General features: G+C 63.7%; 97 protein-coding genes, 1 tRNA gene and 2 pseudogenes (1 of these 100 only partly in view). 61 read left to right on the forward strand and 39 right to left on the reverse strand.

Features of this window, described 5'->3' with window-relative positions:
* Positions 1–1,296, reverse strand: the 5' portion of a protein-coding gene (locus VGR99_RS26790; protein ID WP_326902697.1) for a vanadium-dependent haloperoxidase. It extends 3 nt beyond the left edge of the window; 1,296 of the gene's 1,299 nt are visible here — the first part of the coding sequence; it begins with the start codon at positions 1,294–1,296; its stop codon lies beyond the left edge, outside the window.
* Between the two features lie 341 nt (positions 1,297–1,637).
* On the opposite strand from VGR99_RS26790, the gene VGR99_RS26795 reads away from it, so the two are divergent.
* Complete coding sequence (locus tag VGR99_RS26795; RefSeq protein ID WP_326902698.1) at positions 1,638–1,970, forward strand: GYD domain-containing protein; 333 nt, start codon at positions 1,638–1,640, stop codon at positions 1,968–1,970.
* 108 nt (positions 1,971–2,078) lie between these two features.
* Here VGR99_RS26795 and VGR99_RS26800 read toward each other — a convergent pair whose 3' ends face one another.
* The 8 genes from VGR99_RS26800 to VGR99_RS26835 all read right to left on the reverse strand — a co-directional run bounded on the left by VGR99_RS26800 (position 2,079) and on the right by VGR99_RS26835 (position 10,466).
* Positions 2,079–3,461 carry a sigma-54 dependent transcriptional regulator gene (locus VGR99_RS26800; protein WP_326902699.1) on the reverse strand — a complete coding sequence of 461 codons (1,383 nt, stop codon included), beginning with the start codon at positions 3,459–3,461 and terminating at the stop codon, positions 2,079–2,081.
* Between the two features lie 50 nt (positions 3,462–3,511).
* On the reverse strand, positions 3,512–3,859 hold the full coding sequence (gene fliN / locus VGR99_RS26805) for a flagellar motor switch protein FliN (protein WP_326902700.1): 348 nt from the start codon (positions 3,857–3,859) through the stop codon (positions 3,512–3,514).
* Positions 3,860–3,862: 3 nt separating this feature from the next.
* Positions 3,863–4,486 carry a FliH/SctL family protein gene (locus VGR99_RS26810; RefSeq protein WP_326902701.1) on the reverse strand — a complete coding sequence of 208 codons (624 nt, stop codon included), beginning with the start codon at positions 4,484–4,486 and terminating at the stop codon, positions 3,863–3,865.
* A complete protein-coding gene (fliG, locus tag VGR99_RS26815) occupies positions 4,486–5,583 on the reverse strand; it encodes a flagellar motor switch protein FliG (RefSeq protein ID WP_326902702.1) in 1,098 nt (365 codons plus the stop codon). The genes VGR99_RS26810 and fliG overlap by 1 nt, the downstream gene beginning before the upstream one ends.
* Positions 5,584–5,643: 60 nt before the next feature.
* Positions 5,644–7,260, reverse strand: a complete 1,617-nt coding sequence (fliF, locus tag VGR99_RS26820) for a flagellar basal-body MS-ring/collar protein FliF (RefSeq protein ID WP_326902703.1) — start codon at positions 7,258–7,260, stop codon at positions 5,644–5,646.
* A 190-nt stretch (positions 7,261–7,450) separates the two neighbouring features.
* Positions 7,451–7,726 (reverse strand): DUF1153 domain-containing protein, encoded by a 276-nt coding sequence (locus VGR99_RS26825; protein ID WP_002714638.1) that lies wholly within the window; start codon positions 7,724–7,726, stop codon positions 7,451–7,453.
* A 408-nt stretch (positions 7,727–8,134) separates the two neighbouring features.
* Entirely contained in the window at positions 8,135–8,842 is a 708-nt protein-coding gene (locus VGR99_RS26830; RefSeq protein ID WP_326902805.1) for a flagellar hook assembly protein FlgD, read from the reverse strand.
* Positions 8,843–8,855: 13 nt separating this feature from the next.
* Positions 8,856–10,466, reverse strand: coding sequence for a flagellar hook-length control protein FliK (locus tag VGR99_RS26835; RefSeq protein ID WP_414645188.1), 1,611 nt, complete (start codon positions 10,464–10,466; stop codon positions 8,856–8,858).
* 343 nt (positions 10,467–10,809) lie between these two features.
* Between VGR99_RS26835 and mnmA the strand changes: the two genes are divergently transcribed.
* The 4 genes from mnmA (at position 10,810) to VGR99_RS26855 (ending at position 13,722) form a co-directional block, all read left to right on the forward strand.
* A complete protein-coding gene (gene mnmA / locus VGR99_RS26840; RefSeq protein ID WP_326902807.1) occupies positions 10,810–11,991 on the forward strand; it encodes a tRNA 2-thiouridine(34) synthase MnmA in 1,182 nt (393 codons plus the stop codon).
* 86 nt (positions 11,992–12,077) lie between these two features.
* Entirely contained in the window at positions 12,078–12,716 is a 639-nt protein-coding gene (locus VGR99_RS26845; RefSeq protein WP_326902809.1) for a class I SAM-dependent methyltransferase, read from the forward strand.
* Positions 12,717–12,998: 282 nt separating this feature from the next.
* Positions 12,999–13,361 (forward strand): hypothetical protein, encoded by a 363-nt coding sequence (locus VGR99_RS26850; RefSeq protein ID WP_326902810.1) that lies wholly within the window; start codon positions 12,999–13,001, stop codon positions 13,359–13,361.
* A 284-nt stretch (positions 13,362–13,645) separates the two neighbouring features.
* Positions 13,646–13,722, forward strand: a tRNA-Met gene (locus tag VGR99_RS26855).
* Positions 13,723–13,765: 43 nt separating this feature from the next.
* Here VGR99_RS26855 and VGR99_RS26860 read toward each other — a convergent pair.
* Positions 13,766–13,975 (reverse strand): annotated as a pseudogene (locus VGR99_RS26860) (IS481 family transposase); the annotation flags it as partial.
* A gap of 652 nt (positions 13,976–14,627) precedes the next feature.
* Between VGR99_RS26860 and VGR99_RS26865 the strand changes: the two are divergent.
* The 6 genes from VGR99_RS26865 (at position 14,628) to VGR99_RS26885 (ending at position 20,134) form a co-directional block, all read left to right on the forward strand.
* Entirely contained in the window at positions 14,628–15,254 is a 627-nt protein-coding gene (locus tag VGR99_RS26865) for a UbiX family flavin prenyltransferase (protein WP_326902814.1), read from the forward strand.
* Positions 15,251–15,742 carry a pyridoxamine 5'-phosphate oxidase family protein gene (locus tag VGR99_RS26870; protein ID WP_326902816.1) on the forward strand — a complete coding sequence of 164 codons (492 nt, stop codon included), beginning with the start codon at positions 15,251–15,253 and terminating at the stop codon, positions 15,740–15,742. Before VGR99_RS26865 ends, VGR99_RS26870 begins: the two co-directional genes overlap by 4 nt.
* A 27-nt stretch (positions 15,743–15,769) precedes the next feature.
* Positions 15,770–17,197, forward strand: coding sequence for a non-oxidative hydroxyarylic acid decarboxylases subunit C (locus tag VGR99_RS26875; RefSeq protein WP_326902818.1), 1,428 nt, complete (start codon positions 15,770–15,772; stop codon positions 17,195–17,197).
* Positions 17,194–17,454: a non-oxidative hydroxyarylic acid decarboxylases subunit D gene (locus VGR99_RS40110; protein ID WP_414645181.1), complete on the forward strand. Its 261-nt coding sequence runs from the start codon at positions 17,194–17,196 to the stop codon at positions 17,452–17,454. The genes VGR99_RS26875 and VGR99_RS40110 overlap by 4 nt, the downstream gene beginning before the upstream one ends.
* Before the next feature lie 259 nt (positions 17,455–17,713).
* Complete coding sequence (locus tag VGR99_RS26880; protein ID WP_326902820.1) at positions 17,714–18,829, forward strand: DUF2336 domain-containing protein; 1,116 nt, start codon at positions 17,714–17,716, stop codon at positions 18,827–18,829.
* Positions 18,830–19,187: 358 nt separating this feature from the next.
* Positions 19,188–20,134 (forward strand): IS630 family transposase gene (locus tag VGR99_RS26885; protein WP_326902821.1). Its coding sequence is split into 2 segments (ribosomal slippage): positions 19,188–19,524 and positions 19,524–20,134, totalling 948 coding nucleotides; the frame shifts between segments, so codons are not numbered across the junction.
* 554 nt (positions 20,135–20,688) lie between these two features.
* Here the strand turns inward: VGR99_RS26885 and VGR99_RS26890 are convergent.
* A complete protein-coding gene (locus tag VGR99_RS26890) occupies positions 20,689–21,171 on the reverse strand; it encodes a helix-turn-helix domain-containing protein (protein WP_326902823.1) in 483 nt (160 codons plus the stop codon).
* 207 nt (positions 21,172–21,378) lie between these two features.
* Here VGR99_RS26890 and VGR99_RS26895 point away from each other — a divergent pair, with 207 nt between their 5' ends.
* The 11 genes from VGR99_RS26895 to VGR99_RS26945 all read left to right on the forward strand — a co-directional run bounded on the left by VGR99_RS26895 (position 21,379) and on the right by VGR99_RS26945 (position 33,121).
* Entirely contained in the window at positions 21,379–22,017 is a 639-nt protein-coding gene (locus VGR99_RS26895) for a 2-hydroxychromene-2-carboxylate isomerase (RefSeq protein WP_326902824.1), read from the forward strand.
* A gap of 55 nt (positions 22,018–22,072) precedes the next feature.
* Positions 22,073–23,626: a class I adenylate-forming enzyme family protein gene (locus tag VGR99_RS26900; protein WP_414645182.1), complete on the forward strand. Its 1,554-nt coding sequence runs from the start codon at positions 22,073–22,075 to the stop codon at positions 23,624–23,626.
* A gap of 45 nt (positions 23,627–23,671) precedes the next feature.
* A complete protein-coding gene (locus VGR99_RS26905) occupies positions 23,672–24,409 on the forward strand; it encodes an SDR family oxidoreductase (RefSeq protein ID WP_326902827.1) in 738 nt (245 codons plus the stop codon).
* Positions 24,410–24,421: 12 nt separating this feature from the next.
* Positions 24,422–25,603, forward strand: coding sequence for an acyl-CoA dehydrogenase family protein (locus tag VGR99_RS26910; RefSeq protein ID WP_326902828.1), 1,182 nt, complete (start codon positions 24,422–24,424; stop codon positions 25,601–25,603).
* A gap of 25 nt (positions 25,604–25,628) precedes the next feature.
* Positions 25,629–26,759, forward strand: coding sequence for an acyl-CoA dehydrogenase family protein (locus VGR99_RS26915; RefSeq protein ID WP_326902829.1), 1,131 nt, complete (start codon positions 25,629–25,631; stop codon positions 26,757–26,759).
* A 13-nt stretch (positions 26,760–26,772) separates the two neighbouring features.
* Positions 26,773–27,960: an acetyl-CoA C-acyltransferase gene (locus tag VGR99_RS26920; protein WP_326902830.1), complete on the forward strand. Its 1,188-nt coding sequence runs from the start codon at positions 26,773–26,775 to the stop codon at positions 27,958–27,960.
* Between the two features lie 19 nt (positions 27,961–27,979).
* Positions 27,980–28,990, forward strand: coding sequence for a nitronate monooxygenase family protein (locus VGR99_RS26925; RefSeq protein ID WP_326902831.1), 1,011 nt, complete (start codon positions 27,980–27,982; stop codon positions 28,988–28,990).
* Between the two features lie 99 nt (positions 28,991–29,089).
* Entirely contained in the window at positions 29,090–30,250 is a 1,161-nt protein-coding gene (locus VGR99_RS26930; protein WP_326902832.1) for an iron-containing alcohol dehydrogenase, read from the forward strand.
* 74 nt (positions 30,251–30,324) lie between these two features.
* Positions 30,325–31,524 carry an ABC transporter substrate-binding protein gene (locus VGR99_RS26935; protein ID WP_326902833.1) on the forward strand — a complete coding sequence of 400 codons (1,200 nt, stop codon included), beginning with the start codon at positions 30,325–30,327 and terminating at the stop codon, positions 31,522–31,524.
* 55 nt (positions 31,525–31,579) lie between these two features.
* Positions 31,580–32,386, forward strand: coding sequence for a glutathione S-transferase family protein (locus VGR99_RS26940; protein WP_326902834.1), 807 nt, complete (start codon positions 31,580–31,582; stop codon positions 32,384–32,386).
* Between the two features lie 33 nt (positions 32,387–32,419).
* Complete coding sequence (locus tag VGR99_RS26945) at positions 32,420–33,121, forward strand: SDR family NAD(P)-dependent oxidoreductase (protein WP_326902836.1); 702 nt, start codon at positions 32,420–32,422, stop codon at positions 33,119–33,121.
* 156 nt (positions 33,122–33,277) lie between these two features.
* Here VGR99_RS26945 and VGR99_RS26950 read toward each other — a convergent pair whose 3' ends face one another.
* From VGR99_RS26950 to VGR99_RS26965, 4 genes are read right to left on the reverse strand one after another with little or no spacing between them, the layout of a single operon-like run.
* A complete protein-coding gene (locus tag VGR99_RS26950) occupies positions 33,278–35,083 on the reverse strand; it encodes an ABC transporter permease subunit (RefSeq protein WP_326902837.1) in 1,806 nt (601 codons plus the stop codon).
* Between the two features lie 42 nt (positions 35,084–35,125).
* Positions 35,126–36,487: an LLM class flavin-dependent oxidoreductase gene (locus VGR99_RS26955; RefSeq protein WP_326902838.1), complete on the reverse strand. Its 1,362-nt coding sequence runs from the start codon at positions 36,485–36,487 to the stop codon at positions 35,126–35,128.
* Positions 36,488–36,521: 34 nt separating this feature from the next.
* Entirely contained in the window at positions 36,522–37,601 is a 1,080-nt protein-coding gene (locus tag VGR99_RS26960) for an ABC transporter substrate-binding protein (protein WP_326902839.1), read from the reverse strand.
* 60 nt (positions 37,602–37,661) lie between these two features.
* Complete coding sequence (locus VGR99_RS26965; RefSeq protein WP_326902840.1) at positions 37,662–38,882, reverse strand: ABC transporter ATP-binding protein; 1,221 nt, start codon at positions 38,880–38,882, stop codon at positions 37,662–37,664.
* A 277-nt stretch (positions 38,883–39,159) separates the two neighbouring features.
* Here VGR99_RS26965 and VGR99_RS26970 point away from each other — a divergent pair, with 277 nt between their 5' ends.
* The 8 genes from VGR99_RS26970 to VGR99_RS27005 all read left to right on the forward strand — a co-directional run bounded on the left by VGR99_RS26970 (position 39,160) and on the right by VGR99_RS27005 (position 45,821).
* Positions 39,160–39,906 (forward strand): class II aldolase and adducin N-terminal domain-containing protein, encoded by a 747-nt coding sequence (locus tag VGR99_RS26970; protein ID WP_326902841.1) that lies wholly within the window; start codon positions 39,160–39,162, stop codon positions 39,904–39,906.
* Positions 39,907–39,973: 67 nt separating this feature from the next.
* Positions 39,974–41,488, forward strand: coding sequence for a 4-hydroxyphenylacetate 3-hydroxylase family protein (locus tag VGR99_RS26975; protein WP_326902843.1), 1,515 nt, complete (start codon positions 39,974–39,976; stop codon positions 41,486–41,488).
* Positions 41,489–41,562: 74 nt separating this feature from the next.
* Positions 41,563–42,042, forward strand: coding sequence for a flavin reductase family protein (locus tag VGR99_RS26980; RefSeq protein WP_326902845.1), 480 nt, complete (start codon positions 41,563–41,565; stop codon positions 42,040–42,042).
* A 30-nt stretch (positions 42,043–42,072) separates the two neighbouring features.
* Positions 42,073–42,492, forward strand: coding sequence for a RidA family protein (locus VGR99_RS26985; RefSeq protein WP_326902846.1), 420 nt, complete (start codon positions 42,073–42,075; stop codon positions 42,490–42,492).
* A 7-nt stretch (positions 42,493–42,499) separates the two neighbouring features.
* Positions 42,500–43,180: a DUF1028 domain-containing protein gene (locus VGR99_RS26990; protein ID WP_326902847.1), complete on the forward strand. Its 681-nt coding sequence runs from the start codon at positions 42,500–42,502 to the stop codon at positions 43,178–43,180.
* Positions 43,181–43,245: 65 nt separating this feature from the next.
* Complete coding sequence (locus VGR99_RS26995; RefSeq protein WP_326902849.1) at positions 43,246–44,241, forward strand: LysR family transcriptional regulator; 996 nt, start codon at positions 43,246–43,248, stop codon at positions 44,239–44,241.
* A gap of 198 nt (positions 44,242–44,439) precedes the next feature.
* Positions 44,440–44,895, forward strand: a complete 456-nt coding sequence (locus VGR99_RS27000) for a type II 3-dehydroquinate dehydratase (protein ID WP_326902851.1) — start codon at positions 44,440–44,442, stop codon at positions 44,893–44,895.
* Positions 44,892–45,821 carry a glyoxylate/hydroxypyruvate reductase A gene (locus VGR99_RS27005; protein ID WP_326902853.1) on the forward strand — a complete coding sequence of 310 codons (930 nt, stop codon included), beginning with the start codon at positions 44,892–44,894 and terminating at the stop codon, positions 45,819–45,821. Before VGR99_RS27000 ends, VGR99_RS27005 begins: the two co-directional genes overlap by 4 nt.
* Here the strand turns inward: VGR99_RS27005 and VGR99_RS27010 are convergent.
* Positions 45,789–46,736 carry a LysR family transcriptional regulator gene (locus VGR99_RS27010; protein ID WP_326902855.1) on the reverse strand — a complete coding sequence of 316 codons (948 nt, stop codon included), beginning with the start codon at positions 46,734–46,736 and terminating at the stop codon, positions 45,789–45,791. The genes VGR99_RS27005 and VGR99_RS27010 overlap by 33 nt on opposite strands.
* 91 nt (positions 46,737–46,827) lie before the next feature.
* On the opposite strand from VGR99_RS27010, the gene VGR99_RS27015 reads away from it, so the two are divergent.
* The 12 genes from VGR99_RS27015 to VGR99_RS27070 all read left to right on the forward strand — a co-directional run bounded on the left by VGR99_RS27015 (position 46,828) and on the right by VGR99_RS27070 (position 63,277).
* Positions 46,828–48,282, forward strand: a complete 1,455-nt coding sequence (locus VGR99_RS27015) for a 4-hydroxyphenylacetate 3-hydroxylase family protein (protein WP_326902857.1) — start codon at positions 46,828–46,830, stop codon at positions 48,280–48,282.
* 336 nt (positions 48,283–48,618) lie between these two features.
* Entirely contained in the window at positions 48,619–49,665 is a 1,047-nt protein-coding gene (locus tag VGR99_RS27020) for an ABC transporter substrate-binding protein (protein WP_326902858.1), read from the forward strand.
* A 55-nt stretch (positions 49,666–49,720) separates the two neighbouring features.
* The gene (locus VGR99_RS27025; RefSeq protein WP_326902859.1) at positions 49,721–50,575 is read left to right on the forward strand and encodes an ABC transporter permease; all 855 of its coding nucleotides are present in this window, start codon (positions 49,721–49,723) and stop codon (positions 50,573–50,575) included.
* An 89-nt stretch (positions 50,576–50,664) separates the two neighbouring features.
* Positions 50,665–51,387 carry an ABC transporter permease gene (locus VGR99_RS27030; RefSeq protein ID WP_326902861.1) on the forward strand — a complete coding sequence of 241 codons (723 nt, stop codon included), beginning with the start codon at positions 50,665–50,667 and terminating at the stop codon, positions 51,385–51,387.
* Positions 51,371–52,519, forward strand: a complete 1,149-nt coding sequence (locus VGR99_RS27035) for an ABC transporter ATP-binding protein (RefSeq protein ID WP_326902863.1) — start codon at positions 51,371–51,373, stop codon at positions 52,517–52,519. Before VGR99_RS27030 ends, VGR99_RS27035 begins: the two co-directional genes overlap by 17 nt.
* 268 nt (positions 52,520–52,787) lie before the next feature.
* Positions 52,788–54,224, forward strand: coding sequence for an amidohydrolase family protein (locus VGR99_RS27040; protein ID WP_326902864.1), 1,437 nt, complete (start codon positions 52,788–52,790; stop codon positions 54,222–54,224).
* A gap of 73 nt (positions 54,225–54,297) precedes the next feature.
* The gene (locus VGR99_RS27045; RefSeq protein WP_326902866.1) at positions 54,298–55,878 is read left to right on the forward strand and encodes an ABC transporter substrate-binding protein; all 1,581 of its coding nucleotides are present in this window, start codon (positions 54,298–54,300) and stop codon (positions 55,876–55,878) included.
* 4 nt (positions 55,879–55,882) lie between these two features.
* Positions 55,883–56,824: an ABC transporter permease gene (locus VGR99_RS27050; protein ID WP_326902868.1), complete on the forward strand. Its 942-nt coding sequence runs from the start codon at positions 55,883–55,885 to the stop codon at positions 56,822–56,824.
* A gap of 18 nt (positions 56,825–56,842) precedes the next feature.
* Positions 56,843–57,718, forward strand: coding sequence for an ABC transporter permease (locus tag VGR99_RS27055; protein WP_092216384.1), 876 nt, complete (start codon positions 56,843–56,845; stop codon positions 57,716–57,718).
* Positions 57,719–57,721: 3 nt separating this feature from the next.
* Positions 57,722–59,365 carry an ABC transporter ATP-binding protein gene (locus tag VGR99_RS27060; RefSeq protein ID WP_326902872.1) on the forward strand — a complete coding sequence of 548 codons (1,644 nt, stop codon included), beginning with the start codon at positions 57,722–57,724 and terminating at the stop codon, positions 59,363–59,365.
* Positions 59,366–59,420: 55 nt separating this feature from the next.
* The gene (locus VGR99_RS27065; RefSeq protein ID WP_326902873.1) at positions 59,421–61,499 is read left to right on the forward strand and encodes a hydantoinase/oxoprolinase family protein; all 2,079 of its coding nucleotides are present in this window, start codon (positions 59,421–59,423) and stop codon (positions 61,497–61,499) included.
* Positions 61,496–63,277, forward strand: a complete 1,782-nt coding sequence (locus VGR99_RS27070) for a hydantoinase B/oxoprolinase family protein (protein ID WP_326902874.1) — start codon at positions 61,496–61,498, stop codon at positions 63,275–63,277. Before VGR99_RS27065 ends, VGR99_RS27070 begins: the two co-directional genes overlap by 4 nt.
* A gap of 24 nt (positions 63,278–63,301) precedes the next feature.
* Here the strand turns inward: VGR99_RS27070 and VGR99_RS27075 are convergent, their stop codons facing one another.
* From VGR99_RS27075 to VGR99_RS27100, 6 genes are all read right to left on the reverse strand, one after another.
* A complete protein-coding gene (locus tag VGR99_RS27075; RefSeq protein ID WP_326902875.1) occupies positions 63,302–64,453 on the reverse strand; it encodes a signal peptide prediction in 1,152 nt (383 codons plus the stop codon).
* A 1-nt stretch (position 64,454) separates the two neighbouring features.
* The gene (locus tag VGR99_RS27080; RefSeq protein WP_326902876.1) at positions 64,455–65,444 is read right to left on the reverse strand and encodes a GntR family transcriptional regulator; all 990 of its coding nucleotides are present in this window, start codon (positions 65,442–65,444) and stop codon (positions 64,455–64,457) included.
* A gap of 225 nt (positions 65,445–65,669) precedes the next feature.
* Positions 65,670–66,074, reverse strand: a complete 405-nt coding sequence (locus VGR99_RS27085) for a hypothetical protein (protein WP_326902877.1) — start codon at positions 66,072–66,074, stop codon at positions 65,670–65,672.
* A gap of 268 nt (positions 66,075–66,342) precedes the next feature.
* Complete coding sequence (locus VGR99_RS27090; protein WP_326902878.1) at positions 66,343–67,170, reverse strand: carbohydrate ABC transporter permease; 828 nt, start codon at positions 67,168–67,170, stop codon at positions 66,343–66,345.
* Positions 67,167–68,015 carry a sugar ABC transporter permease gene (locus VGR99_RS27095; protein ID WP_326902879.1) on the reverse strand — a complete coding sequence of 283 codons (849 nt, stop codon included), beginning with the start codon at positions 68,013–68,015 and terminating at the stop codon, positions 67,167–67,169. The genes VGR99_RS27090 and VGR99_RS27095 overlap by 4 nt, the downstream gene beginning before the upstream one ends.
* 7 nt (positions 68,016–68,022) lie before the next feature.
* Entirely contained in the window at positions 68,023–69,363 is a 1,341-nt protein-coding gene (locus tag VGR99_RS27100; protein WP_326902880.1) for an ABC transporter substrate-binding protein, read from the reverse strand.
* A gap of 76 nt (positions 69,364–69,439) precedes the next feature.
* On the opposite strand from VGR99_RS27100, the gene VGR99_RS27105 reads away from it, so the two are divergent.
* Positions 69,440–70,495 (forward strand): LacI family DNA-binding transcriptional regulator, encoded by a 1,056-nt coding sequence (locus VGR99_RS27105; protein ID WP_326902882.1) that lies wholly within the window; start codon positions 69,440–69,442, stop codon positions 70,493–70,495.
* Positions 70,496–70,573: 78 nt separating this feature from the next.
* On the forward strand, positions 70,574–72,670 hold the full coding sequence (locus tag VGR99_RS27110) for an ADP-ribosylglycohydrolase family protein (RefSeq protein WP_326902883.1): 2,097 nt from the start codon (positions 70,574–70,576) through the stop codon (positions 72,668–72,670).
* 175 nt (positions 72,671–72,845) lie between these two features.
* Here VGR99_RS27110 and VGR99_RS27115 read toward each other — a convergent pair whose 3' ends face one another.
* The gene (locus tag VGR99_RS27115; protein ID WP_326902884.1) at positions 72,846–73,226 is read right to left on the reverse strand and encodes a hypothetical protein; all 381 of its coding nucleotides are present in this window, start codon (positions 73,224–73,226) and stop codon (positions 72,846–72,848) included.
* Between the two features lie 373 nt (positions 73,227–73,599).
* On the opposite strand from VGR99_RS27115, the gene VGR99_RS27120 reads away from it, so the two are divergent.
* Complete coding sequence (locus VGR99_RS27120; protein WP_326902886.1) at positions 73,600–73,785, forward strand: hypothetical protein; 186 nt, start codon at positions 73,600–73,602, stop codon at positions 73,783–73,785.
* Between the two features lie 148 nt (positions 73,786–73,933).
* Here VGR99_RS27120 and VGR99_RS27125 read toward each other — a convergent pair whose 3' ends face one another.
* A complete protein-coding gene (locus tag VGR99_RS27125; RefSeq protein ID WP_326902887.1) occupies positions 73,934–74,290 on the reverse strand; it encodes a hypothetical protein in 357 nt (118 codons plus the stop codon).
* A 292-nt stretch (positions 74,291–74,582) separates the two neighbouring features.
* A complete protein-coding gene (locus VGR99_RS27130) occupies positions 74,583–74,861 on the reverse strand; it encodes a hypothetical protein (RefSeq protein WP_326902889.1) in 279 nt (92 codons plus the stop codon).
* A 490-nt stretch (positions 74,862–75,351) separates the two neighbouring features.
* On the opposite strand from VGR99_RS27130, the gene VGR99_RS27135 reads away from it, so the two are divergent.
* The 5 genes from VGR99_RS27135 (at position 75,352) to VGR99_RS27155 (ending at position 82,963) form a co-directional block, all read left to right on the forward strand.
* Positions 75,352–76,032, forward strand: coding sequence for a response regulator transcription factor (locus VGR99_RS27135; protein ID WP_326902890.1), 681 nt, complete (start codon positions 75,352–75,354; stop codon positions 76,030–76,032).
* A gap of 9 nt (positions 76,033–76,041) precedes the next feature.
* Positions 76,042–77,529 carry a sensor histidine kinase gene (locus VGR99_RS27140; RefSeq protein WP_326902891.1) on the forward strand — a complete coding sequence of 496 codons (1,488 nt, stop codon included), beginning with the start codon at positions 76,042–76,044 and terminating at the stop codon, positions 77,527–77,529.
* The gene (rpoH, locus tag VGR99_RS27145; protein ID WP_326902892.1) at positions 77,519–78,439 is read left to right on the forward strand and encodes an RNA polymerase sigma factor RpoH; all 921 of its coding nucleotides are present in this window, start codon (positions 77,519–77,521) and stop codon (positions 78,437–78,439) included. Before VGR99_RS27140 ends, rpoH begins: the two co-directional genes overlap by 11 nt.
* A 73-nt stretch (positions 78,440–78,512) precedes the next feature.
* A complete protein-coding gene (locus VGR99_RS27150) occupies positions 78,513–81,695 on the forward strand; it encodes an efflux RND transporter permease subunit (RefSeq protein WP_326902893.1) in 3,183 nt (1,060 codons plus the stop codon).
* Complete coding sequence (locus tag VGR99_RS27155; RefSeq protein ID WP_326902894.1) at positions 81,692–82,963, forward strand: efflux RND transporter periplasmic adaptor subunit; 1,272 nt, start codon at positions 81,692–81,694, stop codon at positions 82,961–82,963. Before VGR99_RS27150 ends, VGR99_RS27155 begins: the two co-directional genes overlap by 4 nt.
* On the opposite strand, the gene VGR99_RS27160 is transcribed toward VGR99_RS27155, so the two are convergent.
* The 5 genes from VGR99_RS27160 to VGR99_RS27180 all read right to left on the reverse strand — a co-directional run bounded on the left by VGR99_RS27160 (position 82,935) and on the right by VGR99_RS27180 (position 89,114).
* Positions 82,935–83,567, reverse strand: coding sequence for a hypothetical protein (locus tag VGR99_RS27160; RefSeq protein ID WP_326902896.1), 633 nt, complete (start codon positions 83,565–83,567; stop codon positions 82,935–82,937). The genes VGR99_RS27155 and VGR99_RS27160 overlap by 29 nt on opposite strands.
* A gap of 135 nt (positions 83,568–83,702) precedes the next feature.
* Complete coding sequence (locus VGR99_RS27165; RefSeq protein ID WP_326902897.1) at positions 83,703–86,600, reverse strand: ATP-binding protein; 2,898 nt, start codon at positions 86,598–86,600, stop codon at positions 83,703–83,705.
* A 378-nt stretch (positions 86,601–86,978) separates the two neighbouring features.
* Entirely contained in the window at positions 86,979–87,206 is a 228-nt protein-coding gene (locus VGR99_RS27170; protein WP_326902898.1) for a hypothetical protein, read from the reverse strand.
* 162 nt (positions 87,207–87,368) lie between these two features.
* A complete protein-coding gene (locus VGR99_RS27175; protein WP_326902901.1) occupies positions 87,369–88,640 on the reverse strand; it encodes an ABC transporter substrate-binding protein in 1,272 nt (423 codons plus the stop codon).
* A gap of 219 nt (positions 88,641–88,859) precedes the next feature.
* Positions 88,860–89,114 (reverse strand): hypothetical protein, encoded by a 255-nt coding sequence (locus VGR99_RS27180; RefSeq protein ID WP_326902903.1) that lies wholly within the window; start codon positions 89,112–89,114, stop codon positions 88,860–88,862.
* Between the two features lie 255 nt (positions 89,115–89,369).
* Here VGR99_RS27180 and VGR99_RS27185 point away from each other — a divergent pair, with 255 nt between their 5' ends.
* Entirely contained in the window at positions 89,370–89,651 is a 282-nt protein-coding gene (locus tag VGR99_RS27185) for a hypothetical protein (protein ID WP_326902904.1), read from the forward strand.
* Positions 89,652–89,767: 116 nt separating this feature from the next.
* Positions 89,768–92,614: an ATP-binding protein gene (locus tag VGR99_RS27190; protein ID WP_326902906.1), complete on the forward strand. Its 2,847-nt coding sequence runs from the start codon at positions 89,768–89,770 to the stop codon at positions 92,612–92,614.
* A 4-nt stretch (positions 92,615–92,618) separates the two neighbouring features.
* On the opposite strand, the gene VGR99_RS27195 is transcribed toward VGR99_RS27190, so the two are convergent.
* Together VGR99_RS27195 and VGR99_RS27200 are read right to left on the reverse strand one after the other, a co-directional pair.
* Positions 92,619–95,861: an ATP-binding protein gene (locus VGR99_RS27195; protein WP_326902908.1), complete on the reverse strand. Its 3,243-nt coding sequence runs from the start codon at positions 95,859–95,861 to the stop codon at positions 92,619–92,621.
* A complete protein-coding gene (locus VGR99_RS27200) occupies positions 95,743–96,624 on the reverse strand; it encodes an SDR family oxidoreductase (protein ID WP_326902909.1) in 882 nt (293 codons plus the stop codon). Before VGR99_RS27200 ends, VGR99_RS27195 begins: the two co-directional genes overlap by 119 nt.
* A gap of 340 nt (positions 96,625–96,964) precedes the next feature.
* Between VGR99_RS27200 and VGR99_RS27205 the strand changes: the two genes are divergently transcribed.
* From VGR99_RS27205 to cydB, 8 genes and pseudogenes are all read left to right on the forward strand, one after another.
* Entirely contained in the window at positions 96,965–98,020 is a 1,056-nt protein-coding gene (locus VGR99_RS27205) for a catalase family peroxidase (protein ID WP_326902910.1), read from the forward strand.
* Positions 98,017–98,580, forward strand: a complete 564-nt coding sequence (locus tag VGR99_RS27210) for a cytochrome b (RefSeq protein WP_326902911.1) — start codon at positions 98,017–98,019, stop codon at positions 98,578–98,580. The genes VGR99_RS27205 and VGR99_RS27210 overlap by 4 nt, the downstream gene beginning before the upstream one ends.
* Before the next feature lie 46 nt (positions 98,581–98,626).
* Positions 98,627–99,127 carry a DNA starvation/stationary phase protection protein gene (locus VGR99_RS27215; RefSeq protein WP_326902912.1) on the forward strand — a complete coding sequence of 167 codons (501 nt, stop codon included), beginning with the start codon at positions 98,627–98,629 and terminating at the stop codon, positions 99,125–99,127.
* Positions 99,128–99,409: 282 nt separating this feature from the next.
* Entirely contained in the window at positions 99,410–100,246 is an 837-nt protein-coding gene (fdhD, locus tag VGR99_RS27220; protein ID WP_326902913.1) for a formate dehydrogenase accessory sulfurtransferase FdhD, read from the forward strand.
* 18 nt (positions 100,247–100,264) lie between these two features.
* Positions 100,265–100,930: a YoaK family protein gene (locus VGR99_RS27225; protein ID WP_326902915.1), complete on the forward strand. Its 666-nt coding sequence runs from the start codon at positions 100,265–100,267 to the stop codon at positions 100,928–100,930.
* A gap of 148 nt (positions 100,931–101,078) precedes the next feature.
* Positions 101,079–101,444 (forward strand): annotated as a pseudogene (locus VGR99_RS27230) (lyase family protein); the annotation flags it as partial.
* A 74-nt stretch (positions 101,445–101,518) separates the two neighbouring features.
* Positions 101,519–102,928, forward strand: coding sequence for a cytochrome ubiquinol oxidase subunit I (locus VGR99_RS27235; RefSeq protein ID WP_326902917.1), 1,410 nt, complete (start codon positions 101,519–101,521; stop codon positions 102,926–102,928).
* A gap of 2 nt (positions 102,929–102,930) precedes the next feature.
* Entirely contained in the window at positions 102,931–103,917 is a 987-nt protein-coding gene (gene cydB / locus VGR99_RS27240; protein WP_326902920.1) for a cytochrome d ubiquinol oxidase subunit II, read from the forward strand.
* Positions 103,918–104,020: 103 nt separating this feature from the next.
* Here the strand turns inward: cydB and VGR99_RS27245 are convergent, their stop codons facing one another.
* The gene (locus tag VGR99_RS27245; RefSeq protein ID WP_326902922.1) at positions 104,021–105,268 is read right to left on the reverse strand and encodes an oxalate decarboxylase family bicupin; all 1,248 of its coding nucleotides are present in this window, start codon (positions 105,266–105,268) and stop codon (positions 104,021–104,023) included.
* 246 nt (positions 105,269–105,514) lie between these two features.
* Here VGR99_RS27245 and VGR99_RS27250 point away from each other — a divergent pair, with 246 nt between their 5' ends.
* Positions 105,515–107,806 carry an FdhF/YdeP family oxidoreductase gene (locus VGR99_RS27250; protein ID WP_326902924.1) on the forward strand — a complete coding sequence of 764 codons (2,292 nt, stop codon included), beginning with the start codon at positions 105,515–105,517 and terminating at the stop codon, positions 107,804–107,806.
* A 13-nt stretch (positions 107,807–107,819) separates the two neighbouring features.
* On the opposite strand, the gene VGR99_RS27255 is transcribed toward VGR99_RS27250, so the two are convergent.
* The 6 genes from VGR99_RS27255 to VGR99_RS27280 form a co-directional block, all read right to left on the reverse strand.
* Complete coding sequence (locus VGR99_RS27255; protein ID WP_326902925.1) at positions 107,820–109,193, reverse strand: sensor histidine kinase; 1,374 nt, start codon at positions 109,191–109,193, stop codon at positions 107,820–107,822.
* A 218-nt stretch (positions 109,194–109,411) separates the two neighbouring features.
* Positions 109,412–109,828, reverse strand: a complete 417-nt coding sequence (locus VGR99_RS27260; RefSeq protein WP_326902926.1) for a thioesterase family protein — start codon at positions 109,826–109,828, stop codon at positions 109,412–109,414.
* On the reverse strand, positions 109,815–112,958 hold the full coding sequence (locus VGR99_RS27265; RefSeq protein WP_326902927.1) for an efflux RND transporter permease subunit: 3,144 nt from the start codon (positions 112,956–112,958) through the stop codon (positions 109,815–109,817). The genes VGR99_RS27260 and VGR99_RS27265 overlap by 14 nt, the downstream gene beginning before the upstream one ends.
* A complete protein-coding gene (locus tag VGR99_RS27270; RefSeq protein WP_326902928.1) occupies positions 112,955–114,127 on the reverse strand; it encodes an efflux RND transporter periplasmic adaptor subunit in 1,173 nt (390 codons plus the stop codon). The genes VGR99_RS27265 and VGR99_RS27270 overlap by 4 nt, the downstream gene beginning before the upstream one ends.
* A 20-nt stretch (positions 114,128–114,147) precedes the next feature.
* Positions 114,148–114,633, reverse strand: a complete 486-nt coding sequence (locus VGR99_RS27275) for a hypothetical protein (RefSeq protein WP_326902929.1) — start codon at positions 114,631–114,633, stop codon at positions 114,148–114,150.
* Between the two features lie 215 nt (positions 114,634–114,848).
* Positions 114,849–115,190 carry a hypothetical protein gene (locus VGR99_RS27280; protein ID WP_326902930.1) on the reverse strand — a complete coding sequence of 114 codons (342 nt, stop codon included), beginning with the start codon at positions 115,188–115,190 and terminating at the stop codon, positions 114,849–114,851.
* Between the last annotated feature and the right edge of the window lie 153 nt (positions 115,191–115,343).

Raw genomic sequence — 115,343 nt, forward strand, 5'->3', positions numbered from 1 at the left:
GCGGCTAGGCTGCGCCATCGCTTCCACACCGCGAAGCTGCGTCGTGACCGTCAACGTACCGATCTTTCGACCCATGTCCTTGCCGACTTCGGTCGAGAACCGGTAATGAAAGCCGGCCCAGATGCGGGCGTTGGCGACTTCATCGCTATAGTCCTGGAGGCGCGACCACTTTCGTGTGACACCCGGTGCGGTCGGGCTGGTCAACGAGAATTCGCCGAAATCTCCGACTGCACTCTGGAGCACGGTCGAAATCGTGGCCGAGACGATGCAGTGAGCGCAGGGATATTCCGGGTGCATCGGCGTGTCCCCCAGCGGCAGCCAGGATGGATCGCGAGCCGTCGCCGGATTTGACGTCAGGTCGGCGTTGCGTATGGCCGTGATCGGCCGCCAGAAGTTGTAATGGTACTTCGCGTCAAACACGGCGACGATGGCGTCGTTGCCTGCAATTGACGTCAGCGCGAACAGCCGGGCGCAGTCGACGAGATCCATCTTCTTCGCCGTTGCCGCCTGCCTCACGATGGGATTGTAGGTCCGGGCACCGACGAAGAACCAGAATCGACCGATCGTCGTTTGCTCGGGTGTCCGGGTCGGGCTGCTTCGGCTGCCGACCTCGCGGATCTCGTTGATGTCCCGGGTCCAAACGTCTGAATCGAGCGCCGGCGGCGATCCGGGACGAAATTGCGATCCGGAGGTCATGACCCAGGGCGTGGTCGCGCCCGTGGTCGAGAACAGCGGGACGACGGTCGGAACGTAGGCGCCCGGTGTGGTCAGGGGCCGATAGATTTCCACGGCGGCGCTGCCGTCGTTCGCACGAAGCTCGATGATCTTTGTCGCCGCCTCTTTCCCAAGGTTGATGCCGGCGACCTTGGACTCACTGTCGGCGATCGGCGTCAGGGAGTTCGTCAACGTCGCATCCAGGTCCTGCTTGAGGTCTGGATAGATCGACAGCAGCACATCGTGGGCCGCAACGGCTGCGGCAGCTTCCCGCGACGTCGAGCGGTCCGCGGACAGGGCGAATTTATACGGCGCGTAACGGTGGTCGATCGCGTTGACGGCTTCGAACATTGCGACGTGCATCATGGATAGAGCGCGGCTGTGAGGTGCTGGAAGAATTTGCTTCTCGGTAGCGATCGCATCGGCTTTTGCGTTCCAGTCCATGATCACGTCAGCGCGCGCAAGCGTCACCGGGGCTGCGAGCAGCATAGCGATCATCGACAGGCGGGAGATCGTCCAGGAAGAGGATGTCATAGCTTGCCCTTTCGATTTGAAGGACCCTCGCGAAGGCGGATGCGGCACCTGGCTGACATCACGCCACGCTGCGTCAGGACTCTAGCGATCTCGGCGCATCTTGATTGTGAACTGCTTCACTCGCCGGCTTGCAGTCCAACTACCGGGATGCAGATTGATCACGCTAAGCGGAATAGTCGCGTTACGAATGGGTCGGCTTGACTGACCGTTCGCGCGGCCTTCTGGAGTCGGCTATAGTCCGGACAAGCTGTCCGTTTGGACGTGCCGAAGTCCGTAACTCGATTTTCAAGGCAGCTCACGTGCCGTCGGCAGGCGGTGCCTTGCTCTCGCTTAGGGAGCTCTTTCCAAAACGATATTGATTGTCGCTCTAACCTCGACGGAGAGAAAACATGCCGCTGTTCATCTCGTACGTCTCATACTCAAATGCCGGCATCAAGGGATTGGTCGACAAGCCGTCCGATCGCACCGCGATGATCGCTGGGATGATCGAGAAAGCCGGGGGAAAGCTCCAGGGAGCGTTCATGACCACAGGCGCGCATGACGCGCTGATCGTAGCTGAGTTCCCCGACGGAGCCGATGCTGTCGCCATCGGAATGGCAGCCGCAGCGAGCGGTGCCATCGCCAAGATCGAAACCGTGCGCGCCTGGAAGATGGGTGACTTCAAGAGCATCGCAGAAAAGGCCGCGAAGCTCACGAGCGTCTACGTTCCGCCTGGCAAGTAGCCGGACGTGAACGTCACGCCACGATAAGGTAGGATACTCGAACGCTGTGGCCGGGGCTCGTCCCGGCCATTCGCGCGCCTCACGCGATGAGATCGAAGAGCTGTTTGCTCACCCCATGGCCGGCATGCGCGGATACTCTCCGGGCGTGCCCGCGGGCGTGATCGGAATGCCGCCGTCGGCGTATTCGTTGAGCTTGTTGCGCAGCGTGCGGATCGAGATGCCCAGGATGTTGGCGGCATGGGTCCGGTTGCCGAGGCAATGCTTGAGCGTCTCCAGGATCAGGTCGCGTTCGACGTCGGCGACGGTGCGCCCCACCAGCGCGCGGGTCACCTGCTCGGCGGCCATGGTGGCGTGCGCAACGGCCGGGGCGGTCTTGGCGAGGTCGAGGCGGTCGCCGTCCGGCGTGAGGATCGCATCGGGCCCGATCTCGTCGCCCTGCGCCATCAGCACCGAACGGTGCATGGTGTTCTCGAGCTCGCGGACATTGCCCTGCCAGCGATTGGTCGAGAGCACGCGGCGCGCTTCCGCCGAGATCGGGCGCATCGGCACGCCGTTGGCCTCGGCATATTTCTTCACGAAGTGCTGGGCGAGCTCGAGGATGTCGGCGGGGCGCTCGCGCAGCGGCGGGATCTTGAGGTTCACGACGTTGAGGCGGAACAGCAGATCCTCGCGGAACGTGCCTTCGCGCACGGCTTCGGCGAGATTGCGGTTCGAGGTCGCGATGATGCGGATGTCCACCGGCACGGGCTTGGTGCCGCCGACGCGGTCGATCACGCGCTCCTGGATGGCGCGCAAGAGCTTGGATTGCAGGCGGACGTCCATCTCCGAGATTTCGTCCAGCAGCAGCGTGCCGCCGGTTGCCTCCTCGAACTTGCCGATGCGGCGGGCGATCGCGCCGGTGAAGGCGCCCTTCTCGTGGCCGAACAGCTCGGACTCCAGGAGATGCTCGGGGATCGCGGCGCAGTTGATCGAGATGAACGGGCGCTTGGCGCGGGCAGAGCGGGTGTGGACGTAGCGGGCCAGCACTTCCTTGCCGGTGCCGGATTCGCCGGTGATCATCACCGAAGCGTCGGAGCCTGCGATCTGCTGCGCGAGCTTGATCACGCGCGCCATGGCGTCATCGCGATAGACCAGCTCGCGGGAGTCATTGGCGACGGCAGCCAGCACCGCGGCGATCAGTTCGGGATCCGGCGGCAGCGGGATGTATTCCTTGGCGCCGGCATGGATCGCGGCAACCGCGGCGCGGGCGTCGTTGGTAATGCCGCAGGCCACGATCGGAGCGTGGATGTGCTCGGCTTCGAGCCGCATCACGAGGTCGCGGATGTCGAGGGCGACGTCAACCAGCAGGAGGTCGGCGCCCTTGCCGCCGCGCAGCACCCGCATCGCCTGCTCGTGATCCTCGGCATGGGTTACGGTCGCGCCGTTGTCCATCGCGATCTTGGTGGCAGTGGTGAGCTGGCCTTTCAATGTGCCAACGATGAGAAGCCGCATGTCAGTCTCCTGTCCGTCTGGTCGCGCTGCCGCGCGTCATTCCCTGCGTGTTAGGTGCGTTCGGTCTTGATGATTTCGGTCATGGTCACGCCAAGCTTGTCCTCGACCAGCACGACTTCGCCGCGGGCAACCAGCTTGTTGTTGACGTAGATGTCGATGGCTTCGCCGACGCGCCGGTCGAGCTCCAGCACGGTGCCGGGCCCGAGCTTGAGCAGCTCGCCGACATCCATCTTGGAGCGGCCGAGCACGGCCGAGACCTGCACCGGCACGTCGAACACGGCCTCCAGGTCGGCGGCGGCGCGCGCCGCATATTCGTCCTCGTTGTAGCCGACGTCAGTGGTCGGCGGCATCGGGCCGTTGAGATCGGGCAGCGGGACCTGTCCGTCGGTGTCGCTCATGGCTTAGCTCCCCCTGCGGGACGCGATATAGCGTCCGACCATTTCGTCGATCTTGGTCGCGATGGCGCTGCGCTCCAGCACGACACCGCCATCGGCCCATTCGATCCGGCAGTCGCCGGTGGCAATTTCAGGTTCGGCCAGGATCACCAGCCGGCCCTCGAAGCCGCTCTGCTTGGCCAACCGCTCGATCTTCTCGCGCGCGGCGTCATAGAGCGCGTCGTTGATGCGGACGACGAGATGCGGCGTCGCGACCAGATGCGAGAAGCAATCCTTGACCAGCGCCATGACCTCGCCGAGCGGCTCGGCTGCGACGAGGTCGGCGCAGAGCTTGCGGGCCACCGCGATTGCGACCTCGACCGCCTCGGTCTCCATCCTGGTCTCGATGTTGCCGATGCCGGAGGCAACGCCGCGGATGCCGATGTTGATCTCTTCCATGGCGAGCGCGACGCGGCGGTCGCTCTCGGCCTTGGCTTCGCGCTGCCCGGCGGCAAAGCCATCCTGATAGGCGCGCGCCTCGGCTTCCGCCACCTTCTGCGCGATCTCGGCCGCGGTCGCGGCCTTCTCGCGCGGCGAGCGCTCGGGCGCCGCGAAGTCGGTGTCGAACAGGAATTTTGCCGGAGCGGCCATCAGTACACCAGCTCGTCGTCAGCGCGGTTCTTGGTCAGCATGATCTCGCCCTTGGCGGCGAGGTCCTTGGCGAGATTGACCAGCAGCGCCTGGGCCTCGTCGACGTCGCGCAGACGGACCGGTCCCATCGCGGCCATGTCGTCCTGCAGCATCTTGGCCGCGCGCGAGGACATGTTGCCGAAGAAGAAGTTGCGGACGTCCTCGTTGGCGCTCTTGAGCGCGACACCGAGCTTGTCCTTGTCGACGTTGCGCATCAGCGTCTGGGCCGAACCGGAATCGAGCTTCACGAGGTCGTCGAAGGTGAACATCAGCGCCTTGATGCGCTCGGCGGATTCGCGGTTGTCCTCTTCCAGCGAGGTGATGAAGCGGGTTTCGGTCTGGCGGTCGAAATTGTTGAAGATTTCCGCCATCACCTCGTGGGCGTCGCGGCGGCGGGTCTGCGACAGGTTCGACATAAACTCGGTGCGCAGCGTCTTCTCCACGCTCTCGATCACCTCCTTCTGCACCGCTTCCATCTTCAGCATGCGGTTGACGACGTCGAGCGCGAGCTCCTCGGGGAGGATGCCGAGCACGCGGGCGGCGTGCTCCGACTTCAGCTTCGACAGCACCACGGCGATGGTCTGCGGGTATTCGTTCTTGAGATAGTTGGCGAGAACCTCTTCCTGCACGTTGGAGAGCTTCTCCCACATGTTGCGCCCCGCGGGGCCGCGGATCTCGTCCATGATGCCGTTGACGCGCTCCGGCGGCAGGTACTGCTGCAGCAGCCGCTCGGTGGCGTCGAAATTGCCCATCAGCGCGCCCGAAGCCGACATGCGCGAGACGAATTCGAGCAGCATGTCCTCGACGGTGTCGACCTCGACGGTGCCGAGCGTGGACATTTCCAGCGAGAGCTGGCGGACCTCGTCGTCGTCGAGCAGGCCCCAGATCTTGCCGCCATATTGCTCGCCGAGCGCCAGCATCAGGATCGCGGCGCGCCGCGGGCCGGACAGCTGCCCGGCGCCCTTGCCGCCCTTGGCGCGGTCGCCGGCGCGCTGGCCGAGCGTGGAGATCACGCTGGTGATGTCGTTCGAGTTCGCGTTTTGCAGACTGGCGGCCATGTCAGATCACTTCTTGATGCACTTGGCGTTGCGTTACTTGGCTTTAGTTATTGGCTTCGGTTACTTGGCGGGCTCTGCGAGCCACTGGCGGATGATGGCGACGGTTTCGTTGGGGTTGCGCTCGGCGAGCTCGCCGACGCGGTGAACGGACTGGGCGTGGACCTGGCCCTGAATGGTGGCGACGTCGATCGCGCTGGTGGCACCGCCCGGCAGGAGCTGCTGGCCGCCGGAGGCGGGCGCGGTCTCTTCGGACGCGGCCGGGCCAGTAAGGACGCCGGAGATGGCGGCGGCGACTTCGTCGGAGGCGAGGATGCGCTTGACCAGCGGGCGGATCACCATGAACATCACGACGAGGCCCAGCAGCATCATCACGCCGAGCTCGACGAAGTACATGACGTCGTCCTTGGTGAACTGCAGCATGCCGAGGAAGCCCGAGGGCTCGCCGATCGGGCCGGTGGAGGGCGCGTCGGCGAAGCGCAGATTGACGACCTCAACCTGGTCGCCGCGCTTCTGGTCGAAGCCGATCGCCGAGCGGACCAGGGCTGCGATCCGGTCGAGCTGCTCCTTGGTGCGGTCCGTGTAGGCCAGCTCGCCCTTGTCGTTCTTGCTGTAGATGCCGTCGACCAGCACCGCGACCGAGATGCGGTTGACCCGGCCGGCCTCGGTTACCTCGGTCTTGGTGGTGCGGGAGATCTCGTAATTGTTGGTCTCTTCGGTCTTCTTGCTCTGGTCCTTGGCCGCGACGCCGTTGTTCTGCTGGTTGCCGGGCAGCTCGTTGTTGACGGTGACCTGGCCGTTGTTGTCGGCGGTCATGCTGCTTTCTTCGCGGGTCTGGCTCGAGCGCAGCACGCGGCCCTCGGGGTCGAACTTGTCCGAGGTCTGGGTGATCTTGTTGAAGTCGAAATCGGCGGAGAGCTGGACGCGGGCGCGCCCGGAGCCGACCACCGAGGAGACGATGTCCTCGACCTGCTTGCGCATCCGCTTCTCGAAGGCGGTGCGGCGCTCGTCGCCGAGCGCCTGCTCCGGATCGGTCTGAGCGCCGTCGGCGAGCAGCTGGCCGGCCTCGTCCACGATCGAGACCCGCTGCGGCTTCAGGCCGTTGACGGCGGAGGCGACGAGGTGGCGGATGGCGCGGATCTGCTGGGCTTCGAGCGAGCCGCGGACGCGGACCACGATCGAGGCCGACGGCTCCGGCGCCTCGCGCGAGAACAGCGGGCGCTCGGGCAGCACGAGGTGGACGCGGGCGGCCTGGATGCGGTCGATGGCGCGGATGGTGCGGGCGAGTTCGCCTTCGAGCGCGCGCAGATGATTGATGTTCTGGACGAAGGAGGTGGTGCCGAGCGCGTCCGACTTGTCGAACACTTCGTAGCCGACGCCGCCGCCCTTGGGCAGGCCACCCTCGGCGAGCTTCATCCGCAGGCGGGTGACCTTGTCCTTGGGCACCATGATGATGGTGCCCTCATTGCGGATCTCGAACTGGATGCCCTGGCGCTCCAGGTCCTTGATGATGCTGGACGAATCTTCGACCGAGAGGTCGGTGAACAGCGTCGTCATCTGCGGCGTGGTCACGCGCATGATGACGAACGCGAAAAAGCCGATGAGCGCGGCGGTGACCGCGATCATCGCTCCGAACCGGGCGGCGCCGATACCTTTTAAGAAGTCCGCAAGACCTTGCAAGCAACCGCCCCGACAATTCGACCCGCATTCCAGAGCGGTCGACTGGGCAATTATTGCCTAGGGGATGGTTTCGATATGGTTAACGAGGGTTAAGAGATCGGACAAAAGTAATGCCAGAAGAAAACATGAAAAAAATCGGCCTCGCAGGGCGAGGCCGATTTTCGTCAAAAGCAGCAGATTTCCAGGTCGCTTACTGGCGATATTGCTGGATGCGGGTGGTGCGAAGACCCGCCAGACCGTGCTGGTCGATGGAAAACTGCCAGGAGAGGAATTCGTCGACCGTCAGGGTATAACGGCTGCAGGCCTCCTCAAGGGAGAGAAGTCCGCCACGCACAGCGGCAACGACTTCGGCCTTGCGGCGGATGACCCAGCGTTTGGTGCCGGGGGCGGGCAGATCTGCGATCGTCAGCGGACTGCCGTCCGGCCCGATGACGTATTTTACCCTCGGGCGATGGGGTTCTGTCATGGCGTACTCACAAACTCTCAACCACTGAACTCACGCCGTAACCGTACGCGCGGCGGCTTAAAAATCCGCTAAGCCTAAGGCTTCAATACAATTCTCGTTGAAACTTGCGGGAACACGACCGGCCCGGAGGGCTGAAAACACGGTTTCAGCCGGCCAGGCGGGGTAGAAGGTAAATACTTTACTAACGAACTGGGCCTGCGTTGACGCCGCAAAGCCCCCAACTGTCGTCCCGGGGCGCGCGCAGCGCGAGCTATGATGCGCAATTGCGCATCTGAGGACCCATAACCCCAGGAAGGGGTTTGACGACGACTCGGAGTGACCGGCTACGCGCTACAACCACTTCCTGTGGCTATGGATCCCCGCCTTCGCGGGGATGACACTGAAATCTGTTGCTACAGCGTTCCGCCATCAATTGCTGCTGGTGGCGATGATGCTCTTGACCTGGCTCAGCGTGTAGCTGGCGCCGTCGATCGTCAGCAGCGGCGGCGACTGAGTCAGGTCGACCGAGGACACCACGCCCTGCACCTGCGCGGCGATGCCGACATTGTTGTTCGCGACGTCCTTGCCGGTGGCCGAGATCGTGTACTTGCCATCAGGCCATTGCGTGCCGTCATTGCCCTGACCGTTCCAGGTGAAGGGAATGTCGCTGCCGGCGGCGGCGGTGTATTTGCCGGTGAACACGGTCTGGCCGCTGGCATTGGCGACCGTGATGTCGACGGTCGAGTCCGTCGGCACGTTGAGATGCCAGGTCGCCGACGACTTGGTCATGGTCGCGGTGGTGCCGTCGACCAGCGCGGTCTTGCCGACGAAGCCCAGCGCCTGGGTCGCCTGCGTGGTCTGCTGCAGGGTGACGAGCTGGGACAGCGAATCGTTGGTCTTGAGCTGCTGCTCGACGCCGGCGAACTGCACCAGCTGCTGGGTGAACTGGTTGGTGTCGAGCGGATCGAGCGGGTTCTGGTTCTGCAGCTGCGTCGTCAGCAGCGTCAGGAAGGTCTGGAAATTGCCGGCGAGCGTCGATCCCGTCGTCGAGCTCAGCGAGCTGGACGAAGAGGATTTCGGAACGTCGGTGGTGCCGGAGACGACGGTGGGGGCGGTGGCGGCATTCGTGGTGGTCATAAGCGAATACTCCTCACACTCTGATGTCGACGCCGCTGCTCGATCCGAGCATGCGGCCGTAGCCGCGCCCGACGGGCGCTGCGGGAACGCTGTCGTCCTCGCTGATGATCAGCCGGCGGGCATTGCCGCCATTGTCGTTGTTCTGGCCGGATTGCTGGCCCGATGAATTCTGGTCGCGCAGGCTGAAGGACAGCCCGTTGCTGCCGGTCTTGAGGCCGGCATCGTCGAGCGCGCGCTGCAATTGCGGCGCGTCCTGCCGCAGCATCTGCAGCGTCTCCGGCTTCTCGACCGTGAGATGCGAAGTGACCTGGCCGTTGCGGTCGACATTGATGCGGACGTCGATACGGCCGAGATCGACCGGATCGAGGCTGATGTCGAAGCGGGTTTTTCCCGCGCGCGCCGCGGCGGCGATCTCGATCGGCACGGCGTTGAGCGGCACCGCCGTTGAGGTGGCCGCGGTCGCGGTGAGCGTTGCGGTCGAGGCGGTCGCTGTCGAGGTGGTCGTGGTCAGCGGCGCCTGCACGGAGGAAGCGGCCTGCGCGCTGGTGTCGGTCTGCGTTGCTGCGGCCTGCGCGCCCGCATGCGCGTGCGTGGTCGTGGCGGGCGCGGCGTCAGTGGCGCCGGCCTTCGCATCGGCCTTCGCGTCGGTCGCGCCGGCCTCGGCCTGCGGCTTTGCGACCTGCGCGTGCGCGGCATTGGCATTCGCCGGCGTCTGCGCGGCGTTCGCCTTCGTGTCCTGGCCGATATTGGAGACGTCGGTCTGCTGTTGCGCGGTCGCGGCGGCCTTGAACGAGGTCTTTGGCGTGCCCTGGTCCACGGCGGCGATCAGGCCGCCATTGGTCTTGGCGTCGGTCTTGGCATCGGTCGCGGTCGCGTCCGTCGTGCCGGTCGCGGTATCGGCGAGCGTCGCCGTCGTATCGGCGTCGACCTTGGCGCTCGCGGTCTTGGCACTCTTGTCGCCCGGCGTCGCGCTGTCGGTCTTGGTGCCGGCGATCTGCGCCGCGGTGGAGGCGCTGGCGGCGATGCCGGCGGCGGCGATCGTCAGTGGCGAGGACGCGGTGTCGCTGGCCTGGGTCGCAGCAGCATTCGCATCGACAGGCACGACCGGTGCTGCGACCGCGACGGCATTCGGATCGGGCGCCACGGCCTGCGTCGCGTCGGCTTGGGCGGTGCCCGCGGCATCGACGGCGGCGGCGAGACCGTCGGCGGTCTTGTCGCTCTTGCTCTCGTCGGACTTGTCCGCCGACTTGGCGTCCGACGTCTCGGACTTGTCCTTGGTTTTGGTCGTCTTGGTCTCACCCTTGGCCGGATCGGCCGCCGCTTCGCTCGTGGTGTCGTTCGTGGCCGGCGCGGAATTGTCGGCGGTGTCGCTCGCCTTGCTCTGCGAGGAGGTGTCGGTGGAGGAAGTGTCGCGCGTGCTGCGGTCGGAGGCGGAAGACGAATTCGCCGAATCGGTCCGGCGCGGCGCGGTGTCCTGGGTGGTGTTGCTGATCGCCTGGGTGTTGCTGTCCACCAGCGATCCGAACGAGTCGGTCGTGTCCTTCGCCGCTTGCGACCGCACAGGCTTCGGGCTCGCGCTCGACGCATGCGCGCTGACAGCTACATCTGACGAAACACCGACCACAGGCGACCTCATGCCAACATCTTCGGCATGAGGGGAGCAAGGAGCGGGCCAGCGCTGTGCGGAGAAATTTTATTTAATTATATCAATGACTTATTGAATCGATGCCCCTGCTGCAGAGCAGCCTGGTACCCCGCCATTTCTGCCGGTCCCGGCAAGAATTGCCCTAAGCTGACCTGCCCTGCGATTGCTTCACCGGAATGCCGCCTATATTAATGAGGCAGCTTTCAGCCGCTTTCGACCGGGCCGTCGTGCCCCCGGGGGAACCGAAGTTCCCGGGGATTGCTTATGTCCCGGCCAGAAGCATTCATCGCGGACCGAACAACGCCGCCGTCACAAGAAGCCCATGCTCAACAGTCTGGATCTCGAAGGCCGTCCTGAGGACACCAGGGTCGTCGTCGCCATGTCGGGCGGTGTCGATTCCTCGACGACGGCTGCGCTGTTGAAGGCCGAGGGCTACGACGTCGTCGGCATCACGCTGCAGCTCTACGACCATGGCGCGGCCACCCATCGCAAGGGCGCCTGCTGCGCCGGCCAGGACATCCACGACGCCCGCGACGTCGCGGCCAAGCTCGGCATTCCCCATTACGTGCTCGACTATGAGGACCGCTTCCGCGAGTCCGTCATCGACAATTTCGCCGACAGCTACGCGCTCGGCGAGACGCCGGTGCCCTGCATCGAGTGCAACCGCAGCGTCAAATTCCGCGACCTCCTGAAAACCGCCCGCGAGCTCGGCGCGCAGGCGCTCGCCACCGGCCATTACGTCGCCTCGCGCCGTCGCGACGACGGCTCGCGCGCGCTGGTCTGCGCTGCGGATGCCGATCGCGACCAGAGCTATTTCCTGTTCGCGACCACGCAGGAGCAGCTCGACTTCCTGCGCTTCCCGCTCGGCGACATGACCAAGCCCGAGACGCGCGAGCTCGCGCGCCGCTATGGCCTTAGCGTCGCCGACAAGCACGACAGCCAGGACATCTGCTTCGTGCCGACGGGCCGCTACACCGACATCATCACCCGCCTGCGTCCGAACGCGATGGATCCCGGCGACATCGTCGATCTCGACGGCCGCGTGCTCGGCCAGCATCACGGCATCGCCAATTTCACCGTCGGCCAGCGCCGCGGCCTCGGCATCGCCTCCGGCTCGCCGCTGTTCGTGGTGCGCCTCGATGCCGCCAATCGCCGCGTCGTCGTCGGCCCGCGCGATGCGCTGAAGATGCACCGCATCGCCTTGCGCGACGTCAACTGGATCGGCGGCGGCGACATCGACCGCGCCATCGGAGGCGGCCTCGAGCTGTTCGTCCGCGTGCGCTCGACCCGCAGCCCCCAGCCGGCCTGGCTGCGCGGCGCCAACGGTCACTACGAAGTCGAGCTCGTCGCCGGCGAAGAGGGCGTCTCGCCCGGCCAGGCCTGCGTGTTCTACGATGCGCCCAGCGGCCAGGCGCGCGTGCTCGGCGGCGGCTTCATCCAGAGCGCTGCGGCGAAGGTCTCCGCCGCGACATCCCGCCCGCTCGCGGAAGCCGTGCGCGGCTGAACTTGCCCGGATCGGCCCCACCTGCTACCGCGAGAATGATCGTTTCACATCATTACCAGTAGAGTATCCGGGGCAGGGCAGGGGGCATGGCAGCAGACATCTCGCGGGCCGGGGTCGAGAAGGCCTATGGCCGCTGGGCGCCGGTCTACGATCTCGTGTTCGGCAAGGTCTTCGACGCCGGACGGCAATCGACCATCGCGGAGGCCGACCGCATCGGCGGCCGTATCCTCGATGTCGGCGTCGGCACCGGCCTGTCGCTGTCGGACTATTCGCGCACCACGAAGGTCTGCGGCGTCGACATTTCCGAGCCGATGCTGCGCAAGGCGCAGCAACGCGTGCGGAGCTTGCGCCTCTCCAATGTCGAAGTGCTCTCGGTGATGGACGCCAAGAACCTCGCCTTCCCCTCGAACTTCTTCGACGCGGTGGTCGCGCAATACGTCATCACCGCCGTGCCCGATCCCGAAGGCACGCTCGACGAGTTCGTGCGCGTGCTCAAGCCCGGCGGCGAGCTGATCCTCGTCAACCACATCGGCGCGGAAAAGGGCTTTCGCAAACTCTCCGAGCTCGCCTTCGCCCCGCTCGCCCGCCGCCTCGGCTGGCGCCCGGAATTCCCATGGCAGCGCCTCGTCAACTGGGCAAACAAACACGGCGGCGTCACGCTCACCGAGCGCCGCCCCATGCCGCCGATGGGCCACTTCTCGCTGATCCGCTATCACAAGGCGTAGCTGCAAACGTCACGAACGATGCGCTCCCTCTCCCGCTTGCGGGCAGGGTTGGGGAGGGGGTCTCTCCACCAGCGATATCTCGCGAGTTTCCTCCGTCATTGCGAGGAGCGAAGCGACGAAGCAATCCAGAATCCACCGCGGAGGCAGTCTGGATTGCTTCCGCCTTCGCCAAAGGCTTCGGCGGACAAGTCGCTCCGCTCGCAATGACGGGGGAACTGCTTCAGCCCAATCACATCGCGATGCGCCCGGGAACATCGCCCCCAACCCGTGCGTTCCCCTCCCATGCGCACGACATCAAACATCATCCTGGCCTGCCTCCTGATCGCCGCCTCAGGCGCCGCGATCGCGCAGGCCCCGCCGCTCCCTGCGACGCCGCCGCAAGCGACCGCGCCGCCATCGGCCCAGCACGCCGCCAATTGCATGCCGCAGGACCGCCCGAACCGCGCCACGACGCCCGACGGCACCACCACCGGCCAGTCCCGGGAACCGCTCGGCGACAAGCTGGCCAAATCCGACGGCGTGCTGTGCCCGCCCTCCGGCGTGGACCCCGACATGCACGCCCCGGCGCCCTCCACCGACGGCGCCATGCCCGTCATCCCGCCCCCCGGCAGCCCCGGCGGCGACCAGACCGTCAAGCCGAAATAGCTTGTCCCGCCGACTTGTCCGCCGAAGCTTCAGCGAAGGCGGAAGCCTTGGCGAAGTCGGATGCGGGGAGAGGCCGGAAATCCGCACGAGAGCGCAGATTTCCGGGTGAGAGGGACTCTCCGCGAGTCTGGTGCGCGAAAACGGGCGAGTTCGGCCCCAAACGACGCGATTTCGCCTGCGAAATCCCCCCATCAATCGGTGCCACCTTGCTTGACTTCCCGCCGCCCCCTTCCTTATATGCCGCGCGTTCGCGAGATCGGCCGTTGCGCCGTTCGCGACCCTGTGGCGGGGTAGCTCAGCTGGTTAGAGCACGGGAATCATAATCCTGGGGTCGGGGGTTCGAGTCCCTCTCCCGCTACCATCTTTCCCCTGTCCAGGCCGAAGACGTGGGTAACTGGTCGTACCTAAGACGTGGGTGACGACCTCGTGCCGAACGGGTTGTCGAGGGGCTGCAAGGTTTTCTGCTCCAGATCGAAGTATCCCAGATCATAGTGCATGAAGCTGACGAGCCAAATGCCGTCGTCGACCTCCCTGATGCCAAGTTTTTGTCCGGCCAGCACGGTGGAGAGGTTGATGCGCTTGCGATGCAGGCAAAGCCTTCCACAGTCGGTGACGAGCACCTCTTTTTCCGCACTTCGTGCAGCGGTTGCGCAGGCGGCTGCATCGGTACGCGATCAACGTGCTGCCCTCGAAGCCGATCAGAAACCTGGGATGCCCCGGCCGGGGGCGGGGTCTTGGACTGTGCGTAGCATTGCCGAGCTTACCACAGCGGTCAACGGCCTGCTGGCCGAAGCCTTGTCTCGCCCGATCGCGCGCTTGTTGAGCAGGCGCAGAGCTGCAAGCAAAGACTTGAGTCGGGCAACGGCGTAGGGGTGATCTATCTCACCGAGATGATCGCCATCTCTTGCGCAAGACGTATCTGGTGCAGTAGTCGCGCTGAGAGCAATGAAGATGGGCCCGGCAGGACTCGAACCTGCAACCAGACCGTTATGAGCGGCAGGATATCAATCAGCTTCATTGAATTTGCTGCGTTTTCGTTTGAGTTCGATCGCGTTTGTCGCACCTTGGTGAGGCGGACGTCGACGCGAGAGGCACATTGATCGATGCGTGAGTGGGCGGAGCGCCGAACCTGAAGAACGTCACATCCGCCTGTCTCGGCCGAAATGCATCAATGGTAGCGCCGTTGCAATTTGCCACGTGAAATTGTATGATTTTTCGTTTCCCAGGAGCCGGTCGCGACGGGGCTCCTTCAGGAGTACCGCGGCGATGCGTGTTGTCGTTGCAATGACAGGAGCGACCGGTGCCGTGTACGGTGCACGCCTGCTCGCCGTGCTTCGCGAATTGAACGTAGAGACCCATCTGGTTCTGAGCCGGTGGGCTGAAGTAACGATTGCCAAGGAAACCGGGCTTTCTGCCCGCGAGCTTGCATCCACCGCCTCAGTCGCTCATTCACGCGATAACCAGGGTGCATCGATCGCAAGCGGTTCATTTCGCCACGACGGCATGATCATCGCGCCGTGCAGCATGAAGACGCTGGCGGCAATCCGTTATGGATTTGCTGACGAACTGATTGTTCGGGCGGCCGACGTGACGCTGAAGGAGCGGCGTCGTCTGGTTTTGCTGACCCGGGAGACACCGCTCAACGACATTCATCTCGAGAATATGTTGGCGCTGAGCCGCATGGGCGCGATCATCGCGCCGCCCGTGCCGGCGTTCTATGGCAATCCGCAAACCATCGATGATCTCGTCGATCACACGATCGGCCGCGTACTGGACCTTTTTGGGCTGGAGTTTCCGAAACTCAAGCGATGGGACGGAATGCGTCGGGCCACCGAACCGCCTTCACTTTCCGTAGAACCGCGGGTCATTGCTGGCGGAGGAGGTACGAAATGAAGGAAGCCGAGCACACTTACATGGCTCCAGCGAGCAGCGGCGGGATCCCTGATGCGCTGGCGCGCTATCTCGATGGCACCGAACTGCTCACGAAAACGCAGGCGCTGCGTCTGTCGACGGTCGATGCCGACGGATGGCCTCACGCCGCTCTGCTCAGTGCCGGCGACATGCTGGTGACGCCCTCCGGCCGCATCCGCCTTGCGCTGTTCCCGCAATCGAGCATGACGTCCAATCTTGAACGCGACGGGCGGCTGGCGATTGCACTTTCGCTCGATGGGGGCATGTGCGAGTTGAGGCTCCGCTGTCGGCGGCTTGCTCATTCCTCTCCGGAGGTGCCGTTGGCGTTCTTCGAAGCAGAAGCTGAAACGGTACGTCACCATGTGGCGCCCTACGCAACCGTGACGACCGGAGTGACCTTTGCGCTACACGATCCCGGAGCCGTGCTCCCACGTTGGCAAAGGCAGATTGCCGCTTTGAGGTCAGCTTGAAACCCGTTTCAGCAGAGTGGGGCGACGATGCGAGCCTACAAGGACCTTCGTGAATTCCTGTCGGTGCTCGAGCAGGAGCGGCAATTGCTGCGCATCCATGATCAGGTTCTCCCCGAGCCTGATATGGCGGCCGCAGCCTGCGCCATCGCGCAGATCGGTGAACAAAGTCCCGCAATTGTCTTCGACAACATCGCGGGCTTCAGCAGTGCTCGGGTAGCGCTGAATGTACATGGATCATGGTCCAATCATGCTCTCGCGCTCGGCATGGACAAGGACGCCAGCATGCGGGACCAGTTTTTCGAATTCGTGCGGCGTTTCCAGCTTTATCCGGGCACGCTGGAGCGCGTCGAGAACGCGCCCTGGCAGGAAGTTGTCGTCGACAAGGATGTGAATCTCTATGAGCTTCTGCCGCTCTTTCGTCTCAATCGTGGCGACGGCGGCCATTTTATCGACAAGGCTTGCACGATCAGCCGCGATCTTGACGACTGGAACAACGATGATGTCGAGAACGTCGGAATATATCGCCTGCAGGTGAAGGGACGAAACCGCCTGGGAATCCAGACCGTGCCGCAACATGACATTGCGATCCACATGGCTCACGCGGAAGAGCGGGGGGAGGACCTGCCGGTTGCGATCGCGCTGGGAAATGAACCCATCATTACGCTGATGGGCGCCACACCGCTGTTGTATAATCAGCTCGAGTACAAGATGGCGGCGGTGATGCAAGGTGCGCCATACCGGGTCGTGAAGACGTCCAAGGGCCTGGATATTCCCTGGGGCTCCGAATACGTGCTGGAAGGGCGCGTGCTCTGCGGACAGCGCGAGACCGAGGGGCCGTTCGGCGAATTCCCCGGCTACTACTCGGGGTGTCACAAATACCCTGTGATCGAGATCGATCGGGTGTCGCACCGAAAGGACCCTGTTTACGACGCGGTCTATGTGGGCCGGCCCTGGACCGAGATCGATTTCCTGCAAGCCATGACGACCAGCGCGCCGATCTTCCTTCAAATCAAGTCGACCTTTCCCGAGGTCGTCGCGGTCAATGCACTCTACACGCATGGTCTGGTGGTCGTCGTCTCGACCAGAATCCGCTACGGCGGTTTTGCCAAATATGTGGGCTTGCGCGTCCTCACCACGACACACGGTCTCGGATACGCCAAACTGGTGATCGTCGTCGACGAAAACGTCGATCCGTTCGATCTGAACCAGGTGATGTGGGCAATGTCCGTGAAGGTCAATCCGGCGGGCGATATTGTAACCATCCCGAACCTCGCGGAGAATCTGTTGGATCCGGCGTGCAGCCCGGGAGGCATCGTTACCAAGATGATCATCGATGCCACCACGCCCGTCGCGCCGGATGTCCGCGGCGATTACGGCGAAGAGCTGGACAGGCCGCTTGGCACCGATCAGTGGCAAACGAAGCTCTTGGGCCTGGTGAAGGAGATGCGCAAATGACGGAGTCCAGCGTTCGAGTTGCTCCGACCGCATGCCCGCGGTGCCGATCGGGTACAATCGCGACGATCGCCAAATCTTCCGTTGCCGGCGTTTGGACCATCTTCGGCTGTTCAATCTGCTTCTATGCCTGGAGATCGACCGAACCCGAGGAGAACGTAGACCCCGAGAAATATCCCATCGCATTTCGGTTGCGCCTCCAGGATCTTGCGAACCTGAAGGTCGTACCGCCCGTTCCGCCGCGCCGATCGTCCTCGTGAGTTGGCGGAAAGGTCGCGCCCATCATAGCGGCGTTCATCCTCTCGCCGATTTCGGCGCTTGGGCGGGTTGTTGACGGCGCCGGCTTCCTCCAAGTCAGGCAATACCTAAAATTGGATCGATCCGATTAGGCGGACCTTATGCCCGATCCAAGGCGGCTGTAATGCTTTTACTGCGCGTTCAGGTCTGAGAGGTGTCATCGGCCATTGCTTTGAAATTCCGCTTTTGTCGTTCGATTATTTTCAAACTGCGAGGGCATCAATGGCCGCTACAGCGTCATTCTTGGCCGAGTTGGACGAAGCAGTCGCGAGAGGAAATCCCGAGAGTTGTCTGCGTGCGCTCTGGCATGCGGCTGATATCCTGATCGCCGGCACTTATTCCGAGGAGCAGATCTGGACTTTCGGTGAGGTCATCGGTCGTCTCGCGCAGGAGATTGAGGCGAGCGCGCGGGCGAAGCTCGCAGGAAAGCTCGCATGCAGCTCAAATGCGCCCTATGCGTTGACCCGGCAGATGGCAGGCGACGACTGCATCGATGTCGCATGGCCGATTCTCACTCAGTCGGAGCGCCTTGACACCGAGACATTGATTGCGTGTGCCAAGAACAAGAGCCAGCAACATTTGCTTGCAATCTCCAAGCGACAAACGGTCCCGGAAGCGGTGACCGATGTCCTGGTGGTGCGGGGAACTCCCGAGGTCGTAACCTCGGTCGCATCAAATGCTGGGGCGAATTTCTCCAAATCCGGATTCCTGCACCTGGTGCGGCGGTCGGAAGGGGATTCGATCCTCGCTGAATCGGTGGGACTTCGAAAGGATATTCCTCGACATCTCTTCCATCAGTTGATCGCCAAAGCCTCTGAAGAGGTGCGGCAAAAGCTGAAGAGGGAGCGTCCGGATATCGAAAATCAGGTCCATCGCGTCGTCGTTGATGTCACCGGGGCTATTCATGCCAGGTTTGGCCCGGCGTCGAAGGATTACTTCACGGCGAAACGCACGGTGGCAAAACTGCATGAGAGAGGCGAATTGACAGAAGACAAGGTCTTCGAACTTGCGCACTCTCTCAAGTTCAACGAGACCACCGTCGCTCTGTCGTTGCTCTGTCGGCTTCCGATAGATGTCGCGGAACGGGCATTGATCGAGAAGGATCGCGAGCCGGTGTTGATCTTGGCCAAGTCTCTCGATTTCTCATGGCCCACCACGATGGCGCTGCTGTTCCTGGGTGCTGCCAACTACCGGATAACCGCTGGCGAGCTGGATCAATTGAAGATCGATTTCCATCGGTTGAATGTCAAGGCGTGCCGGGAGGTCGTCACCATCTACCGAACGCGAAAGGAGGAGGTTTTCGGCGGCTCGTCTCGACAGCCTCCGCGCATGATCTAGAATCGGCAACTGCGCTGACAGTGCGCTCGATTCATGAGCCTTCGAACCCGCGAAACGGCCGGACTCGTTGAGTGCACTGTCACGGTATTCCCGACTTCAGACATGCGTGGATCCGAGTGCGGGTCACGCAACGGTGAGCCTACCGATTTGCCGTTCGCGCAGCCGTGATTTTCCACTGCGTGTCTTTTCTCGAACGCGTACCTACCTGATCCTTGTCCAAGAAAAAGTTCGAGGGAAACGCTTTCAACAGAGCAGCTGATTCCAGCTAGAGCATTTTCCGGTCTGATTGAATCGAGAGGGATTCCCAAGGCGACGTATATCTGATTCAAGCTTGGTGCTGGATCGGAGGCCGGCATGGATGGCGAAGGCGCTTTCGATTGATCTTCGAGACCGTGTGATTGCCGCGGTGGCCGACGGGATGTCGCGACGTCAGGCGGCGGAACGTTTTGGAGTAAGCGCCGCGAGCGCGATCCGCTGGTGCGCTCTTGAGCGTGATGTCGGTGATGCCAGGCCGAAGCGGCAAGGCGGCGATCGACGCTCGGGACGGATCGAGGCCCATGCCGCGCTGATCCTGGGCATTGTCGAGCAGACGAAAGACATCACAATCGCCGAGGTTCAAGCGAAGCTGGCCGAGCAAGGACTTTCCTTCGGCATCGGGACGCTCTGGCGCTTCTTCGACCGCCACCGGATCACGCTCAAAAAAAGTCGGCGCATGCCTCCGAGCAGGAGCGCCCGGATGTGGTGAAGCGGCGGCAGGACTGGTTCGACGGCCGGCCTGATCTCGATCCGGAGCGCCTTGTTTTTATCGATAAGACCTGGGCTTCGACGAACATGGCGCGCCGACGGGGACGCGCTCCGAAGGGTGAAAGGCTGCTCGCCGCGATCCCCCATGGGCACTGGAAGACGACGACCTTCGTCGCGGGCCTGCGTCTGTCAGGCATGATGGCGCCCATGGTGCTCGACGGGCCGATCAATCGCGATGCGTTCCAAGCCTATATCGACCAAGTGCTGGTGCCGGAGCTCAAGCCCGGGGACATCGTCATCATGGATAACCTCTCAAGCCACAAGGGCTCGCAGGTTCGCGAGGCGATCGAGACGGCGGGCGCAAAACTGCTCTACCTCCCGCCCTACAGCCCAGACTTCAATCCCATCGAAAACGCCTTCGCCAAACTCAAGGCACTTCTGCGCAAAGCCGCCGCACGCTCAGTCGACGGCCTCTGGAACGCTATCGGGCGCATCGTCGATCTCTTCACTCCGAACGAATGCGTCAACTACTTCAAAGCCGCAGGTTACGAGCCAGGCTGATTGGAAAATGCTCTAGCGCGAATGCTCCGCACGAAAACAACAGCCGTTCGGAGTACGACTATGATTGGATTCAGGACTTCCATCATTGCCGCGATCATGTCGATTGGCGCGATAAGCCCTGCAAGTGCCCAGTGCCCGACATGGGCGACTCAAAATCCAGCTTCGTTTCAGGCGCAATATCCCGATAGGGACGTGCTGAACGACTGCGAGTTGACGCCAGCAGGCAGAATGGGCCTCCAGCTCCCTGGCGGGGCGGCTCCCTGGTTCGGGCCCAACAGGGCTTATGGGGCAGTGCCTGGCGTTGCTCAACACCACAGCTTACAGCGCCGATCGCGGTGAGTATCTGAAGATGAGCCCGAATGATCGGATTGCGGCCCGTCGATCGCGATATCGGGATGTTCGAGGCCGCCGCGATCAAATGCGCTTCCAAGCCATGGGAAGGCCGCCGATTTTGCAGGTCGTTCGCCGACCCAGCGGAGAGGCGATAAGTTGCCTTCGTGAGCCAAGGCGTGGTGAGTCTGGCGGTGTCGCGTCTGCGAAGAATGAACTCGCGACTATGGAGCGCTCCCACCGGCGCGTGCAGGCTTCCGCGCGCCGGGGCCTGGATGAACATGTACCGCCTTTGCCGCCAGCGGCTCGCCACACTCCGAGCAGACCATGACGGGATCGAACATCTTGTGGCAGCTCTTGTGTTCGTGCAGCATCGGTCGTCCGCGCGAGTCGACCATGTGGACGTTGCCCCAGTGCACGATCGACATGATGATCGGATAGAGGTCGAGACCCTTCTGCGTCAGGATATATTCGTAGCGCTTGGGTGCGTCCTGATAGGGAGCTTTGCGAAGCACGCCGAAGCGGACGAGCTTCTTCAGCCGGTCGGCAAGCAGATGTCTGGTCACGCCGAGCGATGACTGAAACTCGTCAAATCTGCGGACCCGAAGAAAACATTCGCGCAAGATGAGCAGGCTCCAGCGGTCACCGATGACCGCCACCGTGCGGGCGAGCGAGCACGGCTCCTCTTCGAGAGCATCCCATTTCATCAACGTCTCCAACGAATCTGCGGCACTTTCAAAAATAAATTCTAAATTAGAACTCACTACATTTCAATAGGATGAGGTGTTTTCCGGCAGCCGCGCTTCGTTTGAATGATGACTGTCATATTGACAGTTCTAAAATAGAACCCTAACACTCGCACCACGATCAATCAGGCGGCGAACAATCGCGGCCATCGAAGGGAAGGGCGTTCCATGGCTGCTCCGCTCAAGGTCGAGTTCCACTTCGATTTCGGCAGCCCCAACGCTTACCTGGCCGAGCTTGCGCTGCCCGCCATCGAGCGGCGAACCGGGGTCAAGTTCGATTACGTGCCGGTGCTGCTCGGCGGCGTCTACAAGGCGACCGGCAACTTGTCGCCCGCGGAGTCGCTGCGCGGGATCAAGAACAAGCCGGAATACAATGCGCTCGAGACCGAGCGTTTCCTGCGCCGTCACGGCATCGCGGCATTCAAGATGAACCCGTTCTTCCCGGTGAACACGCTCGCGCTGATGCGCGGTGCCGTTGCGGCTGAATTCGAGGGGTTGTTCGAGCCCTACTTTCGCGCGGCGTATCATCACATGTGGGTGGAACCCAAGAAGATGGACGACACCCAGGTCTTTCGCGAAGCGTTCCTGTCATCGGGGCTGGATATCGATCGCATCGCGGCCCGGGCTCAGCAGGACGACGTCAAGAAAAAGCTGATCGAGGATACCAGCAACGCAGTGGCGCGCGGCACGTTTGGCTCTCCCACCTTCTTCGTCGGCAACGAGATCTACTTCGGCAAGGACAGCCTGCGCGACGTCGAGGACGAAATCCTCACGCAATTGGGCTCGGAGCGGCGCAAGAGCGCCTGATCGCGCGGACGCATCTGGAACGAAACCGAGCCCGCAAAGGGCCTTTCAACGGGAGGTGTCATTGGCAAACTGGCAGCAGGCTGCAGCCGAGATTACGAGTGCATTGCCGCAACGCATCCACGAGGTGATGGATCCCTTTGTCGCCTCCACGCCCGACCGGACGGCACTGATCGAAGACAATGCAGTCCTGACTTATCGCCAACTTGACCAGGCGCTTGGCGCGACCGCGGAGGCGCTCCGGGGGCTCGGCATTCGTGCCGGCGATCGCATGATGATCGTCAGCGAGAACTCGATTTCGCTTGCCTGCCTGCTGTTTGCCGCAAGCCGCCTCGACGCATGGGCCATTGTCGCGAACCCGCGGCTGTCGCCGCGCGAGCTCGATCAGATCAGGGATCACAGCGGCGCCCGGCGCATGTTCTTTACGGCAAAGGTCTCCGAAGAGGCGGCCGCGCATGCGACGCGTTACGACGCGCCGCTTCAGGATGTCGGGCCGCTCCACGGCATCGGAGTGTCTCCCCTGAATCAGGGCACGCAGGCCGAGCCGGTCGAGGCGGACGGCGCACGGCAAGTTGCGGTGCTCATCTACACGTCCGGTACGACCGGTACCCCGAAGGGCGTCATGCTCACGCATCGCAACCTGCTGTTTTCGGCAAGGACCACGGCCAATCTGCGGAGCATGACGGCGGATGACGTTCAGTATTGCGTGCTGCCGATCTCGCATATCGTCGGCATCTCGCTGTTGACGATGACGCTGATGGTCGGTGGCATCACCCGGCTGGTCACCAAATACAACCCGGCAGCGTTGGCCAAGGCACTGGCCGAGGAAGGCGTCACGCTGCTGAACGGCGTGCCCGCCACCTATCAGCGCCTGTTGGAATACAAGCAGATGGCGGGCTTGCCGAAGCTGGAGCGCGGCGCGCTGCGCCTGATGAGCGTCGCCGGCGCCCCGCTCGACCTCGAGCTCAAGGCCCGCGTCGAGAAGGAGCTCGGTCTTCCGCTCGGCAACGCCTTTGGCATCACCGAATGTTCGCCCGGAATTTCCGGCGTGCGGCCCGAAGCGCCGCGCAACGACAATTCGGTCGGCGTCTTGGTGCCGGGTATCGAGGCCCGGATCGTGGCGCGTGACGGCACCATCGTGACAAATGGCGACATCGGCGAACTGCATGTCCGCGGACCGAACGTGATGCGCGGCTATTATCGCGCGCCGGACCTCACCGCGAAAGCGATCGACCCTGAAGGGTGGTTCAACACCGGCGACCTTGCGCGCTTTGAGGGCGATGCGATGTTCATCGTTGGGCGTACCAAGGAGATGATCATTCGCTCAGGCTTCAACGTCTATCCGGCGGAGATCGAGGCGGTACTGAGCACCCATCCTGACGTGGTGCAATGCGCAGTGGTCGGGCGGACGGTCCCGGGCAACGAGGAGATCGTGGCCTTCGTCCAGCTCCTCAAGGGCTCGTCGACCACCGCGCAGGACGTGATGGCTCATGTCGCGCCGGAGCTCACCTCCTACAAGCGGCCGTCCGAGATTATCCTGATGGACGCGCTGCCGGCCACGTCGACGGGCAAGTTGCTGAAGCACAAGCTGGCGGAATCGCTGCGCAACTGAAGCGGGCGAGATCGCCCCAACATTTCACGAAGCTGGAGAAGTCACATGCAGAAGAGAAACCGGACCGTTGCGGTGATTGGCGCCGGCGACTTCATTGGCGGCGAGATCGCGAAGAAATTCGCCTCCGAAGGCTTCACGGTGTTCGCCGGCCGCCGCAATGGCGACAAGCTTGCACCACTCGTTAGGGATATCGAGGCTGCCGGCGGCGAGATCCACGCCCGTTCGCTCGATGCGCGCAAAGAGGAAGAGATCGTCTCCTTCCTGAGTGACGCCGACAAGCACGCGCCGCTCGAGGTCTGCATCTTCAACATCGGTGCCAACGTCAACTTCCCGATCCTCGAGACCACCGAGCGTGTGTTCCGGAAGGTCTGGGAAATGGCCTGTTATTCCGGCTTTCTCGCCGGTCGCGAGGCCGCCCGGCTCATGACGGCGCGCGGAGGTGGCAACATTTTCTTCACCGGTGCGACCGCAAGCTTGCGCGGTGGCTCCGGCTATGCCGCCTTCGCCAGCGCGAAGTTCGGCCTGCGGGCCGTCGCCCAGGCGATGGCGCGCGAGCTCGGCCCGAAGAACATCCATGTCGCCCACCTCATCATCGATTCCGGGGTCGATACCGAATGGGTGCGCCAGCGCCGGCTCGAAGCGCTCGGCCCCGATGCACTCGATAATCCGGACCTGCTGATGCCGCCGGCGTCGGTGGCGACGTCCTATTGGCAGCTCTACCAGCAACCCAAGAGCGCCTGGACATTCGAGCTCGAGATCCGTCCCTTCGGCGAAAAGTGGTAGGGAGCGCGTCCCATGGAGCTCGCGCTATCCCCGGAAGACGCAACGTTTCGCGACGAAGTCCGCGCCTTCATCAAGGACAACTATCCGGCCGAAATGCGCGTCCCTAATCCGGAGACCGACCTTTCCAAGGAGCAGATGCTGCTGTGGCATCGCATCCTCAACAAGAAGGGCTGGATCGCGCCGCTCTGGCCCAAGGAATATGGCGGGCCCGGCTGGTCCATCACCCGCCGCTTCATCTTCGAGCAGGAGACCACGCGCGCCGGCACGATGCCGCCACTGGCGTTCAGTGTCACCATGGTCGGCCCGGTTATCTATACGTTCGGGAACGAGGCCCAGAAGCAGAAGTTTTTGCCGCGGATTCTCTCGGGCGAGGACTGGTGGTGCCAGGGCTATTCGGAGCCGGGATCGGGCTCGGACCTCGCCACCGTGCGCACCAAGGCGGTGCGCGACAGAGACTATTACATCGTCAACGGTCACAAGACCTGGACGACGCTCGCGCAGCACGCCGACTGGATCTTCTGCCTGGTGCGGACCGATCCGGCCGCAAAGCCGCAATCCGGGATTTCGTTCCTGCTGATCGACATGAAGTCGCCGGGCGTCACCGTGCGGCCGATCATCACCATCGACGGTTCGCATGAGGTCAATGACGTCTTCCTCGAAAACGTCCGCGTGCCCGTCGAAAACCTGATCGGCGAGGAGAACAAGGGCTGGACCTACGCCAAGTTCCTGCTCGGCAATGAGCGCACCAGCATGGCGGGCATCGGCCGCTCGACACGCTACGTCGCGAAGCTGAAAGCGATTGTCGAGGCGGAGATCCCGCAAGACGATCCGGCCCACCTCGAATTCATCAAGGACATCGCCCGCGTCGAGCTCGACGTGCTGGCACTGGAGGCAACCGAGCTGCGCGTCGTCGCGCAAATGGCCCGTGGCATCGATCCGGGGCCGGCGGCCTCGCTGTTCAAGATCCGCGGCACCGAGATCTTCCAGGACATCACCGAGCTGACCCACCGTGCGATCGGCAACTACGGGCTCGCTATCCGCGAGCATCCGGTGAGCGCCAATCACTTCATGCCGGGACCGGATTACGGTCACACCGCATCGGAGAAGTACCTCAACGCGCGCAAGCTCTCCATCTACGGCGGATCCAACGAGATACAGCGCAACATCATCGCCAAGGCCGTGCTCGGTCTCTAGCGAACAGCGGCACCGGAGGAAGCAAATGGATATCCAGTTCACGGAAGAGCAGGAGCTACTCCGGTCCAGCGTCCAGCGCCTGCTGCGCGACCAGTATGGTTTTGATGCGCGCCGCAAGATCGTTACGAGCGAAGAAGGGTACAGCCGCAGCCAATGGCAGGTCTTCGCCGAGCTGGGCCTACTGGCGGCGCCATTCTCCGAGGACGCAGGCGGTCTCGGCGGGAGTTCGTTGTCGACCATGATCATCATGCAGGAATTCGGCCGTCATCTCGTGGTCGAGCCTTTCGTCGAGACCGTGGTGCTCGCGGGCGGCCTGCTCGAGCGCGTCGGGTCCGCGGAACAGAAGCAGGGCTCCATTCCGGACATCATCGCCGGCAACAAGATCTGGGCGCTGGCCTGGACCGAGAAGAGCTCGCGCTTCGATCTCGCCAACGTCACCGCCACGGCGCGGCGCGAGGGTAAGGGCTATGTGCTGACCGGCGCAAAGTCAGCGGTCGTCGCCGCGCCCTGGGCGGACTATCTGATCGTTTCGGCACGCACCTCCGGTCAGCCGCGCGATCGCAGCGGTGTCAGCCTCTTTGTCGTCGACCGCCACGCCGCCAACCTGGATCTGCAGAGCTTCAAGACGATCGACGGTCGCCGTGCAGCCGAGATCAGCCTGCGCGGCGTTACCGGCCAATTGCTGGGTGAGGAGGGCGAGGCGGTGACCGCGCTGGAAGCCTGCCGCGACCGTGCCATTGGTGCGCTCTCTGCCGAGGCGGTCGGTGCGATGGCCGAGCTGAATGCCGCGACGCTCGACTATTCCAAGACCCGCAAACAGTTCGGCACGACGATCGGCTCGTTCCAGGTGCTGCAGCACCGGATGGTCGATATGTTCATCGCCCATCAGGAGGCGCTCTCGTTGATGCAGCACCTCACGCTCAGCCTGGATGCAGACGAGGCCGGTGTCTCGCGGCTCGCGTCGGGCGCCAAGTCCAAGATCGGCTACGCGGGCAAGTTCATCGCCGACCAGGCCGTGCAGCTGCATGGCGGCATGGGCATGACCGACGAGTTGAACGTCGGGCATTATTTCAAGCGGATTTCCTCCATCAACATCCAGTTCGGCGATCCCGCCTTCCATCTATTGCGCTACGCGCAGCTCGATGCGGCGGCCTAGAAGAGAGGCAGACATGACGACTGAAGCAGTCATCGTATCCACCGCGCGCACCGGCGTCGGCAAGGCTTATCGCGGCGCGCTAAACAACACCGATGGTCCGACGCTGGCCGGCCATGTGATGGCCGAGGCGGTGAAGCGTGCAGGGATCGCGCCTGGTGAGGTCGAGGATGTGGTGATGGGCTGCGCCATGCAGCAGGGCACCATGGTGATGAACGTCGCCCGCAAAGGTGCGATCCGCGCCGGTTTTCCGGTCACGGTTGCCGGTACCACGATCGACCGGCAGTGCGCCTCCGGTCTCCAGGCGATCGCGGTCGCCGCGCGCTCGGTCATGCTCGACGGAGTCGAGATCGCGATCGGCGGCGGCATCGAGTCGATCAGCCTGGTGCAGAATGATCACATGAACAAGTTCCATGCCGTCGACCAGGATCTCATGGCGATGAAGCCGGAGATGTATATGTCGATGCTGGAGACTGCCGAAGTGGTCGCCGACCGCTACAAGATCGGCCGCGACCAGCAGGACGAATATAGCCTCGAATGCCAGCGCCGTGTCGGCGCGGCCTTGCAGGGCGGCCGCTTCAACGACGAGATCGTGCCGATCACGACCAAAATGGCGGTGGTCGACAAGGACACCAAGCAGGTCAGCTATCAGCAGGTCACGTTGAGCCGGGACGAAGGCCCACGGCCGGATACCACGGCTGAGGGCCTCGCCAAGATCAAGCCGGTGTTCGAAGGCAAGACCATCAGCGCCGGAAATGCCAGTCAGCTCTCCGATGGCGCTTCGGCCTGCGTGATCATGAGCGACAAGATCGCCGCACAGAGAGGCCTGAAGCCGCTCGGCATCTTCCGCGGCTTTGTGGCTGCCGGCGTCGAGCCCGACGAGATGGGCGTCGGCCCGGTCGCGGCGATCCCTCGGCTGCTCAAGCGCCACACTCTCAAGATCGATGACATTGATCTCTGGGAGCTCAACGAAGCCTACGCGGTTCAGGTGATCTATTGCCGCGACAAGCTCGGCATCGATCCCAACAAGCTGAACGTCAACGGCGGCTCGATCGCGATCGGTCATCCCTACGGCATGACCGGCTCGCGGCTGACTGGCCACCTCCTGATCGAGGGCCGGCGGCGCAAGGCGAAGTACGGCGTGGTGACCATGTGCATCGGCGGCGGCATGGGTGCGGCCGGCCTGTTCGAAATCGTTCACTGATCGGAAACGGAGCTTTCACGTGAAGACAGCAATTACCGAACTGTTCGGCATCCAGCACCCGATCATCCAGGGCGGCATGCATTATGTCGGCTTTGCCGAGATGGCGGCGGCGGTGTCCAATGCCGGCGGCCTCGGCATCATCACCGGCCTGACACAGAAAACACCGGAGCTCCTCGCCAGGGAGATATCGCGTTGCCGCGACATGACAGATAAGCCGTTCGGTGTGAATCTCACCTTCCTGCCAACGCTGTCGGCGCCGCCCTATCCGGAATACATCGCCGCGATTCGTGAAGGCGGCATCAAGGCGGTCGAGACCGCGGGCCGCAGCCCGGAAGCTTATATGCCGGCGCTGAAGGCGGCCGGCATCAAGGTGATCCACAAATGTACCTCGGTGCGGCATTCGCTGAAGGCCGAGAAGATCGGCTGCGACGCCGTGAGCGTGGATGGCTTCGAGTGTGGCGGTCATCCCGGTGAGGACGACATCCCCAACATGATCCTGCTGCCACGGGCGGCAGACGAGCTGAAGATTCCGTTCGTGGCCTCCGGTGGCATGGCGGATGCGCGAAGCCTCGTAGCGGCGCTGTCGATGGGCGCGGCCGGCATGAACATGGGCACGCGCTTCGTGGCCACCAAGGAAGCTCCGGTCCATGACAACGTGAAGCAGGCGCTGGTCAAGGCGACCGAGCTCGACACGGTTCTGGTGATGCGCGCGCTGCGCAACACCGAGCGCGTGCTCAGGAACAAGGGCGTCGACGACCTGCTCGAGATCGAGCGCGAGAAGGGCGCAAGCCTGAAGATCGACGACATCCTTGACCAGGTGGCCGGCGTTTATCCGAAGGTGATGGTCGATGGCCAGATGGATGCCGGTGCATGGAGCTGCGGCATGGTGGTCGGGCTGATCCGCGACATCCCGACGGTCAAGGAGCTGATCGATCGCATCATGGCGGAGGCAGAGGCGATCATCCGCCAGCGCTTGACGGGCTTCCTGGACGGAACGGTCGACACGCATCGGGCGCGCGCCGTCGCCTGACTGAGGGCGAGATACGAGTACGTCAGGAACGGGATGGCTGACGGCGTCGCGATGCTGACGCCTCGGCGGTGTGGAGAGAAGAACTCAGGGAGGAAGAGCATGCCCGTCGTCGGTAGCCATCAATATCCCACCATGGAGTCCGTAATCTACGGCAAATCGGCGGCCGAGGCGCTGCGGGAGGAGGCTGAACGGCTGGGCGCCAAGCGTGTCTATCTGATCGCGAGCCGCACCCTCAACGCCACGACCGACGAGATCGAGAAGATCCGGTGGGCGCTCGGTGAGCGCCATGCCGCAACCTTTGACGGCGTGCCCCAGCACACGACCCGGGACGTGGTGACGCAGATCGCCCGGCAGGCCAGGGATGCCCAGGCCGACCTGGTCGTTGCGATTGGCGGCGGCTCGGTGGTCGATGCGGCAAAGATCGTACTGATGTGCATGGAGCACGAGATTTTCGAGCCGATCGGGCTCGATGGCTTCGAGACCACGCCAGATCGCCGCTTCGGGCCATTCCGAACGCCGAAGGTGCGGATGATAGCGATCCCCAGCACGCTCTCCGGCGGCGAATACAATTCCGGTGCGTTGGTCACCGACACCCGCCGCAAGCTGAAGCAGATTTTCAATCACCCGATGATGATGCCGCGGAGCATTATCCTCGACCCGGCGATTACGAAATATACGCCCGAGAAGCTCTGGCTGGGATCCGGTACGCGCGCGATGGACCATGGCATCGAGGCGATTTGTTCCAGCCGTCCCAATGTGCTCGTCGACGCCGTGTGTCAGCAGGGATTGCGCTATCTGTCCGACGGGCTCCGGCGCACCAAGGACAATCCGAACGATGAGGCGGCGCGGCTGAGCTGTCAGCTAGGCTCCTGGATGTCCGCCTTCGGACTACAGTCTCGCGTTCCGATGGGGGCCAGCCATGCCATCGGCCATGTCCTTGGTGGGACCTGCGAGGTGCCGCACTATTTCTGCACGGCGGTGATGATGCCTAGCGTGCTGCGCTACAATCTGCCGGCGACGGAAGTGGCGCAGAAATCGGTTGCCGCCGCGCTCGGCGCACCTGGCCGCGATGCCGGCGAGGCCTTTGCGGCCTTCATCGCGGAGCTAGGCCTACCGCGGCGGCTCGCCGACGTCGGCGTGGCCGAGGATCGTTTCGAGCTGATCGGTAAGAACGCCATGCTGTCGATCTTCACGCGGGCCAATCCGCAGCCGATCCGCGAGCCCGGCGACATCGTGAAGATACTCAAGCTCGCCGCCTGACGCGGCCGCCGAATTTCTGTCACGCCTTGCCACAGGCGAGGCGGTTGCAAAACAAATAATGGAGGGAATCTGCGATGTCCTGGGGCATGCGACTGGCTTGCGCACTCGTGATTGCGACGTCTACGCCCTGCTGGGCGGGTGATACGCCCGGCGTCACACCGACGAAGATCAAGATCGGAGGCATATTTCCGTTGAGCGGACCGGCGTCCTCGATCGGTCAGGTCGGGCAGGGCGTGCAGGCCTATGTACAATCGATCAACGATCGCGGCGGCATCCATGGTCGCAAGATCGAATACGTCATGCTCGACGATGCCTACAGTCCGCCCAAGGCTTTCGAGCACGCCCGAAGGCTAGTGGAAAGCGACGAGGTCGCTTTCATGTTCAGCCAGCTCGGCACCGCGGGCAACTCCGCGGTGGCCAAATATCTCGCTGCGAAGCGCGTGCCGACCATCGCGATCGTTACCGGTGCGAGCAAGTTTTCCAACGTGAAGGACTATCCGCTGACGACCACTGGTCTCGTCAGCTATGACACCGAAGGCAAGATCTACGCGAAATATTTGACGCGGGCGCTGCCCGCGGCGAAGTACGCAATCCTTTACCAGAATGACGATCTCGGTCGCGACTATGTCAACGCGTTCAAGGCGGTGCTTGGCGCCGATTTCGACAAGCGTGTGGTCACTGCCAGCTATGAGGTCACGGAGCCAACGGTCGACTCTCAGGTCGTATCGCTCAAGAGTTCCGGCGCGCAGGCGCTGTTCATCGCGGGCACGCCGAAATTCGCGGCGCAGGCGATCCGCCGCGCGGCCGAGACCGGGTGGAAAGCCACGGTCTTAATCAACTTCCCCTCGTCGTCGGTCGCTGGCACGCTGAGGCCAGCAGGCCTTGAGAATTCGGTCGGCGTCATCGTTGGGACCCCGAACAAGGATCCGGGCGACCAGAAATGGACGGACGACGAGGCGCTCAAAGCCTATCGCTCCTTCTTCGAGCAATATCTGGCCGGCTCCGACATCACCAACACCAGCTATCTGACCGGATACCAGCAGGGCATGGTGCTCGAACAGATCCTCAAGCAATGCGGCAACGATCTGTCGCGTGAGAACATCATCAAGCAGGCAAAGTCGCTGAAGAACGTTGATCTCCCGACGGCTCTGCCTGGCATCAAGATCAATACCAGCGAGAGCAACAACATGATCTGGACGCAGCTTCAGCTTCAGCGCTGGAACGGTTCCCGCTGGGAGCAATTCGGCGACATTCTCGACGCAAGCTCGGAGTAGTGGACCTGTTCCGACGCATATCCCGCGGGGCGAAGTTCATCAGGAGAAATCCACGATGGCCGATTTGCGCATCTTCTCATATCTGCCGAACCCACGCGTATGGAAGGCGACCATAGCTGCGCGGTTCTGTGGCTTAGATGTTGAGGTGAGAGGGGCGCCCGCCAAGGAGCTGAGAGGCTGGCTGTGGGATTATGATGCTCGCCCTCTCGCTGAGGAGGAGCGCCAATCCCTGTCATCCCTCGCACGAACGGGGCGGGTCGGGCTGACAGGTGCGCAGCTCTTCAAGACCGATGCCTTTCTCGCCGCGCAGCCGTTCGGCAACGTACCGGCCGCGTTCGGGCCCGGCGGAGAGGTCGGGATCTTCGAATCCAACAGCATCATGCGTGCGGTGGCGCGCCTGGGCCAGGCGAGGTACCAGCTCTACGGAAGGGACGCTTACGAAGCATCCAGGATCGACGGTTTTCTCGATGTCAGTCTGGTCTTTGCGAGGGACGCGCAGATCTACCTCCTGGCGCTGTCGGCTGGTACGGTCGACGCGGCCATTCACGCCCGCGCCAAGGAGGCGTTCGCGATCTATCTATCCGGGATCGAACAGGCCTTGTCGCCGCGGCCGACGACGTTGGTCGGGAATGGAGTTACACTGGCCGACATCTGCTTCGCCGCCGAGCTTGCGCTGTTCATGAACGAGCATGCGCGGGTCGAACAGTTGACCAGGCTGGGCCTCGACAAGATCCTGCACAGCGGTGTTCGGAGTGAATACCCTCTCGCGTTTGCTCATTTCGACCGTCTCGTCGCGCATGAGCACTTCCGTCCTGATCTCGGGCCGTATGTCGAGAAGTTGCTGTCCAGGACTGCGGCGTGAAGGCCGCCGGTTGCAAGAGGGAGGTCTGACCGCATGAGTGCACCAGTTTGCCTGATCTCAGGCGTGGGCCCCGGTACGGGTTCGGCCCTTGCCAGGAAGTTTGCGGAAGGTGGCTATCGCGTGGCGCTGCTCGCGCGGAACGAGGAGCGACTTGCCGCGCTCGAAGCGCAATTGCCGGGCGCAGAGGGATTTCGCTGCGACGTCTCGGATCCCGCGCAGGTCGATGCGGTGTCATCCGCTGTGGAGCGCGATCTCGGGCATCCCACCGTCGTCATCCACAACGCCGTCGGCGGCGCTTTCGGCACCTTTCGGGAGATCGACCCGGCGATCCTCAACCGCAATTTTCAGATCAATACGATGGGCTTGCTGTACCTGGCCCGGCGATTTGCCCCGGCGATGATAGCAGCCGGTGCGGGCGCCATCATTGCGACCGGCAACACCTCGGCGCTACGCGGCAAGGCAGGCTTTGCCGGCTTCGCACCCACAAAGGCGGCGCAGAGGATCTTGGCGGAGTCCATGGCCCGCGATCTCGGACCGCAGGGAATCCACGTTGCCTATGTCGTGATTGATGCGGTGATCGATCTCGAATGGACTCGAAAGCGGTGGCCGGAGCGGCCGGACGACTTCTTCATCAAGCCTCAAGCGATCGCGAGCGAGATCTGGCACGTCGCCCACCAGGATCGCAGTGCCTGGTCGTTCAACGTTGAAATTCGGCCCTTCGGCGAGAACTGGTAGCGAACGCACAAGGCGACGACGCCTCGATCATGCCGGAGATCCCACGCGCAAACACCGATTTGACAACGGTTACCATCGCCGAACGCTTGGCGGATCGGCTGAAGGGTATGGAATAAAAGGCATTGGGCACCCCGCGCCAGCTTTGAAGTTCGCGCCTCAGGAATGCCGGGTGCCGGCGGGGCCGGACGAGCGCGAACGGCGCGTCTGAAGGACCTCGATGATCGCAAACATGACGATCACGACAATGAGGACGACGACGGATGCTGCGGCGATGACGGGGCTGACCTGAAGCAGGATTCCATCCCACATCTGCTTCGGCAGAGTCGTCTTGATGCCTCCGCCGACGAACAGCGCGACCGTCAGTTCCTCGAATGATTGCAGGAAGCCGGTGACGAAGCCGACGGCGAGGCCGCCGGCCACCAGCGGCAAAGTGATGCGCCAGAAGGTGCGCAGCCGTCCGGCGCCGAGCGTCGAAGCCGCCGCATCGAGCTTCCAGTCATAGCCCTTGAAGGTCGCCAGCATGACCATGAACACCACGGGCATGGCGATAACCGTGTGACCGATGGTGATGCCAATGTTGCTTGCGACCAGCCCCATTCGCGCGAACAGATAGAACAGCGCGATTGCGATCACGATCGACGGGACCATCATCGGCGAAAGGCAGAGCAGAAACGCGATGCCGCCAAGCCGGCTGCGCGTTCTTGCAACGCCATACGCCGCCATCGACGCGATCAGCAGCGTGATGGCGGCAGTCGCGAACCCGATGCCGAATGAACGGGTCATCGCGCCGAGCCAGAGCGGGGAAGCGAAGAACTGCTCGAACCAGCGGGCACTCCAACTGGGCGGCGGAAACGACAGGAAGGTCGAGCCGGTGAGGGCCATCGGGACAAAGGCGATGATCGGCGCCAGCAGCAAGGCGATCATGATCCAGGCATAGATCGAGAGCAGGACGCCCCCGCGCAGGCCGCGGATATTGCGTTTCCAGACCTCCTCGATCGCGCCGCAGATCAGTCCGGCTGTGTTCACGATGGCAAGCCCGATGCCGCGCACCGCGCCGTTCGCTTTCGTCGGCCGCCCATTCCCCGTGGTCACCGCCGACAGGTCGAAGATCCGATCATAGATGAAGCAGATCGTCATGGTGGAGACCAGGAGGATCGCGGCGAGCGCGCTGCCGAGCTGCCAGTTCTGCAACTCGTTGATCTGCAGGATAATAAGCTGTCCGATCATGGTCTCCCTGGCGCCGCCGACAAGCGCCGGCGTGATGAAGAAGCCGAGCGAGGCCACTAGAACGAGGAGGCCGGCCGACGCGACGCCGCGTATCGAAGGTTGGAAGAACACTTGCCAGAAGGTGCGCGCGCCGTTGGCGCCGAGCGTCGATGCCGCCATCGTCAGGCGGCGGTCGATCTGGTTCATGACCGGCAGCATCGTGATGACCGCGAGCGGCAGCAGCGTGTGCACCATGGCGAAGATGACGGTGCTGCGTCCGAACAGCAGTTGATCGCCGCCCTTCAGACCGATCGCGGCCATGGTCTTCGCCACGATCCCGTTGCGCCCGAGCAGCACCAGCCATGAGAAATTCTTGATCAGCGCGCTGGTCCAGAACGGCAGCAATACGAACAGGGCGGCGATGCGTTGCTGGTGGGCCGGCTTTTGCGATAGCCAATAGGCGAGGGGATAGCCGAGCAGGAGGCAGAACAGCGTGGTCCAGAGCGCGACCTGGAATGTCGTCGACAGCACGGTCAGATAGGGGCCGCCGCTCCAGATCCGCAGGAACGGAGCGAAAGTCAGTGCCCCCGTGATCTTGTCCATCACGCTCACGGACAACATCTGCGCGGTCGGCCAGACCAGGAACAAGGCCAGGAAGCCGAGGCCAGGCAGCGCCAGCCACAGCGGATCGAGCTTGAGCTTGCGGGCCTTTGTTCGCGGATGCTCGGCAATCCCGAGAGACGTTATTTCGGCCATCACTCAGTGCCCTCGTTCGATCCGTCGCCGCGCGGTCCTGGTCTATGCACGCTTGGCCAGCGGCGCCGTCGCCAATGAGGCGTGGCGGTTCTCCGGGCGTGCCAAGCCAAGGTGCTCGCGGAGGGTTCGTCCTTCATAGTCGTGGCGGAACCGTCCGCGCCGCTGCAGCTCCGGCACCACTTTCTCGACGAAGTCGGTCATCGTGCTCGGCAGCGCCACGAACGAGATCATGAACCCGTCGCAGGCGCCTGCCTCGATCCAGGCTTCCATGTGATCGGCGACCTGGGTCGCAGTACCGCAGAACGTTGCCTTGGCGCGATTGAACCGGCGCGCGATCTCGCGCAGCGTCAGGCCCTGCCGGATCAAGCCGGCGATCTCGTCGAAATAGGCCTTGTGGAGGTTGGATGTCGCGGGGATCCGACTGACCGGCACCGGCTCGTCGAGCGGCAGATCCGACAGGTCAGTCTCGAGATCCTGTCCGAGGCGCAGGATGCCGACATCGGGATGGACGAGATCCTGCCAGCGATCGAGCTTGTCGCGGGCTTCCTGCTCGGTATTGCCGATCACGACCGAGATGCCCGAGGCGATCTTCAGATCGTCAGGCCGACGGCCGAACTTGGCCATCCGCGTCTTGAGATCGGTGTAGAAGGCCTTGGCGGCATCGAGATTGCCGCTCGACCCGAACACCACTTCGGCATGCTCGGCCGCGAAGTCCCGGCCGGTGTCGGATGCGCCGGCCTGGATGATGACCGGGCGCCCCTGCGGCGAGCGCTCGATGTTGAGCGCACCATGCACGGTGAAGTACTTGCCCTTGTGATCGACCAGATGCTGTTTCTCGGGCAGGAAGCTCTGGCACGTCTCCTTGTCGTAGACGAAGGCGCCGTCTTCCCAGGTGTCCCAGAGTGCTTCGACGACTTCGAGGAACTCCTTCGCCTTGGTGTAGCGGTCGGCATGCGGGGGCAGTCGTTCAAGACCGAAATTGCGTGCCGCATAATCGTTGGCCGACGTCACCACGTTCCAGGCGGCGCGGCCATGCGAGATGTGATCCAGCGAGGAGAATAGCCTGGCAACATTATAGGGTTCGTAGAAGCTGGTTGATGCGGTCGCTCCGAGGCCGATGCGGGTCGTCGCCCCCGCAATGGCTGACAGCAACGTGATCGGCTCCAGGACGTTCATGAACAGCGGCGACCGGCTCCAGGCTCTCAAATTCTCGGTGCGCGCCGCCGGCGTGTCCGCGATGAAGAAGAAATCGAACTTGCCGCGTTCGGCGAGTTGCGCCATTTCGCGATAGTAGTCGATGTCGGTCGAGGCGTGCGGTCGCGCCTCGTCCATCAACCAGGATGCCGCGTGTGATCCGTTGGCGTGCACCAACGCACCGATCACCATCTGCTTCTTCTTGCTCATGACCTTCCCTCGATGTTTCTTGCCGCCGCAGAGATTATTTCTTGCCGCCCATCAGCAGCCATTCCTGGAAGCGCTCGGAGACCGCCGCATAGTTCTTGCCCCAATAGGCATAGTCGCGCACGGTGAGGCCGGAGAGATTTTCAGGTAGCGTCGGAAGCACCTTGGCGCGTTCAGGCGTGATGAACTTGTAGGCCTTGAGGTTGCTCGGACCATTGGCGACGATGCTGGAATAGGCGGCCTGGCGCTCGGGCTGCATGGAGAATTTCACGAATTCGCGGGCCTGCTTCAGCTTCGTCGTACCTTTCGGAATCGACCAGCCGTCGATCGAGTAGAGGCCTTTCCAGACGATGTTGACCGGGGCGCCGGAATCGATCGCGGCAAAGGCGCGTGCCGACCAGGTGTCGGCCATATCGACTTCGCCGTTCTGCAGGATCTGGGTGTTCTGCGCGCCTGCGGTCCACCACACCGCGACCTCGGAGCGAATCTTGTCCATCATCTTGAAGGCGCGGTCGACATCGAGGGGGTAGAGATTCTTCGGGTCGACGCCATCGGCGAGCAGCGCCGATTCCAGCACGCCCTTGGGATTGCGGTACAGTCCGCGGCGCCCCGGAAACTTGGTCGTGTTCCAGAAGTCGGCCCAGCCCGTCGGGGCCTCCTTCTTGTAAACATCCGTGCGGTAAGCCATCACGATGCCGTAGGCCGAGAAGCCGAACCAGTTCGGCATCAGAGCGCCCGAAATCAGCTCGTCATCCGGCCCCTTGGTGATCTCGAGTGGCTCGAGATAGTTCTTCTCCTGGGTCAGCCGCAGCACGTCGTCGGGGGTCACCATGCAGACGTCCCAGAGCTTGCTGCCGGTGTCGACGATGACCTTGAACTGCGTGACCGGGTCGGATTCGTGGGCAACTCCTTCGACACGGATACCGGTGGCCTTCTCGAACGGATCATAGAAGGCTGCGCGCAGCGCGGCGCCTGGCGCGCCGCCGACGTCGGCGACCGTGATCTGCTCGGCTGCGCTGGCCCGTCCGGACCAGACCGAGGGCAGTGCGACGCCGGTGGCGGCTACGCTTGCGGCTTTCAGAAGCTTTCGTCGTGAGATGCGCGTGGTGGCCGACATTGCTGTTCTCTCCGTGATGCACTGACCGATGTCGAAACGACGTAGTGTGATGGCGTGGCGTCATGCGCCCGATGGTGGTGGACTGCTTTCGAGGACCCGGGCCTGGTTGCGCTCCCACCGGATGAAGACGTTCTCGTCGATGTCGACCGCCGGCAGGCCTGCCGCACGACGCACGGTGATCGCGGTCCCGCTCGCGAGCCGGACCAGAAGCCGCGTCTCCGACCCCGCATAGATGCTTTCCTGAACGCGGCCGTTCAGCAACGCTTCATCGTCACGGCAAAGAACGAGCTTTTCCGGACGCACCACCAGCGCAGCCGGTTGGCCGAGTGGCATATCGCAGCCTTCGGGCAGCGGCAGGACACCATCGCGTGTCTCAAGGCACCCGTTGGCGGCAATGCTGCCATGAATCAGGTTGGATGCGCCGATGAAATCGGCGACGAACGTGTTGGCCGGCCGTTCGTAGATGTCCTGGGGTGTGCCGAGTTGCTCGATCCGGCCCTCGTTCATCAGACAAATGCGATCGGCCAATGCGAGGGCCTCTTCCTGATCGTGCGTCACGAAGATGATGGTTGCGCCGGTCTCGCGGTGCAGCCGCTTGATCTCGATCCGCATGTCCTCCCTGAGCTTCTTGTCGAGCGCGGACAGCGACTCATCCATCAGGATCAGCGACGGCCGATAGACGAAACAGCGCGCCAGCGCGACGCGCTGCTGCTGGCCGCCGGACAGTTCGCGCGGAAAGCGGTGGGCGAAGTCCGACAACCCGACCATCGCGAGCGTGGCTTCCGCCCGGCTCCTGATTTCGACCGCGGGAACGCGCCGCATTTGCAGCGGGAACGCAACGTTTTCGCGGACAGTGAGGTGAGGGAACAGCGCGTAGTTCTGAAACACCACGCCGATGTCGCGTTTGTCCGCGGAATTGTCGGTCTCGTCGCGGCCATCGATGATCAGCTGGCCGCCCGAGGGCTCGACCAGACCGCAGATGATCTGGAGGAGCGTCGTCTTGCCGGACCCGGACGGACCGAGAACCGCGAGGAGCTCCCCGGCGACAACCTTCAGCTCGATCGGACCGAGCACGGTCGTGTCGCCGTAGGCCTTCGAGATACCACGAACATGCAATTTGACCGTCGATGCGGCCGGGCCATTCGGCATCGATGCAGAAGTCTGGTCCGATGGGCCGAGCCTGGAGGCCGTGTCCTGTGCGTCGCGCGACGATCGCCACAGCATACGAAACACGTCGTTACGGCGGCTTCGAAGGGGTGGAGCGGCGCGGATCGCGTCCATTACAGATCCTGTCAGGTCAACTCGGAACAAAGTAAGCCGTCGGGATCCGCAACGTGTAAATTACGAAAACCGGGTCCTTTGCTTAGACGACGCCTAATCGATCCGGCTGCGGAATTATTGGGCGAACAGTGATCAACCATTGATCTTTTCGCCTTCGGCGTTGGCGATCGACCGCTATAGCTTTCCGGTAATCAGCGGCGACGATTTTCTTATTTTACCCCTGCAACGGAATCCATAAGTCTCCCCGGCCTGACCTTGTGTCTCGGAGGAACCATAGATGACGAATTCCGCCACCTCGCCGGAAGAGCAGCAGCTTCGTGTTGATCTCGCTGCCGCTTTCCGGAGCATCGCGAGGTTGGGCATGCACGAGGCCGTCGCCAACCATTTCAGTGCCGCGATCTCCGCTGACGGACGTCGGTTCCTGATGAATCCAAAGTGGCGGCACTTTTCGCGCATCAAGGCCAGCGATCTCGTTCTGTTCGACCTGGATGACGAGCAAGGCGTCGAGGGACGGCCGGACGTCGATCCGACGGCTTGGGCCATCCATGGCCAGATGCACCGGCAACTGCCCCAGGCGCGCGTCGTGATGCACCTCCATCCGCCTTTCGCGACCACGATCGCATCGCTGATGGATCCCCAGATCAAGCCGATCGATCAGAATACGGCGCGCTATTTCAATCGCCTTGCCATCGACGACCGCTATGGCGGCATGGCCGACAGCGAGCAGGAAGGCGCGCGCCTTGCCGCGCTGCTTGGCAACAAGTCGCGGTTGATGATGGGAAACCATGGTGTGCTCGTGATCGCCAATACGGTCGGCGAAGCCTTTGATGACATCTATACGCTGGAGCGGGCCTGCCAAATCCTGGTCCAGGCTTACGCGACGGGGCAGCCGTTGAAGGTGCTGCCCGACGCTGTCGCCGAGAGCACCGCGCAGGATTGGGAGCAGATCACGGATTTCTCGATCGCGCATTTCGAAGAGATGAAGTGCATCCTGGATGCTGAGGATCCGTCCTACGCGCATTGATGGTTGCCGGCGTGCGGTGTTCCGGCGGGTCCCGGAATGCCGCTGAGAGATCGAGACAGGAGCGAACATGATACGCACGGGCGAAGAGTACAAAGCCTCCATTCGCGACGGTCGCGCGATCTATATGAACGGCGAGAAGATCAAGGATGTCACCATCCATCCAGCGTTCAAGCCGCTGGTCGATCTCAGGGCGCGGATCTACGACCTCCAGCATGCCCCCGCGACGCAGCATTTGATGACGTACCGTGAGGACGGCGAGGTCCACGCAATCAACAACAAATTGCCGCTCAGTCAGCAGGATTGGTGGGACAAGCGACGTGCGACGGATACGGTTCTCGAGGATGCCGGCGGCGTCATTACACGCGTTGGCGACGAAACCGTCGGCGAAATGTGGTCGCTGTTCGACGGGCAGGACGTGCTCAACGACGTCGATCCGCAGTTCTCCAAGAACATCCGCAACCACATCTTCAAGGTACTGCATACCGATCCGTTCCATGTCTCGGCCAACACAGATCCGAAGGGTGATCGCTCGAAGGCGCCGCAGGACCAGGATCCCGACATGCTGCTGCATGTCGTCAGGGAGACCGATGCCGGCATCGTGGTGCGGGGCGCCAAATACGAGACGGCCGCGGCCTACGCCAATCAGGCCTTCACCAAGCCGACCATCGCAAATTGGGGTGATGCCGCCTATTCCGATTATGCGGTGGGCTTCATCTGCGATCTCAATTCGCCAGGCCTGAAATTCATCTGTCGCACTGGTTTTGCGGGCCGGGCGCCGGCTGAGGACTATCCGTTGTCGAACCGGTTCGATGAGGTCGATACGCTGGTGATCTTCGACGACGTTGTGATCCCGTGGGACAACGTCCTGTTCTATCGGCACACCAAGGCGGCGGCCTATATCCGGGCCACGCTGCATCGCTACTCGGCGTTTGCGTTCGTGCAGCGGAATCTGAAATTGGCCGACATGCTGATCGGGGCGGCGCTGTTCAACGTTCGCCAGACCGGGCTCGAGAAGCAGCAAGCGGTGCAGGAGAAGCTTTCCAGGCTCGCGATTTATCGCGAGGGGATCAACGCGCATCTGACGGCCGCGATCGCGCTGCCTGAGCGCAGCCCGGGTGGCCTCATGATGCCCAACCAGTCGCTGCTCTACACCGGGCGCGTGCTGGCATGCTCGCAGCTGCATGAGATGATGCACATCGCGCGCGAGCTGTGCGGAGGCCAAGTCTGCGTGACGCCGGACAAGGCAGCGTTCGACGATGCCGAGACCGGGCCGTGGCTGGAGAAGTTCTACACCGTCAACGAGAATTGGATCGCCGATGACCGACGCCGGCTGCTATCCTTCGCGCGCGACCTGCTCAACTCGGACTATGCCGGCCATCGCCTGACGTTCCAGCTGTTTGCGCAGTCGGCGCCGTTCGCGCACCTTGCCGCGGTCTATCGAAATTTCGATTGGGACGGTCCACTCGATTTCGTGCGCAGGTCTGCGGGATTGTCGGAGAGGGTCATGAAAGAGAAGGGCGGTCAGATGGGGGACCGTGCCGTCAACCAATGGTTTGGGCAGATCCGCGATGCGGCCGAATAGCGAGAGGGCATGACATGTCAGCCATAAGCGTGCAATCGACGGCAATGGACATTCGGACGCAATTCCTCCACGGCATGAGTCGGGCCGCATTCTGCGTCAACGTCGTGACGACGGATGGGCCGGCGGGCCGCGCCGGCGTCACGGTCTCGGCAATGTCGTCGGTCTCCGCCGACGGCAGCACTCCGACGGTCCTGGTCTGCATCCACCATCAAAGCAAGACGGCGGCCGCGATTGTCGACAATGGCGTGTTCTGCATCAATATCCTGCGCGATGACCAGGCCGATATCGCCGATCATTTTGGCGGCCGCAGCAAGTTCGGCGGAGACGACAAATTTGCGCCGGTGAGTTGGCTGCCAACCGAGACCGGGGCGCCGCGTCTCGCGGAGTCCGTGGTGGCGTTCGATTGCCGCGTGATCTCATCCCAGCGCGTCGGCACGCACCACATCTTCGTCGGCGCGGTCGGCGCGGTGACGGTGGGCTCGGGGCAGGCGCTGATCTATGCTGATCGCGTCTATGGCCGGGCCCATCCCATCGCGACCTCGCGGGCGCAATAACGACCTTCTTCACGACATCAGGATCAGTCGATGACTCACAAACGTATCCGCCAGTTCAACACCAAGGACACATATCCCGAGCAAAAACTCGATAATGATCTGTGTCAGGTCGTGGTTGCCAAGGGCAGCATGGTGTTCGTGCGTGGCCAGGTCGGCCAGGATCTCGACACCGCCGTCAATGTCGCGATCGGCGATGCCGCCGGCCAGACCGAGCAAGCGATGACGAACGTCAAGACGTTGCTGGCGGAAGCGGGCGCAGAGCTCGGAGACATCTGCAAGATCACGATCTACATCACCGATCCCCGCTATCGCGAGGCCGTCTACCGCAAGATCGGAGAGTGCCTCAAGGGCGTCTTCCCGGTCTCGACCGGGATCGTGGTGTCGGCGCTGGCGCGGCCGGAATGGCTGGTCGAGGTCGATGTGACGGCCGTCATCCCCGACGGCAGGTGAGGCCCGCATGACCTTCTCCCTGACAGCCCGTTGTCCGGACACCGGGATGTTCGGCATGGTGATCTCGTCCTCGTCTCCGGCCGTGGCGGCACGTTGCGTCCATCTCCGTGCCAAGGCCGGCGCGGTCGCGAGCCAGAACATCACGGACCCGGCGCTGGGGCAGATCGGTCTCGATCTGCTGGCGCGTGGCCTGAGTGCCGCCGAGGTCTGCGACGCGCTGGTCGCATCGACACCATTCATCGCCTACCGGCAGCTTGTCGTCGTCGACGCGCGGGGACGCGCCACGTCGTACTCGGGCAGCAACACGCTCGGTATTCATGGCACCCATGATGGCGAGGGCGCGATCGCCGCGGGCAACATGCTCGCCAATGCCGAGGTGCCGGTGGTCATGGTTTCGGCTTATCGGGGCAGTATCGGCAAGCCGTTTGTCGAGCGGCTGCTGTCGGCGCTGGAGGCCGGGCTCGCCCAGGGGGGAGAGGCCGGACCGGTTCATTCGGCGGGCCTCTGCGTGGTGCGCGACGTATCCTGGCCAATCGTGGACCTCCGGGTCGATTGGAGCGACAGTCCGATCGAGGACCTTCGGAAGCTCTGGGGGGTCTACCAGCCCCAGGTCGACGCCTATATCGACCGGGCAAGAAATCCGTCGGTGGCGCCTGGTTTCGGCGTTGCCGGCGACGACAGGGCCTGATCGGGCCCGCGTCCATGCTATAAGTCGGCTTCGTGCAGTCCGATGCAGGGGTCGAACAGAAGCTGATGAGATATACGCTACGCCAGATCGAATATTTCATCGCGACAGCGGAGACCGGGAGCATCACTCTGGCGTCGGAGCGGGTGAACATCTCGCAGCCCTCGATCTCGACGGCGATCGCGCATCTGGAAGAGGAACTCGGGACACAGCTGTTCGTGCGCCGGCACGCGCAAGGGTTGTCGCTGACGTCGGCGGGACGCGTCCTTCTCGTGGAGGCGAAGCGGCTGATCGAGCAGGCCGAGCAGGTCTATTCGGTCGCTTCCGAGGTAGGAGAGCGCATCCGGGGGCAATTGTCTCTGGGCAGCCTGGTCACGCTGGCGCCGATGGTCATGCCGGAGCTGTCGCACTCGTTCACGTCCACCTATCCGGAATCACGCATCATCCAGACGGTCGCCGATCACGAGCAGTTGCTGGAGCGCCTGCTGCGCGCAGAGCTCGATGTCGCCATCACATATGACCTCCTGATCCCCGACGAGTTCGAATTTCTGCCGCTGGCGAGCCTGCCGCCGCATGTCGTGGTCAGTGAAGCCGGCCCGCTGGCACGCCACTCCGCCGTCAGCTTGCAGGAGCTTGCGCGAGAGCCGCTGATTCTGCTGGATCTGCCGATCAGCCGCGAATACTTCCTCAGCATGTTCATGAAGGAAGGTCTCGAGCCGAACATCGTATCGCGTTCCACGCACCAGGACGTGATACGGACCATGGTCGCCAACGGCTATGGCTATACGCTGGCGAACGTTCGGCCGCGTTGCGAGATTGCGCTGGACGGGCGGCGTGTGTCGCGGGTTCGACTCTCCGGCGATCACAGGCCGATGGTTATCGGCGTGCTGACCCTCGCGCAGGGACGGAAATCCCGGCTGGTCGACATGTTCGAGCAGCATTGCCGCCGTTTCGTCTCCGACGCCTATATCCCGGGGATGGTCGCGCCCGTCATGGAACGCCGGACCTTCCGCGGACTGGTGGAGGGCGAGGAGAGCCGGCCCGACAAAGGCTCACCGGATTGAGCAACTCACGTCGCGTTGCCAAACGTCCCGTAGCGCATATCGAAATCCGTCGAACTCCATAGGATTTTTCGATTTTCGTCCAAGTCATCCTGCTGGCTACTGTTCGTGTGGCCGTGCGCGTCTTGACTGGTATGCGTCCTGCATCGCCAGCGGCCGAGGCGAGTGTCGCCTCTATTCGGCGGAGCTGTGAGCGCATCCATGACGAAACCGACGATCTATTTCCTCAATGGTCCGAACGCCAATCTCTACGGCCTGGATCGCAGCGGAACCTATGGCCGCGAGAGCTTCGTCTCGATCAGGAAGCGCTGCGAGGATCATGCCGCCACGCTCGGGCTCGCGCTCGATTTCCGTCAGTCGAACCACGAAGGCGTTCTCGTCGACTGGATCCAGGAAGCACGTGAGAAGGCCGCCGGCGTCGTCATCAATGCTGCCGGGCTCACCTACACATCGGTTGCCATTCTCGATGCGCTGCTCGCCTTCGAGGGGCCGATCATCGAGGCGCATATGAGCAACATCTGGAAGCGTGAGCCGTTTCGGCATCACTCCTATGTGTCACGCGCGGCCACGGGCGTCGTTGCCGGCCTCGGCGCGCTCGGCTATGAACTCGCATTGACGGCCGTCTCCCGGTTGCTCGCGGAGCAGGCGGCTCGATGACATCGGAGTTGATGGCGTTCTATAGCGCCCATGACGATTTCGACGCGTGGCATGCGGCGCTCGCGGCCGAGGATGTCGAACTGCGCCAGGCCGATGATATCGACGATGTCGGCCGTGTCCGGCACGCGCTGGTCTGGAAGCCGCCGCATGGCTTCTTTGCACGCTTTCCCAACCTCGGCCTCGTCGTCAATCTCGGCGCCGGCGTCGATGCGCTGGTTGGGCGCGCCGACCTGCCTGACGTACCGATCACCCGCCTGTCCGATCCAAAGATGGCACGCATGATGGCCGGCTATGTGCTGTTCGCGGTGCTGCGGCATGCGCGCAACATTCCCGTCTTCGAACGGGCGCAGCGCGAGCGGCGCTGGCACTACATCCATCCGCGCGATCCAGAGACGATCAATGTCGGCGTGCTCGGTCTTGGCGAACTCGGCCTGACCGCTGCGATCGAATGCGCTCGTCAGGGCTTTCGGGTGCGCGGCTGGTCGAATTCGCCGAAGGCGGTCGACGGCATTGAGACATCGGCCGGTCCCGAAGCGCTGCAAGTGGTGCTCGAGAACAGCGATATCGTCGTCTGCATGCTGCCGCAGACCGCGGCGACCCGCGGGCTTCTCGATGCCGCCAGATTGGCGCAGATGAGGCCAGGGGCCGCCTTCGTCAACGTGTCGCGCGGCAGTATTGTCGATGAAGCTGCGCTGATCGCGGCATTGCGAACCGGTCATATCGCCGAGGCGACGCTGGACGTGTTCGCAACCGAACCGCTGCCATCGGAAAGCCCGCTCTGGACCATGAACAATGTGCTGATCACACCACATCTGGCATCAATCGCGCTGCCGGCGTCCGCGGCCCGGCAGATCGGCGAAAACGTCCGCCGGTCCCGGATCGGTGAGCCGTTACTAAGTCGCGTCGACCCCAGGCGGGGCTATTGATCCCGGACCGAACAGGCCGCCGATCGCAAAGGCATCGCGGGTGTAGTCGGCGAAGCTTTGAACCGCAGGACGCGGCGTGTGCCGCTTCAGCCGCAGCACGGTGACGTGGGTTGGCGGCAAAGGCTCGACGATCGGCACCACGGCGATGCGGCTGCCGTCGTAACCGATGGTCGTGCGCGGCACCGCATTGTGGATCGAATAGCCCTGTCCATGACCGATCAGGCCGCGGATCATTTCGAATGAGCGGCTCCGGAAGGCGACGCGGGGCTCGATTCCGGCGGCGGCGAACAGGCCGAAGAAATAGTCGCGCGAATGCGGCAGGTCGAGCAGGATGAACGGTTCGTCGCGCAGTTCCCCGAGGCTGATCGCAGGACTCCGCGCCAGCGGATGATCGGCCGAGAGCAGGATATAGGGCGGCAGCTCGCACAGCTTGTCGCCCGTGATGTCGTCCGGCATAGCGAACGAATAGGAGAGGGCGAGCTCGGTTCGCCCCGACATCAACGCATCGATGATTTCCTGCTGGTTGCCTTCCTCCAGCTTGACCGAGATGCCGGGCTGCCGTTGGCGAAAACCAGAGAGTAATCCTGGCATGAAGCGCGTGGCCAGGGTCAGGAAGCTCCCGACCACGATCTCGCCATGAAGCGTATTGCCGAGGGACTGTGCACTTTGCGCAAAATCGCGCGCATGATTGAGTAACAATCGAGCATCGTTGACGAGGCGCTGGCCGGCCGGCGATAGCGTAACGCCCTTTGCCAGATGCCGCACGAAGACCTGAATGCCGAGTTCAGCCTCGATCTGGCCTAGCGCCGCGGAAATCGAAGGTTGCGATACGTTCAGGCGTTTGGCCGCCTCGGTCACGCTCCCCGCGTCGGCCGTTTCGACCATGTACCGAAGGGCGCGGAGAGAGAACCTCATCGTGTTTTCCTATGCATCTCCAAAGATAATTATATTTTCCTTATGCTAGCTGCTCCGGCACCTTTTCGTCCAGTGCAACAGGAGCCGATCGATGATCCGCACGGGCGAAGAGTACAAGCAGGGCATTCGCGATGGTCGCGAAGTCTGGATCGATGGTGAGCGTGTCAAGGACGTCACCACGCACCCGGCGCTGAAGCCGATCATCGACGTCAAGGCGCGCATGTACGACATGGCGCATGAAGAGCGCTACAGCGGCGATCTCACCTATGTCGAGGGCAACGAGCGGCATTCGATCTTCTACAAGCCCCCTACGGTCCAGAAGGACTGGCACGACAAGATCAAGGCTCTCGATCACTTCATGAAGGACATTTCCGGCGTTGTTACGCGCGTCGGTGACGAAACCATTGGAGAGATGTGGTCGCTGACCGATGGTCGCGACGTGCTGGCCGAGATCGATCCGCGTTTCGCGCCAAATATCGACCGTCACATCCGCGCCGTGGTCGAGAAGGACGTCTTTCACGTTTCCGCCAACACCGATCCGAAGGGCGATCGCTCGCTGCCGCCGCAGCAGCAGGATCCCGACATGATGGTGCATGTCACGCGCGAGACTGACGCCGGCATCGTAATCCGGGGCGCGAAATACGAAACCGCGGCCGCCTATGCCGACCAGGCCTATTTGAAGCCCACCGTCGGCGCATGGTCGACCGAGAAGCTGTCGGACTATGCGGTCGGCTGCATCGTCAAGATGGGTGCGCCCGGCGTCAAGCACATCTGCCGCAGCGGTTTCGCCAGCCGCAGTAACCCGCAGGACTATCCGCTCGCCAACCGCTTCGACGAAGTGGAGGCGCTGGTCGTGTTCGACGATGTCCTGATCCCCTGGGAGGACGTCTTTTTCTATCGCCACACGCGGGCCGCCCAGTTCGTGCGCTCGACGCTCCATCGCTATTCGGCATTTCCCTATGTGCTGCGGCTGCTCTACGTTGCCGACATGATGATCGGGGCGGCGATGTGGAACGCGAAGCAGACCGGCCTCGACAAGCTCCAGTCGGTTCGTGAGAAGCTCGCCGATCTCGTCTGCTACCGCGAGGGCATCAATGCGCATCTCACGGCGTCGATCGCGATGGCGGAGAAAAGCTCGGGAGGGCTGCTAATGCCGCAGCAGTCCATGCTCTACGCGGGACGCGTCTTTGCCTGCTCGCAGCTACCGGCGATGATGCATATCGCACGCGAATTGTGCGGCGGACAGATCTGCATCACGCCCAATGCGAATGCGTTCGATGCCAAGGGCAGTGGAGAGTGGCTGAACAAGTTCTACTCCCTGAACGATCAATGGCAGGCCGACGATCGCCGCAAGCTGCTTGCCTTTGCGCGCGATCTCCTCAACTCGGATTATGCCGGTCATCGCCTGACGTTCGTGCAATTCGCCCAGGCGCCGCACTTCAACCATCTGGCCGCGGTCTACAACAACTTCGATTTCTCCGGCCCGCTCGATTTCGTGAAGAAGTCGGCCGGCTTGTCGGATCGCATCGATGGAAAGACATCATGAGCGAGCCGGCTGCACGGATGAGGATTGCCGCGGACCATATCGGACTGCTGCTCGAACAGGCATGAGCGAACCGGGTGTCGCGCTCGCCGTGACAAATCCGGATCTCTGATGTCTCGCCAAGCTGACGGAGATCGATTTGATCGCCGAAATTTTGATGATCGGATCGCGCCAGGGCTGATCGACCGTCAGACTTTTTCAAGATGAGTGCCGATCTCTCGGGCGAGGGATCGGCATGTTCGCGCGCGTATTTTCTTGAGTATTTTCAAGGTGTTAACGAATTATATGGCATGCCGTTTGCTTTCCGATCCATGTCAAACATTGTTGTGAGGGGTCGAGATGAAACGTGTCCTGAAGCACTTCATGATGGTGCTGTCGTCGGTGCTGATCGTCGGAGGCGGGTCGTCCGCTGCTTCTGCTGAAGAGAAGATTGTCGTCAGCACCTGGGGCGGCAGCTTTCGCGATCTGATCGACGAGTCGATCGCGAAGAAGTTCACGGCGGAGACCGGAGTCAAGGTCGAGTACGTCACGGGCGGCACGATGGATCGCCTCAACCAGGCCAAGCTGGCTGCCGGCAAGCCCGAGAGCGACATCACCTTCACGACGGCGCATGTCGGCTGGCTCTACGCCAATGACAATCTGTTCGAGAAGCTCGATCTCTCGAAGATACCCAATGCCGCGCATCTGGTGGAGCAGGCCAAGATCAGCCCGTATCACATCGGCGCCTGGGCCTATGTCTACACGATCGGCTACCTGCCGGATCAACTGCCGAAGGGTGTCAGCTTCGACAGCTGGGAAGGTCTCTGGAATCCGGCGCTGAAAGGCATGATCTCGTCGCCCGATTTCGATCCCAGCCACGTCATCGCCGTCGCCGCAAAATTGTCCGGCGCAGATCCGGCGCATTGGGAGGCCGGCAAGGACAAGCTGAGGGCACTGAAGCCGAACTACAAGGCCTTCTACACCAACGATGCCAATAGCCAGCAGATGTTCGCGACCGGAGAAACACCGGTGCAAGTCGTGCTGTCGATGAATGCCTACTACATGCGTGATCAGGGGGTTCCGATCAAGCTCGTCATCCCCAAGGAAGGTGCCGTGCTCGGCGTCGACACGATGGGGATCACCAAGGGGACGACCAAGGCCGATCTCGCCTACAAATTCCTGAATATCGCGCTCGATCCGGCGGTCCAGGCGCAGATCGCCAATCTCAAGAAGGGGAGCCCCGTGGTCGACAACGCCAAGCTCCCGCCGGAGGTGGCCTCGCTCCCGGGCGTGTTCACGACGCCCGATCAATGGGCGCATCAGACCCTGATCATCGATCACAAGCTGCGCGCCGAAAAGACCGCCGAGTGGCGGAAGTGGTTCGCCGAAAACATCATGGCTCCCTGACCGCAAGCAGCGGCCCGGCCAAGGCCGGGCCGCAATTTCCAGCGCGGAGTTCACCTTGACCAAGCGCCCCTTTCTGGGATGGTTCGTCTCGCCGGCCGGACTTGCCGCGCTGGGGCTGACGGCTGCGATGGCAGCCGTATTTCAGTTCAGCATGAGAACTTACATTCCGGGTTCGCTGGAGGTGGGTGGGTTCACGCTGCAGAACTTTGCGGCCATGCTCCGGCCGCTTTATGCGCTTGCGTTCTGGAACACGATCCTGCTCTGCTTCGAGACGGCGGCGTTCACGTTGATCCTGGCCTATCCGCTCGCATATGCGCTCGTCCGGACCAAAAGCTCCGCGGTGCGCTCCTTCATCCTGATCGCGGCGGTGACGCCGTTGTTCCTGGGTGAAGTGGTGCGGACCTATTCCTGGATGATCGTGCTCGGAAACAATGGCTTCCTGAACACGCTACTGATGAAGCTTGGTCTCGTCGAGCGGCCTATGCAGATGATGTTCACGGCAGGAGGCGTCATCGCTGCGCTGGTTCATGTGACGATGCCGATCATGGTCATCATGCTGGCCGCGGGTCTGTCGCATATCGACCGGAATTGCGAAAAGGCGGCGGAGAGCCTCGGCGCGGGACCGATCCGGGTCTTCCTGACGATCACGCTGCCATTGTCGATGCCGGGCATCATCGCGGGCTTCTCGACCGCGTTCGCGTGGACGTTCAGCGCCTTCGCGACGCCGCAATTGATTGGCGGCGGGCGGGTCAGCACGGTATCGACACTGATCTACCAGCTCGGCTTCTCGTCCTTCAACTTCCCCTTTGCGGCGAGCCTGTCGATCATCGGCCTCGCGCTATCGCTGGCCGTCATCGCATTGCTGAAGCAGGCAACCCGGCCGCTGGAACGATTGGCGAGCCCGACATGAAGCGGTCTCCCACTGCCATGGCGCTGAGATGGTCGGGGCGTGTGCTTGTCGTCACGATCCTTCTGTTCGTGCTGCTGCCTGGCATCGTCGTGACCATCACCGCGTTCAATGACCGTGCGATTCTGGCGTTTCCCCCGCAGGCATGGTCGCTGCGCTGGTTCTGGCGGGCCTTCTCCTACAGCGATTTCGGTCGGGGCTTTTGGAATGGCCTGACGGTCACGTTATGGGCATCAAGCATTGCACTCGTGGTTGGCGCAGCCTTTGCCATCGCGATCCATCGCTACAATTTCGTGCTCAAGTCGATGCTCGAAGGCATCCTGCTGTCGCCGCTCATCATTCCGCATTACACCATCGGCCTGGGGGTGCTGATCCTGGCGTCGCAGAGCGGCGTGGGGCGCGGCTTTCCGCTTGTTGTCCTGACCCATGTGCTGTTGGTGCTGCCATTCGTGATGCGCAGCACCTTCATATCGCTGGAAAACCTCGACCACCGGCTCGAGCTCGCAGCCTCCAGCCTCGGCGCCACACCCGGCCGTATTCTGCTGACGGTAACGATCCCGTTGCTGCTGCCTGGTCTGTTGAGCGGCTGGCTGTTTGCCGCGATCCTGTCGTTCAACGAGTTTACGGCCACGCTGTTTGTCAGCGGCCAGGCGACGCAGACGTTGCCGGTTGCGATGTACAATTACGTGCGCGAGTTTGCCGATCCGACGCTGGCTGCGCTGTCGGTGATCTATATCGCCGTCACCGCATTGCTGCTGAGCCTCGCCAATGCGTTCCTTGGTCTCGAGAAAATCCTCAATGTTGATGCACACTGATCGGACGGGCGCGATTGCGGGCAGCGAGGCGGGCCGGCAAGGCCAGCCGGCGGTGCAGCTCGACGGCGTGACCAAGCGCTACGGCGATTCCGTTGCGCTTCATGAGGCCTGGCTGAAGATCCAGCCGAGCGAGTTCATGACCCTGCTCGGACCGTCCGGTTGCGGAAAGACGACGTTGCTCAACCTCGTTGCCGGCTTTCTCGAGGCCGATAGTGGCGAGATCTTCATCGAGGGCGCGCTGGTCACAGAAACGCCGGCCCACCAGCGCGAGATCGGCATCGTCTTCCAGAACTATGCGCTGTTTCCGCATATGAGCGTCGCCAACAACATCGCTTACGGTCTGAAGACCCGGGGGATCGACAGGAAGGATATAGCGCGCCGGGTCGACGAGGCGCTGGCGCTGGTGAAGCTGGACGGCTTCGGTGATCGCAAGCCGCGCCAGCTGTCGGGCGGCCAGCAGCAGCGCGTCGCGCTGGCGCGTGCGCTCGTGATCCGGCCGAAGGTGCTGTTACTCGACGAGCCGTTCTCGGCGCTCGACAAGAATCTGCGCGGGTCGATGCAGGTTGAGCTGAAGCAGATCCAGCGCGAGCTCGGCGTCACCACGATCTTCGTGACCCACGACCAGGGCGAGGCGCTGTCGATGTCCGACCGTATTGCGGTGATGTCGGCGGGGCGCATACGTCAGATCGCCGCGCCCGGTGATGTCTACCGCCGTCCCGCGGATCGCTTCGTTGCATCCTTTGTGGGGAACGTGAATGTGCTCACTGGGGGGCTCGTCGAGCGGCGCGGAGAGGTCGCAACAGTATCCGTCGGCGACATGCGCCTTGAGGTCCCGGCGGCGCCGCTCGCGACGCTCGCCGTTGGCGACGTCGTAGACGTCTTCATTCGGCCGGAGCATCTCTCCGTGACGTCGGAAAGCACGCCGGGATCGCTGCGCGGAACGGTGACGGCGCAGGTCTTTCAGGGCGATCACATCGACCTCTACATCGAGATTGCCGGCGTTGTGTGCGAGCCCATCCTGCTGCGCGCGCCGGGGATCGCCGCGTTGTTTTCGTGCCCGGCCGGCACTGAAGTGGGACTGATCGTGGGATCCGACGACGTCGTGGCATTTCCGCCCGAAGCCCGCGCGTAGCGCCGGGCGTGAAGCCACGGGGCGTGCTGCGCCTTCGAGGTGCGATTTCATCATACGGAAAATGTCAAAGGCGGGCTCGCCTGGAAACTCAACGCGGTTCTGGCGCCCGGCATGCGCGGAGGCAAATGAGCGTTCATGCGCTGGAATAATGGGCTTTTGGGTGCCTATGCGATGGGCGCCTGGCGTCGAAATGATCGGATTTTCTGATGGACAATCCAAAATCATGATGCAAACTATGGATACATAATTCGATATCAAGGAGTGGCCGATGGTGCGAACGGTGGTCCGGGCAGGCCATGTCATTGCCTTTCAAGATGGCGGTCATCGGCATTTGCAAGACGGCGTGGTCGTCATCGAGGACGACCGCATCACGCATGTTGGCGGCGGCGAATTCGATGGTCAGGCCGACGAGATCATCGATGCCAGGGACAAGATCGTCACGCCGGGCTTCATCAATACGCACACGCATCTGAGCGAGTCGCCGCTCGACCGCTCGTTCGTCGAGGATCGCGGCCCGCGGAATTTCTACCTCTCCGGTCTCTTCGAGTTTCTGACGGCGCGCGATGGTGCCATTACCGACCAGGCGCGCCGTGCGTCGGTTGCGGCGTCCATGCCGGAGCTGATCCGTACGGGCACGACGACCGTCGTGGAGATGGGCAGGCACGGCCAGTATGTTGCCGAACAGGCGGAGAAGGCCGGACTGCGTGCCTATATCGGCGAGTTCTACCGCTCGGGGCGCTGGTACACGAAGGACGGCAAGAGCGTTCAATACGAGTGGTCGCCCGACGACGGCGCGGCAGCGATGCAGCACGCGGTCAATTTCATCAAGGAAGTCGATGGCCGCTCCAATGGCAGGATCAAGGGCTTTCTGACGCCGGTGCAGGTGGATACCTGCTCCGAGGCGCTGCTGCGCCGCTCGCGCGAGATGGCGACCGAACTGAAGGTGCCGCTCGCGCTGCATGTCTCGCAATCGGTGCCGGAATTCCAGGAGATGGTTCGTCGCAACGGCTGCTCGCCGGTCGAATGGCTGGAGAAGATCGGCTTCCTCGGCAACGACGTCATCCTCGGCCATGTCATCATGCCCGGTGGATCGAGCTGGACCAATTATCACGCTGACGACGTCGGCATCCTCGCCGACACGGGCACCAATGTCGCGCACGCGGTCTGGGTGTTCGCCCGCCGCGGCATCGCGATGGAGAGCTATTCCAAATACCTGGCGCGGGGTGTCAACATGACCCTGGCGACGGACACCTGCCCGCAGAGCATGATCGAGGCGCTGCGCTGGACGGCCGTCATCAGCAAGATCATGGACCGGCGGACGGAGGTAGCGACCGCCGCCGACGTGTTCAACTCCGCGACATTGTCGGCCGCGAAGGCGCTTGGCCGCGACGATCTTGGCCGGATCGCACCTGGCGCCAAGGCCGACCTGCTTTTCTGGGAAGGTGCGAGCCTGTTCATGACGCCGATGCGCGATCCCGTGCGCAACATCGTCTATTCCGCGCAGGCGGAAGACCTGAACGCAACGATGATCGACGGCAAGTTTGTCATGAAAGATCGTGTCGTCCCGGGCTACGACGTTGATGCGCTGCTGGCCGATCTGCAGGCGGGCGCTCAGCACATGTGGGCCAACATGCACCGCGAGGATTGGGCCCATCGCGACATCAACATCCTTTCACCGGAAAGCTATCCGGCGTTCAAACGCTAGACTGACCGACGACCTCATCCGCGATGAAGCCCGCGCGGAGGCACTGCATCACCGCGCAATTTAGGGGATTGAAATGAAGCTGCACATGAAGACGGCATCGTCGCTTCTGGCTGCCGTCGTATCGACGTTGTTAATCTGCGCACCGGCAACGGGAAGCGAGCTGAAGATCGTGATGGAAAGCCGGCTCGGCAATCTCGATCCGATCCTCAGCGCCTCGCACCAGACGCGTGACCACGGCTATCTCATCTATGACACGCTGTTCGCGCTCGATGCGCAGCAGAAAATTCATCCGCAGATGGTCGATAGCTACAAGGTGTCCGAGGACGGCAAGGTTTATACGTTCACGCTGCGTGACGGCCTGAAGTGGCACAACGGCGCTCCCGTCACCGCGGCGGACGTGGTCGCGTCGATCAAGCGCTGGGGCAAACGCGATCGCATGGGCATCGCTCTGATGTCGATCACCTCGGACGTTTCTGCCGCCGATGCCAAGACTTTCTCGCTCACGCTGTCGACCCCGTCCGGCGTCATCCTCGACGCCTTTGCCAAGCCGAGTGGCGTTCCGCTCTTCATCATGCCGGCAAAAGTCGCGGAAACCCCGGTGACCGAGGCGATCACCGACTATACCGGCTCCGGGCCGTTTATTTTCAAGGCCGACGAATATCAGCCGGGCGTCAAGGCGGTCTACGTCAAGAACGAGAGCTACGTGCCGCGCAAGGAAGAGCCGAGCTGGTTTGCCGGCGGCAAGCTCGCAAAGGTCGATCGGGTCACGCGTATCGAAATGGCCGATCCGTTGACCTCGCTGAACGCGCTGAACAATGGCGAAGTCGATTACGTCCAGAACATCAATTCCGACCTGATGTCGCTCGTGAACGCGTCGAAGGTGACGACGGCGCGTCTGGACCAGCTTGGCTACCAGATCAGCTATCGCTTCAATCATCTCCAGGCGCCGTTCAACAACAAGTTGGTCCGCCAGGCGGCGCTCTGGGCTATCGGGCAGCAGGAAGTCATGCAGGCCCAGTTTGGCGCGCCGGAAAACTACAAGCTCTGTGGTGCGGTGTTCGGTTGCGGGCTGCCGTATGAGAGCGATGTCCTGGCAGAGATGGTGATGAAGCCGAATGTCGAGAAAGCGAAGGCCTTGCTGAAGCAAGCCGGCTACGACGGCAAGCCGGTTACCATCCTGCACATCTCCGACATTCCCGCGCTGTCCTCGATCGCTCCGGTCATGGCCCAGCAGCTTCGCGCCGCAGGCTTTGTGGTCGACTTGCAGGCGATGGACTTCATGACCATGCTGTCGCGCCGTGCCAATCAGGGACCGACGACGGAAGGTGGCTGGAGCATCTTCATCACCAGCTGGCACAACACGGAAATCCAGGAGCCGCTGCGCAACTTCATGATCGTGGCTGAAGGCAAGGGCGGTTATGCCGGCTGGGCCGACGTACCCGCCATTCCGCAGCTCACGAAGGCCTTCCTGACCGCGGGGTCGGAAGCCGAGCGCAAGGAGATCACGACCAAGATCCAGTCGATCGTCTATGACGAAGGTGTCTTCGCGCCTCTTGGTTCTTTCGCCCGCATCAGCGGTTACAGCAAGGACGTCAAGGGCGTACTGCCGGCGCCGGCGAACGTCTTCTGGAACGTCTCCAAGGGCGCGCCGTAGGACGATGCTTGGCTATATCGTCAGACGCTCCGTGATGACCATCCCCGTGATGGGGGTGGTCGCACTGATCGTGTTTGCCCTGCTGCATTTCGCGCCGGGCGATCCGGCAGCGATCATGGCTGGCGATTCGGCTTCTCCGGCTCAGCTTGCCGAGATCCGCGCACGGCTCGGCCTCGATCAACCGCTCCACATCCAGTTTTTCTACTGGCTGGGTCAGCTCGGCCAGGGGCATTTCGGAACGTCATTGCATTCGCACAAGCCGGTCGCCGAGATGATCTCGTCGCGCATCGGGCCGACGCTCTCGCTCGCCGTGACGACGATGACATTCTCCCTGCTGGTCGCCATTCCCATGGGCGTCTACGCCGCCTGGGCGCGCGGCCGGCTTAGCGACCGCCTGGTGATGATGATGGCCGTGCTCGGCTTCTCGACGCCCGTCTTCGTCACCGGCTATGCGCTAATCTACCTCTTTTCGCTGAACGCTGGCTGGTTTCCGGTACAGGGATTCACCCCGCTCGCGACGGATCCCATGCGTTTTCTGCAAACGGCAACGCTGCCGACGCTGACGCTGTCGGCGATCTACGTCGCCCTCATCGCGCGCATCACCCGCTCGAGCGTGCTGGAGATCCTGGGCGAAGATTTCATCAGGACGGCCAGGGCCAAGGGCGTCCCCGAGGCGCGCGTCGTGCTTCGTCATGCGCTGCGCAACGCAGCCGTGCCGATCGTCACGGTGGCAGGCTCGGGCGCAGCCTTCCTGATCAGCGGCGTGGTCGTGACGGAAAGCGTCTTCAATATCCCCGGTCTTGGCCGGCTGATGGTGGAGTCGGTGCTTGCGCGCGACTATCCGCTGATCCAGAGCCTGATGCTGCTCCTGTCGCTGATCTACATCCTCATCAACCTCGCGGTCGACGTCCTCTACATGGTGTTCGATCCTCGCATCCGGTCCTGATCGGTGGGAGAACTCGACATGAAAATGTCAGCCGTCTTGCCTGCCGCACGGGAGCGCCGTGCCGGGCAGTGGCGCGCACGCCTGCGCGGCAACGGGCTTACGATCGCTGCGTCAGCTTTCCTGGTGTGTCTTGTTCTGGTTGCGATCCTCGCGCCGCTGCTGACCAGCGCCGATCCGATTCTGATCAACGCCGTGAACAGGTTGAAGCCGCCTTCGGCGCAATTCTGGTTCGGCGCCGACACGATGGGGCGCGATCTGTTTGCCCGCGTCGTCTACGGCGCGCGGACGTCTCTGGTCGTCGGCGTCGTCGCGGCGGGGGCCTCGCTGCTGCTTGGCCTCGTGATCGGCCTTGTCTGCGGCTATTTCCCGATCGTCGACAGCGTGCTGATGCGGGTCATGGACGGCATCATGTCGATCCCGTCGATCGTGTTCGCCGTGGCGCTCGTCGCTATCACCGGTGCCAATCTGGTCACGGTGCTGCTCGCGATCGTGCTTCCCGAATTTCCACGTGTTGTGCGCCTCGTCCGCGGCCTCATTCTCTCTTTGCGCAACGAAGCCTATGTTGAGGCGGCAGTCTCGCTTGCGACGCCGGCCTGGCGCATCTTGCTCGGCCATATGTTGCCGAATACGCTGGCGCCGTTGATCGTCCAGGGCAGCTTCATCCTGGCGTCGGCCATCCTGACGGAAGCCGTGATGAGCTTCCTTGGCGTCGGCTTGCCGCCGGAGGTCCCGTCCTGGGGCAATATCATCGCCGACGGTCGCTCCTATTTCCAGCTCAGGCCCGGCCTCGTCTTCTTTCCCGGCATCCCGCTCGCATTGACAGTGCTTGCCATCAACCTGATTGGCGATGCCCTGCGCGATGCGCTCGATCCAAAACTCGCGCGTAGGGGCTGATCCATGACGGAGATCAATGCGGCCGCTGACGTGCTGCGCATCGAGGGGCTGACCGTCGCGTTGAAACAATCTGGTGCGCCGGTCATCGATGACATCACTTTTGGCGTTCGCGCCGGCGAGACGCTCTGCCTGGTCGGAGAGTCCGGCTCGGGCAAGTCGGTGACGTCGCTCGCAGCGATGGGCCTGCTGGATCGAGCCGCACTGGAAGTCGCAGGTGGCCGCATCACGGTCGACGGTGCGGACGTGTTGTCGGCCAGCGCCGAGGAGCTGCGCCGGATGCGGGCGTCCCGCATGTCGATGGTGTTTCAGGAACCGATGACCGCGCTGAACCCTGTCGAGAAGGTCGGGGCGCAGGTCGAGGAGGTGTTGCGGGTGCACGGTGAGGGCAATGCGGCCTCGCGCCGCCGCCGTGTGCTGGAGATGTTCGAGGCCGTGCGGCTGCCGAACCCGGAGCGCATCCACGCCTCCTATCCGCATGAGCTTTCGGGCGGACAGCGTCAGCGTATCGTGATCTCCATGGCGCTGATCATGAACCCGAAGCTCCTGATCGCGGACGAGCCAACGACTGCGCTCGACGTCACGACCCAGCGGCAGATCCTGCTGCTGATCGCGGAATTGCAGCAACGTTTCGGCACGGCTGTCCTGTTCATCACCCATGATTTCGGAGTCGTCTCGGAAATCGCCGATCGGATCGTCGTGATGAATCGCGGCAAGATGGTCGAAATCGGCAGCCGGGCGGACGTCCTGTCGAACCCGCAAGCCGACTACACGCGGATGCTGGCATCGGCGGTTCCGAGCCTGGTGCCGCCGCAGAGGCCGGCCTCGACCGATGCCGAGGTGCTGAGCGTTTCGAATCTGGCGATGTCGTACAAGGTCGGCGACCTCTTTTCGCCCCGGCCGCCGGTGCACGCGCTGAAAGCGACCGACATGAGCCTGCGACGCGGCGAGATCCTGGGCATTGTCGGCGAGTCCGGCTCCGGCAAGACGACGCTTGCCCGATGCATCACCCGGTTGATCCGCCCGTCCCAGGGCTCGATCGTGCTCGATGGTGTCGACATCTCGCGGCTCGGAGAAACAGCGCTCCGTCCGCATCGCCGCCGCCTCCAAGTCGTATTTCAGGATCCGTTCCGCTCGCTCAATGCACGCAAGCGTGTGCGTGACATCGTGGTCGAAGGCATGCTCAATTTCGGGACGCCGAAGAGCGAGGCTTATGAGCGCGCCGCGGTGCTGCTCGAGCGGGTCGGATTGTCGCGGGACATGCTGATGCGTTTCCCTCACCAGTTTTCCGGCGGGCAACGCCAGCGCATCTGTATCGCCCGTGCACTGGCGCTCGATCCGGATGTCCTCGTCGCCGACGAATCCGTCTCGGCTCTGGACGTCTCCGTTCAGAAGCAGGTGCTCGAACTCCTGCGCGGCATCTGCGACGAGCGCGGTGTCGGCATCCTCTTCATCACCCATGATCTGCGCGTCGCCGCGCAGATCTGCGACCGGATCGCGGTGATGCGGGACGGGCAGGTGGTCGAGGCCGGCACGGCTCATGCGGTGCTGGCGACGCCCGAGCACACCTATACGCGAGAGCTGATTACCGCAGCTCCCGGTCGCGACTGGGATTTCGCGAATTTCCGCCCCTATAGCCAGCCCGCGTGAGGCGGCATCCGCCGCGGCATGACTGTCGACAATCCGTGCAAGAAGACGAGGTGAGATGAAAACGATCGGTGTTGATGTGGGCGGAACGTTCACGGATCTCGTCTGCTGCGACATGACGAGCGGTCAGGTTGTCATTCACAAGGTGTCCACGACCCCGCACGATCCGTCCGTCGGCGTCATGCAGGGCGTGAAGGAGCTGTGCGAGAGCGCGGGGGCCAAGCCATCTGAGATCGCCTACGTCTTCCATGGTACGACGACGGCGACCAACGCGGTGCTGGAGAACAAGATTGCCCGTACGGGCATGATCACGAACGAAGGCTTTCGCGACATCGTGCATATCGGCCGGCACCAGCGCGTCGAGCACTACTCCATCATGCAGGAGCTACCCTGGCAGAACCGGCCGCCGGTCGCGCGCCGCTATCGCAAGACGGTCGCCGGCCGCCTCGCACCGCCCGACGGCAGGGAACTCATTGCTCTCGATGAAGCAGGCGTCCGTCGCGCGGCGGAAGAATTGAAGGCGGAGGGTGTCGAAGCCGTCGTCATCTGTTTCCTGTTTTCATTCCTCAATCCCGCTCATGAGCTCCGCGCCCGTGCGATCGTGGAAGAGGTCATGCCGGACGCTTTCGTCACGACCTCGTCGTTCATATCTCCCCAGTTCCGCGAGTTCGAACGCTTCACCACCGCGGCACTTGCCGCCTCGATCGGTCCGAAGGTGGAACGCTATATCGCCAATCTCGAAGCCGCGCTGTCCAATCTCGGCATCGCCGGCGAACTCCGGATCATGGCCTCGAATGGCGGCGCCGCAACCGCGCGTATGGTGACGGAGAAGCCGGCGCTGACATTGCTGTCCGGCCTTGCGGCCGGCGTATTGGGGGGAGCCTGGGTCGGCGACCTCGCCGGCCGAAACGATCTGATCACCTTCGATATCGGCGGCACGTCGGCCGATATCGGCATCATTCGTAACGGCCGCTTTGCAGAGACGGATGCGCGATCGACCTCGCTGGCCGGCTTTCCTCTGCTGATGCCGATGATCGACGTGCACACGATCGGTGCCGGGGGCGGCTCGATCGCGCATATCGATCGCGGCGGCGCCTTCCGCGTCGGGCCGCAGAGCGCAGGCGCTGTGCCGGGACCGGCGGCCTATGGACGCGGCGGCAACGAACCCACAGTCACCGACGCCAATATCGTCCTCGGCCGGCTCGATCCGGATAATTTCCTCGGTGGCGGCATGAAACTCGATGCCGAAGCCGCGCAGCGGGTCATTGCCGAGCTCGCGGAGCGGCTTGGCTTGCCGATCGACGAGGCCGCCGAAGGCGTGCTGACCGTGCTCAACGCCAACATGGCCAACGCAATCCGCTCGCGCACGGTACAGAAGGGCATCGACCCGCGCCGCTTCGCCTTGATCGCCATGGGTGGCGCCGGGCCGTTGCATGGGGCGGAGGTCGCCGCGATGCTGTCGATCCCGGAGATCATCGTGCCGCCATATCCCGGTATCACCTCTGCGATCGGGTTGCTGACGACGGATCTGAAATATGACGAGGTGCGCACGCAGTTCCAGACGTCGCAGGCGCTCGATATCGATCGGCTGAGCCGCAATTTCGCGGAGATGGAAGCGTCATTGGCCGCGCGCCTCAGGGCTGATCGCGTGCCGGACAATGCCGTCAGTTTCCTGCGCAGTGGCGACTTGCGCTACGTCGGTCAAGGCTACGAGTTGAAGATAGACTTCCCGCCAGGTCCGACGACGCCGGAAGCGATGGCCAAGGTCTGGCGGGATTTTCACGACAGGCATGCCGAGGAATATGGCCATGCCTTCACGGCCAGCGTCATCGAGATCGTCAATATTCGGGTCACCGGCACCGGTGCGTTGCCGAAGCTGCCGCCGCAAGGCGCGCCCAGGGGCGGCCCGCTCGCACAAGCGGAGCTGCGCCGCAACCGCTGCACCTTCCGAATCAATGGTGCGCTGAAAATGTTCGACACGCCGGTCTATCGGCGCACGGCCCTGCCGGTCGAGGTCCCCTTCGCGGGGCCGGCCATCATCGTCCAGCAGGACAGCACGACGGTCGTGCCGCCGGGAGCGGAGGCCTGCGTCCATCCATCGGGCAGCATCATCATCACTTTGGGAGGCCGCGCATGACCGCAGATCAGCCGAAGGGCGAAAGCCGTATCGATCCGATCACAGCTGCAGTCATTCAGGGGGCGCTCGATAACATCGCCATCGAGATGGGCCACAAGCTCATGCGCATGAGCTACTCGTCCATCATCCGAGAGTCCGAGGATTTCGGCACCGCGTTGACCGATGCCGAGGGTAGCCAGCTCTGCGAGTGCCGAATGTCGACGCCACTGCAGTCTGGTCCGATTCCCGGTTACATTCGTCATCTGTTGAAGACGATGAAGGAGCGGGGCGATGTGATCCGTCCCGGCGACGTCATCATGCACAATGATCCCTATGGCGGCGCAAGCCACGGTCCCGACGTTGCCTTCTGCGTGCCCGTGTTTCACGACGACGAGCTTGTCGGCTTCTCGGCCACGACTGCGCATCATCTCGACATCGGCGCCCTCTCGCCGGGGAGCTGCGGTATCGTCGATGCCGTCGACACCTACGCCGAGGGGCTGCAATTCAAGGCGGTGAAAGTCTACGATCAGGGCCGCCGCGTCGATCCGGTCTGGTACATCCTGGAAGCCAATCTGCGCGCGCCGCATCTCGTGGTCGGTGACATGGAGGCCCAGATCAAGGCGGCCAGGATCGGAGCGGATCGCTATCTCGAACTGATCGGCACGTGGGGCCTCGACAAGCTCAGGGCCGCCCATGCGGACCTCATGGACTATTCCGAGCGACTGATGCGCGACGCGATCCGTGCGCTGCCCGATGGCGACTATGGCGCGCTCGGCCATATCGACGGCTATCTCGACGATCCCGATCCGGCCCGCAAGGACTTGCCACTGGCAGTCACGCTCCGCATTCGCGGCGATTCCATGGTCGTCGATCTCACCGGAACGGCGCCGCAGATTCCGGACAAGCCGGTCAACATGCCGTTTGAGGGAACGGTGGATTGCGCCGTCTGGTTGACGCTGCGCTCGATCCTGCTCGATAGCGTCATTTACGGCAACATTCCGCAGAACGAGGGCTTGACGCGTCCGATCACTATCGTCGCGCCGAAGGGGTGCCTTGCGAACCCCGAATTTCCAGCGCCGGTGATCGCGCGCTTCTGTCCCGGCAATCAGCTCGCCGATACGGTGATGAAGGCGTTGGCGCAGGTGGTGCCGACCAAGGTATCGGCAGGTATCGGCAATCTCCGCATCGCGTCGTTCTCCGGCTTCAAGGATGGGCGGCACTGGGTTCACATGGAGATCCTCGAAGGCAGCTATGGCGGCCGCGCCGGACTCGACGGCATGGATGCGGTCGACACACTCTATGCCAACACGAGGAACAACCCGATCGAAGACATCGAGATGCACCTGCCGCTGCGCGTCAACCGCTACGAATTGCGCGAGGGGGCGGTGCCGGCGGGCCGCTGGCGTGGCGGCATCGGAAGCGTGCGCGAATTCGCCTTTCTCAATGACGGCGGCTTCTCGATCGAGGGCGATGGCCACAAATACCGGCCATGGGGCTATGACGGCGGTCACGATGGCAGGACCGCATCGATCACGCTGGTTTCAGACAATCAAGTTGCGAAGGATCTTGTCTCGAAGGTCTCCTATCTCAAGGCGAGGCCGGGTGACCGTCTGATTTGCCTTGGCCCCTGCGGCGGAGGCTACGGCAATCCGCTGGAGCGTGATCCGGAAGCTGTGCTGCACGACGTGCGCGAAGGCTATTTCGGTCCCGACACCGCACTTGGGGACTATGGGGTCGTTGTGAACGAAACAGGCGTTGATCTCGCCGCGACACGTGCCGAACGGCTGAGCCGCCAGTGATCGGCAGGCCGTTGCCGGGAATCCTCACGCTTCGAGGAATTCCCGCCAGCGGCGGACCAGATAGGTGTGCTCGTCCATGAATGTGTTCCACACGCGCACGCGCCCCATGCGAGTCGCATAAGAGCCACCCTCGCGCACGTGCCCGGCGGGAATCGCGGGCTCGCCGAAAGGATCGGGCAGAGCACGTGCGGCGGGCAGGCCATCATACCAATAGTCCCACTCGTCCTGCTCCAGATAGCTGCGTGCGCTTTCGGGGAAGAAGGCGTAATAGCCTTGACGCGAGAGGCATGCACTCGGCCAGCCCTCGGCCCACCAGTTCAGATAGGCGTAGGCTGCATCGAGCGCCTTCCCATGCGTCGCCGACGAGATGCAGAGATCGGAATGCCAGCCGCGGCCACCCTCGATGGGATTGGCAATGGTCACGGGCAATTTTTCCCGGCGCAGACGCGTCGCACCCGGCGTAAACATGCTCTGCACCAGCGCGCCGCGCTGCATGAGACGCGCGGCCTCTTCATAATTTGACCAGACACCGCGGAAATGGCCGAGCTTCTTGAGCTGGATCAGCGTATCGGCAACGAGATCGATGTCCTCGATGGAGAGATTGCCGATGTCGTCGAAGCTGACATTCCGGGAGGCTTCCGTCGCCAGAGCCGCCTCGATCATTCCGAGAACGGGATCTGACAGCAGCCCGACATGGCCCCGCAGCCGATCGTCAAACAGCCAGCCCCAGCTTTCACGGGCATCCGGGCCGATCAGGTCGCGGACCGCCGGCTGATAGGCGAAGCAATCGACGCCGCGGAGAACCGGCAGCATCGACACGTGACCGCTCGGTGCGGCTTCGAGCTCGCCGTCCGCCTGGAGGAACAATTTACGCGTGACGGTGGGGGGCGACAACGCATCAAGCGGCGGCCGCGAGATGGCGCGCAGGGCGGCGGCGCAGCTCAGGCGATCGAGCGCGATCGGCTGGATCGCCCTGGACGTCCAGATGAGGTCGACCGTGTGCCATTGGTGATAGACGTCGAAAGTCTCGGGCGCCGTGACCACGCGGCGCAGTCCATCCAGCGTATCGACGACGTCGAAGACGATGTCGATGTCGAGCGCGCGCGCGGCCTCGGCCTTCAGCGGCTCGGGCACGAACTCCCGGCGAGCGATGACACGGAGGCGCGGGCGGCTCATATCAGTGGATTCGCGTGAGATATGGCAGATCGTTCGGTGCGTCGAAGATCGATAGAACCTTGAGTCTTGCCCGCGTGCGCTGGTGTTGAAGGTCGAGATGACGCCTCAACGCCTGTCCGGCGCCCTCGGAATCCCTGCGGATGAGATGTGCAAGAACAATGTCATGCTCGTCGAGCAGGGCGGATTCGTCCTGCACGCCGATATGCTCACGGAACAGATCATCGACAACCGGCGCAATCTGCAAGTTCAAGACGTTGGCCACCATGCGGCGGTTACGGCATCCGCTCGGGAGTTCGCGGTGCAACGCGGCTTCGGCGGCGGCGATCTCTTCGATTGTCAGGACGTCGTCTCTCCTGCGCAAGGTCTCGATCTCGTGCCGCATGGCCAGCAGACGCTTCTGGTCGGCGCGCGGCGCCGCATCCATCAGCGCCTGCGGCTCGAGAAGGCGGCGCATTTCGTGCGTTTCGTCGAGCGCCCGGGCCGAGAGCGGGCCGACGATCCAGTGGGAGCTGCGGCTCTTCTCGACGTGACCCTGCGTATCGAGCCGCGCAAGCACCTCGCGGGATACGGTGCGGCTGACTCCAAAATGGTCGCAGATTCCGGTCTCGGAAATCTGGAAGGTGCCGAACGGAATCGCGCGCAGGACGCCCCGTTTGACCTCTTCGAGGATCGTTTCCCAACGAGGCGCCAGTGGCGTCGATTTGCCGCCCTCGAGCAGCGACAGATCGAGGTCCAGCAGATGCAGGTTTTCGCGCCCTGGCTGTCCAGCCTCCTGGACATTGCCGCCCACAACGTAGCCGTGCTGGGGATGGAGGATCAGGACACCTTCTTCCATGAGTTGGTCGAGTGCCCGGCGGACGGGCGGGGGGCTCAGTGCCAGCCGGTCTGCGACGGCGGCCGTATAGAGGCGTGTTCCATGTGGAATCCGGCCCTGACGGATGTTCTCCTTCAGAAGAGTTCGAACAAGGCTGTAGTACCCCTTACTCCGCATGGTCCTTGAATATGGTGAGCGACTACCTGAGAGATTGTTGATCCACTATTTCTAGAATGTGTTGCGGATCATTTGCAAGGACCGGCCACTGCTGTTGGGGGATTCTGGCAACGCCGTGCAGGTCTTAGGATTGGCCGAGCGGACGTATGGGCATGCCGCCCGGTGTAGTCCCATCAAGACACACCGAAGCCGCGAGCGTACTACAGTTGGTCTTCGTGAAGCCGTTTAGGCAGAACGCTTGTTCGGTCCACGCGAGCGCTTCTTGCGCCGCTGCTGGCGATGCTCGAAGAGCCGCTGAGGCGGCGTCGGCAACGGAGCCCTCGGTTGAGGTGTTTCGACGGGACGCGGCCGATCGTCGACAGCTTCCGAATTCGTCGCTGCCCTGTATTCGAGCGCTGCAAGAAAGCTCCGGCCCTGGTCCGTGATGATCCACGTGCCGGGTTCACGTACGACAAGATTTTGGCCAAACAGATCGAGGTCAGGGGCAAACGCGGCAAGCCGCTTCATTCGCGCCACCCAATCGGGGCCGCTGGTATAGAAGATCGCGAGGTGCTGTTTGACCACCTCGATGGTGCCGCGCCCGTCGGGCTGACCGGCCAGGATCTTCAATATCGATAGCTGAAAACTCACGCGCGCGACTCAAACGCTACGACCAAGTCTCCGCCCATAATCGAGCTTGGGCAGATATTGAAGTCCGCCGGCTGAGATTCCAAGCGAAAACCTTGATAGGTAAGCTTAACTGTCAGAGTTAAGGTCGGCATAAGTCAGGAGCTATGACCGTTTACGGCTGCACCCGCCAAAGACAAATATTGTTAGCTCGGGCGCTCAAACAACGAGAGAAGGCAGAACGCCTCCTGAAGAAAATGCGAGGCCGCTTGTTCTTCTGGGTTGATCCCTTTCATGACTTCACCGCACCTGATGTCATGCCGTCGATAAACTGGCGCTGCAGTAGTACGAAGATCGCGACGATCGGCAGAACGATGGTGACGGCGGCGGCGAGCATCTCGCCCCAATCGGTCGAGTACTGGCCGGTTAAATTGTAGAAGCGTACGATCGCGGTAACGTTGCTGTCATTCTGCAGGAACGTTACGGCGATGACGAACTCGTTCCAGGCGTTCAGCCCGACGATGATCGCGACCGTAAGCAATCCCGGCCGCATCATCGGCAGGATCACGTAGAAGAAGGTCTGCCACGGCTTTGCGCCGTCGACCTGTGCTGCTTCTTCCAGTGCGACGGGAATCGCCAGCGCGTAGGTGCGCAAAAGGAAAATCGCGAAGGGCGAGAACATCGCCGTGTAGATCAGCGCCACGGCCGGGATCGAGTTGACGAGGCCGAGCTTGGCGAAGATGAAATAGAGCGGGTACAGGTACAGCTGCACGGGCACGGTAATCGTGGCCATGAAGTAGAAGGTGATGAAGCGCCAGAACTTGCCCTTCTGTCGCGCCAGCACATAGGCGCAGGGCGTTGCGGTGACGCAGACCATCACGATGGTCAGGATCGCGACCTCGGTGCTGTGCAGCAGGCTCGGTCCGAGCTGGGCGTTGCGCCAGGCCGAGGAAAAATTCTCCCAATGCAGCTGCGTCGGCAGCGCCAGCGGGTTGCTGCCGATCTCGACCGTCGTCTTCAACGCGTTCATCACGGCAAGCACAATCGGCAGCAGCGAGCTGAACGACGCGACGCCGATCAGCCCCAGGGCGAACGTCCTGCTCCAGCGATCTCCGATCATGTCGATTGCGCGTCGTCGGTGATCTGGAGCCAGAGATAGACGGCGGTCGCGCACAGGCCGAACAGGCTCATGACGCAGGCGGCTGCCGCGGCCTGGCCGACATCGCCCTCGAAGAAGGCGTGCCGGTAAGCGAACGTCGCCAGAACCTCGCTGCCATAGGCCGGGCCGCCACGGGTGACGATGAAGATGAACTCGAACACCTGGAACGACCAGATCACGGTCAGGATCAGCATGAGGGTGAGCGTCGGGCGGATGCCCGGAATCAGCACGTAGCGGAACAGCGCGAAGAAGCCGGCGCCGTCGAGCCGCGCTGCCTCGATCTGGTCGACGGAGATCTGCCGCATCGCCGACAGGAACACCACGGCGAGAAAGCCCCACCAATGCCAGATGTCGACGGCCGCAACCGCATAGAGCGAACGATCAGGGTCGGCGAGGGGGTCCGAGATCGAAAAGCCATGCTCGTTCAGCCACGCGACGATGCCGGTAGCGGGGCTGAAGATCATGCCCTGGAAGATGCGCCCGGTGACCGCGACCGCGATGATACGCGGCAGGAAGATGACGGACTGCACTACGATGCGCGCCTTCGGCGCCATCAGCAGTGCCGCGGCCATCACCAGCGCGAGGCAGACCGGGACGGTGAGGAAGATCGCGGTCCAGATGAAATTGTTGGTCAGCGCCGACCAGAACACGGGATCGGCGGCCATGTTCTGGAAATTGGCCAGTCCCGCCCACATCGGCGTGCCGACACCATCCCAGATGAAGAACGCCGCCGTGAATGTCAGCACGGCGGGCACCAGGATGATGCAAATATTGATCAGCAGCGCCGGGAGCGCGAACAGCCACATTGTGGGATCAGGCCGTCCGCGGCGGCAGCGGCGGTACCTTGCCTTCCTTGGCTTCCTGGCTGAACAGCGTCTGCATCCGCGTCAGGTAAGCGTCCGGCGTGATCTTGTTGAGCCAGACCTGCTCGATGCCCTCGATCAGGTAGGAGTTGGTCGCGCCCGGCCAGAACGTCCAGGTGGTGAAACCATACTGCCCCTTGCTGAAGGCCTCGTGCAGATTCGCAATGGTCTTCTCGAACAGCGGATAGCCGATACCGCTCAGCATCTCCGGCGGCAGGTCCTTGACCGGGAGAGCCCATTTACCGGGCCAGTCGCGGTTCATGGTCTCGTAGAACTTGCGGGTCAGCATGAATTCGAACACGGCGGCCGCGCCTTCGGCGTTCTGCGACGTCTTCGCGATCGACAGCGTCGCGCCGCAGGCCAGGTGAACCAGCGAACCCGAAAAGGCCGAGCCGAGTGTCGGCGTCGGCGCCACGTCCATCACCGTGTCGGGTCTCGACATGCCGTAGGACTTGGTGCCAAACGACCAGGTGCCGCTGAAAGCCATCGCGGCCTTGGCATTCACGACCTGCAGAAAGCTCTGCTCGATCGTCAGCGAGAAGTAGTTCTTGCCGAAATAGCCCTTGTTGTACCAGGCCTTCGACAGCTCGACCGCTTCGACGAAGGGCGGCGCGGTCCAGGGCAGCTCGCCCGAAAGGGCCTTGCGGACATTGTCGGGGCCGGCGACGTTGTTGAAGAACACCGTCATCAGCCACTCGTTGACGCCCTTCCAGTCGGCATTGCCTGCGCCAAAGGGAATGATGCCCTTGGCCAGCGCGGCGTCGGCGACCTCTTCCATTTCCTTGCGGTTGGTCGGCAGCTTCCAGCCGTTCTGCTTGAACAGCTCCTTGTTGTAGAAGAGATGCATCGACTCGTAATCGCGCGGCAGCGCGTAGAGCTTGCCGCCATAGACGCTGGTGTTGAGCAGCGGCGCGAGGAAGCGGTCCTTCCACTTGTAGTTTTCGGCAAAGCCGTCGAGCGGCAGCACCTGGCCGGCATTGGCGATCGCGGTGAGATAGGCGGGTCCTGCGGTCTGCACGATATCGGGGCCGTTGCCAGCGACGAGAGCGACCTTCAGGAGGTTGTTGACCGCCGCGCCCTTTACCTCGAGCTGAAGCAGGTACTTGTCCTGCGAGGCGTTGAAAGCCTCGACCAGATCGTTGCGCAGCGCGGCCTGGCCATCCGAATTCGCCTGGCCGAACCAGAACGTCACGACCTTGCGCCCGTCCTGGGCGTACGCACCGCGCGGCAAGCCTGCCGCGAGGGCCGCGGCGGGAATGGAGGCAACAAGCTGGCGTCGGGTCATGGTCATGGCGATGAACCTCGGTTTCCTCTGGGTACGGTAGCGGTTGTTGATTTTGCTTTAGTAATACGTATAACTATGCGCAATGACGACGTCAACAACGAGGACGAAGCGGGGGAAAGGGCGCGACAAAGCGGCGCCGTCCCGCCCCACGCAGAAGGACATTGCGCTTGCGGCCGGCGTTTCGCAGGCCGCGGTGTCGCTCGTCCTGAACAAGGCGGAGACGCCGTCCGTCCCACCGGCGACGCGCACGCGCATTCTCGAGGTTGCGCAAGGGCTCGGCTACCGGCCGAACCATCCGGCGCGGATGCTGCGCAGCGCACGGACGATGACTTTTGCCTGCGTCATCCCTGACATCACCAACCCGTTCTATCCCGGCCTCGTCCGCGGTCTGCAGACGGTTGCGGCGCCGGCCGGCTATGACGTGCTGATCTTCGACACGGACGGGCGGCCCGAGCGGGAGGCGCGCGCGATCGACTGGCTGCTGCAGGGGCGCGCCGACGGCGTCGTCGCGACGTTCTTTCATCTGCGCGCACCGCAGCTCGCCGTGCTCGCGCGCAAGGGCATTCCGGTGGTGCGGCTGGAGAGCCAGCACAAGCCGGATGGGCCGCTTGCGATCGACAGCGTCTATATCGACAACGCGGAAGCAGCTGCCGAGATGACGCGGCTCCTGATCGCGCGTGGGCATCGCCGCATCGCCATGATCCAGGCCGAGTTTGGTCCGAGCCAGCGCCGTGCGTTGGGCTATGGCACGGTGATGCGTGAAGCCGGGCTATCGCCCGACTTCATCACGGACAGTGCTTATTCTGAAGAGTCCGGTGCGCGAGCGATGGAGCGTTTGCTCGAACGCAAGGGCGAGCGTCCGACCGCCGTGTTCGGTGCGAGCGATGTGCTGGCGCTCGGCGCAATGGTGACTGCGCGCAATGCCGGGCTCTCGATTCCCGATGACATCGCGATCGCCGGATTCGACGACATTCCGGTGGCCAAATTGCTTGGCCTCACGACGGTGCGGCAACCGGAGTTCGACCTCGGCGCGCTCGCGGCGGAAACGCTGGTCAGGCGGTTGCTACCGGGCGGGCTCGAGACGCCCGGCAGGAGCCACGAGCTGAAATTCGAGATCATGAAACGCTCGTCTGTCTGATCGGGCGAAGCTATCGAACGTGGGAGTGAACAGGTGACGGCAATTCCTCATGATTACGCGGAGCGCGTCTATGCCGGCGTGCTCGGCAAGCTCATCGGCGTCTATCTCGGCCGGCCCTTCGAGGGCTGGACCTATGAGCGCATCATGGAGGAGCTCGGACCGATCAACTATTACGTCAACGAGCGCCGCGACGTCGCGCTGCGCTCGCATCATCTGGTCGTCACAGACGACGACGTCTCCGGCACGTTCGCATTTCCCCGTGCGCTGGCCGACAATGGCTTCCCAAAGCAGCTCACATCAGAGCAGATCGGGCAGGCCTGGCTGAACTACATCGTCGAGGAGCGTGCCATCCTGTGGTGGGGCGGCATCGGCAATTCCACGGAGCATACCGCCTATCTCCGGCTGAAATCCGGCATTCCCGCGCCGCGGAGCGGGTCGATCGAGCTGAACGGCAAGACGGTGGCCGAACAGATCGGTGCGCAGATCTTCATCGACGGCTGGGCGATGGTGAGCCCCGGTAATCCCGAGCAGGCCGCCTATCTCGCCGACCAGGCCGGGCGCGTCAGCCATGACGGCGAATCCGTCCATGCCGCAAAGCTGCTTGCGGCGATGGAAGCGCAGGCCTTCGTCGAGCGCGACGTGCAGAAGCTGATCGACACGGGCCTTGCCTTCGTTCCGAAGGACGCGCTGATCCGACGCGTCGTCAACGACGTCCGCGATTGGCATGCCGGCGATAACAGCAATGACTGGGAGCGCACCCGCGCCCTGATCGCCGAACGCTACGGCTACGACAAATTCCTCGGCAATTGCCACGTCGTGCCCAACCACGCGCTGATCATCCTGGCGACGCTGTACGGCGAGAACAGCTTTCAGGAGGCGATGCGGATCGCCAACACGGCCGGTTGGGACACAGACTGCAATGCGGGCAATGTCGGTTGCCTGTTCGGCATCCGCACCGGCCTCGCCGGCCTCGACGCGGGGCCGGACTTCCGCACCCCTATCGCCGACCGCATGTACATATCGACAGCCGACGGCGGTGCCGCGATTACCGATGCGGTGATCGAGACGCAGTCGCTGGTCGCGGCAGGACGCGCGCTCGCTGGAGCACCGGCCATCGCCGCCAAGAACGGCGCGCGCTTCAATTTTGACTTTCCAGGTAGCTTGCAAGGCTTCCATGTTCATGGCGGCTCGCCGGCTAGACTGCACGCGGTGGAACTCAGCAACGTGTCCGGCCACAGTCGAACCGGTGAGCGGAGCCTCGCGATCGACTTTCGACGCCTGGCGCCCGGCCGCGTGGCGCGCGTCGCAACCCCGACCTTCTTCGACAAGGAGGTCTTCACCATGCCGACCTACCAACTCGTGGCCTGCCCAACGCTATACTCGGGCCAGCGGGTGGAATGCCGGCTGGAGTCGGACATCGACAGCGGGCCGGTGACCGTCCGGCTGTTCGCCAGTGTTTATGACGAACACGACGAGTTGGTGCAGATCCGCGGCGAAGCGCAGGCGATCGCCACCGGAAGCGAGGCCGTGTTGAGCTGGTTGGTACCGGATACCCACAGCTATCCGATCTTCGAGATCGGTCTTGAGATCGAGACGAGCGATCCGCGTGGCGTCGACGGTGCGCTCTACCTGGATTACCTGACCTGGACCGGGGCACCGGACACCATCCTGAAGCGCCCGGACGACAATCTGAGTACGATGTGGAAACACGCTTGGGTCAATGACGCCAGCCAGTTCCAGACGCGTTGGGAAGGGCTGCGCGTCACCAATGGGAGCGGACTGGGGTTCATTGCCCAAGGTTCGCGCGACTGGAGGGACTACCGCGTGACCTCGCAAATCACGCCGCTGCTGAAATCCGCTTGGGGACTGGCCGCCCGCGTGCAGGGGCGCGAGCGCTATTACGCGTTGATGCTCGACGTCGGAGGGCGCATCAAGCTCGTTAAGCGGGATCACGAAGAGACGATTCTCGCTGAGGACCGCTTTGAGTGGGAGTTGGATAAGGCCTACACCCTGGAGCTTCGACTATGTAACACGGAGATCCGGGCTTTCGTCGACGGCAGGGAGGTGTTTTCGGTTCGCGACGAGGACAGGCTGCGGCTCCAAGGGGGGGCGGTCGGACTTCTCGTCGATACCGGATCGATCTCGACGCGGGCGGTGCAGATCTCTCCCCTTTGAGAGAGGTCGATAAGGCCCATCTCAAAGGTGAAGATTGCGCTTGGAAGCGATACCTACCGGAACTGAGAACTGAGCCAAGGGAGGTGCCAGATTGTCATGAGAGGCGTTACCGAGTGGCTCGAGCTGATCGGCTTGTCAGAGTACGCCCAGTATCTCCGCCGACTTAAGGGGAAAACTATCTCACCTTGGACGGATCGCCAGCAGTCCGCATTAGGCGATCCGCTTTTACCAGCACGCGATCGTCAGTCGCCTGCGGCCGCAATGAGAAGCTCACGGCGACAAAGGCGACGCAGAGCACTATGCCCACCACCATAGCGCGCTGAAAGGTTGGCCTATCAGCATTTTGAAATGTGGGGGTGCTGCTCCTCTTTGCCAGCTGCTCAAATCCAGCTTGGGAAAGCTTCTGCAATTGTTCGGCTTCGCGATGCTCGACCGAAAGCGCGCGGTAGTGAGCGGCCATCTCACGATAGTGTTCTCGTGATGAAAGATCGATCGCCTTCGCAGCGCGTTTTTCAAACGCCTGGGCTCGGTCGGAAAACTCTTTTGCCTTCGACATCGGGCACCTCGTTCTAAGGTGGTCCGCTGGACACCAATAAGTTGGTCGGCCGGCGCCTCAATTCGGTTCAACGCTTCGACGGCCCCCCGCCCACGTTGGAGGACCTATGAGCTGGCACCATTCGATCGCTTCAGCCAGGCGGCCATCGGGGCCCCGGGCCGTGTCGCGGCTCATTTTGTTTGCGAACGGGCTCACAAATATCTCCAGCTTCGACAGCTCTTCGCCTCGACAGGGCTAGTCTAGGGCGTCTGTCCCGCGCTTGCTCGCCGCTGGCGGGGTTAGGGCAGGGACTATGTCCCATCGCGCCGCAATAATTTCACAGTTTGAGGAACCAATACCCGTGCCTGCTGGGGGATCAGCGCATGGGGGAGCCATGACTGACAGCGAGTGGAAGGAGCGCTGGCACGAGGTCGAGCGCTTTCGATTGATGGCGCATGAAACGACGGACCCAGTGGCGGCGGCTTTGCTTCTCGATATCGTGTTGGACTTAGAAGCGGGCCTGAATGAGTTGGTCGACGTAGAGGCGCAAGGGCCGCCATGGCTTGGAGCAGTGGCATGAGTGCAGGCCTCGACGATTGATCCAGCTAGAACGTAGGATAGGTAGAGCGAAGCGATACCCATCACGCATCCGCGCCATGCCGAAGCATGATGGGTTTCGCAAGTGCTCTACCCATCCTACGAGTGCTGGATTGCTTCGCTGCACTAAGCTAGCTGCAGCTCAGCGGCAGCGGCTGGTAGGGATGCAGCTCGTACCAGTCATAGCAATCCGGATAGCCGTAAAATCCATATCCGGAGCGGAAGCGGTCACCGCGGTGAAACGCGTGCTGGCGGAGGCCGCCGACATGGCCACCGAAGCCGAGATGCTCGCCGCCGAAATGGACGCCGCCGAAACCGCCTTCATGGCCCATGCCGCCGAAATGCGCGCCGCCGCCGAAGCCGCCCATATGTCCGCCGCCACCGCCGAAGCCACCGTGGCCGCCACCGCCGCCATGCGCATAGGCCGTGCCGACGGCGAGCGTCGAGGCGAGCGCTGCGGTCGCCAGAATCATGATTGCTCGTTTCATGGAATACTCCTCTCGTGTTGAGCCGCGCGGCCATCGCTGAACTGCGCTTCGTGCTGCTCGCGAGGTTGGCGATGGATGCGCATGTGACGAAGAAGAGGTAGGTGCGGTGCGCGGCAATCCAACTGAATTCGGCGTCAGATATGAAGCGCGTTGCCCGGCGGTGTGATCGCTCCGCGTGACTGCAGCGCACGCAAAGGAGCGGGCTGAATCTTCGGCCCGCTCCAAGTCCCGTTCCAAGTGAGGTGATGTTGCTGCGAACGGCGGGCCAGTCCGCCCGGCCGCAATCCTGCGATCAGTAGCCGGTGCCCGGCTCGCACGGCACGTTGTTGCCGGTCCACGGCGCGGTGGCGAAGGCGCCGACGCGCGGTGCCGGAACGCAGGCGCGTTCGCCGGGATAGGCGGAATAGGCCGGATAGGAGGAATAGGCCGGATAGACCGCCGCGTTCGCGTCCATCGTATCGGCGTTCGCCGCCGGCTGCCGCGCCATGCCGTGATGCTCGCGCGCCATCACGGGGCCGCCGAGCATGGCCGCTGCAATCAATCCCATCGACAACAATTTTAACGTGGTCATTCGCTTTCTCCTTCGATGATTTCAGGCCGACCAAGCGGCTGCACCATCGAGATGTGAGCGAAGGGCTGCGATTTAAACGCACGAATTGCTCACCGCATTTCAACGGCCGGTGAGCCGATGCGGCGTCTCAAGCACGATCGTGCGAATCCATAACATCCGTGGCCCCCCGGACGACCGCGAATGCGTTGAGGACATATGTTCGATCCAGCGCAGTTCGAAGCGGAGCCTGCAAGATGATCATTACATTTGTAACACGCATCATTCCCGCACTCGTGCTGTCGGCGGCACGCATGGCTGACAAGATGAACCGCAATTTAATGGCGCCGCACGCACAGCGAGCCTACCTCGTCAGGCAGCGGTCGGCCGGCATCAGGCGGCATCAACGCCGCGCGTCCGACGTGCGCGGGCACTGAACATGACACCGCGCGCCGCCGAACCCGTGCCGTCCCACCGCGCGCCAAAACGCCGTGCGGACCATGGGACCAAGCTGATGAACCGGATTCTCCTGATCGAGGACGACATTGAAACCGCCGAGGCGATCCTCGCCGAGCTCGGCGATCGCGGTTTCGAAATGCAGTGGGCCGGCGACGGCATCGACGGTCTCGGCCGGGCCCGCGCGTCGAGCCCGGATGCCATGATCGTCGATCGCATGCTGCCGGGAATGGACGGGCTCACCGTCATCGAGGCGCTGCGCAAGGACCAGGTCAGGACGCCCGTTTTGGTCCTGAGCGCGTTAGGCGCGGTGGACGACCGGGTGCGCGGCCTGCGCATGGGCGGCGACGATTATCTCACCAAGCCGTTCGCGCTGGTCGAGCTGGTGGCGCGGATCGAGGCGCTGCTGCGCCGCCCGATCGACTGCCGCGCCACAACGTTGCAGGTCGGGCCGCTCGTGATCGACCTGATCGAGCGTACCGCGCGGCGCGGCGATCGCGCGCTCGATCTGTTGCCGCGCGAATTCCGCCTGCTCGAATACATGATGCGCCGGAACGACCAGCTGCTGACGCGTGCGATGCTGCTCGAGGAGGTCTGGAACTACAAATTCGTACCCGCGACCACCAACCTGATCGACGTGCATATGGGCCGGCTGCGCCACAAGGTGGACGGCCTCGGAGAGACACCGCTGATCCACAATGTGCGGGGCTCCGGCTTCGTGCTGCGGTCGCGGCAATAGGGGCACGGGATGCACCGGACCCAGCTGATCCGTTCCAGCACGTTTTTGTGGGCCCTGGCTGTCGCGGCCGCCTTCGCGCTGTTCGTGGTCGCGCTGTTCGCGTTCATCTACTGGAAGCTGGACGCCTATCTGGTCGCGCGGTCCGATCGCATGATCACCACGCAGGTCCATTTCATCGCCGACCTGCCGCCGGCGCGCCGCATCAGCGCCATCGCCGATCATCTCGAGCAGGATTCAAGGGGCGTGCAATACGCCGGACTGTTCGACGCCGCAGGCAACCACCTTGCGGGCAACATCGGCCGCGTGCCGCCCGAGCTTGGGCTCGGCGGCGCGGTGCAGGGCGTGCGGCTCGATCTGTTCGAGACGCCGGCCGCCTATAGCCCCGTCGTCAGGGCGGCCGGCCGGCGTCTCGCCGGCGGCGACATCCTGGTGATGGGACGGAACGTCGACGAGACGCACGAGATATCGAGCGTGGTCGGCGAGGCGCTGGCGCTCGGCCTGCTGCCGGCCTTCAGCCTCTGTTTGCTCGCCGGCGCCTGGCTCAGCATCCGTGCCCACAGGCGCGTGGAGGAGGTCAACCAGCGGGTCCAGCGCATCGTCGCCGGTGAGCTGCGCGAGCGGCTGCCGGAAGGCAGCACCGACGATTCCTTTGCGCGGCTGGCGCGGATCGTCAACGGCATGCTCTCCGAGATGGAGACGATGATCAACGCGCTGGCCGGGGTCGGCAACGACATCGCCCACGATCTCAGGACGCCGCTCACCCGCGTCCGCTTGGCGCTGGAGCGCGGGCGCACGCATGCGGCAACGCTGGAGCAGCTCCAGGAGATCATCGACAAGGCCATCGCCGGCATCGACCAGGCGCTGGCGATCGTCACGGCCCTGCTGCGCCTGACCGAGATCGAGAACAACCGCCGCATGGCGGGCTTCGGCGAGGTCGCGCTCGACGAGATCCTGCGCGAGGTGTGCGACGTCTACGAGCCCATCGCCGAGGACAAGCGCATCCGTCTCGGCGTCGTCATCGATCGCAATGTGCAGGTGTGGGGCGATCGCGACCTGCTGTTCGAGGCGGTCGCCAATCTGGTCGACAACGCCGTCAAGTTCACGCCGCCGGGCGGACGCGTCGAGCTGGCGCTCGCTGCGGAGGACGATACCGCGCTGGTGCGCGTGAGCGATACCGGACCCGGCATCAGCGAACAGGAGCGCGAGGCGGTGCTGCGGCGGTTCTATCGCTCCGACAAGATGCGCCACACGCCCGGCGTCGGCCTCGGCCTGAGCCTGGTCGCCGCCATCGTCAAGCTGCACGGCTTCCGGCTGATCATCGGTCCTGCCCCCGGCGGGCGGATCGAGATCCTCGCCTGGACCGCAAGGGCGCGCAAGGCCGCGGCCTGCCGCCCCCGGACATTGCAGCACGCCAACACCGACCTGACCCGAACGATGCCCGATGCTGCCGACACCCGTCAGCCGGCCTGGACCATGGGAGCGACACATGCAGACTAGCCACGAACTTGCGAGCTACCATCCCGTTGCTGCGCCCGAGGCACAGGTCGCGGCGCCGTTTCTCAGCGCCTATGCCGCGACCATCAGGCGCTACGACCTGCTCGAGCCCGGCCAGGAGCAGCAGCTTGCGCGCCGCTGGCAGGAGACGCGGGACCGGAGCGCGGCGGACGCGCTCGTCACCAGCCACCTCAGGCTCGCCGCAAAATTGGCGCGCGGCTACAAGGGCTACGGCCTTCCGCTGGTCGACCTGATAGCCGAAGCCAATCTCGGCCTCGTGATCGCGGCGTCACGCTTCGAGCCCGGTCGCGGCGCGCGCTTCTCCAGCTATGCGATCTGGTGGATCAAGGCCGCCATCCACGAATACATTTTGCGGTCCTGGTCTCTTGTGAAGATCGGCACGACCGCCGCGCAAAAAAAGCTGTTCTTCAAGCTCCGTAGCGAGATCAGGAAAGCCACCGGCAGCGTCATGGCCGCGCTTACGCCCGACGTCGCGGAATTGATCGCCGGCAGGCTCGAGGTGACGGCGCGCGAAGTGATCGAGATGGACGCGCGGCTCAATGGCGACATGTCGCTGAACGCGCGCGTCGGCGACGAGGAGAGCGGAACCGAGCTCGAGGCCTTGCTGGTCGACGGGGCGGTCGACGCAGAGACGGTGCTCGCCGATCACGAGCAGACCGAGAAGCGCTCCAAGGCGCTGCGCACCGCGCTGGGCGGGCTTGCGGCGCGGGAGCGCCGTGTGTTCGAGGCGCGGCGGCTGTCCGAATGCCCGGTCACGCTCGATCAGCTCGCCCGCGAATTGTCGATCTCCAGCGAGCGGGTCCGGCAGATCGAGATGCGCGCCTTTGCCAAGGTCAAGCGCGCCGTCATTCTCGCCGCGGAGGATGCCGCGCGCACGGCACGGAGCATCTGAATTCGTTTTCATTTGATCGAAGGTCAGCTCGTCCTCACCTGACCGACGATCCACTTGCTCCAGGCAGACCACCATGGGAATTGTCCGCTTCGCGCTCCGGCTTCCGCACACATTCTATGTGCTTGCGGCGCTGATCCTGTTCCTCGGCGGCATCGCGATCCGCTCGATGCCCACCGACATCTTCCCGGAGATCCGGATTCCCGTCGTTACGGTGGTCTGGAGCTATACTGGCCTGTCGACGCCGGAGATGGAGCAGCGCGTCAGCACCTACAGCCAGTATTCGATCAGCGCCAATGTCAGCGGCATCAAGAACATCGAGGCGCAGACGCTCAACGGCCTGTCGGTCCAGAAGATCTACTTCCAGCCGGACGTGAACGTCGATCTCGCGATCTCGCAGATCGTCTCGGCGACCAACGCCATCCGCGCCCTGATGCCGCCGGGCATCCAGCCGCCGATCATCGTGCAGTTCAATGCCTCGAGCGTTCCGGTGCTCCAGCTCAGCCTCGAATCCAACAGCCTGAACGAGGAGCAGCTCTACGATTTCGGCATCTACCGGGTCCGCCAGCAGCTGGCGCCCGTGCCGGGCGTGACGCTGCCGACGCCCGCTGGCGGCAAGTATCGCCAGATCATGGTCGACATCGATCCGAACAAGCTGCTCTCGCGCGGGCTGACGCCGCTCGACATCGTCAATGCGGTGAACACCCAGAACCTGACGCTGCCGACCGGCACGACCAAGATCGGCGACACCCAGTACGTCGTTCGCTCCAACGCGACGCCGGCCACGATCGAGGATCTCAACATGATCCCGGTCAAGTTCGTGAACGGGGCCACGATCTTCCTGAAGGACGTCGCCCAGGTCCGCGACGGCTCCCAGGTCCAGCAGAACATCGTGCGCGAGGACGGCCACCGCGCCGTCCTGCTCAGCGTCATCAAGAACGGAAATGCCTCCACGCTCGCCGTCGTCAACGGCGTCAAGTCGGCGCTGGCGTCGATCCGCGCGGCGGCGCCGGCGGGGATGAAGATCAACGAGCTGTTCGACCAGTCGGTCTTCGTCACCCATTCAGTCGATGGTGTGTTGCGGGAGGGAGCGATCGCGGCCGGCCTCACGGCGCTGATGATCCTGGTGTTTCTGGGCTCATGGCGATCGACGCTGGTGGTCCTGATCTCGATCCCGCTGGCGATGCTGTCCTCGCTGATCGTGCTGTATTTCCTCGGCGAGACCCTCAACACCATGACACTCGGCGGGCTTGCGCTCGCGGTCGGCATTCTCGTCGACGATTCGACGGTGACGATCGAGAACACGCACCGGCTCTGGACCGAGGAGGGCATGCCGCTCTCGGAGGCGACCCTGCACGGCGCTGCCGAGATCGCGGTGCCGACGCTGGTCTCCACGCTCGCGATCAGTTGCGTGTTCACATCGGTCGTGTTTTTGGAGGGCCCGGCCAAATATCTGTTCACGCCGCTCGGCCTTGCGGTGGTGTTCGCGATGCTGGCGTCGTACGGGCTGTCGCGGACCCTGACGCCGATCACCATCGGCCTGCTGCTGAAGAGCGAGCGCCGTCATGGCGAGGGGCAGCCTCCGACCGGAATCTTCGCGCGCGCCTCCGCCGCGTTCGAGCGCGGCTTCGCGCGCCTGCGCGATGGCTATTCCAGCCTCCTGCTCACGCTGCTGCGGCGTCGCGTCATCGTCCCGATCGTCGCCGTCGCGGTGCTGGCGCTCAGCTCTACCATGTTCGCCTATGTCGGCCGCGACTTCTATCCCCTGATCGACGGCGGCCAGATCCAGCTCCATGTCCGCGCGCCCGCAGGCACGCGCATCGAGCGTACGGAAGCAATCTTCCAGGCGGTCGAGGACAAGATCCGCGAAGTCATTCCGGAGCATGACCGGGCGCTGATCGTTGATAATATCGGCCTGCCGGCGCGACCCTACAATCTCGCATTCACTGATGGTTCGACCATCGGGGTGAACGACGGCACCATTCTCGTGTCGCTGAAGGACGGGCACAAGCCGACCGCGGATTACATCAAGAAGCTGCGGCAGGTGCTGCCGACGGCGTTCCCGGAGGACACGTTCTATTTCCAGGCGGCCGACATCGTCACGCAGATCCTGAACTTCGGTCTTCCCGCGCAGATCGACGTCCGCACCGTCGGTTACGGCACCAACAACCTGGCGGTGGCCAAGGAGCTGCAGAAGAATCTCGCGGCGATCCCCGGTGTCGTCGATGCGCATCTGCAGCAGGAGGTCGATGCTCCCGCCTTCTACGCCGACATCGACCGCACCCGCGCTGCACAACTCGGCCTCAATGCGAGCACGGTGGCGACCAACATCAATGTCAGCCTCTCATCGTCCGCGCAGGTCTCGCCGAATTTCTGGACGGATCCGACGTCGGGCATCCCCTATTACCTGGCGGTGCAGACGCCAGAATACCGGGCCAATTCGCTGAACGCCCTCGGCAACACGCCGGTGTCGGCCTCGATGGCCGCAAGCGGGCAGACGGTGCCCGGCCTGCTCAGCAATGTCGCGACGTTCAAGCGCGGCACCGTTCCGACCAATTCGAACCAGGCCAACGTCCAGCCGGTCTACGACGTCTATGCGAGCGTGCAGGGCCGCGATCTCGGCGGCGTCGCGGCCGACATTGCGAAGGTGACGACCACGCTGCAGAAGCAGCTGCAGCCGGGCAATTCGATCCAGGTTCTGGGCCAGATCCAGAGCATGCACCAGTCGTTCCGGGACCTCGGGATCGGATTGCTGTTCGCGGCGATCCTCGTCTACCTGCTGATGGTCGTGAACTACCAGAATTTCGGCGATCCCTTCGTCGTCATCCTGGCGTTGCCGGCGACATTCTGCGGCATCGTGACGATGCTGTTCATCACCGGGACGACGCTGAACGTGCCCTCACTGATGGGCGCCATCATGGCGGTCGGCGTTGCTTCCGCGAATTCGATCCTGCTCGTGACCTTCGCGCGCGACGAGCAGTTGAAGGGACACTCGGCGTTCCAGGCGGCGCTGAGCGCGGGCCGAACCAGGATCCGGCCCGTGCTGATGACCGCGGCGGCGATGATCGTGGGCATGATCCCGATGGCGATCGGCGGGCCGGGCGAGGAACAGAATGCAGCGCTTGCGCGGGCGGTCATCGGCGGGTTGCTGTTCGCGACCCCGACCACCTTGCTGATCGTGCCTTATCTCTTTGCGATGCTGCGCAAGGGCAATGACGGCAAGCCTCGCCATGGCGTATTCGAGGAGCAACCGGAATGAGCGATGTTCGCATGAGGACCGATGACGACGGGGCGAAAGACCGCCCCGGGGCGGAAAGCGCGCGGATCGTGGAGCTGCCGGGCAAGGGCACGCGATCCCGACGCCGTTACGGTGGCGCGCTGCTCGGGGGCGGCGTGCTCCTTTTGCTTGCGGGCACACTCGGCATCGGCGGCTGGCGGCACTATGAGGCCGCGCGCGACGTTGCCACAATAGCAGAGCAGGCTCGGACCAACGTTCCGGAGGTGCGGGTGGCGACGGTCCGGTCCAGCGGCGACTTCATGAAGGTCACCTTGCCGGCGACGACGACGGCATTCGAGGCGGCCAACATTTTCGCGCGCACCAGCGGCTATATCGAGAAGCGCTACGTCGACATCGGCGACCGGGTCAAGAAGGGCGACCTCCTCGCGGAAATCACCGCGCCCGAGCTGGACCAGCAGATCGCGCAGGCGCAGGCGACGCTCGCGCAGAACCAGGCCGCACTTGTGCAGGCGCAGGCGAGCCGGGAGCTCGCCGACGTCACCAATTCGCGCGACAGAAATCTCGTCAAGCAGGGCTGGCTGACGGCGCAACAGGGCGACAATGATCGTCTCACCCTGCGCGCGCAGCAGGGCGCAGTGGGCGTCGCGCAGTCGAATATCACGGCGCAGCAGGCGCAGATTCGCGTCCTCGAGCAGGAGAAGGCCTACCAACGCGTGGTGGCGCCGTTCGACGGCGTCGTCACACAGCGCAACATCGACAATGGCAGCCTGGTGCAGGCCGGCTCGACCTTCATGTTCACGCTGATGCATGCCAACGTGATCCGGACCCAGGTCTTCGTGCCGCAGGACCAAGCATTCGGCGTAAGCCCGGGCGTCGATGCGGACATCCGCGTGCCCGAGATTCCCGGGCGGACGTTTCCAGGCAAGGTGACGCGGATCGCGACCGCGCTACAGCCGGGAAGCCGGACGCTGCTGACCGAGATCGACGTTCCCAATCCCGACGGCCTGCTCAGCCCGGGCATCTATTGCACGGTCGAACTGTCGATCCCGCGCAAGACGCCGTCGATGACGGTCCCGTCGGACGCGCTCGTGTTCGACCAGAACGGTCTCCACGTCGTGGTGGTGCGGAACAGCACGGTTCATTTCCAGCAGGTCTCGATCGCCAGGGATTTCGGCACCACGGTGGAAGTGCGCGATGGCGTGCAGCCGGGCGATCAGGTCGTGCTCAATCCGGCGGTCAATCTGGCGGAGGGCAGCAAGGTCACCGTTCGCAAGACCGAAGTGAGCTAGGAGCAGGAAAGATGATGCGGATCGCATTCGCGGCGATGACGGCTCTGCTGCTCGGCAGTTCGGCTGTCGAGGCACAGGTCGCAACGACCGGCAGCACGGCCATGGATCTGCCGACGGTGCCGGGCGCGATCGTGATCTCGCCGCTGAACAGTCCGGGGCCGTTCTCCGCGAGCACCGTGTCGGGCGCTCCGGATACGACGCTGGCGCCGGTTCCGCTCGCATCCGATCCGACGACGCCGGGCACGGTCGTCACGTGCGCGCCGCCGTCGTCATCGCCGACGCCGGTGCCGGCGACTCCGACGGTATCGCCTACGGGCGTCTCAACATCGAGCATCGCGGCACCCCTCCTGCCGGTCATCGGACAGAACAGCAGCTCGATCGGGACGATCTCAGCAACTGCGCCCGCAGGAACAGCTACGTCGGTCGCGTGCAGCTCGACGCCGGGAGGACAGGTGACGAGTGCAGCGACTCTGCCGCTTTCGATTCCGCAGGTGCCGACAAATCCCGCGCCCGGCACGATCGAGGCGGACGCCAGCGGCGCCGGCGGCACAGGCATCGATCCCGATGCGGCCGTTGTGCCCAGCCCGAACAGCTCGGCCTGCATGGAGGGCGTCTCGATGAATCTGGCCGCGCCTGCGACGGTGACGCCGGCCAACGCCTCAGGCGCGGCGCCAACGCCCGGCGTGACGCCGATCCTGCCGCCGGGATGCTGAGGCGGAGCAGCAGGCTTGTCGGACAGTCAGTGGCACGTGCAGGACGCGGGCCTGTCGCCGTCGCGCCCCGACAGCGAGATGCCCGGTATTTCCGCCAGAGCGCGGGCAAAGGTGAGGGCAGGTAGATCGATCTCCTGATCGAACAGCGCGCTGAGCGGGCCGACGAGCTCAAGCGCGGTCTGCGCACGGTTCGATCCGGCCATGATCCTTGCCCACGCCGCCGCAACCTTCAGCTCGTAGAAGCGGCATTGCTGGTCCCTGGCGACGGACAGTCCCTCGGCGAACAGCAATTCGGATCGCGACGGATCGGATGGGTCATTGGCCAGCAGAACCTCACCCTTGATCCGCAACAGGTCCGCAAGGCACCATAATTGCCGGCCTTGCCGCGACATGGACAAGGCCTCTTCCACCGCAGCCAAGGCCTGCGCAGGCTCGCCGCTCGCGAGCAGGCCTTCGGCGAGCGATCCGAGAAACTCGGGATTGCGCATCAGCCATCCATTCTCGGTGCGCGCCTTCAAGCCGCTGCGCAGCAGCGCTATTCCGTCGTGATGCTCGCCCTGCAGAACCAGCAATTGCCCTTTCAGGCAGCATGTCCAGCTGGTCCAGAAGGCTATCCCCTCGCGGGTGACGAGCTCGAGAAGACAGGATATCGCCTGATCGGCTGCGGCAAGATCATGCGTCATCAGCGCGATCGGGCAGACGGCATTCCGCAATGCGTAGGCGATTGCCAGCTTGTCCTTCTCGCGCTGGGCCTCCTGGAGGCATTCGGCGGCCAGCGATCTGCTCTGGGCGATCTTGCCCTGCAGCAGCAGGACGCGGGCGAGCATGGCCTTCGCCAGGACGCTCTGGTTCAGCAGGAACCACATCTGGTTCGCCCCGCTGTCCAATCCGTGGGCCGCATGATCCAGCGACAGGGTCAGCTCACGCCGTGCATCCTCCTGCGCGCCGAAAAAATGGGTGGCGGCGCCGATCAGGCGACGGCCCACCGTTTCGTTCGCGGCGCTTCCGGTGCGCAACGCGATCGCGAGGTAGCGTTCGCCGACCTGCTTGGCCGCGGCATATTGGCCCGAATTGAGATTGTAGCTCCACAACGTCCAGACCGCCTTGAGCTGAAGCTCGAGGTCGGACAACTCTTCGGCGAGGGCGAGACCGATGCTCAGCGCCGCCTTCATGCGATCCGCCGATCCCGTCGTGTTCAGAAGCGCGAAGCCAAGGGCGACATAGAGCTGCGCCTTGAGCTTTGGAACGCAGGTGAACTCGGGACTGAAACGCGCAAGCGCGCGCTCGATCCGCGTCGAGCATTCCACGAAGGACAGCAACTGCATCCACACCGGAACGAAGCCGGCCGTCAGTTCGATGCCGAGCGCGGTATCGCCATCGGGCGAGAACGCCCAATCGAGCGCGGCATGCACGTTTCCGATCTCCTGGGCGAAGCGGGAGATGTCGTCGGGCGCGGGAGAGCTATCGCCGAGCGGCGCGATGATGTCCTTGAGAAAGCCGGCGTGTCGTCTCGCAGCCTGCGCGACGAGGCCTGCTTCCGCCAGCTTCTCCAGCGCATAGGCTCGGGTGCTCTCCAGCAGGCGCCATCGCCCCTCGAAGGAGGGGTCGAGCGAAACGAGCGATTTCCCGACAAGATTGAACAGGGTCTCGATGACGTCGGACCGCGACAAGCTGCCGTCCATCATCGCGATGGCCGCATCGAGCGTGAAACCGGCCGGAAACACCGCGAGCCGGCACAGCAGGTCCTGCTCTGCCGGCGACAGGAGATCGTAGCTCCAGTCCAGCGTCGCCCGCAGGGTCTGGTGTCGCGGCAACTGGTCTCGCCTGCCGCCGCTCAGCAGCTCGAAGCGCGTGTCGAGGCGCAGCAGGACGGTGTCCACGCCGAGCTTGGCGGCCCGGGCTGCGGCAAATTCCAATGCGAGCGGAATGCCGTCGAGGCGGCGGCAGATGGCGGCTATCTTCTCAAGCTCCGCGGCGCCGGCAACGAAATTCGCGCGCAACGCCTGCGTTCGCGTGACGAACAGCTCCACGGCGCTTTCCCGGAGCAGCAGATCTGGGTCGTGCATGTCGGGACCGGGGACCGACAGCGTCGGAATGGCCGCGACGTATTCACCGTCAATGCGGAGCCCTTCGCGGCTGGTCGCAAGCACCGTGACGTTCGGACAATAGCGCAGTACGGCACTCGCGATCTGCGCGGCCGCGTCGATCACATGCTCGCAATTGTCGAGGACGAGCAGCAGGCGGCGTTTCCCGATGGCCTGCGCAATACTTGCGGCCGACACGTCCTTGTCGTTCGAGGCGAGCCCGAGGGCCCGGGCGCATGCCGATGCTGCCAGTGCTGCATCCTGCAGGGTCGCGAGCTCGACCAGCGCCACGGAATCGCCGAACGAGGCGGCGGCGCTGCGCGCGAGCTCGATCGCCAGCTTGGTCTTTCCGATACCGCCGGGGCCGACAAGGGTCACGGCCCGATACGCGGACAGAACATCGGCCAACTGGCTGAGACAATCCTCGCGACCGATCAGAGGCGCGCGGACGCTCGGCAGATTGCTGGAGAAGGCCGCGTCAGTCGGCACCGTGACAGGCGCCGTTGCAGGATGATCCAACGACCCGCTGCGCCAGGCTCCGGCGAGCGTGTAGCCGCGCCCCGACACCGTCTTGAGGAGGTTGCGATCCTCGCCGAGCGCCTTCCGGACCGCCGAGATATGAACCTGAAGCGTGTTGTCCTCGACGGTAAGGCCCGGCCAGATGCTTCCAATCAAATCGTCCTTGGTCACCAGGAGACCCGCGGAGCCGACCAGCTTCTCGAGAATCTCGAATGCACGACTTCCGATCGGCACCGTGGTGTCGTCGTATCGCAGCTCTCTGCGCTGGCAATCGATCAGCCAACGTCCCAAGGAGTAGGTGCGATCGATCGGCGGCGGCATAGGGGTCCGTGCATCAACATGAGTGCCGTGATCCCGGGAGATCACGAGCCCGCCCTTGAGATCACCAACCCTCGAAAGAGTTGAAAGCGTGAATGCGCTTCGGTGTCGTAGAGGGGCGTTCGTGTGTCAAGGGGGCCCGCCGCTAGCCGGCAGCCCGCTCGCTGCGAATGCTGGCATTCGCTGCGTTGATGTTCGATACACGAATTCGTGACGGCGGTCGCGGATGTGTCACAATGGGAGACACGATCGAATGGAGTGTCGCATCGTGGGTGCTTCGGAGCGCAACTGCTTCCGACAGGCGTGCACCCGCCGCAAGAACGGCGGCCCGATCGAGAGCCGCCGTCCTTCTGTTCACCGGACTTGCTCCAGTCCGCGAGATCAATAGCCGGACGCGGGCTCGCAGGGCGGCTTGCGCCAGGGGGCCGTTGCGTACGCGCCGACGTCGGGCGCACGGGCGCAGCTGCGCTTGGAGCTGACCGGGATGCGCTGAGCCGACGCGTAGGCATCGACGTTGTTGCGCTTCGCGCTGCCTTCGCGAGCCATCGCGGGGGAGGCAATCATGGCTGCGACCACGAAACCGGCCGACAAGAGCTTCAGTGTAGTCATCGAACGTCTCCTTGAGAAAGCGATGCCGGGAACGCCTCGGCCCGCTCACGAGACATGCGCACCCGTGCATTGGATCCGCAGTGTCGATCGAACGATCATTTTCGTCTTTGCACGAAGCCGTTGCGGTGTGTTGATTCTGGCATCGGCGAGGCGCTTCGCGTGCTAATCAGGCGCAGGCAACGCGCGGTCCGCGCGCCCATCCAGCAGCGGGCCGAACCATTCCCACTTCTCGCCGGTGAAGCGCATCATCTGAAGTTGCTCGATCGGATGAAAGTCGGTCGGCGATGTCTTGATCCGGACGCCGGGGATGTAGCCGTCGATTTCGAGGTCGAGATTCGTGGCCACGCGCATGAGCTTCTCGCGCGTCAGATCGTCGCCGCAGCGCCTGATCACCTCCACCAGGGCGCGCGACATGTTGAAGGCCAGCAGCGGTCCGCTCTCCGATCGGTCCGCGTCCGGGTAATATTTCGCCATGAACGCACGAAAGTGCTGCATGCCCGGATGGCTGTCCCATTGCGGGTCGGTCACGTCCATCTGGTAGCCGGCGCTGAAAATCCCCGTCGCATTGTCCAGTCCGGCCGGCTTCAGCACGGCGCCCACCGAGACCGAGATGTTCGTCATGATGTGGACGGGGTGCCAGTCAAGCTCGGCGAGCTTCCTGATCGCCTGGGCGGCGAATTTTGGCGTGGCGATGTTGATGAAGATGTCGGGCGCCGCGGTCTTGATCGTGACAATCTGCGACTCGATCGTCGGCTCGCTGACGTCATATGGCAGGCTGGCGATCACCATTTGCGCGTACTTGTCCTGCAGGACGTCCTTCAGCCCCTGCAGATAGTCGCGCCCGAGATCGTCGTTCTGGTGGAGGATGCCGATCCGGGCACCCGGATGATGCTTCAGAATATAGTCAGCATAGATGCGAGCCTCGGTGCGGTAGCTCGGCTGCCAGCCGATGGTCCATGGAAAGTGCTCGGGATCGGCCCAGCGCGAGGCTCCGCTGACGACGAACAATTGCGGCACGTGCCGGTGGTTCATGTAACTCTGGATCGCGGCGTTGCTGGCCGTGCCGAACGGCGCGAAGATCGCCAGCGCCTCGTCGTTCTCGACCAGCCGTCGTGCCTGCTCGATCGCCCTGGGCGGGCTGTAGGCATCGTCATACGAGATGAAGTTGATCTTCCGGCCGTTGATTCCGCCGTCGTCGTTGATCATGCGGAAATATGCGCTCATGGTCCTGCCGATGATGCCGAAGGCCGACGCCGGGCCGCTATAGGGCATGATGTTGCCGATCCGGATCTCGGTGTCGCTTGCTCCGGGATCGTACCGCGGCTCCGCGGACGCATCGACGCTGCCGACCGCAAGCATGACCCAGGACATGACGAGCTTTGCCAGGCGCCGCGCGGCGCCGGAAATCGAGTGACCATTTCCGTCCGTGATCAAGCGATGCCTCCATGACGTTGCTGACTTTCCCACATGCCGACTATAGCGCGGTCAGTGCCGCAAGCCCGGCTACGGATGCTGAAGAACTGTTAAGTTTTGCAGTGTCGAGCGATCGCGCTCGGGGGATCGACTTTGCCGCGAAGTCCCCAGGGTGCGCCGCATGGCGCGGTCGCGCTCCCGGATCATGGACTACATCATCTGCGGCAGGCCGCGTGATACTCACTTGCGATACCATTGACGCCAGTGCTGATCATGAAAATGCCCGGCGGGGAATACGGGCGCGGCGCCACCGGGCCGCTCGAGGCCCATTCGCCCGGCGGGCGTCAGCGTGCCGCCATTCAGCACGTCACGATCGGGGTACATCGATGCGAAGGCGGCCGGCTCCTGATCGGCGAAGGACCAGGCTGCGGATGCGGATGATATCGTTGCCGTTGAGAGCAGCGCCGCAGCGATCAGAATCTTGAATGCACTCATAGCGATTCTCCATAGTTTGTCGTGTGCGGAGAGGCGCTAGGCGACGATCGCTGCTCGGCTGATGGCGTTTCCGAAAAATTGTTCTTGATGATGATCATGTAGGTCGCCGCTGCGGAAATCCCCGGCGAACAGGCATCACTCCTGCGAGAAGAGTCTGTCATCCTTGTCAGAATCCTCGCGCGATTGTGCATGGTCAAACGCGCGCTGTGCCGGTTTCTGAAAGCAGATCGTTTGAGCACATATGGAGTGTGAGCCATGAGATTGTTTGCTGTGATTTGCGTCGGCGGCTGCGTTGCGCTGTCGGGGACTGCGTCAGCCCGCGGCGGCATGGGATCGCATATGTCGATGGGAAGCGGCGGGACGTTCGGCACGAGCGCCGCCGCGCCCGGAACGAACTCGCTGGGCACCGCGCTTCCGTCGTCGGACAGTGGTGGTCACGCGATGAAGGGGCCGTTGCTCGGCACGGACCAGACCATCGACAAGGACGACGCCCGGCTCGAGAAGATGCTGGAAGGATCGATCTGCCGCGGCTGCTGAACAGCGCGCATTGACGGGACGGAGACCGGCGGCGGCGCCGCCCGGCGACCTCTGTCTTTCGAAAGGGTTGGTGGTAAGCTGAGCATAAAATGATGACACCGCTTGGGGCAGTCCCAATGATGGCTGAGCCAGGCCAGCGTCCCGTCTACATTTGCGCGGAATGGGAGATCGATCTTGCCAGACGCGAATTGCGCGCGAGCGGAGAGCTCGTTCCGCTCGGCGGACGAGCCTTTGAGATTCTTGCGGAATTGGTTCAGGCGCAGGGTCAGCTCGTCACCAAGAACGACCTGACGGAGCGGGTTTGGCGGGGCGTCTTTGTCGAGGAGAGCGCACTTCGCGTCCATATTGCGGCGATCCGGAAGGCGCTTGGTCCTGACCGCGACATGCTGTCGACCACCGTTGGCCGAGGCTATCGCTTGCTCGGCGCGTGGCGGCTCCGGCATATGGATGCGCCGCTACAATCTGCCGCAGCCGGGCTGCTGCCGTCGATCAACATTCCCAGCGCCTCATTCGATCTGATCGGCCGGACCACCGCGATCGCGCATTTGTGGCGGCTGCTGTCGGCCTATCGCGTGATCAGCCTGGTTGGGCCCGGCGGCATCGGAAAGACGGCGCTGGCGCTCGAAGTCGCCCGAACGCCACCGGCCGGTTTCGTAGGCGATCGACTGCTCGTCGAGCTGGCCTCGCTGTCCGATCCCAGACTGGTCTGCTCGGTCATCGCCGGCGTGCTTGGCACAAAGCTCGAAGGTGAGGAGATTTCACCGGATGCGATCGCCCGTGCGATCGGTCCGCGGCCATTGCTGCTCATTCTCGACAATTGCGAACATGTCATTGACTCCGTGGCCCAAGTGGCGGAGCTGATTGTCAGCCGCTGTTCCGGAACGATCATCGTCGCGACGAGCAGGGAGGCGCTGCGCATCGAGGGGGAGCATGTGTACCGCGTGCCTCCCTTGGGCGTGCCGCCCGAAGCATGGCACGAGCCCGCCGGCGCATCCGCGTACAGCGCGGTGGAATTGTTCACGCGCCGGGCGAGGGCGCTGGGGTCGAGCTATGCGTCCGACGAGGAGAACATTGTCGCCATCGCGGCGATTTGTCGCCGGCTCGACGGCATTCCGCTTGCGATCGAGTTCGCGGCGGCGCGCGCCGTCATGCTCAGTCCGCCGAAGATCGCGGCACTGCTCGACGACCGGTTCAAATTCCTGACGACCGGCCGGCGCACCGCCTTGCCGAGACAGCAGACGCTTCGCGCAACGCTCGACTGGAGCTACGACCTGCTGCCGGACGACGAGGCGTGGTTGCTCAGGCAGCTCGGCATATTCGCCGGCGAATTCCAGCTCGATGCCGTGATCGCGGTTGCCGGCGACGGCGATGTGACCGGCCAGCTCGCGAGGCTGGTGGCAAAATCGCTCGTTCTCGCGGACATCCGCGGCGACAGCCCGCACTATCGTCTGCTGGACACGACGCGGGCCTACGCATTGGAAAAGCTGCATGCCGGAGGAGAATTTCCCGATGCCGCCCGCCGGCAGGCGAAGTACTACGCCGGGTTCTTTGCCAGCGCCGAAGCCGACAGCGAGGTGAGGCCGCAGGTGGAGTGGCTCGCCATCTATGGCCGCCACATCGACAACACGCGAACGAGCCTCGACTGGGCCTTCTCGTCCGGCGGAGACGCGCAAGTCGGCGCGGCTTTGACGGCGGCTTCGGTCCCGCTATGGGTGCAATTGTCGCTCCTCACCGAATGCCGCGAGCGGACCGAGCTCGCGTTGGCGCGCCTCGATCCGGCGTCCACGAACGCGCCGCGACTTCGCATGCAGCTGTCGGCCGCACGCGGCTGGTCGCTGATGTACGGTGTCGGCAGGGCCCGCGAGGCAGGTCCCGCCTGGATCGAGACCCTGCAGCTTGCCGAGCAGCTCGGCGACAGGGATTACCTGCTGCGCGCGCTTTGGGGGCTCTGCATCGACCAGTTCAACAACGGCGAATTCCGCAAGGCGCTCGAATTTGCGCATCGTTTCGCGGAGGTGGTGGCCGGTTCCGGCAATCCCGTCGACCGGATGATGGCCGACCGGCTGCTTGCAACGACGCTGCACTATATCGGCGACCAGCGGCGCGCGCATCATCACATCGGGCGAACCTTGTCTCGTCTCTCCGATCTGGCGGCGAAGCCGCAAGTCATCCGTTTCCGGTTCGACCTGCGGGCCTCGGCGCGCTACTTCCAGGCGCGGATCCTGTGGTTGCTCGGCCTCGCGGATCAGGCCCTCGGCGTCGTCGACCTCAACGTCGAGGAAGGCCGCAGCAGCGGTCACGCACTCACATTCTGCAGCGTCCTCGGCCAGGGTGCCTGTCCGGTTGCATTCCTGGCCGGCGATCTCGACGCGGCCGAGCGCTATTGCGCGATGCTGCTCGAGCACACCGAGCGCCACCCGATCCGCCTGTGGAATCTATGGGCGCGCGCTTTCAGGGGATTGCTCGTCGCGCGCCGTGGCGACCTTGCGACCGGATTGCCGTTGCTGCGCAAGGCGTTCGATCTTGCCGGCGAGGCGCGCTTCCTGCCGCGTTTCCTGCTTCCCCTTGGCGAGCTCGCGGCATGTCTCGGCGCGGCCGGCGAGGTCGCGCAAGGGCTTGCGACCGTCGACGAGGCGCTCGCACGCTGCGAGGCGAGGGATGAGGGGTGGTATGTCGCCGAGCTCTGGCGCATCAAGGGCGAATTGCTGCTGCTTCCCGGCGCGCGTCGCGCGCCGATCGATGCCGCCCAGGCCTTCGACAGGGCATTCGAGGTGGCACGAAGCCAGGGCGCATTGTTCTGGGAGCTGAGGACCGCGATCAGCGTGGCGCGATTGAGGATGAGCGAAGGACATGCGTCCGGGGCGCACGATATCCTCGCGTCCGCCTACGGCAAGTTCACCGAAGGTTTTGAGACAGCGGACCTCCGCGAGGCGCGCGCAATGATAGTGAAGCTTGGATCGTAGGCGGTCATTTGGCGGCAAACGAGCGCGCACGTGGGGGGCTCAGCTCGTCAAGCAAGTCCCCGGCCGTCCTGAGACTGCGCGTCTGGAATCCCTCGGTAAATCGCCGATAAACGGACGCCAACATGTCGTGCGCCTCCTGGCGGCGACCGCAGCCCTGCCACAACCGCGCAAGCCCGAGCGCCGCGCGAAGCTCATAACCCAGAGCCCCCTGCCGGCCGGCGAGGTCGAGCGCCTGCACGAAGCTCAGCTCCGCCTGCGAAAGATCCGGATCGTTCAGCTGCATCAGCACTTCCGCTCTCGCCCGCAACATGTCGGGCATGTCCATCATGAAGTTGCGGTGCCGGGCCTGGGCAATCGCCAGATCGATCGTGTCCAGCGCCTGGTCGCTGTGACCCGCCGCGGCCAGGGCCTCGGCGAGGGGCATGCGAAGCCCTGCCACCGCACCGAAGCTCCGGCTCTGCAGCTTCTCGATCGCGCCTCTCAGCATGGCGAGCCCGGCGCCGGTCTCGCCCCTCGCCACCAGCGTGATCCCCTTCATGGCCTCGCCGACCAATTGGAGGATCGAGAGGTTGTGCCGTCGCGCTTCTGCGATGAACCTGTCGATATGGTCTTCGCAATCCACCGTGTCGCCATTCCAGAAGAAGACGCCGAAGGCCCATGGCAGCGCGCGGCAGAACATGATCGGATGGTTCGCCGCGATGACGTCCGAGATGGCCCGGCGCACCATCTGCGCCGCCCGATCGGGATAGCCCTGCAGCCAGAGCACGCGGGCAAGGCTGATCTGCGCGCGCCTGGGATATTCGAGGGTGAGGCGGCCCTGGACCTCTCGCTCCAGGCCCGGCTGGAGCAGCGCCGCTTCGATGTAGGAGCGAGAGGCGGTAAACTTGCCAAGATACTGGCAGGAGATGCCGAGCAACAGTTGCATCCGCGCCACCGCAAGGGAATCGTTGCTGGCGAGCGCAATGGCTTCGCCGCGTTGGGCGATGTCCAATGCGTCATCGTACTTGCCGGCGAACACTTGCAGCAGGTGCAACTGGTCGATCAGACGGATCTGCCCGGCGATGTCGCCGATCTTCTCCGTCAGCGCGAGCGCCCGGTTGAGATGATTGGCCGCCAGCTCATCGAGCTGTCCCGTGAGCACGCGGGCGGCGCCCAGCGCCGTATGAAGCGTGAGTGCGTGCTTGATGCTTCCATCTGTCTCGTCGAGGGCATCGATGGCGCGGGTGACCCAGAGTTCGCACTCTGCCAGCAGCGACAGCTTGAAGAACAGCGGGATCGATGCTGCAGCGAGCGCCACGCCGAGATTGCGGTCGCCTTGATCCGAGAGGCTCCAGGTCAGCGCGGCCCGGATGTTGCCGAATTCATCGGCCGCCGCTGAAAGGTCCCGGTCCGATTTGTCGCTGGTTCTCTCGAGGAGACCGAGAAAGTAGCAGGCGTGGCGTCTCGAGATCGCGCCGGCATTGCCGCTTGCGGCAAGTTTCTCCTGCGCGTAGGACCGCGTCGAGTCCGCAAGGCGGTAGCGGGTCGGCTGCGCGCCGGTGTTCAATGCCAGCATCGACTTGGCGACGAGGCTGTCGATGATCTCCAGGATCGCGTCGTCGTCTTCCGTGTCCGCGGCAGTCGCCCGCGCGGCGTCCAGGGGCATGCTGCCGACGAACACCGACAGCCGGCCGAGAACGATGCGTTCCGGCTCGGACAGGAGATTGTAGCTCCATTCGATGGTGGCGCGCAGCGTCCGGTGCCGGGGCAGCGCGGTGCGGCGTCCCTCCCACAGCAGGTTGAGGTGCTGGTCGAGGAGCTGGAGCATCGCTCTCGCGCCATATGCGCCGACATGGCCGGCGGTGAGCTCGATGGCAAGCGGAATGCCGTCGAGCCGCCGGCAGAGGTTGCCGACATCAGAGGCGTTCGCATCCGTCAGCGCGAATTCGCCTCCCGCAGTCGCACGTTCCACGAAGAGCCTCACGGAAGGGTAGGCGAGAGCGTTCGCGGCCGTGAGGACGACTTCCTCCGGCGGGCTCGGCAGCGGCGGGAGACGGTATGTGAACTCGCCTTCGACGCGCAGCAACTCCCGGCTCGTGGCGAGGATACGCAGCTCCGGCGCGGCCTGGTAGAGCCGTTCGGCGAGTGCCGCGGCGGCTTCGATGACATGCTCGCAGCAGTCCAGAATGAGCAGCATGCGCCTGTCACGCAGGAATGTCGCAAGGCTGTCGGTAGGATCATTCGATCGCGTCTGCAGCCCGAGTGAAGATGCGACGATCGACGGCACCAGAGCGTCGTCGTCCGTCTCGCCGAGACCGACAAAGTGGACGTGACCGGCGAACTCCGCGAGCAGTGCGTGGCCCGCGGACACGACGATCGTGGTCTTGCCGATGCCGCCCGGGCCGACGATGGTGACAAAGCGCCGGGCGCTCAGCTTCTCCGAGATGTCCCGGACGGCCTGCTCGCGTCCGACCATCTGCCGGGGATGCGCCGGCAGATTGTGGACGTAAGCGGGACTTGCCGGTGCAGGCGGCCGCTGATCCGGTCGCGAGACGGCCGCGACGAAGCAATAGCCTTGCCCGGAGACCGTGCTCAGATATCTGTTGCCGCCGTTGCCATCGCCGAGAGCCTTGCGGAGCGCGGCGACGTGGACGCGAAGGCTATTTTCCTCGACATCGGCGCCCGGCCACGTCTTCGCGATCAGATCCGACTTGCTGACGACGTTGCCGGCCTGACGGACCAGTGCGAGCAGGATGTCGAATGCACGGCCGGACAATTGGAGCGGGCTGCCGTCTCGTTCAATCCGCCGCAGCGAGGAGTCGAGTCGAAACGGCCCGAAGAAGAAGATCTCTCGGGCGGACTCGTGTTGGTCGGAGCGACCGGCGGCAGCCGTCATGTCGTTGCTTTGCCCGCGGGGCCATTTGGGGATCAACCCGGCGCACAACTCGTCACGTTCTATGACTTGGAAGCACACCAAGACGTGTGAACGTAGTGGCATTTCAAAGGTAACATCCTGCCGCATTTGGGTAAAGGATCGGGGCCTATCACTTTCGTCTGGGTTTCCATATTCGCGAGAGTCGCGCGGTCCTGACGCTTTGCGCGAATAGCTCATTCGTACGTGCATATGCGTGATTTGAGGGATCGGCCCTCTATCCGATCGATGTGGGCTTGAGGATGTCTTCCAGTCCGATCCGCCGGAGCAGTTCCGCGCGAACGCTGTTGGCGACGGCGTCGACGGCTGCGGCTCCGTCGTCGTCGGGACCGACATGAACGCGCAGCGGCCGCTGTCCGAATGGCATATCGACGACATCGGCGATGGCGGCCGCAACGTCCTGCGGCGTTCGGTCCTTTGTCGGAAGCTCCGCAAGCCCCGCCAGCGCGACTTCGCTCACATCGGCCGTCGGACCGTCCGCGTATTCCTCGGCTCGCGTGGTGTCCAGCGGCCTGCCGGAGCGGATGTAGTGGCCGGGCCCGAGCGCGCTTGGAACAACAATGGTCGTCTCGACACCCCAGCGCGCGAGCTCGCCGGCATAGCCGAGCGCCAGTGCATCGAGAGCAGCCTTTGACGAAGCATAGGTCCCGAGGAACGGAACCGAGCCGCCACGCGCGCAACTCGACGAGACCCATATCAGCAGGCCCTGTCCCTGCTTGCGCAGTTGCGGCAATGCGGCCCGGTTTAGCCGCTGTGCGCTCAGCACGTTGGTGTCGTAGAGCTCGGCGAGCTGGTCCGGCGTAAAGGCCTCCGCCGGTCCATAGACGACCTGCCGGGCATTGTGCACGATCACGTCGAGGCGATTGTTCTCGGCGACGATCGCATCGATGGCCGCACTCACGGAAGTTTCCGACGTGATGTCGAACGCGATGGTCCGGAGATCCGCGCCGTGTTGGCCGGCCTCCTCGACGCCGTGATCCTCGTGGCGATCCGTGTCCCGCATCGAAACGTAGACGGTGTGGCCGGCCTGCGCCAGTTTCCTGCAGGTGCTTCGTCCGATGCTGTTTGCAGCGCCTGTGATGATGATCACTTTGCTCATTCGAACCCCAATCGCATTCCAGCTTCCGCAGAGGCGCCAGCGCCGTCGCGACATGTTCATCGGTCGGTGATCGATCGCTGTCCTTGCGCGAAGAGCCTCTGACATAGTCACTGGCGCAAGTCGGGTCTTTCGAGCCAGGCGGGTGATTGTCAGTTCGCACGAAAAATTTCCAGAAAGCCCGAATGCGGTTCCGTGCGAGCTGCGCGGCTGACCGGATAAGGGCGAGCGTGCCTTCGCGAAAGATCGCCGCCATGGTCGCCGGCTATAACAGTCTGCGACGTTCGTCGGGGCGGGCCGCGTGGCCGGTCGCGGGCCTGTTCGCGCGTTGCAAGGAGAAGTGATGAATCAGTCAGGCAAGCTGCCGCGCTCGGGGCTCGGGCCGCTGGTGTTGATCGCGGCCGTCCTCGGCAGCGGCGCTGCCGCGTTCGCCTACACTGCAGGATGGCTCTCGCCCGGGCGCCTGACGCCGGATCGGATGATCGAAGCGCTGACCCCTCCGACTGGCGCGCCGCTCGGCCATCGGCGCAATCATGCCAAGGGAATCTGCTTCACCGGCGTGTTCGAGGCGAACGGAAACGGCGCGGAACTCTCGCGCGCCAAGGTGTTCGAGCGAGGTGCGTATCCGGCCCTCGGCCGCTTCAATCTCGGCACCGCCGATCCGAACGCCGTGGACGCCACCGTGCGCGTGCGCGGCCTGGGATTGCAGATCACCGCGGCGGACGGCGAAGAGTGGCGGATGGCGATGATCAATCCGCCGTTCTTTGCGGTCTCCACGCCGCAGGCGTTTCACGACCTGCTGATCGCTTCCGGCAAGAAGGATCCGGAGGCGATGAAGATTTTCATCCAGGCAAATCCGGAATTCGCGGCCTTCGCGACCTGGGCCAAGACGGCGCCCTGGACCGCCAGCTATGCGGAGGAGCCTTACCACGGGCTCAACAGCTTCATCTTCACGGATGCGAAAGGCGGCGAGCACGCGGTGCGATGGTCGTTGTTGCCGGCGGCGAATGTCGTTCCGATCTCACAAGCCGAGCTGGAAAAGCGTGGCCCGGATTATCTCGAGCAGGAGATCGTGGAGCGGGTCCGGACCGCCGGACCGCAACGCTGGACCATGGTTACGACCGTCGCCGATCCCGGTGATGCGACTGCCGATCCAAGCAAGGCCTGGCCCGAGAGCCGCCGCACGGTGCCGGTCGGAACGCTCGTCGTGCAGCGGATCGAACAGGAGCGGGATGGGCCCTGCCGCGACATCAATTTCGATCCGACCGTGTTGCCGCAGGGAATCCGGGTCTCGGACGATCCTTTCCCGGCGGCACGCTCGTCGGTCTACCGCAAGTCCTACGATCTGCGTGCGGCCGAGGCCCGCGACTATCCGCGAACCGGGGCGGCCAAACCATGAGCAACGCGCCCCGTCGTTTCGCGCTGATCCAGCGCATCCTGCACTGGCTGATGGCAGCCTGCATCGTCGCCATGCTCTTCATCGGCGTCGGCATGGTGTCCACCGTGGCGCCGGCCTATCTGCCGCTGATCCTGATTCACAAGACGCTCGGCGTCACGCTGCTGATCCTTGTTCTGATCAGGCTGGCGCTGCGGCTCCACTACGGTGCGCCGCCGCTGCCCGCCGATCTTCCGCCGACGATCAAGCTGGGCGCGAGATTGTCGCATCTTGCCCTCTACGGCTTCATGATCCTCATGCCGTTGCTTGGTCTCGGCATGCTCTGGGCCGCGGCCTATCCGGTCGTTCTCTACGGCGGGATTCGAATTCCGGCGCTGCTGCCGCAGAGCGACGGCGTGCACACGCTGCTGTGGAACGCTCATGTCTATCTCGGCTTCGCCTTCTTCGCCCTCGTGCTGCTGCATGTCGCGGCAGCGCTGTTCCATGCCCTGATCCGCCGCGACGGCGTATTCGCGACGATTTCGCTCCTGCCGCAGCGCGACCGCACGACGCCGGCCGAATGAACCTTCACACGACGCCCTTTCCAACCCACCAACAAGGATTCTGACCATGACCAAAGCAGACCTGCAGAGCCCGACGGATCTCGGAGCCAATGCAAACCGGGACATTCCCGCCGCGCTGAGAGCGTTGCTGGCCGACGTCTTCGCGCTGTACCTGAAGACCAAGAACTTCCATTGGCACGTCTCGGGCCGTCACTTCCGCGACTATCATCTTCTGCTCGACGAGCAGGCCGAACAGATCTTTGCGATGACCGACGACATCGCCGAGCGGGCCCGCAAGATCGGTGGGACGACGCTGCGCTCGATCGGCCAGATCGCGCGCGAGCAGCGCATTCTCGACAACGACGCGGATTATGTCGATCCGCTCGACATGCTGGCGGAGCTGCGCAGCGACAATCAGCAGCTGACGCGGGAAATGCGCCGTGTCCACGAGCTTTGCGACGAATACGGCGATGTCGCGACCGCGAGCCTTTTGGAAAACTGGATCGATGAGACGGAGCGGCGGATCTGGTTCCTGTACGAGACCGGACGAAGCGGCCCGAGCGCGTAAGCACGTGCGTGCGACCGGGAGGCAGCCGAGGGACGAGCAGTCCCTCGGAGCTTCCGTCGGATGGCGGCATGAAAGCGGAGCGTCTGCCAGCGCACCGGATCGAAGACGAGGCCGATGCGCATCGTGCAGATGAGACAATATCGCCGCATCCACGAAAGAAGGTTCCGAGCGGATCCCTGTACACTCCCGTCATCCATGATCGGCAGTCGGTCATGCGTACAAGGTGCAAGCCATGACGGTTATGTCCAACTCGAATGCATCCAGCCGGCGACGGCGCGAGCCATGATGACTGGTTCGACATTCACGCGGCACCGGGAAATCGCCTGGCGCGGTGGCCGCACGACCTCGACGTCGCGACTGGTGGCCGAGGAGAGCGCCATCGCGCTCACCTATAACGGATCGACCCATGCCGTGATGATGGGGACGCCGGCCGATCTCGAGGATTTCGGCGTCGGCTTCAGCCTCACCGAAGCGATCATCGACGACGCGAACGAGATCAGCAGCATCGAGCTGATCTCGAACGAACTCGGCATGGAAGTGCGGATGTGGCTCGACGGCGATCGGGCGGCGTCGCTGGCCGCGCGCCGCCGCGCCATCAGCGGCCCGGTCGGCTGCGGACTATGCGGCATCGAAAGTCTCGAACAGGCGCGCCGCACGCCGTCGCGGGTCGAGAGCCCCGGCGTTGCCTTTCATGCGCGGGACCTGCTGAACGCCATGCAGGCGCTCTCTCCCCTCCAGACATTGAATCAGCAGACGCGGTCCGTGCACGCGGCGGCGCTCTGGCGGCCGCGGACCGGCATTGCCCTGGTCAGGGAGGATGTCGGCCGGCACAATGCGCTCGACAAGCTCGCCGGTGCCATCGTCCGCGACGGCAAGTCGGCCCGCGACGCCGCTGTGCTGTTGACGAGCCGTGTTTCGGTGGAGATGGTGCAGAAGGCCGCGATGATCGGCGCGCCGGTCGTCGTCGCCGTGTCCGCGCCGACCGCGCTTGCGATCCAGACCGCGAACGAGGCGGGAATCACGCTTCTCGCCGTCGCCCGCGACGACGGATACGGCGTCTTCACGCATCCGCGCCGCGTCCTGCTGCCTGAAGAGGCCGCGCCGCACGCCGGCTACTGATCCCGCGGATCGGCGAACATGGCGATGCAAGCCGCGTCACCGGAGCGTTTGGCCGAGATACGCGTCGAGGCCTACGTTCCGGAGCGATCGCTGCTGGTCGCCTGTCTGCTGAGCCTGTCGGGCGGCTTTCTCGATGCCTTTACGTGGCTGTCGCTCGGCGTCTTCGCGAGCTCGCAGACCGGCAACGTGGTTTTCCTCGGGGTCTATGCCCAGTCCGGGCAATGGCCGCGTGCGTTTCATCATCTGCTTCCGCTCGCGGCCTTCGTGCTGGGATCGCTGGTGGCGGTCCGCTCCCGGGCGCCGCTGCGTTGTCTCGTCGGAGAGATCGTATGCCTCGCCATGGCGACGCTGCTGCTCCATCGCGTTTCCGATGAGGTCACGATCCCTGTCCTCTCCTTCGGCGTCGCGTTGCAGTCGGCGAGCTTCAGGCAGGTCGGGCGCTGGAAATATCTCTCGGTCACGGTCACCGGCAACATGCTGCGTGCCATCGACCAGCTCTTTGCGGCGTCCGATCCTGAGGCAGCGCGCGGCGTCGGAACCATGCTTGCGCTCTGCCTGACGTTCCTGCTCGGAGCGGCCGTCGGCAGCTGCGTGACGACGTGGTTGGGAACGTGGAGCCTCGCTTTGCCGATCGCATCGTCGATGTACGTCCTCTGGCTGTGCCGACAAGGCCAATCGCGCTGACATCGCGCGTCCGTTGCACGGCCAGGTGCCCACCATGCCATTCGGCAAAAGGACGTTCGTTCGCGGAAGCGTGCGCGCGGTGCGGTTCGTACACTTTCGATCAGGGCCGCAAATGTGCTCGCGACACGAACCGCCACGAGAGGCAAGGATGATCGACTTCCGCAAGGAGACAGACGGCCTGGGTGAAGTGAGCGTTCCCGCGGACAGGCTCAGGGGCGCGCAAACGCAGCGCTCGCTCGAGCATTTCAGCATCGGCAGGGACCTGATGCCGCGCGAAATGATCCAGTCCTACGCGATCCCAAAGAAGGCGGCGGCGAACGCCAATTGCGCCGGCGGTCGTCTCGACGGCAGGATCGACAAGCTGATCGTCCACGTCTGCGATGAGATTCTCGCCGGTCAGCACCGGGACATGTTTCCCCTCCACGTCTGGATGACGGGCAGCGGAACCCAGTTCAACATGAACGTGAACGAGGTGATCTCGAACCGGTGCTGCGAGCTCGCGGGCACAGTGCTCAAGGTCATCGATATCCAGCGTCCGGCGGCACGTACGCTAGCGGCCGCGAAACGAGCCTGAGAAAGGGACGTCCGATGGACCCGACGGCGCTCCTCCTGTCGCGGCTGCAATTCGCCTTCACGATCTCGTTCCACATCATCTTCCCGGCGTTCACGATCGGGCTCGCCGCCTGGCTCACCGTGCTCGAAGCGATGCACCAGTACAGCGGCAAGCCCGTCTACCGGACCCTGTTCGAATTCTGGCTCAAGATCTTCGGCGTTGCCTTCGGGATGGGTGTCGTCTCGGGCGTGGTGATGGCGTTTCAGTTCGGAACGAACTGGAGCGTGCTCTCGAAAATGTCCGGGCCGATCCAGGGCCCGCTTCTGTCCTACGAGACATTCACGGCCTTCATGCTGGAGGCTGGCTTCTTCGGCATCCTGATCTTCGGCCGGCCCCGGGTGCCGCCGTGGTTCTATCTGTTCTCGACCGCGATGGTCGCGCTCGGAACCACGCTGTCGGCGTTCTGGATCATGGTCAACAACAGCTGGATGCAGGTGCCGACCGGCTACGTCCTGCAGAACGGCCAGTTCGTGCCAAATGACTGGGCGCAGATCATCTTCAACCGGGTGGTCTGGGTCCGGTTTCCGCACATGCTGCTCGCCTCCTATCTCACCGGCGCGTTCTGCGTGGCGGCGACCGGTGCGTGGTATCTGCTGCGGCGGACCTATCGCGCCGAGGCCCGCGTGATGCTGCGGATGGGTCTTGCGCTTGCGGCCGTGGTGCTGCCGGTCCAGCTCTTCATCGGCCATCTCGTCGGCGACTACGTCCACGACTACCAGCCGACCAAGTTCGCCGCGATCGAGGCGCGCTGGCATGACGAGCAGCCGGCCTCGGAGGTGCTGATCGCCATTCCTGATTCCACGACTCAATCGAACAAATACGCGATCTCGATTCCGGTGCTCGGGAGCATCATCGGCAGCATGAGCCTGACGTCGAAGGAGGTTGGCCTCACCAGCTTTCCGCCGCAGGACCGGCCGCCGGTGGCGATCCCGTTCTTCGCCTTCCGCATCATGGTCGGCTGCGGCTTCGTCATGCTGGGACTGGCCTGGCTCGGGAGCTGGCTCGGCCTGAAGCATCGGCTCGAGCGCAGCCGCCTGCTGCTGTGGGGCATCTTCCTCAGTTTCCCGCTGCCGTGGATCGCGATCCTCACCGGCTGGTACACCGCGGAGGTCGGCCGTCAGCCGTGGACCATCTACGGCGTGCTCCGCACCGCAGACGCCGTGACGCCGTTCCTGACCGCGTCGGCTGCGACGGTGTCGCTGATCCTGTTCGTCGCCGTCTATGCCTTCATCTTCTCGTTCGGGACCTACTACATCTACCGGCTGTTGCGCGCCGGGCCGGCCGGGCTTGGCAGCAGGCCGCTGCACGTCCCCGTGCCCAACCGGCCGATGTCGCTCGCCGATCAGGTGCCGGCCGCGCACGGCTATCTCGAAGCGGGAGAATAGACATGGTGATGTTCTGGGTTGCGCTGCTGGCCATCAGCATTCTGATCTATCTCCTGCTCGATGGCTTCGATCTCGGCGTCGGCATGCTGTTCGGCCTCGCCGACAGCGAGGCGAAGCGTGACGAGATGCTGCGCACGATCGCGCCGGTCTGGGATGGCAACGAGACCTGGCTGGTCGTCACTGGCGTGATCATGTGGGGCGCGTTTCCATTGGTCTATTCCATGGTGCTGCCCGCGTTCTATATCCCGGTCGTGGTCATGCTGCTGGGATTGATCCTGCGCGGCGTTGCGTTCGAGTTTCGCGGCAAGGCATCGCGCAGCCGCCGGATCTGGGACGTCAGCTTCGTCGTGGGGTCGTTCGCTGCGAGCTTCATGCAGGGCGCGATGGTCGGCGCGCTCGTCGAGGGACTGCCATTCTCGAACGGCGAATATGCCGGAGGAACGTTCGGCTGGCTGACTGGCTTTTCTGTCCTGTGCGGGATCGGCCTCTGCTTCGGCTACGCACTGCTCGGGGCCTGCTGGCTGGTGAGGAAGTGCGACGGTCCGATCCGCGACGCCACGCGGCGTCAGATCCCGTTGCTCGCGGTTGCCGTCCTGGCCTTCCTCGTCATCGTCTTCACGCATGCGCTGGTCGAGCATCTGCCGATCCTGCGCCGGTGGACCGAGCGGCCTTATCTCTTCGTGTTTCCGCTGATCGGCGCCGGCGCGGCCGCGATGCTTGCCACCAGCATCCTGCGCCATGACGATTACTGGCCGTTCCACATGGTCTCGCTGATCTTTGCGGCGGCCTTCGGCACGCTTGCCCTGTCGTTCTGGCCCTACATGATTCCGTTCGTCGTCACGATCGACGAGGCCGCGGCGCCGCATGCAAGCCTCGCCTTCATGTTCTGGGGCGCGGGCCTGTTCGTGTTTCCGCTGATGCTGCTCTATGTCGCGGTCGGCTATCGGGTCTTCCGCGGCAAGACGGCGCCGGCGACGGATCACTACTGACGGCGCAACGTTGCCGAGAGCTGGAACGCGCAAAAAGAAAGGCGCCGGTTTCGGCGCCTTTCGCATTCAGGACTGTTGTTCGAAGCCCCTCAAGTCTTGGCTCTCAAGTTTTGGGCATGACGCCCGGGCTCTTGTCCGGCCATTGGGCGATCAGCTTCTCGTCGATGTTGAAATGCTGGGCGACCAGTTTGGGCGGCGTGTGCGTCAGCCAGTTGGAGAGCGAGACCTCCTCGTAGCGGGGCGCACGGAAGACGCCGACGAACTGCAGCTCGGTGTCGCCGACATTCTCGACATAATGGCCGAGATTGCGCCGGACGTAGCCGATGTCGCCCGCTGAAAAATCCGTCGTCCGCGCGTTGGGGCCGGTGTCGAACACCGTCATCCGCGCCTTGCCCTTGATGTAGTATTGCCACTCGTCGGCGTTCGGATGCCAGTGCATCTCGCGGACCGCGCCCGGCGGCATCGTCACCAGCGCAGCGGCGACGGTGGTGGCGACCTTGAAGTTGCTGCTGTCGGCAACGCGGATGCTGCCGGCGGAGCTCTCCTTGGCCGGGGTCGAGCTGCCGAGCGAATGGATGAAGGGATAGGGCGGCGCCTCGGCGTTCCTCGCAACGGCGGCGCGGTCGGCGGCGAGGTCGCCGGGCACCGTGCCCTGGAAGATCCAGAGATTGTGCAGCGGGATCTTCGCGAACGTGTCGGCCGGCACGCCGAAGTTCTTCGCCAGCACTTCTGGCGGCGTATGGGCGAGCCAGTCCGTCACCAGCAGCGTGTTGAACTCATTGGCATGACCGTCGTCGAAGCAGATCACGAATTCGCAGCCGTCGGGACCCAGGCCCTGCAGCGAATGCGGCGCGCCCGGCGGAAAATACCAGAGGTCGCCGGCCTTGAGATCGCCGACATAGGGGCGGCCCTGCGCGTCGAGCACGGTGATGCGGCAACTGCCGTAGGTCATGATCGCCCATTCGGCCGCCTGGTGCCAATGCAGCTCGCGGATGCCGCCGGCGGCGAGGCGCATGTTGACGCCGGAGATTTCCTTGGAGATGGCGAAGTCCTCGACCGTCACCTGACGCGCCCAGCCGCCGTCCTGGATGCGCCGCGGCGCATTGTTGAACGAGGCCCAATCCATCGGCAGGCCGCCGACGTCGGTGGCGGGCGGCGTTTGCGCGGAAGGAAACTGCTTGGCGAGCGCAGGGTTTTGCGGACCGGGATCGGTCAGGCTTCCGGGGCTTTTGGCATTGATGGCGCCTTGCGGCGGCTCGTCCGGATTGCCGAAGGTCGCGGCCTGTGCGCCGGAGCCGACAATGGCGGCGCCCGCCGCGGACATGGCCAGCAAATCTCGTCTTGAAAACATCTTGGGTCGCTCCTGAAAATTGTCGAAAGCCCTCCACAGCGACGGGGCTCCAGCCGCCAAATCTAGGTCTCGCTTGCCGTTTCAGCTTCCGGGAACGGCGCTCTTTTTGCCGGATTGCACTGGCTGTTCGCCCGGTTAGCCGCGTCCGAACGTGTGCGATTGCGAAATTCGGCTTCTTTTCGAAAAGACGGCGTCCCCCGCGCGATCCTTAACTGGTCGGAGAATTGCCATAACGAGAGCATCGAGATGACCACGAAATCGGTTCGGCCCTATCGTGAACCCGCCGGCGGCTGGGGCGCACTCAAGGCGCTCAGCGAGGCGCTTCTGGTGCAGGGCGTGCCGCTGAAGGGTGCGGCCACGTTGCGGCGGATGAACCAGCCGGAGGGTTTTGATTGCCCCGGCTGCGCCTGGCCCGATCCGAAGCACACCTCGTCGTTCGAATTCTGCGAGAACGGCGGCAAAGCGATCGCCTGGGAGGCAACGTCGAAGCGCTGCACCCCCGAATTCCTCGCCGCGCATACCGTCACCGAGCTTGCGAGCTGGAGCGACTACGATCTCGAAATGGTCGGGCGGCTCACGCATCCGGTGGCCTACGACGTCGCATCCGACCGTTATCTGCCGGTTGAGTGGAGCGACGCGTTCGACATGATCGGACGTGAGCTCAGGGCCTTGCCCGATCCGGACATGGCCGAGTTCTACACGTCGGGGCGGACCTCGAACGAGGCCGCGTTCCTCTATCAGCTGTTCGTGCGCGAATACGGCACCAACAATTTCCCCGACTGCTCGAACATGTGCCACGAGGCGACCAGCGTCGGCCTGCCGCACTCGCTCGGCGTCGGCAAGGGTACCGTGCTGCTGGAGGATTTCGACCAGGCCGATTGCATCTTCATCTTCGGCCAGAATCCCGGCACCAACAGTCCGCGCATGATGACGAGCCTGCGCAATGCGGCCCGCCGCGGCGCTTCGATCATCTCCTTCAATCCGTTCCGCGAGCGCGCGCTGGAGCGTTTCCAGGCGCCGCAGAGCCCGGTCGAGATGATCACGCTGTCGTCGACGACGATCAGCTCGAAGCTGTTCCAGGTGCGCGTCGGCGGTGACGTCGCCGTGCTCAAGGGAATCATGAAGATCCTGGTGGAGGCCGACGAAGCCGCCCGCGCGGCCGAGCAGCCGGAGATCCTGGACTGGGATTTCATTCGCGGCCACACCCTAGGCGTCGAAGCGCTGATCGAGGATCTCAAGCGCACGCAATGGCCCGACATCGAACGCCAGTCCGGCCTGACGCGCGAGGACATGGAATATGCCGCCGGCGCCTATATGAAGGCTGAGCGCGCCATCCTCGTCTACGGCATGGGCATCACCCAGCACTGGCGTGGCGCCAACAACGTGCAGCAGATCGCCAATCTCGCGCTGCTGCGCGGCAATATCGGGCGCGAGGGCGCCGGCGTCTGCCCGGTTCGCGGCCATTCCAACGTGCAGGGCGACCGCACGGTGGGGATCACGGAAGTCCCCAAGGCAGATTTCCTCGAACGCCTCGAGCAGCGCTTCGGCTTCAAGCCTCCGGCCGAGCCGGGGCACAACGTGGTCACCGCGCTGGAGGCCATGATCCGCGGCGAGGTGAAGGCGTTCTTCGCGATGGGCGGCAATTTCGCCGCGGCCATTCCCGACTGGCAGGCGACACAAGCGGCGCTCGGCAAGCTCGACCTGACCGTCCATGTCTCGACCAAGCTCAACCGCAGCCACCTGATCCACGGCCGTGCCGCCCTGATCCTGCCGTGCCTCGGACGCACCGAGATCGACGTGCAGGCGTCGGGGCCTCAGTCGGTCACGGTGGAGGATTCGATGTCGATGGTGCATGCCTCCGGCGGCCGCAACAAGCCAGCATCGGAGCATCTGCTCAGCGAGGTCGCGATCATCGCCGGCGTCGCCAAGGCGACGCTGGGCGAGCGCACCGTGGTCGATTGGGACAGCTTCGTTGCCGACTACGACAAGATCCGCGATGCGATCGAGGCGGTGTTCCCGATCTTCCAGGGCTACAATGCCCGCATCCGCGTCCCCGGCGGCTTCCATCTCACCTCGACGGCACGCGAACGCATCTGGGCGACACCGTCGGGCAAGGCGAACTTTCTGGTGTTTCCGGGCTGCGGCGAGGACCCGCCGCAGAGCGATGCGGATTTCCTGTGGCTCACCACCATCCGCAGCCACGACCAGTACAACACCACACTCTACTCGATGTCCGACCGCTACCGCGGCGTGTTCGGCCAGCGCGACGTGGTGTTCCTCAACGAATACGAGCTCAAAAAGCGCGGACTTGTGGACGGAGATCGGGTCGACCTGATCACAGTCTCGACAGATGGCGCCGAGCGGATCGTGCGCAATTTTCGCGTGGCCGCCTATTCCTTCCCGACCGGCTGTTGTGCGGCGTACTATCCGGAGACCAATCCGCTGGTCCCGCTCTATGCCCGTGATCCACTCAGCTTCACGCCGTCATACAAGGGCGTACCGATCCGCCTGGTGCGTTCGGCCACGGCCGCGGAATAGCACAGCGCGGCGGTTACGTATCGGCGTGGAGGTCGCAGCGCAGCGCATCCGCCGGGACAATGATCGGCAGCGTGAACCAGAAGCGGGCGCCGCCGTCGGCACCATGGCCTTCGGCGCCGATCCGGCCGCCATGCGCTTCGACGATCGACCGGCAGATCGGCAGTCCCATGCCCATCCCGCTGTCCTTGGTCGTGAAGAAGCTGTCAAACAGCCGCTCGAGATGTTCCGCGGCGATGCCGGGTCCGTTGTCCTCCACGGTGCAGCACAAGGTCGTGGCGTCCAGTGTGACCGTGCTGATGACGATCCTGCGGTCGTCATGTCGCGCCTGCGTCATCGCCTGCACCGCGTTGATGGCGAGATTGACGATCACCTGCTGGAGCTGGGTGCGGTCACCGAACACCTGCGGCGCGGTGGGATCCGGCTGATGCAGGATCGTCACGCTGCGGGATTCCATCTCGTGCCGCAGGAAGAGCAGCGCTTCGCAAATGATCTCGTCGAAGGCCAGGGAGGCCTGCTCGGGAGCTCTCCGGGATGCCATTCCGTGAACGCGTGCCACGATGTTCGCGGCGCGCTTGGTATCCACGACGATGTTTTCGATGGTCTTGCGGATCTCGACGATATCGGGCGTCGGTCGGTTCAGCCACCGAAGCCCGGCGGCGCCGTTGGTGGCGATGGCGGCAAGCGGCTGGTTGACCTCGTGGGCGATCGAGGCGGTCAGTTCGCCGAGCATCGAGACGCGCGCGGCATGGGCGAACTCGGCCTGCACCTGCTGCAGCTTCTGCTGGGCGCGAACGCGCTGCGAGATATCGATGGTGCCGACCAGGCTGACCTCGAGATCGTTGATGGGACCGACCCGGGCCGTCGTGAAGAGAACGTCGACGAGGCGGCCGTCCCAGGTCACCATCCTGGTCTCTTCCTCGAAGTTTGTCTCGCCGCGATAGCGCGACTCCATCGCCCGCCGGAACGTATCCGGACGTTCCTTCCATGTCTCGGCCATGGAACGTCCGACATGGCCGTCGACGCCGCCTCCGAACATCTGGATGGCCCGCTCGTTGGCCTCCTGAAACGAGAGCGCGTCCATGCAGGTGCGCAAGAATTCAGGATGGCTGTCGAAATAGGGACCGAGGTCCTTGACGCCGTCGGCGCGCAGCCTTCGGAACAGCGCGACGAGCTTGCTGGCGTCGAGCTGCCGGAACGCGATCGGCATGCGGCTGAACAGATGGCGGTAGCGCAGCTCGCTTCGCTCCAGCTCGGTATGGGCCTTCTTCAGGGCCGTGATATCCATAATCGCGCCGACGAGCGTCAGCGAAGCGGCCAGAAAAGCGGCGAAAGCGATCGCCGTGAAATTGTCGCCAAGCAGTGAACAGGCGAAGGACAGCAGGGTCAAAACAAGGCTACCCCAAGCCCACAGCAGAATCCGATCCTGTATTGTCTGGATCGGGAGCACGCGGCGCCACCATCGCTGGGGCTGTACGGAGTTAGAGCCATCCAGGCGGTCGAGCGTCATGCCGAAGGTCTAACGCGCCGCCGAGGAGCGGTCTTTTGCGTTTTCGCGGGCGCTTTGTCAAAACGCACGAAACCGCGACTGGGCCGTTGCCCGCGAACTCAGGCCATCTCGGTCACGGGTTTCGTCACGCCGAACCGCCGCTCGAACTCGACGACATCGACGACGCCGCGCCGGTGGGTGCCGTCGCCGATCTTGCGGTCGCCGTCCCAGGCCTCGACCTCGAACAGGATGCTCTTGCCTTCGATCGCGACGACCCGGGCGGTCGCCCGCACCGTGCGACCGACCGGGGTTGCCGCCAGATGGCGGACATTGACCATCGTCCCGACGCTGACATGGCCTGCGGACAGGAACGGCTGAACCGCCGATCCCGCGGCCATCTCCATGTGCAGGATCATCGTCGGCGTGCCGTAGACCTCAGGCATTCCCGGCACCACATGGCCGACCGTCATCTCCGGTGTGACGGTCAACAGCTTCTCTGCCGTCATGCCGGCGGTCACCTTCTCAAGCGGATTCATGGCTCAGCTCCGTCTCTGCCTTGGTCGTGGATTGGGTGGGTGTTGCGGCCTCCCGTGGTTTGCGCCCGGTGAGCCAGTTGCCGAGCCGGTCGAGATAGAGATAGACGACGGGCGTCGTGTAGAGCGTCAGGACCTGCGACAGCATCAGGCCGCCGACGATGGTGTAGCCGAGCGGCTGGCGCAGCTCCGCGCCGGTGCCGCTGCCGATCATCAGCGGCACGCCGCCGAGCAGTGCGGCCATCGTGGTCATCAGGATCGGGCGGAAGCGCAGCGTGCAGGCCTGGTAGATCGCCTCTTCCGGGCTGAGCCCGTGCTGGCGCTCCACCTCGAGGGCGAAATCGACCAGCATGATGCCGTTCTTCTTGACGATGCCGATCAGCAGGATGATGCCGATGATGGCGATGACGCTGAGATCCATGTGGACCGCCAGCAGCAGCAGCAAGGCGCCGATGCCGGCCGAGGGCAGCGTCGACAGGATCGTGATCGGATGGATCAGGCTCTCATAGAGCACGCCGAGGATGATGTAGATCACGATCAGCGCCGCCCCGATCAGGAGCGGCGTGCCCGACAGGGAGGACTGGAACGCCTGCGCGTTGCCTTGGAACGAGGCCGTCAGCGAGGCGGGCTTGCCGGTGCTCTTCTCGATGTTCTGGATCGCCGCCACCGCATCGCCCAAAGCGACGCCAGGTTTCAGGTTGAACGAGATCGTCACCGAGGGAAACAGGCTCTGGTGGTTGATCAGGATCGGCGCGGGCTTGATCACGCTGTGGACCAGCGTGCTGAGGGGCACCTGCTGGCCGGTGGACGAGTTCAGGTAGATGTCCTTGAGCGCTTCGGGGCCGTACTGGAAGCGCGGGTCGACCTCCATCACGACATGGTACTGGTTCAGCGAGGTGAACATGGTCGAGACGATGCGTTGGCCGAATGCGTCGTCGAGGGCATTGTCGATCGTCGTCGGCAGGATGCCGAAGCTCGAGGCGACCTCGCGATCGACGGTGACCTCCAGCCGCGGGCCGGCATTGGCCTGGTCGCTCGCAACGTCGGTGATGAGGTCGAGCGCGCGGAGCTTCTCCAGGAAGATCGCCGACCAGCTGGTGAGCTCGTTGGAATCGGCGTCCGTCAGCGTGTACTGGTATTGCGTCTTCGACAGGCGGGCGCCGATGGTGATGTCCTGCGCGGCCTGCATGTAGAGCCTGATGCCCTGAATATGGGCGAGCTGGGGTCCCAGCCGCGCGATGATCTGATCGGCGCTGGCCTTGCGCTCGGGCTTAGGCTTCAGGACGATGAAGATGCGCCCCTGGTTCAGTGTCGCGGTCGGCCCGCCCGGGCCGATATAGCTCGCCACCGACTGCACCGCCGGGTCCTTCGAGAGGATGCCGACGATCGCCTGCTGGCGCTCGGACATGGCGGGGAAGGAGATGTCCTGGGCGGCTTCGGTGATACCGACAATCTGCCCGGTGTCCTGCTGCGGGAAAAACCCTTTCGGAATGATCACGTAGAGATAGCCGGTCAGCGCGACGGTCGAGAGCATCACGAGCAGCGTCACGAAGCGATGGCGCAGCACGACACGCAGGCCGCGCGCGTAGACCGCCAGCAGGGCATCGAAGCCGCGCTCGAAGGCGAGATAGAGCCGGCCGTGCTTCTTGCGCGAATCGTCCTTCAGCAGCCGCGCACACATCATCGGCGTCAGCGTGAGCGAGATGACCAGCGACAGCAGCAGCGAGGCGGTGATCGTGACTGCGAATTCCTGGAACAGCTTGCCGACATAGCCGCCCATCAGGAACAGCGGGATGAACACCGCGATCAGCGACAGGGTGATGGAGACGATCGTGAAGCCGATTTCGCTGGATCCCTTGAGCGCGGCCTCCATCGGCGTCATGCCCTGCTCGAGATGACGCACGATGTTCTCGATGACGACGACGGCATCGTCGACCACGAAACCCACCGCGATCGACAGCGCCATCAGCGAGAGATTATCCAGGCTGTAGCCGAGCACGTAGAGGACCGCGAAGGTGCCGACCAGCGACAGCGGAACGGTGATGGCCGGAATGATGGTGGCCCAGAAATTCCGCAGGAACAGGAATATCACCATCACCACCAGGGCGACCGTCAGCATCAGCGTGAATTGAACGTCGGAGACCGCGGCGCGAATGGTCGCGGTCCGGTCCGCGGCGATCGTCACCTTGATCGCGGGCGGAACGGAGGCCTGCAGTTGCGGCAGCAGCTTCTTGATGCGGTCGACGGTCTCGATCACGTTGGCGCCGGGCACGCGTTGGACCGCCAGGATGATGGCGGGATCCTTGCCGTACCAGCCGGCCAGCAGGTCGTTCTCGGGCCCCTCGATCGCCGTGCCGATGTCGCGTATCCGCACCGGCGAGCCGTTGCGGTAGGCGATGATGAGGTCTTCATAGGCGGAGGGCTTGAGCAACTGATCGTTGGTGTTCAGCGTATAGGTGACGCGCGGGCTGTTGAGCGTGCCCTTGGGCAGATCGACATTGGCGCCGGCGATCACGTTGCGGACGTCTTCGAGCCCGATGCCGCGCGCGGCAAGCGCCTGCGGATTGACGCGAACGCGGATCGCGGGCTTCTGCTGGCCGCCGATGCCGACGAGGCCCACGCCGGACACCTGCGAAATCTTCGGCAGCAGGATGTTTTCGGCGTAGGCGTCCACCGTCGTCAGCGGCAGCGAATCCGACGTCAGCGCGATCAGCATGATCGGCGTCTCCGCCGGGTTCACCTTCCTGATCGTCGGGGGATAGGGGATGTTCGGCGGCAGGAACGGGCTTGCGGCGTTGATCGCGGCCAGCACGTCCACCGCGGCGCTGTCCACCGTGCGCGACAGCTCGAATTGAACCGTGAGCTGGGCCACGCCGAGCGCGCTGGACGAGGTGAGCTGCGTGACGCCGGGAATCTGGCTGAGCTGCTGCTCGAGCGGCGTTGCGAGCGACGAGGCGATGGTGCCCGGATCGGCGCCGGGCAGTTGGGCCGAGATCTGGATGGTCGGGTAGTTGACGTTCGGCAGCGCGCCGACCGGCAGCAGCGGATAGGCCGCGAGGCCGCACAGCAGCAGGCCCGCCATCAGCAGGGCGGTTGCGATCGGCCGCAGGATGAAGGGCGCGGAGAGATTCATGGGATCGCGTCCTGCACGGCGCTCTGCAGGTCGGCTTCACGCGCGGCCTTGCCGTGCAGCTCGTGAACGCGGCTGCCTTCGGTCAGCCGATACTGACCGTCGATCACGACGACGTCGCCCGATTTCAGTCCCTGGTCGATCAGCGCTTGGCCATCGCTGATCTGTACGACGTGAACGGGCCGCAAGGCGACCGTCTGGTCCTTGGCGACGACATAGACATAGCTGCCGTTCGGTCCCTGTTGCACCGCCGAGCCGGCGACGGTGAGTGCACCCTTCTGGACCTCGAGCAGCAGCCGCGCGTTGACCAGCTGACCCGGCCACAGCCGATGCTGAAGGTTCGGGAACACGGCCTTGAGCTGGACGGTGCCGGTCGTTCCCGCGATCTCGTTGTTGACCAGCAGCAGCGTGCCCTCGTCGAGCTTCATCTTGTTGTCCTGGCTGTAGGCGATGACCTTCAGCGTGCCTTTTTCGGCGTGCTGCTGGATCACGGGCAGGTCGGTCTGCGGCAGGGTGAACAGCATCGAGATCGGCTCGATCTGGGTGACGACGACGAGACCGTTGGGATCGGTCGGATGAATGACGTTGCCGACATCGATCTGGCGAACGCCGGTGATGCCGGGAATAGCCGACGTCAGGCGCGTGTAGCTGAGCTGGACGTTGGCCTCGTCGATCTGCGCCTGGTCCGCCTTCACGGCGGCCTTGAGCTGCGCCACCTGGGCCGTCTGCGTCTCGATCAGCTGCGGCGTCGCATAGCCCTTGTCGCCGAGCTGGTCGTAGCGGGAGAGATTGGCTTCGGCATTGGTGAGCTGGGCCTGGTCCCGGTCGCGATTGGCGGTCAATTGCTCGATCTGCGCTTCATAGGGCCTTGGATCGATCTGCGCGAGCAGGTCGCCGGCCTTGACGGTCTGTCCTTCGGTGAAGGCGATCTTGACGATCTGTCCCTGGATCTGGCTGCGCACGACGTCGGTGTTGTAGGCGATCACCGTGCCGATGCCGCGCAGATAGATCGGAACGTCCTTGCCCGTGACGCTGGCGGCAACGACAGGCACGGCGGCGGGCACCGGTGCGGCGGAGACAGCCGGCGTCCGGTCGGAGCCGAAGAACCAGAAGCCTGCGCCGGCCAGGATCGCGGCGAGACCAACGAGCGCAATGGTGAGGTTCCGTTTCACAGGTATCGTCCTTCTTGATCTCAGGGATTGCCGGAGCCGTCGATCGTGGTCGTGCTGCCCATCGACGTGGGGCCGGGCACCGGCACGGTCGGACTGATGCCGGCGCCGCCGATCTCGGTGGCGCCGAGCGGAATGCCGACGCGCCCGACCGTGGATGTCGAGGGCAGGGGTGAGGCGGCTACGCTGCTGCCGCTGCAATTGGCCGATGTGGTGCCGGCTAATCCGCCGCCGTCGAACAACGCGCCGTTCGATGTGGCATTGCCGGATCCGGTGCATCCCATCGCGGCTTGCGCTGGATTGATCGGCGAGATGCCCGGCGTTGTGATCTCGGTCGATCCGAGCGGAATGTCGACGGGCCGTGTGGATTGCGGGTTGAGCGGCGACGTCGCCAGCATGCCGGTGGACGGCTGCATTCCCGGTACCGTCGTTGGCGTCGTCTGCGCGATGGCCGTAGCCGAGACGAGCCACAGAATGCCGGTCGCAACCACCACGACCGGGTGCATCATACCGTACCGGGGCGATCCGGGTCGCCGTGCGCTGGCGTTCGCTGTTGAATGAAGTTCTCGCATGGAAGAAGCCTCCGGCTGATGGCATGGACAATAGAAAGTTGCGCTCACGCAGGTATTTTCAGAACGCACGTCCTGCTCTCCGGCAGCACGACGGCGAGGAGCATCGGGCGCGTCTCGCGCCTTGCGGCCGGCCGCCCCCGGAGCTGATTTCGCTATCTCAGGATCGATCGCGCGTGTGCGATCTCCCGGTTACACGCGGCGATATCGCCGCTGCGATTGGCGGTGCGGGCGCGATCGAGCGAATCGAGCGCATCGGTGAAATCGACGCCGTTGCTGCCCTCTGCTTCCGCAAGCGAGCGGGGCGTCGGTTGATGGCTGCGCAGCGCGTTGAGGCTCTCCCGCTTCCAGCCGTGGGAGCCTGCGTCCTTCTCGATGGCCAGATCGAGCTGGGCCTGCGTTTGCGCGATGTCATCCCTGCAGCTTCCGGCATGGGCCGGTAGCGTCGCGGACAGCAGGACGAAAAGAGCGACACGGCACTTCGCGGTGGAAATCATCGTCCGATCCTATGCTTGGATTTCGAGTGACGTCGGGAACGTTGTCGTGAATGGCAGAGCGCATATCGATCGTCTTTCGCGTATGAACGCCGACCAGTTCACGCTTGCGAGAGATGTCTGACATGAATGTCAGTGTGCATGACGTGCGCTCTC

Origin of the sequence: Bradyrhizobium sp., from assembly GCF_035935975.1 — a bacterium.
In the GTDB taxonomy this organism is placed as follows: Bacteria; Pseudomonadota; Alphaproteobacteria; order Rhizobiales; family Xanthobacteraceae; genus Bradyrhizobium.

What these genes read in the sequence shown, in the direction of transcription:
- VGR99_RS27200 (WP_326902909.1), bottom strand. Translation starts at nt 96,624, where the DNA reads ATGAGCAAAGTGATCATCATCACAGGCGCTGCAAACAGCATCGGACGA.
- fliN (WP_326902700.1), bottom strand. Translation starts at nt 3,859, where the DNA reads ATGAGCGACACCGACGGACAGGTCCCGCTGCCCGATCTCAACGGCCCG.
- VGR99_RS27235 (WP_326902917.1), top strand. Translation starts at nt 101,519, where the DNA reads ATGGACCCGACGGCGCTCCTCCTGTCGCGGCTGCAATTCGCCTTCACG.
- VGR99_RS27275 (WP_326902929.1), bottom strand. Translation starts at nt 114,633, where the DNA reads ATGATGCACCCGGTCGTGGTGGTTGCGACCGGCATTCTGTGGCTCGTC.
- VGR99_RS26995 (WP_326902849.1), top strand. Translation starts at nt 43,246, where the DNA reads ATGAGATATACGCTACGCCAGATCGAATATTTCATCGCGACAGCGGAG.
- VGR99_RS27105 (WP_326902882.1), top strand. Translation starts at nt 69,440, where the DNA reads ATGACGACGTCAACAACGAGGACGAAGCGGGGGAAAGGGCGCGACAAA.
- VGR99_RS27165 (WP_326902897.1), bottom strand. Translation starts at nt 86,600, where the DNA reads ATGCCGCCGCCGATCGATCGCACCTACTCCTTGGGACGTTGGCTGATC.
- VGR99_RS27080 (WP_326902876.1), bottom strand. Translation starts at nt 65,444, where the DNA reads ATGCGGAGTAAGGGGTACTACAGCCTTGTTCGAACTCTTCTGAAGGAG.
- VGR99_RS27140 (WP_326902891.1), top strand. Translation starts at nt 76,042, where the DNA reads ATGCACCGGACCCAGCTGATCCGTTCCAGCACGTTTTTGTGGGCCCTG.
- VGR99_RS26970 (WP_326902841.1), top strand. Translation starts at nt 39,160, where the DNA reads ATGACGAATTCCGCCACCTCGCCGGAAGAGCAGCAGCTTCGTGTTGAT.
- rpoH (WP_326902892.1), top strand. Translation starts at nt 77,519, where the DNA reads ATGCAGACTAGCCACGAACTTGCGAGCTACCATCCCGTTGCTGCGCCC.
- VGR99_RS27280 (WP_326902930.1), bottom strand. Translation starts at nt 115,190, where the DNA reads ATGATTTCCACCGCGAAGTGCCGTGTCGCTCTTTTCGTCCTGCTGTCC.
- VGR99_RS26980 (WP_326902845.1), top strand. Translation starts at nt 41,563, where the DNA reads ATGAGTCGGGCCGCATTCTGCGTCAACGTCGTGACGACGGATGGGCCG.
- VGR99_RS27040 (WP_326902864.1), top strand. Translation starts at nt 52,788, where the DNA reads ATGGTGCGAACGGTGGTCCGGGCAGGCCATGTCATTGCCTTTCAAGAT.
- VGR99_RS27135 (WP_326902890.1), top strand. Translation starts at nt 75,352, where the DNA reads ATGAACCGGATTCTCCTGATCGAGGACGACATTGAAACCGCCGAGGCG.
- VGR99_RS26910 (WP_326902828.1), top strand. Translation starts at nt 24,422, where the DNA reads ATGGAGCTCGCGCTATCCCCGGAAGACGCAACGTTTCGCGACGAAGTC.
- VGR99_RS27190 (WP_326902906.1), top strand. Translation starts at nt 89,768, where the DNA reads ATGATGGCTGAGCCAGGCCAGCGTCCCGTCTACATTTGCGCGGAATGG.
- VGR99_RS27045 (WP_326902866.1), top strand. Translation starts at nt 54,298, where the DNA reads ATGAAGCTGCACATGAAGACGGCATCGTCGCTTCTGGCTGCCGTCGTA.
- VGR99_RS26850 (WP_326902810.1), top strand. Translation starts at nt 12,999, where the DNA reads ATGCGCACGACATCAAACATCATCCTGGCCTGCCTCCTGATCGCCGCC.
- VGR99_RS27020 (WP_326902858.1), top strand. Translation starts at nt 48,619, where the DNA reads ATGAAACGTGTCCTGAAGCACTTCATGATGGTGCTGTCGTCGGTGCTG.
- VGR99_RS27095 (WP_326902879.1), bottom strand. Translation starts at nt 68,015, where the DNA reads ATGTGGCTGTTCGCGCTCCCGGCGCTGCTGATCAATATTTGCATCATC.
- cydB (WP_326902920.1), top strand. Translation starts at nt 102,931, where the DNA reads ATGGTGATGTTCTGGGTTGCGCTGCTGGCCATCAGCATTCTGATCTAT.
- VGR99_RS26945 (WP_326902836.1), top strand. Translation starts at nt 32,420, where the DNA reads ATGAGTGCACCAGTTTGCCTGATCTCAGGCGTGGGCCCCGGTACGGGT.
- VGR99_RS27195 (WP_326902908.1), bottom strand. Translation starts at nt 95,861, where the DNA reads ATGTCGGTCCCGACGACGACGGAGCCGCAGCCGTCGACGCCGTCGCCA.
- VGR99_RS27035 (WP_326902863.1), top strand. Translation starts at nt 51,371, where the DNA reads ATGTTGATGCACACTGATCGGACGGGCGCGATTGCGGGCAGCGAGGCG.
- VGR99_RS27015 (WP_326902857.1), top strand. Translation starts at nt 46,828, where the DNA reads ATGATCCGCACGGGCGAAGAGTACAAGCAGGGCATTCGCGATGGTCGC.
- VGR99_RS26960 (WP_326902839.1), bottom strand. Translation starts at nt 37,601, where the DNA reads ATGTCGGCCACCACGCGCATCTCACGACGAAAGCTTCTGAAAGCCGCA.
- VGR99_RS26830 (WP_326902805.1), bottom strand. Translation starts at nt 8,842, where the DNA reads ATGACCACCACGAATGCCGCCACCGCCCCCACCGTCGTCTCCGGCACC.
- VGR99_RS26950 (WP_326902837.1), bottom strand. Translation starts at nt 35,083, where the DNA reads ATGGCCGAAATAACGTCTCTCGGGATTGCCGAGCATCCGCGAACAAAG.
- VGR99_RS27155 (WP_326902894.1), top strand. Translation starts at nt 81,692, where the DNA reads ATGAGCGATGTTCGCATGAGGACCGATGACGACGGGGCGAAAGACCGC.
- mnmA (WP_326902807.1), top strand. Translation starts at nt 10,810, where the DNA reads ATGCTCAACAGTCTGGATCTCGAAGGCCGTCCTGAGGACACCAGGGTC.
- VGR99_RS26930 (WP_326902832.1), top strand. Translation starts at nt 29,090, where the DNA reads ATGCCCGTCGTCGGTAGCCATCAATATCCCACCATGGAGTCCGTAATC.
- VGR99_RS26845 (WP_326902809.1), top strand. Translation starts at nt 12,078, where the DNA reads ATGGCAGCAGACATCTCGCGGGCCGGGGTCGAGAAGGCCTATGGCCGC.
- VGR99_RS27115 (WP_326902884.1), bottom strand. Translation starts at nt 73,226, where the DNA reads ATGTCGAAGGCAAAAGAGTTTTCCGACCGAGCCCAGGCGTTTGAAAAA.
- VGR99_RS27125 (WP_326902887.1), bottom strand. Translation starts at nt 74,290, where the DNA reads ATGAAACGAGCAATCATGATTCTGGCGACCGCAGCGCTCGCCTCGACG.
- VGR99_RS26985 (WP_326902846.1), top strand. Translation starts at nt 42,073, where the DNA reads ATGACTCACAAACGTATCCGCCAGTTCAACACCAAGGACACATATCCC.
- VGR99_RS26895 (WP_326902824.1), top strand. Translation starts at nt 21,379, where the DNA reads ATGGCTGCTCCGCTCAAGGTCGAGTTCCACTTCGATTTCGGCAGCCCC.
- VGR99_RS27100 (WP_326902880.1), bottom strand. Translation starts at nt 69,363, where the DNA reads ATGACCATGACCCGACGCCAGCTTGTTGCCTCCATTCCCGCCGCGGCC.
- VGR99_RS27150 (WP_326902893.1), top strand. Translation starts at nt 78,513, where the DNA reads ATGGGAATTGTCCGCTTCGCGCTCCGGCTTCCGCACACATTCTATGTG.
- VGR99_RS27090 (WP_326902878.1), bottom strand. Translation starts at nt 67,170, where the DNA reads ATGATCGGAGATCGCTGGAGCAGGACGTTCGCCCTGGGGCTGATCGGC.
- VGR99_RS26965 (WP_326902840.1), bottom strand. Translation starts at nt 38,882, where the DNA reads ATGGACGCGATCCGCGCCGCTCCACCCCTTCGAAGCCGCCGTAACGAC.
- VGR99_RS27050 (WP_326902868.1), top strand. Translation starts at nt 55,883, where the DNA reads ATGCTTGGCTATATCGTCAGACGCTCCGTGATGACCATCCCCGTGATG.
- VGR99_RS27160 (WP_326902896.1), bottom strand. Translation starts at nt 83,567, where the DNA reads ATGCAGGCCGAGCTGTTCGGGCTGGGCACAACGGCCGCATCGGGATCG.
- VGR99_RS26915 (WP_326902829.1), top strand. Translation starts at nt 25,629, where the DNA reads ATGGATATCCAGTTCACGGAAGAGCAGGAGCTACTCCGGTCCAGCGTC.
- VGR99_RS27250 (WP_326902924.1), top strand. Translation starts at nt 105,515, where the DNA reads ATGACCACGAAATCGGTTCGGCCCTATCGTGAACCCGCCGGCGGCTGG.
- VGR99_RS27205 (WP_326902910.1), top strand. Translation starts at nt 96,965, where the DNA reads ATGAATCAGTCAGGCAAGCTGCCGCGCTCGGGGCTCGGGCCGCTGGTG.
- VGR99_RS40110 (WP_414645181.1), top strand. Translation starts at nt 17,194, where the DNA reads ATGACGGAGTCCAGCGTTCGAGTTGCTCCGACCGCATGCCCGCGGTGC.
- VGR99_RS27225 (WP_326902915.1), top strand. Translation starts at nt 100,265, where the DNA reads ATGGCGATGCAAGCCGCGTCACCGGAGCGTTTGGCCGAGATACGCGTC.
- VGR99_RS26880 (WP_326902820.1), top strand. Translation starts at nt 17,714, where the DNA reads ATGGCCGCTACAGCGTCATTCTTGGCCGAGTTGGACGAAGCAGTCGCG.
- VGR99_RS27060 (WP_326902872.1), top strand. Translation starts at nt 57,722, where the DNA reads ATGACGGAGATCAATGCGGCCGCTGACGTGCTGCGCATCGAGGGGCTG.
- VGR99_RS27005 (WP_326902853.1), top strand. Translation starts at nt 44,892, where the DNA reads ATGACATCGGAGTTGATGGCGTTCTATAGCGCCCATGACGATTTCGAC.
- VGR99_RS27265 (WP_326902927.1), bottom strand. Translation starts at nt 112,958, where the DNA reads ATGAATCTCTCCGCGCCCTTCATCCTGCGGCCGATCGCAACCGCCCTG.
- VGR99_RS27075 (WP_326902875.1), bottom strand. Translation starts at nt 64,453, where the DNA reads ATGAGCCGCCCGCGCCTCCGTGTCATCGCTCGCCGGGAGTTCGTGCCC.
- VGR99_RS27055 (WP_092216384.1), top strand. Translation starts at nt 56,843, where the DNA reads ATGAAAATGTCAGCCGTCTTGCCTGCCGCACGGGAGCGCCGTGCCGGG.
- VGR99_RS27170 (WP_326902898.1), bottom strand. Translation starts at nt 87,206, where the DNA reads ATGACTACACTGAAGCTCTTGTCGGCCGGTTTCGTGGTCGCAGCCATG.
- VGR99_RS26800 (WP_326902699.1), bottom strand. Translation starts at nt 3,461, where the DNA reads ATGCGGCTTCTCATCGTTGGCACATTGAAAGGCCAGCTCACCACTGCC.
- VGR99_RS27180 (WP_326902903.1), bottom strand. Translation starts at nt 89,114, where the DNA reads ATGAGTGCATTCAAGATTCTGATCGCTGCGGCGCTGCTCTCAACGGCA.
- VGR99_RS27185 (WP_326902904.1), top strand. Translation starts at nt 89,370, where the DNA reads ATGAGATTGTTTGCTGTGATTTGCGTCGGCGGCTGCGTTGCGCTGTCG.
- VGR99_RS26905 (WP_326902827.1), top strand. Translation starts at nt 23,672, where the DNA reads ATGCAGAAGAGAAACCGGACCGTTGCGGTGATTGGCGCCGGCGACTTC.
- VGR99_RS27260 (WP_326902926.1), bottom strand. Translation starts at nt 109,828, where the DNA reads ATGAATCCGCTTGAGAAGGTGACCGCCGGCATGACGGCAGAGAAGCTG.
- VGR99_RS26975 (WP_326902843.1), top strand. Translation starts at nt 39,974, where the DNA reads ATGATACGCACGGGCGAAGAGTACAAAGCCTCCATTCGCGACGGTCGC.
- VGR99_RS26865 (WP_326902814.1), top strand. Translation starts at nt 14,628, where the DNA reads ATGCGTGTTGTCGTTGCAATGACAGGAGCGACCGGTGCCGTGTACGGT.
- VGR99_RS26990 (WP_326902847.1), top strand. Translation starts at nt 42,500, where the DNA reads ATGACCTTCTCCCTGACAGCCCGTTGTCCGGACACCGGGATGTTCGGC.
- VGR99_RS26810 (WP_326902701.1), bottom strand. Translation starts at nt 4,486, where the DNA reads ATGGCCGCTCCGGCAAAATTCCTGTTCGACACCGACTTCGCGGCGCCC.
- fdhD (WP_326902913.1), top strand. Translation starts at nt 99,410, where the DNA reads ATGATGACTGGTTCGACATTCACGCGGCACCGGGAAATCGCCTGGCGC.
- VGR99_RS26825 (WP_002714638.1), bottom strand. Translation starts at nt 7,726, where the DNA reads ATGACAGAACCCCATCGCCCGAGGGTAAAATACGTCATCGGGCCGGAC.
- VGR99_RS27120 (WP_326902886.1), top strand. Translation starts at nt 73,600, where the DNA reads ATGACTGACAGCGAGTGGAAGGAGCGCTGGCACGAGGTCGAGCGCTTT.
- VGR99_RS26795 (WP_326902698.1), top strand. Translation starts at nt 1,638, where the DNA reads ATGCCGCTGTTCATCTCGTACGTCTCATACTCAAATGCCGGCATCAAG.
- VGR99_RS26890 (WP_326902823.1), bottom strand. Translation starts at nt 21,171, where the DNA reads ATGAAATGGGATGCTCTCGAAGAGGAGCCGTGCTCGCTCGCCCGCACG.
- VGR99_RS27070 (WP_326902874.1), top strand. Translation starts at nt 61,496, where the DNA reads ATGACCGCAGATCAGCCGAAGGGCGAAAGCCGTATCGATCCGATCACA.
- VGR99_RS26870 (WP_326902816.1), top strand. Translation starts at nt 15,251, where the DNA reads ATGAAGGAAGCCGAGCACACTTACATGGCTCCAGCGAGCAGCGGCGGG.
- VGR99_RS27010 (WP_326902855.1), bottom strand. Translation starts at nt 46,736, where the DNA reads ATGAGGTTCTCTCTCCGCGCCCTTCGGTACATGGTCGAAACGGCCGAC.
- VGR99_RS26940 (WP_326902834.1), top strand. Translation starts at nt 31,580, where the DNA reads ATGGCCGATTTGCGCATCTTCTCATATCTGCCGAACCCACGCGTATGG.
- VGR99_RS27000 (WP_326902851.1), top strand. Translation starts at nt 44,440, where the DNA reads ATGACGAAACCGACGATCTATTTCCTCAATGGTCCGAACGCCAATCTC.
- VGR99_RS26920 (WP_326902830.1), top strand. Translation starts at nt 26,773, where the DNA reads ATGACGACTGAAGCAGTCATCGTATCCACCGCGCGCACCGGCGTCGGC.
- VGR99_RS26935 (WP_326902833.1), top strand. Translation starts at nt 30,325, where the DNA reads ATGTCCTGGGGCATGCGACTGGCTTGCGCACTCGTGATTGCGACGTCT.
- VGR99_RS26875 (WP_326902818.1), top strand. Translation starts at nt 15,770, where the DNA reads ATGCGAGCCTACAAGGACCTTCGTGAATTCCTGTCGGTGCTCGAGCAG.
- fliG (WP_326902702.1), bottom strand. Translation starts at nt 5,583, where the DNA reads ATGGCCGCCAGTCTGCAAAACGCGAACTCGAACGACATCACCAGCGTG.
- VGR99_RS27245 (WP_326902922.1), bottom strand. Translation starts at nt 105,268, where the DNA reads ATGTTTTCAAGACGAGATTTGCTGGCCATGTCCGCGGCGGGCGCCGCC.
- VGR99_RS27210 (WP_326902911.1), top strand. Translation starts at nt 98,017, where the DNA reads ATGAGCAACGCGCCCCGTCGTTTCGCGCTGATCCAGCGCATCCTGCAC.
- VGR99_RS27065 (WP_326902873.1), top strand. Translation starts at nt 59,421, where the DNA reads ATGAAAACGATCGGTGTTGATGTGGGCGGAACGTTCACGGATCTCGTC.
- VGR99_RS27215 (WP_326902912.1), top strand. Translation starts at nt 98,627, where the DNA reads ATGACCAAAGCAGACCTGCAGAGCCCGACGGATCTCGGAGCCAATGCA.
- VGR99_RS27130 (WP_326902889.1), bottom strand. Translation starts at nt 74,861, where the DNA reads ATGACCACGTTAAAATTGTTGTCGATGGGATTGATTGCAGCGGCCATG.
- VGR99_RS26955 (WP_326902838.1), bottom strand. Translation starts at nt 36,487, where the DNA reads ATGAGCAAGAAGAAGCAGATGGTGATCGGTGCGTTGGTGCACGCCAAC.